Origin of the sequence: Luteimonas dalianensis, assembly GCF_049339425.1 — a bacterium.
Taxonomy (GTDB): domain Bacteria; phylum Pseudomonadota; class Gammaproteobacteria; order Xanthomonadales; family Xanthomonadaceae; genus Luteimonas; species Luteimonas dalianensis.
This window is the reverse complement of record NZ_JBMPPO010000002.1, coordinates 55,843-166,512: the sequence shown is the minus strand read 5'-3', so window position 1 is coordinate 166,512 and position 110,670 is coordinate 55,843. Positions and strand designations below refer to the sequence as shown.

The window sequence follows — 110,670 nt, the reverse complement described above, 5'->3', positions numbered from 1 at the left end:
CGGCGAAGCGGGTGCCGCGCGCGATCCGCACCCGTACGGTGCGGCCGTCTTCATCCTCGACGAACAGGAACTTGTCCGGATCCAGGTTGCGCCCGTCCGGGGTGCGCCCGACCCGCAGGTGCAGGTAGCTCAGCTCATCGGTGCCGATGCCCTCGGCCTGGCCGCCGAAGCTCCAGGCCGCCCGCGGCGAGGTCACCTTCACGTCGGCGATCGACAGCACCCGGGCGCCGACGTCGCTGCGGATGTCCAGGCCGTTGTGCAGGTGGCTGCGGCTCTCACCGCGGAAATTGCCGCGCACCTCGCCCAGGGTGCCGACCACCTCGTGCCAGCCGTCCTGCGGCGCGAACGGCCAGCGGCCGCCGGTGTGGGGCAGCAGGCGCTCGGGACTGGGGCCGACCGGGCCGTCGACGGCGCCGGCCGCACGCGGCGCCAGCCGGTGCAGGCGGTGGCCGGCGGCGTCGGCGACCAGCAGGCTGCCGTCGGCGTCCAGCCACAGCGCCGAGGGCCGGGCGAACCAGCGCGCGCCGTCGTTGCCGAACACGGCCCGCACGCGGCCGTGCGGATCCAGCTGCAGCACCCGGCCGGGCGACAGTTCGGCCACGTAGAGGTGGCCGTCGTGGGTCGCGGCCAGCGACAGCGGCCGGCCCAGGCGTACCTTCGCGTCTTCCCACGGTGACGGCCGCCACGTGTCCACCACGCCGTCCGGATCGATCCGGCGCAGCGCGGCGTTGCCGGTGTCCGCCACCCACAGCCGGCCGCTGGCGTCCAGGGCCAGCGAGGTGGGCGTGTCGAAGCGCGCCGCGTGGCCCACTCCGTTGCGAAAGCCCGGCCCTTCGCCGCCGGCAAGGGTGTGCACGCTGCCGTCGGGCTCGATCACCCGGATGCGGTCGTTCCAGGTATCGGCCACGAACACCCGCCCGGCCCCGTCCACCGCCACGCCCATCGGCCCGTGGAAGCGCGCCTGCTGCCCGGCGCCATCACGAAAGCCCGCGATGCCGTCACCGGCAAGCGTGGTCACCACGCCGCCGGGCGTGATCCTTCGAACAGCGTGGTTGCCGGTATCCGCCACGTAGAGGTTGCCCCGGGCGTCCACCGCCAGCGCGGACGGGGTATGGAACCGGGCCTGCTCCCCGGCACCGTCCGCGAACCCTTCCGCGCCGCCGGCCAGCGTGACCACGGCCCCGTCCGGCCCGATCCGCCGGATGCGGTTGGCCTGGCCGCCATCGGCGATGAACAGGCTCCCGCCCGGGCCGCGCACCAGCCCCCAGGGCTCGTCGAAACGCGCCCGCACCAGCGGGCCGTCGCGCAGGCCGCGGTGGCCGTCGCCGGCCAGCAGCTCGACGCGTGCCTGCCAGTCGAACGCGGTCGCGGGCGGGCCCGGATCGGATGCCGGCGGCCGCGGCATCCACAGCACGGTCGCCGCCAGCGCCAGCAGCACCAGCGCCACGATGGCGGCCATCGCCCGCCGCGCCCACGGACGCAGCGCGCGGCGGCGGCGGCGGTTCAATCCAGCACGCGGCAGAAGGCCGCCTTCAGATAGCGCGACTCGGGCACGTCGGCAAGGAACGGATGGTCGGCGCCGGCGCCGGCCACCTTGAGCACCTGCACCGTGCGCCCGGCGAAGAACGCGGCCCGGCGCAGCATGTCCAGGAACTGCTCCTCGCTCACCAGCCCGGTGCACGAGAAGGTGGCGAACAGCCCGCCCGGCTTCACCACGCCCAGCGCCAGCTTGTTCATGTCCAGGTACTTCTTCAGCGCCGGGATCACCTGGTTGCGGTCGCGGGTCATCTTGGCCGGATCCAGCACCACCACGTCCCAGGCGTCGCCGCGGGCGGCGGCGTCGCGCAGCCAGGGGAAGATGTCGGCCTGCACGAAGCGCAGCTTCGCGTCGTTGAGCCGGGCGTTTTCGCGGGCGATCTCCAGCACCGCGTCGTCGATGTCGATGCCGGTCACCTCGCCGGCCCCGCGGGCGGCGGCATGGATGCCGAAACCGCCCGTGTTGCAGCACAGATCCAGCATGCGCTTGCCTACGCAGCGCTGGGCCAGCCAGTCGCGGTTGTCGCGCTGGTCGGCGAAGAAGCCGGTCTTGTGGGCGCCGGCCGGGTCGGCGCGAAAGCGCACGCCGTGCTCGGTGATCAGCGCCGGCTCGGCCGGCACGCTGCCGCGGAAATCGAAGCTCTCCTGCTTCTGCACGTGCTCGTCGGCCGAGGCGTGGAAGCGGCAGCCGGGGAAGTGCTCGCGCAGGGCGTCGAAGATCCACTCGCGGTGGCGGAACATGCCGGCCGAGAAGAACTCCACCACCAGCAGGTCGGCGTAGCGGTCGACCACCAGCCCGGACAGGCCGTCGCCCTCGCTGTGCACCGCGCGCCAGGCGTCGGACACTTCGTCCAGCCGCAGCACCTCGCGGCGCAGGCGCACCGCTTCACCGATCCGCCGCGCGAACCAGGCGGCGTCGACGGCCACGTCCGGATCCTTTTCCAGGATCCGGATGGCGATGCGCGAATGGCCGTTGTAGAAACCGCGCCCGATCCACTCCCCGTCCACGCCGACGACGTCGACGATGCTGCCGGGCTTTGGCCGCTGGGCGGGCTTTTCCACCAGGCGCTGGAAGATCCAGGGATGGGACGAGCGCCAGGCGTTTTTCAGCCTGACCGTGGGAATCGGGGAGTCCATGGCACGGATTCTACGGTGATTGCCCCGCCGGCGAGGCTTGCATCGGGGGAGTTTGCCGCCATGGTTGGGGCATGGACTTGCACCTGCCCGAGGCCCCGGCGGATCCGAAGGCCCAGCGCGCGGCAGACCGGCGCAGGCTGGGCACCGCCTTCAAGCTCTCCCTGGCCTTCGCCGCGGTGCTGGCGGTGGTGTTCGGGCTGCAGGCCATGGGCGACTGGCGGCCGTTCGCGATCGCGCCGCGTTCGGTCGAAGGACTGCTGGGCATCCTCACCGCGCCGCTGCTGCACGGCTCGCCCGAACACCTGATGGCCAACACCGGCGCGCTGCTGCTGCTGGGCACGCTGGCCCTGACCCTGTATCCGCGGGCCATGCCGCGGGCGCTGCCGCTGATGTGGCTGGGCGCGGGCCTGTGCGCGTGGTGGCTGGGCGATCCCGGCTCGCGCCACCTGGGCGCCAGCGGGGTCACCCACGGGCTGATGTTCCTGCTGTTCGTGCTCGGCCTGCTGCGCCGCGACCGGCCCTCGGTGGCGGCCGGCATGATCGCGTTCTTCTTCTACGGCGGCATGCTGCTCACGGTGCTGCCGCAGGAGCCGGGGGTGTCGTGGCAGTCGCACCTGGGCGGGGCGGTTGGCGGGGTGCTGGCGGCCTTCCTGTTCCGCCGCGCCGACCCGATGCCGCCGCGCCGCCGCTACAGCTGGGAGCTGGAGGAGGAGCAGGCCGAACGCGATGCCGCGCACGAGCGCGACCAGTTCGAACCCGGCGCGCCGGAAGACGTGCCGGTGCTGTGGGAGCGCGACGACCCCCGCCGCGGCCAGATCCTCGAATTCCGCCCCCGCCGCTCGAAGCAGGACGAACCCCCGCTGTAGGATCGCGCCATGCGCGCGCATGGCGCGATCCTAAGGGCGTCCGCTAGACTCGGGCGCATGCACAGACTCCTGTTTGTTCCGCTGCTCGCGGCGCTGGCCGGCTGCGCCGACGGCGGCTCCAGCGAACCCGTCCCGCCCCAGGCGGACCCGATCGACGTGCTGATGGCCGACTACGACGGCCAGGTGCCCGGCGCCGCGGTGCTGGTGCTGCGCGACGGCGAGCCGGTGGTGCGCCGCGGCTACGGCCTGGCCGACATGGACGCAGGCGTGCCGGTCACCGCCAGCACCAACTTCCGCCTCGCCTCGGTGAGCAAGGCGTTCACCGCCGCCACCGTGCTGCTGCTGGCCGAAGACGGGCTGGTGGCACTGGACGACCCGGTGCGCAAGTGGCTGCCCTCGCTGCCCGCAGCGGCCGAGGACGTCACCATCCACCACCTGCTCAGCCACACCTCGGGCCTGATCGACTACGAGGACGTGATGCCCGAAGGCCTGGATCGCCAGGTGCGCGACGCCGACGTGCTCGCCATCCTGGAGGGCCAGGATCGGCTGTACTTCGCGCCGGGCACGCAGTACCGCTACAGCAACAGCGCCTACGCGCTGCTGACCCTGATCGTGGAAGCGGCCACCGGCGAGCGCTATGCGGACTTCCTGCGCGAGCGCATCTTCGTGCCGCTGGGCATGGACAACAGCGTGGCCTTCGAGGACGGCATCTCCACCGTGGCCAGCCGCGCCTACGGCCACAGCCTGGTCGACGGCGCGTGGCAGCGCACCGACCAGAGCCCGACCAGCGCGGTGCTGGGCGACGGCGGCATCTACAGCTCGCTGGAGGACATGGCGCGCTGGGACGCGGCGCTGTACGACAACCGGCTGCTGTCCGACGACACCCGCGCGCTGGCCTTCGCCGACCAGACCGGGGTGGGCGTGGGCGAGGACAACGTGAATGCCTACGGCTACGGCTGGCGCCTGGACGGCGAGCGGCTGTGGCATTCGGGCGAGACCATGGGCTTTCGCAACGTGATCATCCGCGATCCCGCGCAGCGGCTCACGGTGCTGGTGCTGACCAACCGCAACGATCCCGAGCCCTACGCCCTGGCGCGCCGCATCATGGACGAAGTCCGGTAGCACCGCGCCGCGCGCGGGAAGCCGCGGACCGCTGAACCCATGTCCAGACCATTGCGCATCCTGCTGGTTCTGATCGCCTTGGCGGCGCTGGGCGTCTTCGCCTGGCGCTGGGCCGCCATCGACGCCGATCCGCCGGTGCAGCAGACCCCCGGCGCCGCGGTTGCCGACGCCGCGCCGCAGTCCGACGACCCCGCCGCCCAGCGCATCGCCGCCGACCTGCGCCGGCTCGCCGATGACGACATGGCCGGCCGCGAGACCGGCACCCCCGGCTTCGAACGCGCCGCCGCCTTCGTCGCCGCGCGCATGGCCGACGCCGGCCTGGAGCCGGCCGGCGACGGCGGCACCTGGTTCCAGCGCGTGCCGCTGCTGACCGGCGCGCCGCTGCGCGAGGGCGCGCGGCTGGCGATCGAGCGCGACGGAATGGTGGAGGAGCTGCGCTTCGGCGACGAGTTTCTGCCCTGGTCGAACTTCAACGCCACCACCCACGCGGTGCGCGCGCCGGCAGCCTTCGTCGGCCATGCCATCCATGCGCCGGAGCTTGGCCACGACGACTTCGCCGGGGTCGACCTGCGCGGCCGGATCGCGGTGCTGCTGCCGGGCGCGCCGGACAGCTTCGACGACAACGCCCGCGCGTACCATTCGGCCACGCGCGAGAAATTCAGCGCGCTGGCCGAGCGCGGCGCGGTGGGCGCGGTGATCGTGTCCTCGCCGCAGTTCGAGGCGCGGATGCCGTGGCCGCGGATGCAGGCGGCCTGGGACAAGCCGGCGATGCGGCTGCGCGATGCCGGCGGCGTCGCGGTGGACGGCTTCCCGCAGCTGCAGGCGGTGGCGGCGGTGGGGGTGGCGGCGGCCGACCTGCTGCTGTTCGCGCCGGGCCGCACCGCGGCGCAGGTGTTCGACCGGGCGCGCGACGGCACCGGCCAGGCGTTCGCGCTGGACGGGCACGTGGTGATCGAGGGCGGCACCCGGATCGAGGCGATCGAATCGCACAACGTCATCGGCCGCCTGCCCGGCAGCGACCCGGCGCTGGCCGGCGAGCACGTGGTGCACACCGCGCACCTGGATCACGTGGGCGTGATCGCGATGCGCGACGGCGATGCGATCCACAGCGGCGCGCTGGACAACGCCCTGGGCGTTTCGGTCATGCTGGAAACCGCGCGCACCCTGGTGGCCGCGGACGCCGCGCCGCGCCGCTCACAGCTCTTCGCCGCGCTCACCGGCGAGGAGCAGGGCCTGCTGGGCGCGCAGCACTTCGTCGCCCGGCCCACGGTGGCGCGCGAGGGCCTGGTGGCCAACATCAACATCGACATGCCGGTGCTGCTGGCGCCGAGCACCGACGCGGTGGTGATCGGGGCGGAACATTCGACCCTGCAGGCGGTGGCGGAAGCGGCGGCGGAAGAGATCGGGGTGAAGCTGTCGCCGGATCCGTTCCCTGAGGAAGTCACCTTCGTGCGCAGCGACCAGTACGCCTTCGTGCGCGCGGGCATCCCGGCGCTGTACCTGGACGGCGGCGTGGAGTCGGCCGACGGCGAGCGCGATCCGCTTGTGGCGCTGACGTACTTCCTGCGCAACTGCTACCACCAGCCCTGCGACGACGCCAGCCAGCCGATCCAGTACGACGACGCCGCCCGCCTGGCCCGCCTGGCCGCCGCCATCGCCACCCGCATCGGCAACGACGACGAACGTCCGCGCTGGAACCCGGGCGACTTTTTCGGCGACCGGTTCGCACGCTGATCCAATGCTCCGCTCCCCCACCCCGGCCGAGAGGATCGGCCTGTCGATCGCCGTGGCCACGGGCCTGTACGGGGTGTCGTTCGGGGCGCTGGCGGTGGCGGCGGGGCTGTCGTTCTGGCAGGCGGTGGCGCTGAGCGCGCTGATGTTCACCGGCGGCTCGCAGTTCGCCTTCATCGGCGTGATCGGCGGCGGCGGCACGGGGGCGGCGGCGTTCGGCGCGGCCACCCTGCTGGGGGTGCGCAACGCGGTGTACGGCATGCAGGTCAACCAGTGGCTGCGCCCGCGCGGCTGGAAGCGACTGGTGGCGGCGCAGGTGACGATCGACGAGTCCACGGCAACCGCGGCCTCGCAGCGCGATCCGGACGAACAGCGGCGCGGATTCTGGGCCGCGGGGCTGGGGATCTACCTGCTGTGGAACCTGGCCACGATGCTCGGGGCGGCGCTGGGCGATGCGCTCGGCGACCCGCGCCAGTGGGGCCTGGACGGGGCCGCGGTGGCGGCGTTCCTGGGGCTGCTGTGGCCGCGGCTGCGCGGCCGCGAGCCGGTGGCACTGGCGGCGGCCTGTGCGCTGGTGACGGTGGTGGTGCTGCCGTGGACCCCTCCCGGGATACCGATCCTGGTCGCGGCGCTGGTGGCGGCGGCGCTCGGCTGGCGCGGGCCGGTACTGCCGGCGGCGCTGCGGGGGAATGGTTGATGTCGGCGTGGGGCTGGATCCTGCTGGCGTCGCTGGCGGCCTTCGCCACCAAGCTGGCTGGCCACCTGGTGCCGGAGCGCTGGCTGGCGGGGCCGCGCATGTCCCGGATGACCGGCATGCTCACCGTCGGCCTGCTGGCCTCGCTGACCGCCATGAACACGTTTGCCGGCGCCGGCGGGCTGGCCTTCGACGCCCGCATCGGGGCACTGCTGGCGGCCGCGGCGGCGCTGGCGCTGCGGGTGCCGTTCCTGGGCGTGGTGGCGATCGGGGCCGCGGCTGCGGCGCTGCTGCGGCTGGCGGGTTTGCCCTGAGCGCCGGCCGGCACCGGCGCGCGCCGCTACCAGTGGTTCAGATCCCAGGCCAGCAATGCGCGCAGGCGATCGGGCAGCAGCATCGCCACCGCGTACAGCACCGCGCACAGTCCGAAGACCCAGACCATTTCCCCGGGCGCGCCAAACCGGTGCATCAGCCCGGCCAGCGCACCCAGCAGCAGCGCGCCCAGCGCCAGCTTCATCCGGCTCACCGGCGGATTGAAGTCGTCGCGCTGCGGCGGCCGGTCGCGGCCCGGCTCCTTTCTGCTGGCGAAGGTATAGGCCCGGCCCGGCGGCAGCGTCATGAAGCCCACCACCACCGAGCAGAGCGCGAGGCAGCCGGCGATGAAGACGACGGGTTCGGGCGCGCCGTAATGGAACAGCGCCCAGGCGGCGCCCGCGCAGCCCAGCGCGATCACGAGAAACGAGATCCGCCCGACCGGAACATGCTCGCGCACCGTGGCCGTCCGCTTCATCGCCGCCTCCATCCCTGTGTCCCCCAACGATACCGCGCCCGGCGCGCTACTTCTTCTCCCCCGCCGGCAGCGGCAGGCCGCGGAAGGCCTTGACCGTGCGCAGCACGATGCTGGAGTTCACGTCGGCCACCCCGGATTCGTTGAGCAGGCGGTCGAGCAGGAAACGCGAAAAGTGATCCAGGTCTTCAACCACCACGTGCAGCAGGTAGTCCATGTCGCCGCTCAGCGCGTGGCAGGCGACCACCTCGTTCCAGCCCTGCACGGCGGAGGTGAAGCGCTCCACGTAGCCGGCGTCGTGCTTCTCCAGCTGCACCCGCACGAACACCTGCAGCCCCAGCCCCAGGTGCTCGGCGTCCAGCTCCACCCGGTAGCCGGAGATCACCCCGCTGCGCTCCAGGCGCTGCACCCGGCGCAGGCAGGCCGAGGCGGACAGGTGCACGCGCTCGGCGAGTTCGGCGTTGGTGAGCCGGCCGTGCCGCTGCAGTTCGGCCAGCAGCTGCAGGTCTGTGCGGTCAAGCTGGGCTGTGTGCATATTCCTGCCCTTGAACAGGCGGATGACGCAATGATCTTGCCCGCTTAAGCGGATCCCGCGCAACAACGCAAGCCCGTTGCGCAGGCCAGGCGCTAGGCTGGGAAGTCGTCCTTCCGGAAAGCCGCCATGAGTAGCCAGCCGCGCCGCGTTGAGAACATCCACACCGACAAGGGCAAGGTGCCGGTCTACGCCACCGGCGTGGTGGAGCAGCCCTGGGACGACTACAGCGCCGACGACCACGACACCTGGTCAAAGCTGTACGCCCGCCAGCGCGAGATCCTGCCCGGCCGCGCCTGCAACGAGTTCCTCGACGCCCAGGACGCGATGGGCATGACCGCCGACCGGATCCCGAAGTTCTCCGAGCTCAACGTGGAACTGGGCAAGGCCACCGGCTGGAGCCTGATCGGCGTGGAGGGCCTGCTGCCGGAGCTGGACTTCTTCGACCACCTGGCCAACCGCCGCTTCCCGGTGACCTGGTGGATCCGGCGCCCGGACCAGATCGACTACATCGAGGAGCCGGATCTGTTCCACGATCTGTTCGGGCACGTGCCGCTGCTGATGAACCCGATGTTCGCCGACTACATGCAGGCCTACGGCGAGGGCGGGCTGAAGGCGCACGGGATCGGCGCCGAGGCGCTGCAGGCGCTGACCCGGCTGTACTGGTACACGGTGGAGTTCGGGCTGATCAACACGCCCGAGGGCATGCGCATCTACGGCGCGGGCATCGTGTCTTCAAAGGGCGAATCGATCTACAGCCTGGAAAGCGCCGCGCCCAACCGGATCGGCTTCGACGCGGAGCGGATCATGCGCACCCGCTACCGCATCGACACCTACCAGAAGACCTACTTCGTGATCGACAGCTTCGAGCAGCTCATGCGTGCCACCGAGCCGGACTTCACCCCGATCTATGCGCGGCTGGCCAAAGCCGAGTCGGTTCCCGCGGGCGAGGTGCTCGACGACGACCGCGTGTTCCAGCGCGGCACCGGCGAAGGCTGGGCCACCGACGCCGACGTCTGAGCCACCGCCTGGTAGGAGCGCGCCATGCGCAGGGAAGGGGACGAAGCCGTGAACGGGGCGGGGACGGCCGTTGGGGGATCATGGGGACATGATTGCCTTCTCCCGTTTGAGCCTTGTCCTGGCGTGCCTGCTCGCCTGCCCCTCCCTCCACGCGCAACAGCCCGGTGATGACGACAGCCGCGACGCGGCGGCCGATGCGGTCACGCTCGACCGCATCGTCGTTGAGGCCGCGCGCCTGCGCGGGGTCGACGCGTTCGACATGCCGGCCTCGGCCACGGTGGTGCCGCTGGACGGCGAAGCTTCCCGCGCCGGCGCCGACGTGTCCGAAGCGCTGCGCGGCATCCCCGGCGTGCTCGCGCGCAACCGCAGCAACTACGCCCAGGACACCCAGCTGTCGATCCGTGGCTTCGGTGCGCGCTCGACCTTCGGCGTGCGCGGCCTGCGCCTGTACGCCGACGGCATCCCGGCCTCGATGCCCGACGGACAGGGGCAGGTCTCCCACTTCAGCCTGATCGGCGGCGAGCGCATGGAGGTGCTGCGCGGGCCGTTCTCGGCCCTGCACGGCAACTCGTCGGGCGGGGTGGTGCAGATCTTCAGCAAGGACGGGCAACGCGGCGATCCGTGGCAGGCGCGGGCCACGTACGGCAGCGACGACACCTGGACGGCGGCGGCGCAGCTGCTGGGCGGCGGCGAGCGCCACGGCTACAACCTGGCGCTGTCGCGCTTCGATACCGGCGGCTGGCGCGCGCACAGCGCCGCGCGCCGCGACGTGGCCAACCTCAAGCTCGGTTTCGACGTGGGCTCGGGCGGGCGGCTGGAGCTGGTGGCCAACCATGTGGACATCCCGGAAGCACAGGACCCGCTCGGCCTGAGTGCCGGGCAGGTGCGCGAGAACCCGCGCCAGGTGGCGCCGGTGGCGCTGCAGTACAACACCCGCAAGAGCGTGCGCCAGAGCCAGGCCGGGGCGGTGTACGAGCAGCGCCTGGGCCAGGCCCAGACCCTGCGGCTGATGGCCTACGGCGGCGGGCGCGAGGTGCTGCAGTTCCTGCCGATCCCACTGGTGGCCCAGCGCAACCCGATGCAGGCCGGCGCGGTGATCGACCTGGACAACCGCTACCACGGCATCGACGCGCGCTGGTCGCTGCAGGCGGAACTTGCCGGCCGGCCGCTGGAAGTGGCGGTGGGCACCAACCTCGACCGCCAGCGCCAGCACCGGCGCGGCTGGGAAAACTTCGTCGGCGACGTCCTGGGCGTGCGCGGCGGGCTGCGCCGCGACGAGCGCAACCGGCTGGAGAACGCGGACGTGTACGCCCAGGCGTGGTGGCGGCTGGCCGAGCGCTGGTCGCTGCAGCTGGGGGCGCGCCACAGCGAGGTGGAGTTCGATTCGCGCGACGGCTACGTGACCGACGGCAACCCGGACGACAGCGGCCGGCTGCGCCACAGCCACACCGCACCGGTGGCCGGGATCAGCTTCGCACCGCGCGAGGATCTGCGCCTGTACCTGTCGGCCGGGCGCGGGTTCGAGACCCCCACGTTCAACGAAATCTCCTACCGCGCCGACGGCGGCACCGGCCTGGCCTTCGACCTGCGTCCGGCGGTCAGCGACAACGTCGAGCTGGGCGTGAAGTGGCGGGGCGCGAGCGGAGCGCAGCTGGAAGCGGCGCTGTTCCGCGCCGCGACCGACGACGAGCTGGCGGTGGTGCGCAACGTGGCCGGGCGCAGCAGCTACCGCAACGTGGGCAGCGCGCGCCGCCAGGGCGTGGAGCTGTCGTGGGGCATGCCGCTGGGCGAGCAGTGGGATCTGGCGGTGGCCGCGACCCACCTGGACGCCACGTTCCGCAGCGGCTACCTGATCTGCCAGGGCGCCGGCTGCACCGATCCGTCCGTGCCGGTGCCGGCCGGCTCGCCGATCCCGGGCGTGCCGGAACAGCAGGCGTTCGCGCGCCTGCAGTGGCAGCAGGGGCCGTGGTCGGCGGCGCTCGAGGGCGAGGCGGTGTCCTCGGTGCCGGTCAACGACCTGGGCTCCGAATCCGCGGCCGGTTACGGCCTGCTGCACCTGGAGGCCTCGCGCAGCTGGAATACCCCGGCAGGGCGGCTGCGCGCCTTCGCCCGCGTCGACAACCTGCTCGACCGCGACCACATCGGCTCGGTGATCGTGAACGAGGGCAACGGCCGTTTCTACGAGCCGGGGCGCGACCGCACCTGGATGGTCGGGCTGCACTGGACCGGCGATGGCCCGCGCGCCGGGGCACGCCGGTAAGCGGGCTGCGGTCCGCGTGAGCCGGCGCGCACCCGGTAGCGCCGGTCCAGCCACACCTTGGCCACCACCGACAGCACCACCGGCCCGAACCAGCCCAGGTAGTACCACGTCGAACCCTGGAGGGCCGGCACCAGACGCGGCAGTCCGATCGCCACGAAGGCGATGTGGGTGGCAGCGCCATTGGCGACCATCGCCCCGTAGTGCTCTTCCAGCCACCACAGCGGCTGGGTGGGGATGATCCGGCGCCGGCGCAGCATGTCCAGCCCGATCAGGATGCCGACCAGGGAGAACCCCGCCAGCAGCGGCTGGCCGCGGTCCAGGCCCAGCCACAGGATGGCCACGCCCACCGCGGGGTTGGCGATGGCCAGGACCTGGTACGCACGCCCCAGGTAGCGGGCGGGTGCGGCGCGGTCGCGGATTGCCCGCCAGGACAGCCAGACGGTGGTGGATACCAGCAGCAGCAGGTAGCCCAGGAAGGCGGCGCTGACGGTGTGCCCGTCGAGCACGAACTGCACCGTCAGCGCCACCCCGGTGACGATCACCAGCACCATCGCCAGCAGGTAGATGCGCCCGGCCAGGCGATGGATCGGGCTGCCCTTGCGCAGCATCGCCGCGAGCCAGAAGCAGGCCAGCGCAACGGTGCCGGCGGCGATGTGCAGGGCAAGGAAGGTGGCGTATCCGGGCATGGCCGTGGCTCCACTTGGGGAGTGCCAGCTTCACGCGCGACGCCCGCCGGTCGCAGTCCCCGCGGTCACCTTTGCATGGTGCCGGAAGTCACTTTCTTCGCCGGATCCGTTGCGCGCGCCCGCAGGGCGACGCAGCATGGAACCTCCGCCCCTGGAGACGGGCCGTGCGCGGTCACCTCGCCCCGCTGCTGCAGCCACTGAACCTCGCCGCCCTGCTGACCCTGCTGACGGTGGCGGTATCGATCCACGGCGAACTCGGTTCCCAGCGCCCGCTGGGCTGGGCACTGCTGGTGGGCTTCAGCGTGCTGTTCCTGGTGGTCGACACGCTGTCAGCCAAGCCGCTGCTGCGTGCCACCGGATACGTCGTCCTTGCCTTGATCGCGCTCGCGCTGGTGACCCTGGCGCCGCGCACCGGCACCTCGCCGGTGCTGCTGGTGATCCTGGTGGCCGCGCTGGCGATCGACTATCCCCCGTCCCGGGTATTGCCCGCCGCGGCGCTGCTCAACCTCGCCCTGTACCTGGTGCTGCGCGCCGGCGGGCATGCCGCACCGGCGCTGACGGTCACGGTCTACCTGGGCTTCCAGGCCTTCGCCGCGCTGGTGGCGCACTACGCCCGCAGCGCCGAGCAGGCCCGCGACCGGCTGGCCCTGGTCAACGCCGACCTGCTCGCCACCCGCGCGCTGCTGGCCGACAGCGCGCGCGACGCCGAGCGGCTGCGCTTTGCCCGCGAGCTGCACGACGTGGCCGGCCACAAGCTCACCGCGCTCACCCTCAACCTGCGCGCGCTGGCCGACCGGCAGCAAGGCGGCGCGCCGGCGGAGCTGGAAGTGGCGCGCCGGCTGGCCGCCGAACTGATGGACGACCTGCGGGAGCTGGTGCAGCAGCTGCGCGATGACCGCGGCCTGGACCTGGCCACCGCGCTGCGGGCGCTGGCGGCGCCGCTGCCGCGGCCCGCGCTGCAGCTTGCGATCGACGATGACGTGCGCATCAGCGACCCGGCCACCGCCGATGCGCTGCTGCGGATGGTGCAGGAGGCGCTCACCAACAGCGCGCGCCACGGCCAGGCGCGGGTGCTGGAGGTGCGCATCCGCCGCGATGGCCCGCGCCTGGAGGTGTCGATCGAGGATGACGGCCGGCTGCGCGGCCCGCTGCGCGAAGGCAACGGGCTGGCCGGCATGCGCGAGCGCCTGGCGGCCGCGGGCGGACAGCTGGCGTTCTCCACCTCGGCCGGCGGCGCACTGCGCATCGATGCGAGCCTGCCGGCGTGAGCGCGCCGCGCATCGCCCTCGCCGATGACCAGGCGCTGGTGCGCGCCGGGCTGCGCGCGCTGCTGGAAGGCCAGGGCATCAGCGTGGCATTGGAAGCCGACGACGGCGCCGCGCTGCTGGAAGGCCTGGCGGCCACGCCGGTGGACGTGGTGCTCAGCGACATCCGCATGCCCGGCATGGACGGCATCGCGGCGCTGCAGGCGCTGCGCGAGCGCGGCGACGCCACTCCGGTGCTGCTGCTGACCACGTTTGATGACAGCGAGCTGCTGCTGCGCGCCACCGAAGCCGGGGCCCAGGGCTTCCTGCTCAAGGACGCCGCGCCCGAGGACCTGCGCGACGCAGTGCTGCGCATCGCCGCCGGCGACACCCTGCTGCAGCCGGTGAGCACCGGGCCGGTGCGCGCGCGCTACCGCTACCACGCCGCCGACGCGCCGCGCGAGCCCTTCAGCGAACGCGAGGTGGCGATCCTGCGGCTGATGGCCGGCGGCTACTCCAACCGCGAGATCGCCCGCTCGGTGTTCCTGGCCGAGGGCACGGTGAAGAACTACGTTTCCACGATCCTGGAGAAACTCGACACCCGCGACCGCACCCGGGCGGTGCTCAAGGCGATCACGCTGCGGGTGATCTGAGCCGGATTTTTCCCGGGAAATGATAGACTTGCGGGGTTTTCCCGGGTGGTTCGATCCCGGCCTTCCCCCTTTTCCAGACGGTGAAGCAGTGTCCTTCTTCAAGAACGTTGAACAGGTGCCCGGGGACCCGATCCTGGGCCTGACCGATGCCTTCCGCGCCGACCCGCGCCCGACCAAGGTGAACCTGGGGGTCGGGATCTACTACGACGAGGAAGGACGCATCCCGATGATGGGCGCGGTGCAGCAGGTCGAGCGCGCGCTGGCCGAGCGCAGCCCGGCCCGCGGCTACCTGCCGATCGACGGCATGCCCGACTACCGGGCCGCCACCCGCGAGCTGCTGTTCGGCGCCGACTCTCCGGTGATCGCCGAAGATCGCGCCATTACCACCCAGACCGTCGGTGGCAGCGGCGCGCTGCGCACCGGCGCCGAGCTGCTGAAGCACGCGCTGCCGTTCGCGCGCATCGCCATCAGCACGCCCAGCTGGGAGAACCACCGCGCGGTGTTCCCGGCGGCGGGCTTCGAAGTGGTGGACTACACCTATTTCGACGACGAGACGCACGGCCTGGACTTCGACGGCATGCTCGCCGACCTGGGCAGGCTGGAGGCCGGCACCGTGGTGCTGCTGCACGCGTGCTGCCACAACCCCACCGGCGCCGATCTTGACCACGCCCAGTGGCAGCAGGTGATCGCGCTGATGCACGAGCGCAACCTGGTGCCGTTCATCGACATGGCCTACCAGGGCTTCGACCAGGGCATCGACGAGGACGCGCGCGCGATCCGGATGCTGGCCGAGTCGCCGATCCGCAACTTCGTCGTCGCCAGCTCGTTCTCCAAGTCATTCTCGCTCTACGGCGAGCGGGTCGGCGCGCTGACCGTGGTCAGCGCCAGCGCCGACGAGGCCGCGCGGGTGCAGTCGCAGGTCAAGCGGCTGGTGCGCGCCAATTACTCCAGCCCGTCGTTCCACGGCGCGGCGCTGGTGGCCGGGGTACTCAACGATGCGGATCTGCGCCAGCAGTGGGAGGCCGAGCTGGGCAGCTGGCGCGAGCGCATCCACGCCCTGCGCGAGGGGCTGGTGGAGCGGCTGGCGGCCCACGGCGCCGACGGCTACGGCTTCATCCGCGACCAGGCCGGCATGTTCTCCTACTCCGGGCTGGATCGCGGCCAGGTGGAGCGGCTGCGCGGGGAGTTCGGCATCTACGCGGTAGGCACCGGGCGCATCTGCGTGGCCGGGCTCAACCAGGAGAACCTGGACGGCGTGGCGCAGGCCGTGGCCCAGGTCAGCGCAGGCTGACCGGGCCGGGACGGCGCGCCCGCCCCACCCCGCCGGCAGGCGTGCGATGCTTGCCGGCATGAACACGCCAGACACGAACCAGCCGGACACGGCTGCAGACGACTTCATCCACGTCGTGCAGGGGGCGCTCGATGCCGACACCTGCGCGGCGATCGTGGCCCGCATGCGCGAGAGCCGGGAGCTGCAACCGGGCCGGGTCGGCGGCGGCGTGTATCCGGAGCTCAAGCACAGCCGCGACCTGTCGCTGGCGGGCAACGCCGCCTGGGCCGACGTGGAACAGGCGCTCAACGTGGCCGTCTACGCGGGCATGCTCGGCTATCTGCGGCGCTGGCCGCAGGCGCTGGTGGCACCGCTGATGCTGCAGCAGCCCGGCCCCGGCGGCCAGCTGCGGCGGCTTGCGGCCGAAGACCTGTCGGCGATGGACGATGCCGCGATCGGCGAGCTGGCGCGCACCTGCCTGCGCCCGGGCGCGATCAACCTGCAGTGGTACCGCGACGGCGAGGGCGGCTATCCGTACTGGCACTGCGAGCTGTATCCGCGCGACCCGCAGTGCGAGACACTGCACCGGCACCTGCTGTGGACGGTGTACCTCAACGACGGCTTCGACGAGGGCGAAACCGAGTTCCTGTTCCAGCGCCGCAAGGTGGCCCCGCGCAGCGGAGACCTGCTGATCGCGCCGACCGCGTTCACCCACACCCATCGCGGCAACCGTCCGCGCGGCGGCGACAAGTTCATCGCCACCAGCTGGATCCTGTTCCAGCGCGCCGAGCGCCTGTTCGGCAGCCCTACGCCGAGCGGGGGTGGTTGAGCACCAGCCAGTACTGCCCCAGCTGCCTGACCGCGGTGACGAACTGCTCGAAATCCACCGGCTTGCGGATGTAGCTGTTCACGCCCAGCGCGTAGCTGGCCTCCACGTCGAACGGCTCCACGCTGGTGGTCAGCACCACCACCGGCAGGGCGCGGGTGCGCACGTCGCCGCGGATCGCCTGCAGCACCTCGCGCCCGTCCAGCTTGGGCAGGTTGAGGTCGAGCAGCATCAGCGCCGGCAGGCGGGCGGGATCGCGATCGGCCCAGGCGCCGCGGGCAAACAGGTAGTCCAGCGCCTGGGCGCCGTCGTGCACCACCATCAGCCGGTTGGGGATGCCGGCCTCGGTGAACGCGATCCGGGTCAGCTCGGCGTCGTCCGGGTTGTCCTCCACCAGCAGGATCTCGCCCTCGTTCACCCGCCATCCCCCGCGTCCGGCACCGCCGGCAGTTCGACGTGGAACACACTGCCGCGATCCGGCTCGGACTCCACCCACAGCCGTCCGCCATGGCGCTGGACGACCTCATGGGCGATCGCCAGCCCCATCCCGTGACCGCCGCCATCCTCCAGCGCATGCAGGCGCTGGAACGGCTCGAAGATGCGTGCCGCATAGCGCATGTCGAATCCGCTGCCGTGATCGCGCACCTGCACGCGCGAAAGGCCGTCTTCATCCCCGCCGCTGATCCCGATGCGGGCCTGGCCATCGCGCGAATACCTGACCGCGTTGTCCAGCAGCTGGTCGAACACCAGCTTGAGCTGGCGCTCGTCGCCCATGGCGAGCAGGCCCGGCTGCACCGTGGCCTCGATCACCACCCCGGGATGCGCATCCTCCAGCTCGGCCAGGCTCCACTCGGCCAGCAGGCTCAGGTCGACGGGCCTGCTCTGCAGCTGCGCGCGGCCGGCGTGGGAGAGCTGCAGCAGCGCGCCGATCAGCCCGTCCATGCGTGCGGCCGCCTCGCGGATGCGCTGCAGGTAGCCGCGGCCCTCGTCCGACATCCCGTCCGCGTGATGCTCGGCGAGCAGCGCCGTGTAGCCGGTGATCGCGCGCAGCGGCGCGCGCAGGTCGTGGGACATGCCGGTGGCCAGCACCTGCTGCTGCAGGCGCAGCGAATGCAGCGCGCGCTCGACCTCCGCCAGCTCCCCCCCTGCCGGCACGGACGGCGGCGCGGAGTCGGAAACTGGAGACATCGCGCGTAACCCCTGTTATTGCGCGTCCAAGTCTACGGGTTGGCACGGGACGGGATGTGCATCCGGCGTGAAGGAATCAGGCCCCGAACAGATCACCCTGCGGAGAATCGGGACGCGGCGGGACAAACCGGCTGCAGTCCAGCTCCGGCAGCCGGCCGTAGCCAAGCCGCCGGTGGCAGCGGGCGAAGCGGGCGGCGATCAGGTCGGCGAACGGGCCCTGCCCGCGCATGCGGCTGCCGAACGCGCTGTCGTAGTCGCGGCCGCCGCGCATCTGCCGCAGCAGGCTCATCACGTGCGCGGCGCGATCGGGATAGTGCAGCTGCAGCCACTCGCGCCAGATCTCCTTGAGCTCATGCGGCAGGCGCAGCAGCACGTAGCTGGCGGAACGCGCGCCGTGCCCGCGCGCCGCCTCCAGGATCGCCTCCAGTTCGGCATCGGTGATCGCCGGCACCACCGGGGCCACCAGCACCCCGACCGGGATCCCGGCATCGGCCAGCCTGCGCAGCGTGGCCAGGCGCGTATGCGGCGCCGCCGCGCGCGGCTCCATGCGCGCCGACAGGCGGTTGTCCAAGGTGGTGATCGACAGGTACACGCTGACCAGGCCCTGTTCGGCCATGGGTGCCAGCAGGTCGAGGTCGCGCGCGACCAGCGCGCCCTTGGTCACGATGCTGCACGGATGCCGGCATTCGGCCAGCACCTCCAGCAGCTGGCGGGTCACGCCCCAGCTGCGCTCGATCGGCTGGTAGCCGTCGGTGTTGATGCCCAGCGCGATCGGCGAGCAGCGGTACGAAGGCCTGGCCAGCTCGGCGCGCAGGCGCTCGGCGGCGTTGGTCTTGGCGTACAGGCGGGTTTCGAAATCCAGGCCCGGCGAGAGATCCAGGTAGGCGTGCGAGGGACGGGCGAAGCAGTAGACACAGCCGTGCTCGCAGCCCCGGTACGGATTGACCGACTGCTCGAAGCCCACGTCCGGCGAACCGTTGCGGCTGACCACGCTGCGCGCCTGCTCTTCGGTGACCACCGTCTCCAGCCGCGACGCTTCCGCTTCAACCGGCTCCCGCAGCCCGTCCCAGCCGTCGTCCTCCAGGCGCACCTGGCGCTTGTCGAAACGGCCGTCGACGAAGGAAGCGCTGCCGCGTCCGCGGATGGGCGCCGTCGCCGGGCCATGGGTCTTGTGGCGGATGCGCATGAGGCCAGCCTAGCGCGCCGCGGTCGCGCCACTGGAGACACAGGCTGAACCGGTCAGGCGCGCCGGCCCACCTGAATGGGCGGGTGGCCGATCCCTGCCGGTTCCATCGTGTCTTCGGGATGCACTGTGAAGAATCGAGGAGCATGCGCCACACGCATCCGGGGGAAAATCCATGATGATCCGCGCTTCCGTTTCGCACCCGCCGCCGCGCACCGGCGGCGGCCGCGGCCCGCATCACGATGGGCCGCCACGTCCGCTACTCCCCACAAGCCCCCTGCCGCTCGCCCGGGCCTGGCCAGGCCGTCCCGCCTGAGGCCCGGCGGCGGCGCCAGCGGCGCACGCCTGCTTTCCCGTCCTCGATCCCTGCATGCCTTCAGGCGGGTCGATCCCGCGTCACATCCGCCCCCGATACTGGAGCAAAGGTCCAAAGGGAAAGCCACTCCCCCGCCAACCCCTTCAACCCCACATGGACATCCCGACCCCCACCAAAAGACACTGCATCATCTGGTTTGGACAGGCTTCACCGCGCGAGCGCAGGATGCTCGCCGCAGCCGGCTGGAGCCTGCGCGAGGTGGATCCCCGCTGCGACGCCCACGTGGGCATGCGCAGCGGCGACAAGGTGGTGGCGCTGGTGGATCTGCGCGAGGTGGGCGAGGAGGTGGTGCAGGCCCTGCAGCGGGCCGTCGTCGACCACGCCGACCTGCCGCTGATCGCGCTGCCGCCCGAGTCGGACAGCGACGACCCGGCGCTGCAGCCGATCCTGCAGGCCTGCGGGGAGCGCCTGGTATCACCGTTCAACCCGCAGCAGCTGGCGCAGGCGCTGGCGGCGTTCGACCAGCGCGCGCCGTCGGGCGAGCCGGTCGGTGGAATGATCGGCCAGAGCCCGCCGATGCTGGAGGTGCGGGCCACCCTGCACCGCTACGCCGGGGTCGACCTGCCGGTGCTGGTCACCGGCGAAACCGGCACCGGCAAGGAGCTCGCCGCCCGCGCCCTGCACGACCTGTCCGACCGCCGCCGCGCGCCGTTCGTGGCGGTCAACTGCGGCGCCCTGCCATCGGGCCTGATCCAGGCCGAACTGTTCGGCCACGAGCGCGGCGCCTTCACCGGTGCGTCGACGCGGCGCATCGGCCTGTTCGAAACCGCCAACACCGGCACCATCTTCCTGGACGAGATCGGCGACCTGCCGCTCGACGCCCAGGCCAACCTGCTGCGGGTGCTGCAGGAAGGGACGCTGGAGCGGATCGGCAGCAGCCAGTCGCTGCGCGTGGACGTGCGCGTGGTTGCCGCCACCCACGTGGATCTGGAGCAGGCCGTCGAACGCGGCCGGTTCCGCCGCGACCTCTACTTCCGCCTCGACGTGCTGCACCTGGACATGCCCCCGCTGCGCTCCCGCGGTGACGACGTGGAGCTGCTGGCGCGGCGCTTCCTGGAGGAGTTCCGCAACCAGCACGCGGTCACCGCACGCGGCTTCGACAGCGGCGCCCGCCGCGCCCTGGGCGACTACCACTGGCCGGGCAACGTGCGCGAACTGCTCAACCGGGTGCGCCGCGCCGCGGTGATCGCCCGCCAGCCGCTGATCAGCGCCGATGACCTGCAGATCGCCTCCGGCCGCCCACCCGGCGACGAGTGCCTGGACAGCGCCCGCACCAGCGCCGAGCGCGACACCGTGATGGCGACCCTGCGCGAGACCGGCTTCAACGTCAGCGCGTGTGCCCGCCGGCTCCGGGTCTCGCGGATGACGGTGTATCGCCTGTGCAGGAAGCACGGGCTGTCACTGGCCGAGCTGCGCTGAGCGATCCGCCGCGCGGCCCTACAGGGTGTAGGGCAGCTTGAAGCTGAGGCTGAAGTCCGGCGCGTCCGGGGTCAGGCCGATGCCCAGCATGCCGACGAAGGTGGCCTGCGGGCTCAGCGCGTGGGTCACGCCCAGGCTCAGGGTGGCGGCGTTGCCGTCGGTGCCGATCAGCTTCACCCACTCGGCGCCCTCCTGGCGGGTGCGCGCGCGGGCGTTGAAGCGGTTGTTGTAGGCGATGCTCAGGCTGGTGCGCTCGTTGAAGGCAAACGCCACGCCCGCGCCCAGGGTGAAGCCCCGGCCGAGCCTGACCTTGCCCGGGTTCACCGTCGACGGGTTGTTGTCGATGTCGTCGAAGCTGCCGACGAACGAGTGGGTGTAGCCGATGCTGCCGAACAGGATCGCCGGCTCGGTGGCCTTGACCGCCGACAGGCTGGCCGAGGCCTGCCACACGCCGTTGCCGGTCGGCTGCTCCTCGGGCACGGCGAAGCGGATGAACTCGTCCTCGTCGCGCTCCAGCACCCGCCACGGGATCCCGTACGGCTCGCGCCCGGTCGGCGCGGTCACGCCCAGTGTCAGCACGGTCTCGGGCAGGAACGCGCGCTCGGAGAACAGCTTCCAGTTGGCGCTGGCGGTGATGTCGCCCAGCCCCGAGCCGCTGGTGTGCTCCTGCGCGATCACCGCCGCGGCGCCGCCCGCGCCGCCCTTCTGGTACACGGTGCGGCGGTAGATCCACGGCACGTCCAGGTTCAGGGTCAGCCGCGGCGACACGCCCCAGCGCGCGGCCAGGTTGTAGGTCAGGGTGTCGGATTCGACGTTCTCGATCGCGATGTTGCCCAGGAAGATCGCGTCCAGTGCAAGGAAGCCGTTGAGCGTGAGCTGCTTGCGGTCGTAGCGGTTGTAGGTGAAGCCGTTGTCGATCACCAGGCCGCGCTTGAACAGCGCCTGCTGCTGCTGGCGCACGTCGGAGACGCTGCGGGCCTCTTCCTCGCGCGCCCGCGCGGCGTCCTCGGCGCTGCTCGCGTAACCCGCCTCGGGCGGCTGGGGCGCCGGTGCCCGGGCCACCGGGGCCACGGGGGCCGGGGCGGGCGGTGTCGCCGGGGCCGGTTCCGGCGCGGCCGGAACCCGGCCGCTGATGCGCGCCTGCAGCGCCTGCATCTGCATGTCCAGCTCGCGCAGGCGACGCACTTCCTGGGAATAGGCGGCCTTCAGCGCGGCCAGCTCCTGCATCATGCGCGCCACTTCGGCGCGCTCCTGGTCGCTGAGCGCCGCCACGGGCGGCTGCGCCTGCCCGGCCGGCGGTGGATCCTGGGCCATTGCCGAACCCGCGCTGCAGGCCAGGCCCATCGACAGCGCCCAAGCCAGCGGCGGCGGCGCGAACGCGCTGGCGCCCGCCGCAGGCTTTCCTCCCTGTTCGCGATTGCGCCCCCCGGCCTGCATCACGGACCGCCGATCCCGCGCGTGGATCCCAGTGCCTGGGCCACGTTCTGGTTGAGCATCGCGGTCGCCGGCAGCGACGCCCGCACCATGTCCAGGTGCAGCTGGTTGCTGACCGTCTGGCCGTCGCTGGCCAGGCGGATGCTCTGGCCCATGCTGCCGGCGCTGATCCACTGCTCGGCCGCGCCATGGCCCTGCACCTCCAGCAGCACGCCGGCACGGCTGCCGTCGAAGTGGACGCTGGCCGAAGCCGCGCCCGCGCTCCGGCTGAGCGCAGCGTGCGCCGTGCCGTCGCCGCCGGCCACCGGCACCGCGCCCTCGCGCAGCGTCAGCGAGGTCACGTTGCTGGCGGCATTGCCGTCACCGGCCACCTGCACGCCCTGCACCAGGCCACCCACGTTGGCCAGCCCTGAGCTGTCGACACTGCGCGTGCCGGAGGGCAGCGGCATCGGCGCGTTTTCGTCGGTCAGCACCACGTTGGGGCTGAAGCTGAGCGCCGGGCTGCCGTCGCTGAAGTCGAACCCGATGCCCAGCCGCCCCTGCAGCGTCTGGCCCGAGCTGGTCTGCCAGGTGGAAATCATCGACACGCCGAACCACAGCACCTTGTTGTCACCGGCGATGAAGCGCCCGCGCATCAGGCCAAGCTCGGCATCGGGAATCTCGGTCAGCCCGCGCGCGGGCTGACCGGGTGCCTGCTGCGCCAGCGCGGGGGCCGCGGACAGCAGCCCTCCCAGCAGCAGCGCCAGGCACGTGTGGGGAATGATGTTCATCCGTCTACTCCTTCAGAACAGATCCGCGTGGGTGAAGCCGAAGTCCAGCAGCTCGGCATCGGTCAGCGGCCCCTGGCGTGCGTACAGGGCCTTGGCGCTCGGGCGCGCAGGCGGATCCAGCAATACGGTGTTGCGGTCGAAGTCACTGCCTATCACGACGAAAATGGCCCGTGACGGCCACGACTCCATGAACTCGTCGAACGGCACGCTGCGGTTGCCCAGCATCGGGTCGCCGACCTCAACGGTGTCGCCGACGACCTGCTTGAGCACCACGAAGTGGCGGAATCCGGCCACGTCCATCAGCACGATCGCCGGAACCCGCAGGCTGCGCAGACGCTCCTCGTCGACCCGGTAGCCGCGGGCGCGCATGCCCAGCGATTCCACGTAGTGCTTGATGTCCAGCAGCGAAAACCCGCGCGCGTGAACCACTTCCGGATCGGAGACCATCATCATCCCCTCGATCACGGTGGCCTCGTCGGCGTCCACCCGGTAGGCGTAGCGCATGATGGTGGCCAGCGCCGCGGCGCCGCAGCTGTAGTCGGTTTCCTGGCGGACGAGGTGCCGGAAGCGGCCCTCGGTCATGCTCTCCACCGGCTTGGTCAGCAGCGCGCCGTTGGGAAGCACGCCTGCGAACTGCACGTCGGCCGCATCGGCGCGCGGCAGCGCGACCGTGGCCGCGAGGATCATGAACACGCCGATCCACCACGCCCGCATGCGTGGCTGCCCGGTTCCGTGCGGCAGGGAATTGATCATCGGGACGATCCCTCTCTCCGAAGGAAGGCCCCGCTCCGCGGGGGAGGCGGAGCGGGGCTTCCGTTGCATCCCGGCCACAGGGGAAAGGCCGGGAAACCTCTTGCAGCAGCAGGCGGTTACTCGCCGCCGCCGCCGTTGCCGTTGCCACCACCACCGTTGGTGCTCGGCTGGGCGACCGCCATGGCCAGGCTGTTGGCCTGCAGGTTGCCGGTACCGGCCGCCAGGTTGACGCCGATGTTGCCCGAGGCGCGCGCAAAGGCGCTGTCGGACAGGCTGGCGGTGTTGGTGTGGTCGACCACGATCCACTGGGTGGACGTCACCAGGCCGGCCATGCTGGCCTGCAGGTCGGCAACGCCCAGCTCAATGAACGCCAGGTCACCCGACTCGCTGCCCTCGTAGCTGCCACTTTCGACGTTGTCGAAGCCCAGGCCGCCCACACCGGGACGGGCCGGGTTCTGCACCGCGCCCTGGCTTTCGCTGTCGAAGTCGGCATGGCCGATCACCGGGCCTTCCGGATGCTCCTCGCCTTCCCACATGTCGGCGTAGAAGTTGCTGCTCTGGAAGGAGTTGCCCCCGCCGCTGTAGCCGCCGGACGAGGAACCCTCGTAACCGCCGAAGCCCACGCCCGCGGTCATGCCGCTGACGGTGCCCGACAGGCTCATCTCGACCGAGTCGGTCATCTCCTGCACGTAACCCTCGTTGCTGGTGACGTTGCCGGTGGAGACCTGGTTGGAGCTGACCGAGGACTGCGCGTAGGCGCTGGTGGCCACCGACGCGGCGAGCGCGTTCTTCTGCTGGTTGTTGTTGCCCGCGGCGACGTTGACGCCGATGTTGCCGGCGGCATCGCTGAAGGCATTGCCCGCCAGGTTGGCGGCGTTGGTCACGCCGACGTTGCTGGTGACGTTGCTGGCACCGTACTGGTTGACGAAGATCTCCGCGTCGGCCAGGCCGAAGGCGAAGCTGGCGTCGGCCGCGGACAGCGCGGCGGCGTTGTCCTGCACGTTGTTGTCACCGGCGGCAACGTTGAACTGCAGGTTGCCCGAGGCCTCGGAGCCCGCATCGCCATCGATGGCGGCATCGTTGGTGACCAGGTCGTTGATGCCGACGTTGCCGGTATTGGACTGGCGGTTGTCGATCAGCGCGATCGCCGCCGAGTCGACCTCGATGTCACCCGACACGGTCGGATCCCCGCTGAAGGTGATATCCGAATCCAGCGACAGCGACTTGTCGATGTTGACGCTCACGCCATGCTCGTCGCGCTCGCTGCGGATGTCGGTGCGCGAATACTCGTTGTGCTGGATGTCGGTGATGCGCTGATCCGTCTCGAAGTTGTGCGACTCGTTCATGTCCACCGTCATGGACAGGTCTTCACTCAGGGTCGACGTGTAGTCCTGGCTCATGCTGGAGGAGATGCTGACGTCTTCGGTCAGGCTGCCGCTGATGTTCAGATCCTCGTTGTAGTTCGAGGTGTAGTTCTCCTCGATGTTCTGGTTGACGTTGCGATTGAGGTTGTCGTTGTAGTCGTAGTCGACGTCGAGGTTGATGTCGCCACCAACGTTGAGGTAGCCGCCTACTTCCACTTCGCCGAACGCCTCGATGTCACCCCATATGGCGATGTCGGTTCCCACGGCGGTTTCCACGTCCGCCTGGGGGAAGCTCTGGGCCGACGCAGTGCCCATGGCGAACATCGCCGCGGCGGCTGCAAGGGCCGTGATCTTCAGATTGGCTTTCATGATCGTCTCCTGGTTGAACTCGGTTGTTGTCAAAATCCGGGCGGAGGTCCCTGCTGCACGGAGATCAGCACCCTGTTCTCCGTTGCGTTGCCGGCACCCGCCGCCTGGTTGAGCTGCAAGATCCCGCCGAACCCCTGCAAGGCGGACCTCTCGACGCCCACCCTGCGGGTTTGCGTTCTTGCGGCCCCTGGTTCGGAGATGGCTTGCACTCCCGCCGACGCGAAATCCATGGACGCCAGCTGCGCGTCCGGGGTTTCACGTATGCCTCGTTCGGCCAGCGCAACGGTGATCGCGTTGAGTTCCGCGTTGCCGGTTCCGCTGGCCTGGTTGATCGATGCCAGGCCACTTGCGCCCTGGAAGGCGTTGCCTGAAATGACGGCCGTCGCGTGGTCGGGGGCCTGGCCCACGTCCGCGTGGCTGCGCTGCAGCGCGCCGGCCGATGCCGCGGCATGTCCGCCCACGGCAATGCCGCGCGCGTTGGCCTGCTGGTTGAAGTCGCCGGCCGCCATGTTGACCGCGATCGCGCCGCTGGCCCCGCTGAACGCGCCGTCGTCGATGCTGGTCCTGGCCAGGTACTCGAGCATTGCCGCGTACTCGTCCGTGGCCTGCGCGTGCACGGCTGCGCCCGGCAGCAGCAGCGCCAGTGCAGCCAGCAACGGGGTGGCCCGGATGCGCATGCTCACGGCCCGCCCGGGCCGGTGGGAGTGGCCGGCGTCTGGCCGAGGGGGAACTGCGACAGCGCGCCGGTGACGTGGGCGCCGATGCCGCGGGTGGTGGCGCCGACGGTTCCCAGCGGGCCGCTGAGCACCGCGCCCACGTTGCCGCCGGGGACGGCGGCGCGGTTCTGGCCGTTGCCGCCGGTGCCCAGGCTGCCGGCCAGGGCCCGGTTGACGGTGCCTTCGATGGCGTTGGGCGCGCGCATCGATCCCGGGGCGTGGCCCGAGGACATGGCGGCGAAATCGGCATCGCTGAGTTCACCGGTGCCCAGCGCAGCGTGGATTTCCCGGTTGGGCCGGGGATCGACGATGAGCCCGAAGCTCGGCGGTGCCGGCCGGTAGGCGTGGCGGGCGTTGACGTCGCGCAGCAGGACCATTTCCCCATGCACGGGGTGCACGCCCACGCGTGCATCCGCCGCCGCTGCCCAGCCGGGCAGCAGGGCCAGGGTGGAAAGGACGGCAATCAGGCTGGTCGGGACGGGGCTGGCCATGGATCACGCTCGCAAAGGTGCGGATCCTTGATTACGCAGGCCCCGTGCCAAGGAAAAAATATCAACAAAATCAATTGTTTATTATTCTCCGTCCCGGTCGATGCCCGGGCCGGGTGTAACACCGCCTTGGCAGTGCGCAGGCCTCCGGACGACGGATCCGGCGCAGCGGCGCGGCCAATCGCCCACCGCCGGAGTGTCACACCGGCGTTACACCCTTCGCCGGAGCGTTACAGTCCACCCACGGCCAGGCGGCCGCTTTCCGTTGCCGGCCGTGCGCGGGTAGCCTGACCACGGCGCCGCACCGGCGCGGATCACGGGAAGGACACGATGCAGGACATGCTCACGCGCGGCTGGGAGGCAGTGACCACCGTTCCCTGGCTGGCAAGCGCGCTGGTGCTCGGCTGGCTGGCCTACCTGCTGCTGCTGGGCGGCTGGATCGTGCTGCAGAAGCGCGAGCCGGTGGCCACGCTGAGCTGGCTGCTCGGCCTGGCGCTGCTGCCCTACCTGGGCTTCCTGATCTACCACGTGTTCGGCCCGCAGAAGATCCACCGCCAGCGGCTGCGCCGCCAGATCAGCCGCAAGCGCATGTCCGAGGACGCCGACTACGCAGGCGAGGACACCGAGGCCGTCGCGCTGGCCCGCCTGGCCGAAGCCAGCACCGGCCTGGTGCGCACCCGCGCCCGCGACGTGCGGCTGCTGGTGGACGGCTGTGCGACCTATGACGCCCTGTTGGAGGATGTGCGCGCGGCGCGGGTGCATATCCATCTGGAGTACTACATCTATCACCCGGATCACTCCGGAACCGCGCTTCGCGACGCCCTCATCGAACGGGTGCGGGCCGGGGTGAAGGTGCGGCTGCTGATCGACGCCGTCGGCGGCAACCGCTCGCGGCGCTTCTTCAAGGACTTCATTGCCGCCGGCGGTGAGCTGGCGTGGTTCCACCCGCCGAAGTTCGGGCGCATCTGGCAGCGGCCGTGGCTGAACCTGCGCTCGCATCGCAAGATCGTGGTGATCGACGGGCGCATCGGCTACACCGGCAGCGTCAACATCAGCGACGACCACGACGAGCGCCACCGCGAGGACGCCTTCCGCGACCTGCACATGCGCCTGGAGGGCGAGGCGGTACTGCGGCTGCAGCGGGTGTTCGTGGAGGACTGGATCTATGCCGCCGGGGACGATGCCTGCGTGCGCGAGATCGCCGCGCAGACGCCGCCGCCGGCCGACCCGGGCGACGTGCGCGCGCTGGTGCTGGCCTCGGGCCCGGACTCGTCCTGGGAAGCGGTGCACCGCCTGCACGTGGGCGCCATCCACGGCGCACGCGCGCGGGTGTGGCTGGCCACCCCCTACTTCGTGCCCGGCGAGGCCGCGATGATGGCGCTGACCTCGGCCGCGCTGGCGGGGCTGGACGTGCGCCTGCTGGTGCCCAAGCGTGGGGATTCGCTGCTGGTCACGCTGGCCGCGCGCTCCTATTTCGACACCCTGCTCGAAGCCGGGGTGAAGGTGTACGAGTACGGCCCGCGCATGCTCCACACCAAGGCGCTGCTGGTGGATGAGCACATCGTGCTGATCGGCAGCGCCAACTTCGACCACCGCAGCTTCCGGCTCAACTTCGAGGTCTCGGTGCTGCTGGACGACGCCGCGCTGGCCGGACGCCTGGAGCAGCACCTGGAAGGTGAGCTGCGGGATTCCGAGCCCGTGCGCGACGATCCCGACCGGCCGCTGTTGAGCCAGCGCCTGCCCGAAGCGCTGGCGCGGCTGCTCTCTCCGCTGCTGTAGGCACGGATGGCGGATCGGCGGGCGTTCCCGCCGTGCCAGCGGCTTTCGCGGCCCCGCGCAGCGGTTAGACTGTTCCTGTTCACGGAGGAGGGAAGCTCCATGCCTTGGCTGTTCCTGCTGCTGGCAATCGCCGCATTTGCGATCGCGATGACCACCGCTTCGGTGGCGCTTGCGGTCATCTGCATCCTCGTCGCCCTGGTACTGCTGGTGGTCTGGGTGCTGGGCCTGCTGGCCCAGCGCGTGGGCAGCCAGACCCGCGACGACACCATGATGATCGACCCGCAGGAGCTGCGGCGGATGCGCGAGCAGGCCGAAGCCCGGCGGGCGGCGGCCGGCGCCTCGGATACCCCGCCTCCCGGATCGTGAACACGCTTTCGGCCGCCGGGCTTTCGATGGCCGGGCCGGCGGCACGATGACCCGGCTGAGCGTGAACCTCAACAAGGTGGCCCTGCTGCGCAACGCGCGCGGCGGGGACGATCCGGACATCCTGCGCGCGGCGGCCACCTGCCTGGACGCTGGCGCGCACGGCATCACCCTGCACCCGCGCCCCGATGCGCGCCACGCCCGCACCGACGACGTGCTGGCGCTGGCCGGCCTGTGCCGGGAGCGGGGGGGGGAGTTCAACCTGGAGGGCAATCCGTTCGCGGCGCCGCGGCCGGGGTATCCCGGCTTCCTGGCGCTGTGCGAGCGCGTGCAGCCCGACCAGGCCACCCTGGTTCCCGATGACGACGGCCAGCTGACCTCCGACCACGGCTTCGACTTTGTCGCCGACGGCCCGCGCCTGCGCGCACCGGTCACCGCGCTCAGGGACATCGGCTGCCGGGTGAGCCTGTTCGCCGACGCCGATACCGGGCCTGCGGTGGCGCGGGCGGCGGATATCGGCGCCGACCGCATCGAGCTGTACACCGGCCCCTACGCGCTGGCGCACGCCCAAGGCAGCGCGGCGGCCGCCCTGCAGGTGTTCACCCGGGCCGCCCGGCGGGCCGCGGACGCGGGGCTGGGCGTGAACGCCGGGCACGACCTGAGCCAGCACAACCTGGGCGAATTCCTGGCCGCGGTGCCGGGCGTGCTGGAGGTGTCGATCGGACACGCCCTGGTCGGCGAGGCCCTGTACGACGGCCTGGCCGCGACGGTTTCGCGCTACGTCGAGATCATCCGCGGCTGAGCCGCCAAGCCGCCACGACGCCGGGCCGGGAACAAAAAAAAGACGCCGCCCATGGGGGGCGGCGCCTGATTGCCGACGGGTTCCGGTTGGCGCCGCGCTGCAGGCAACGGCGAACCGGGGGCCAGCGGTTACTTCTTGACGAAGCCGATCTTCAGCATCTGCGCGTTCTTGGCCTCGGCCAGCACCTTGGCCAGGACGCCGTACTGCGAGTCCTCGGCGGCGTCGATTTCCAGCGTCGGCTGGTTGCCGGGGTCACGCTGGACCTCGGCTTCCATCATGTTGCGCAACGCGTTCATCGGCGTGGGGCTGTCGTTCCAGAACACCTGGCCGGCACCGTCGATCCGCAGGCGGATCGGCTCGGGCGGATCAACCCGCTGTTCGGGCGGATCGACCGAGCGCTGCGGCAGGTCGATGTCGATCGGATACGACAGCTGCGGCGCGGTCACCATGAAGATGATCAGCAGCACCAACATCACGTCCGCGAGCGGGATGATGTTGATTTCGGCCATGGGGCCGTCGCCGGAGTTGGTACTGAATGCCATCGTGGATCTCCGTCAGTTCTCGCGGGTGGCGACGAAGCCGACCTTGCGCATGCCCTGGGCCTGCGCGATGGTCACGACTTCGTTGATCACCCGGTACGGGGTGGTCCGATCCCCACGCACGTTCACCGGCGGCTGCGGGGTCTTCTGGGCTTCCACCGAGAGCGCGCTTTCCAGCAGCTCATGGGTGACCGGCTGGTCATTGAGGAAGATGTCCCCGTTGTCCTTGACCGCGATGGTGATCGGAGGCGCCGGCGGCGCGGTCTGATCCCGATCCTCGAGATCAGCCCGCGGCAGTTCCACCTCGACCCGATGCGCCATCAGCGGTGCCGTCACCATGAAGATGATGAGCAGCACCAGCATCACGTCGACCAGCGGGACGACGTTCATGGCGGACATCGGTTCTCCGCCGCTCTGGTTGGAGCTGTAAGACATATGCGGCCTCCGTCAAACCGTCCGGATCAGCGCTGCTGCGCCGGGGGGGCAACGTCGCCCTTGCGCGAGCCAATGGCAAAGAAGTCGTGCAGGTCGTGCGCGAAGGTGTCGAGCTTGTTGTTGGTGATCTTGTTGGTGCGGGTGAAGAAGTTGAAGCCCAGCACCGCCGGGATCGCCACGCCCAGGCCGATCGCGGTCATGATCAGCGCCTCGCCCACCGGACCGGCAACCGCGCCGATGTCGGCCTGGCCGCTGGCGCCGATGCGGATCAGTGCGCGGTAGATGCCCCACACGGTGCCGAGCAGGCCGACGAACGGGGCGATCGAGCCCACGGTGGCCAGCAGGGTCAGGCCCGACTCCAGCCGCAGCGACTCGCGGATCACGGCCTGGCGCAGGGCGCGATCAACGAACTCGGAGCGGTTCAGCGACTCGACCAGGCGCGAGCCCTCGTGACGCTGGTGGTGGGCGGCGGCCTGGGCGGCGTCCAGGGCGATCTTGGAGAACGGCTCGCTCGGGCGCTGCTCTTCCATGAAGCGGATGGCGTCCTGCGCGTTGGGGGTTTCCCAGAAGGTGTTGACCACGCGGTCGGAGCTGGCCTTCAGGCGCTGGTTCTTGAAGAAGTTGAAGATGATCCAGTAGATCGACAGCGCGGACATCACCAGAAGGGTGATGAGAGCCGTCCAGCCGACGATATCCAGGTGCTGGATCATGTCCGCGAAGCCCATCTGCTGCAGCGCTGCGGCGCTGTCGGCGGCTCCGGTCGGGGCGTTGGTGGTTTCCTGCAGCATGACGCTTACCTTTGAGTGATGAAGATTGGAGGTGAAGGTGGAGCTTGGGTAACGCTGGGTTGAACTGGATCGGCTGGCCGGGCGGCGGCTGCCACCCGGAACCGTTTACCGGACTCAGTCCAGGTTGAACTCGACCGGGACGCGTACCAGGCCGGCTGCCGCCCGACCGTCGACCATCGCCGGGTTGAAGCGCCATTTGCGCGCGGCCTGGACCGCGGCGCGGTCGAGGTCGCGGTTGCGGCTGGAACGCTCGACCGACACGTCGGTGACGTTGCCGCTGGCATCCACGGAGACAACCAGGATCACGGTACCGGTGATGCCCGAGCGCAGCGCGGACGGCGGGTAGCGCGGCGGATTCATGGCCCGCGAGGAGATGTCCACGCTGGCCTCGATGCTCTGCGGCGGCGCCGGCGGCGCGGGCGGTGCAGGCGGCGGGGCCGGGGTGTCCATCGGCGAGGGCGTGTCGAAGACCACCGGCGGGTCATCGGGCGGCGGCGGCAGCGGCGAAGGCTGCGGCGGCGCCAGCTCCTTGATCTCCGGCGGGCGCTCGGGCTCCGGCGGCGGGGGCGGCGGCGGCGGGGGCGGCGGCGGCGGCTCGATGATCACCACCTGGGTGACATCCTCCTGCGCCTCGTCCGTGGCCGGAGGATTGACCGGCGCCAGGAGCAGCAGCACGGCCGCCACATGGAAAGTGATCACCATGGTGAAGCCGGCGATGCGGGCCCAGTCCAGGCCCGGATCCTGGCCCGAGGCATTGTTCGGCAAACGTTGGGTCATGCGGCAAGCTCAAGTGTGTCCGGACGTGGCGGGCCCGGGTCGGTGGTTCGAATTGCCCGCGACCACGTTTCGGCGACGGGAAATTCCAAGTCTATACCAATCTTTATTACGGTTACCAACCCGAAAGTCATGGCAAATGGCGACCGTGCGTCAGTTTCCGATGATGCGGCGGGCGTCCTGCTCGTTGCGCACGCCCTTGGCGATGGCCTGGCGCGCGGCTTCTGCGGCTTCGGCCTCCCGGCCCTCCCCGTACAGCACGCGGGCCAGGTTGAGGAAGGTCTCGCCGTTGTCGGCCAGCGGCGCCGCCTTGCGGTAGGCGTCGATCGCCGGTTCCGGCTGGTCGGAGAAATAGTACGCCTGGGCCAGGGCCAGGTAGGTCTGGTGGTTGCCCTCCAGCACGCCCTTGGACAGGCCTTCGTTGATGACCTCGATCGCCTTCGCCTCGCCGCCCTCGTTGTTGAGGTGCATGGCCATCAGGTTGCGGTACTCGCGATCCTCGGTGAGCTGGCCGGCCGCGCGCAGCCGCTCCATCACCGCGACCGCCTTGTCCACCTGGTCCATCTGCAGGTACATGCTGGCCAGGTTCATCTGCGAGCGCTTGTCGTCCGGTGCGCTGGAGGCGATCTGCTCGGCCAGGGCGGTGGCTTCGGCTTCGCGGCCGGTCTCGGCGTAGGAGGCCATCAGCGCCTGTGTCCAGCTCGAGTTGGGCTCCTCGGCGGCGTCGATCGCCTCGCGCAGGGCCGGGATAGCCTCCTCGTAGCGCTCGGCCTGGTACAGCACCTGGCCGCGCAGGGCCAAATCGTTGGCCTCCTTGCTGCCGGACTCGGTGAAGTAGCGGTCGAGCAGGGTCAGCGCCTGGTCGTTCTCTTCGTCCTGGGCGTGCAGCTGGGCAAGCATCAGGATCGCCTGGAGGTGGTTGTTGTTGTCCAGCGCGTCGTATTCGATGGCCTGGGCGATGTAGCGCTTGGCGCCTGCAACGTCGTCGGTGTTGTAGGACGCGTGGCCGGCCATGTTGGAGGCGTAGGCTTTGTCGTAGTCATTGGCGCGATCCTGATCAAGGATGTCCTGGGCCTGCACCAGCGCCTCGGCGTAGTCCTGGTCGTTCATCGCGTTGTTGAGGCGATTCAGGCGCTGGCCCATGCGGGCGGAGGCACCCTCCTTGGGCGATTCGCGGGTGGCGTCCGGGTAGCGCTCTTCGACGGGCGCCTGCCTGCCGGAGTCACGGTCGCGCCTGTCCGCACCACGGCGGCTGCGCTGGCATTCGTTCGCCTGGTCGCCCTGGACGGCGATGGCGGGCGAGCTGTTGGCGGCGGCGGCCTGGGGGGCGGCGCCGGCGGCAAGGGCGGCGGCAACGGCAAGGGCGATCAGCGCGGGGGTGTGGAGGGTGGATTTCATGGGGTCACCTTTTCGATCTGGACGACATCCGCGCGCCCGGGAGCGTCGGCGGAAACGGGGATTCTGGCACAGGAACCGCTTTTGAAGTCACCGTGCAGCCGCAGGCCAACGGCTCAGCGGCAGGCGGGCCGGCGTCCGGACGCGCGGGCCTGCTCGTACACCGGCACCAGAGACACGGCGCGGGTCTGCATCTCGCTGATCCGGGCCTGCGGGTTGGGGTGGGTGGACAGCCATTCGGGCGGGCGGTTGCCGCCGCTGGCGGCGATCATGTTCTGCCACAGGTTCACGGCCTTGCGCGGATCGAAGCCGGCGCGGGCCATCAGCTCCTGGCCGACCACATCGGCCTCGGTCTCCTGGGCGCGAGAGCCGGGCAGCAGGAACAGGCCCTGGGCGGCGATGCTGCCGCCCTGCATGGCGGCCTGGCCGACGCCTTCGCCGTAGCGCGCGCCGAGCAGCCCGCCGACCACCTGCAGGGCGCCGGCGGCACCGTACTGGCGGGTGATGCGCTCGTCATGATGGCGGGCGATGACGTGGCCGATCTCGTGGGCGATCACCGCCGCCAGCTGATCCTGGTCGCGGGCCACGGTGAAGATGCCGGTGTTCACGCCGACCTTGCCGCCCGGCAGCGCGAAGGCGTTGGGGCTGTCATCGGCGAACACCGCCGACTCCCAGGCGATCGCCCGCTGGTCGGCCGGCAGTTCGCGCACCACCGCCTGGACGACGCAGTTGACGTACGTGGTGTGGCTGCGGTTGCTGCTCAGCTGCTGCTTGCCCTTCATTTCCACGAAGGACTGGGCGCCAAGCTGGTCGAGCTGATCCTGGGGAACCGCGCCCACGTACTGGGTGCGGCCGGTGGGAGAGGTGGTGGTGGCGCAGGCGGCCACCAGGGCGGCGGTCGCGAGCGCCAGCAGGATCTTCTTCATGACGGGCCCCTGACGGTAGGTCTTGACGTTTGTAAACGGCGGCACCTGAAAGAATCGTCAACGCGCCGCCTCCCACAGCGGCATCGTACAGCCTGGCGCGGGCTCCCGTTCAGATATCCAGGTTGGAGACCTTCAGCGCGTTGTCCTCGATGAACCCGCGGCGCGGCTCGACCAGGTCGCCCATCAGGGTGCTGAACACCTGGTCGGCGGCGAAGGCGTCCTCGATGCGCACCTGCAGCAGGCGCCGGGTGTCCGGATTGACCGTGGTTTCCCACAGCTGATCCGGATTCATCTCACCCAGGCCCTTGAAGCGCTGGATCTGGCGGCCCTTCTTGGCCTCCTCCATCAGCCACTCGTGGGCCTGGGCGAAGCTGGCGACCGGCTGGGTACGGTTGCCGCGCACGATCCTGCCGCCCTCGCGGATCAGCCCGTGCAGCAGTTCGGCGGCCTCGCGCACCGGCTTGAGCTCGCCGCTTTCAAGCACCGCCAGCGGCAGCACCTGGCGCTGCTCCATGCCCATGTGGCGGCGCTTGACCAGCAGCGCGACCGGGCGGCCGGCGTCGTCCAGCTGCAGATCCAGCGCATAGGACGGCTTGCCCAGGCCGCCGAGGTTCAGGCGCGCCTGGAGCGCGTCCAGCTCGTGGCGCTCGTCGATGTTCTCGACCACCGCGTCGGCGTCCAGCGGGGTGAAGTCGATCAGCGCTTCGATCACCGCCGGGTCGTAGCGGTGGGCGTTGCGGGCGATGGCCTCCTGGGCGCGCGCGTACACCAGCAGCAGCTTCTCCAGCGCCGCACCCTCCACCGGCGGCTCGCCCTCGGCGGGCACCAGCGAGGCGTTCTCGACCGCGTTGGCGGCCAGGTAGGCGTTGAGCGCCGCGTCGTCCTTCAGGTACAGCTCGGTCTTGCCCTGCTTGACCTTGTACAGCGGCGGCAGGCCGATGTAGACGTGGCCGCGCTCGATCAGCTCGGGCATCTGCCGGTAGAAGAAGGTCAGCAGCAGGGTGCGGATGTGGGAGCCGTCCACGTCCGCGTCGGTCATCAGGATGATCTTGTGGTAGCGCAGCTTGTCCGGGTTGTACTCGTCCTTGCCGATGCCGGTGCCCAGGGCGGTGATCAGGGTGCCGACCTCGGCCGAGCTGAGCATGCGGTCGAAGCGCGCGCGCTCGACGTTGAGGATCTTGCCCTTGAGCGGCAGGATCGCCTGGGTCTTGCGGTTGCGGCCCTGCTTGGCCGAGCCGCCGGCCGAGTCGCCCTCGACGATGAACAGCTCGCTCAGCGCCGGATCCTTCTCCTGGCAGTCGGCGAGCTTGCCGGGCAGGCCGGCGATGTCCAGCGCGCCCTTGCGGCGGGTCAGGTCGCGGGCCTTGCGCGCGGCCTCGCGGGCACGGGCGGCGTCGACGATCTTGCCGGCGATGGCGCGGGCGTCGTTGGGGTTTTCCTGCAGGAACTCCTCCAGGCGGCTGGAGAAGGTGCTGTCCACCACTGGTCTCACGTCCGATGAGACGAGCTTTTCCTTGGTCTGCGAGGAGAAGCTGGGGTCGGGCACCTTCACCGACAGCACCGCGATCATGCCCTCGCGCATGTCGTCGCCGGACAGGTTCACCTTGGCCTGCCTGGCGATCCCGTTCTGCTCGATGTAGTTGCTCAGGGTGCGGGTCAGCGCGGCGCGGAAGCCCTGCAGGTGGGTGCCGCCGTCCTTCTGAGGGATGTTGTTGGTGAAGCAGAACATCGTCTCCTGGTAGGAGTCCGTCCACTGCAGGGCGACTTCCACCGTGATCCCGTTCTGCTCGCCCGACACCGCGATCACGTTGGGGTGCAGCGGGGTCTTGAGCTGGGCCAGGTGCTCGACGAAGGAGCGGATGCCGCCCTCGTATTCAAAGGTATCGCTGCGCTCGTTGCCGCTGTCGTCGCCGCGCTCGTCGACCAGGCGGATGCGCACGCCCGAATTGAGGAACGACAGCTCGCGCAGGCGCCGGGCCAGGATGTCGTACTGGAACTCGGTGTCGGTGAAGACCTCGGTGGCGGGCTTGAAGCGCAGCACGGTGCCGCGGCGGCCATCGGCCGGGCCGACGACCTTGAGCGGGTACAGCGGCTCGCCCATGGCGTATTCCTGGCGGTGGTACTCGCCGTCGCGCCAGATATCCAGCCACAGGTGCTCGGACAGCGCGTTGACCACGGACACGCCCACGCCGTGCAGGCCGCCCGACACCTTGTAGCTGTTGTCGTCGAACTTGCCGCCCGCGTGGAGCACGGTGAGGATGACCTCGGCCGCCGAAACGCCTTCTTCCTTGTGGATATCGACCGGGATGCCGCGGCCGTTGTCGGAGACCGATACCGAGCCGTCCTGGTGGATGGTCACCACGATGTCGTCGGCGTGCCCGGCCAGGGCCTCGTCAACCGCGTTGTCGACCACCTCGAACACCATGTGGTGCAGGCCGGTGCCGTCGTGCACGTCGCCGATGTACATGCCCGGGCGCTTGCGCACCGCCTCCAGGCCGCGCAGGACGGTGATCTTGCTCGAATCGTAGGACGTCTGGCCCTGTTCGGGCGTCTGGGGGGTATCGGTCATTCGGGTTTCCGGGTTGCCAGTGCGCCCCCCGGCGGCGGCCCGCGAGCGCGGGCGTTCGGCACATTAAGCTTACAGGGGGCTTAACCGCCTGATTATAGCATTCCGGCCACCCCGGGACGCGGCTGCCCGCGCGGCGGAACAGGCTCAGGCCGGGGTGACGCGGCCCTGTTCCACGTGGAACACGCGGACGTCCCCGCCGGGGCCGTCCGGGCCCGCGGCGGGCAGCTCGGTGCCGGTGACGAACACCTGGGCCCCGCTTTCGCGCAGCGCGGCGAGCACCCGCCCGCGATGGCCGGCGTCCAGCTCCGACGCCAGGTCGTCCAGCGCCACCACCGGCCATTCCCCCAGCCGCGCCGCCAGATCCCGGGCCTGGGTGAGGAGGCAGGACAGCGCGGCCAGTTTCGCCTGTCCCCGCGACAGGGCCTCGCCATCGGGCATGGTGGAGAAGGACAGGCGCCAGTCCGCCCGGTGCGGGCCGACGGTGGTGTGGCCCAGCGCGCGGTCGCGATCGCGCGCCAGCAGCAGGGCGTCGGCCAGCGGCATCGATTCGCGCTTCCAGCCGGGAATGAACTGCAGGCCGGCCGTGCCCAGGGACGGGGCAATCTCTGCGCTGGTCGTGGCGACCACTGGATCAAGACCGTCCAGATAGCCCTGGCGGAACCCGGTCAGCGGCTCGCCCGCGGCCGCCAGCTCACGATCCCAGACGTCCAGCTCATTTCCCGGCGCGCCGTGCTTGAGCAGCACGTTGCGCTGGCGCAGGGCGCGGGCATAGCGCCGCCAGTGGCCCAGGAACTCGGGTTCCACGTGGAACAGGCCCCAGTCCATCATCCGCCGGCGCGGCTCGGCGCTGCCGCCCACCAGCGCATGGCTGCCGGGCTCGAAGGTGACCACCGCCAACGCCGCGCACAGCTCCCCGAGCTGGCTCACGGCCTGGCCATCCAGGCGTCCTTCCCAGCTCGATCCCGAATGCCGCAGCCCGGCCCGCCGGTCGCGTTGGCCGCCGGCCAGGCTCCATTCCACGTAGATTTCGAGCGCATCGGCGCCCGTGCGAACCAGCCCGTCGCGCACCCGTCCACGGAAACTGCGCCCGTAAGCCATCAGGTGCAGCGCTTCGAGCACGCTGGTCTTGCCGGCGCCGTTGTCGCCGGCCAGCAGGTTCAGTCCCGGGCCCGGGGCCAGCTCGACCTGTTCCAGCCGGCGCAGGTGGCCGATCCGCAGCCGGGTCACCTGCACGGCCGGACTCCGCGGCAGGGGCTCCAGGGAGCAAAACGCCCGGACAAGGCCGGGCGTTCTGGTTTCACGTGGAACAGCGAAGCGGTCACAGCCGCAGCGGCATCACCACGTGACGGCACATTTCGCTGCCGGCCTCGCGCACCAGCGCCGAGGAGTTGGCGTCGCGCAGCTGGATCACCACGTGCTCGTCGCGCAGCGCGGACAGCGCGTCCAGCAGGTAGTTGACGTTGAAGCCGATCGCCAGATCCTCGACCTTCGTATCCGCCTCGATCTCTTCCTGCGCCTCTTCCTGCTCCGGGTTGTGGGCGCTGATCTTCAGCTGCCCGGGCGAGACTTCCACCCGCACCCCGCGGTACTTCTCATTCGACAGGATCGCCGCACGCTGCAGGGCCGCGCGCAGCACCTCGCGATCCACCTTGACCTCACGGTCGGCGCCGATCGGGATCACCGCCTCGTAATCGGGGAAGCGGCCGTCGATGAGCTTGCTGGTGAAGGTCACGTCGTCGCGCTTGACCCGCAGGTGGCTGCGATCCAGCTCCAGCTCCAGCTCGCGGTCGCCGCCTTCCAGCAGGCGCTGCAGCTCGGTCACGCCCTTGCGCGGCACGATGATCTGGCGCTTGCTGGCCACCGCGGCGTCCAGCGGCGCCTCGCACAGCGCCAGGCGATGACCGTCGGTCGCCACGCAGCGCAGCCGCGACTCGCCCAGGTCGAACAGCAGGCCGTTGAGGTAGTAGCGCACGTCCTGCTGGGCCATGGCGAACGCGGTGCGCTCGATCAGTTCCTTCAGCGCCGCTTCGGGCACCTGGATCCGCTCGGTGGCCTCGACCTCGTCGATCGCCGGGAAATCGTTGGCCGGCAGGCTGGCCAGGGTGAAGCGGCTGCGTCCGGCCTGCACCGTCACCTTGTCGCCGGACTGGGAAACGGTGACCTTGCTGCCGTCAGGCAGGGCGCGGACGATTTCAAACAGCTTGCGCGCCGGGATCGTGGTTTCCCCGTCCTGGGCGTCATCCACGCCGCTGCGGGCGACCATCTCCACTTCCAGGTCGGTGCCGGTCAGCGACAGCTGGCCTCCCGAGACCTGCACCAGCAGGTTGGCCAGCACCGGCAGGGTCTGCCGGCGTTCGACGACGTTGACGACCTGGGTCAACGGCTTGAGAAAGACTTCGCGCTGAAGGCTGAAACGCATGCCGATCGATTCCCCTTGGCTCTACTGCTTGAAGAACTGGATAAAAATCAAAAGATGGTGGTGATGGTGTCGCTGGAAACGCTTGATAAGCCACTTAAATCATTGATTCAAAAGCATTTATTCTAGTCAAAACCAGGTGTACAACCGGGCCGGTGCCTCTGGGGCAAGCTGTGGACAACTTTTCGGGCCGGCCTGCGTCCCGGAGTTGTCCACAGCTTGTCCCGCGCCGGTCAACAACACCCCGGGAGCGCCTACTCGCTGAGCTTGCGGATCAGCTTGTCCCAGTCCTCGCGCAGCTTGCCGTCGGTTTCCATCAGCTTGCGGACCTGGCGGCAGGCGTGCAGCACGGTGGTGTGGTCGCGACCGGAGAACGCGTCGCCGATCTCGGGCAGGCTGTGCTCGGTCAGTTCCTTGGCCAGCGCCATCGCCACCTGGCGCGGGCGGGCCAGCGAACGGGTGCGCTTCTTGCCCAGCATGTCCTTGGTTTGAAGACCGTAGTAGTCTGCCACGGTCTTCTGGATATTGGGGATGCTGGCGCTCTGCATCTGCGCGCGCAGCAGGTCGCGCAGGGTTTCCTGGGCGAACTCGGCGGTGATCGTGTGGCCGGTGAAATTGGCCCGCCCGACCAGGGTGTAGATCGCCCCCTCCAGGTCGCGCACGTTGGAGCGCAGCTTCTTGGCCAGCATGAAGGCCACGTCCTCGGGGATGTGGGCGCCGCGCTCGCTGGCCTTGGACAGCACGATCTGGGCCCGGGTCTCGAAGTCCGGCGGGTCGATCGCCACCGACAGCCCGGAGCCCAGGCGCGACTTCAGCCGCGGCTCCAGGCCCTCGACCTCGCGCGGGAACCGGTCGCAGGTCATGATGATCTGCTGGCGGCTCTCGAACAGCGCGTTGAAGGTGTGGAAGAACTCCTCCTGGGTGCGCTCCTTGCCGGCGAAGAACTGGATGTCGTCGATCAGCAGCGCGTCGACCTCCTGGAACTGGCGTTTGAAGGCGTCCATCGCCTTGTCCTGCAGGGCCCGCATCATCGCGTTGAAGAAGCCGTCCGAGCGCAGGTACAGCACCCGCGCGGCGGGGTTGAGTTCGCGCATGCGGTTGCCGGCGGCGAACATCAGGTGGGTCTTGCCCAGGCCGGTGCTGCCGTAGAGCAGCAGCGGGTTGTGGGCGCGGTCGCCCGGGTTCTGGGCCGCATGCCAGGCCGCGGCGCGGGCCAGCTGGTTGCTGCGGCCCTCGACGAAGTTGTCGAAGGTGTAGTGGCTGTCCAGGTTGCCGTGGAAGGCCGGGCCGTTGGCCACCGGCGCGACGGCCGCGGCCGCCAGCGGCGCCGCCGGCGCGGCCTCGATCCGCGGCATCGAGCCGATCTCCAGCGACACCTCGTCGGCGCCGCCGAAATGCCCCAGCAGCTCGCGGATCCGATCCAGGTAGCGGCTTTGCACCTCGTCGCGGATGAACACGTTGGGCGCGTACAGCACCACCGTGCCGTTGCGGCGGGTGGCCTGCAGCGGCTTGAGCCAGGCGTGGATGTCCTCGGCCGGCAGTTCGGCTTCGAGGCGTTCAAGGCAGCGGGGCCAGGCTTCCATCTTGCTTTGCGGGTGTCTCGGGTTGCGGGCGCTGAAGGCGGCTTCGGGCCGGGCCGCGGGGGCCGCCGGAAGGGAAGTGAAACGGATCGGCCAGCCTACCACCGCCCCCCGGCAGGCGCATCCGGCCGTACGGGGCCGGGTTGACTCGCAGGCAGGACCGCGCCTATCATTCCCGGTTCGTTAAACGCCGCACCTCTGCACGAGAATCCGAAATGGCCACCAAGCGCACTTTCCAGCCCAGCAACCTCAAGCGCAAGCGCGACCACGGCTTCCGTGCCCGCATGGCGACCGCCGACGGCCGCAAGGTCCTGGCCCGCCGCCGCGCCAAGGGCCGCAGGCGCCTGTCGGCCTGACGCCGCGCCCGGCGCACGGCCGCCATGCCGCGGTCCCTGCGCCCAGCTTCCTGTTTCCCATGACCAGCGCCGCCTTCCCGAGGCAGGCGCGCGTGCGCGCGCGCGCGGAATTCGACCGCGTCTTTGCCCACGGCCGCCGCACCGCCTCGCCGCTGATGGCCCTGCACTGGCACGACGACGGCGCCCCGCCGCGGCTGGGCCTGGCGGTCTCGCGCAAGGTCGACCGCAACGCCGTGGGCCGCAACCGCATCAAGCGCCAGCTGCGCGAACAGTTCCGCCTGCTCCGGCCCGGCCTGGCACCGGGTGCTTACGTGGTGGTGGCGCGCCCGCAGGCCGCCGCGGCCACCGGCGCAGCGCTGCGCGAGGGCCTGCGGGCCCTGCTGCAGCGCGCAGGCGCGTTGCCCGTCCCGGCCGCGGACGGCACAATGCCCGGCTCCGCACGCGCGTCCACCCGCCCCCGACCATCCTCGCCGGATCCTTCCGGCCAGTGAGCCTGCCTGTCCGATGAACCAGACCCGTACCCTGTTGATCTTCGCCTGGCTCATGGTGGCAATGCTGCTGTGGATGGAGTGGCGCAAGGAAGCCAACGTCGAGGCCGCGCCCGAGCCGGCGGTGCCGGCCGAGCTGCAGGCAGGCGGCGCGGTGCCGACGGCGCAGTCCGCGGATGCCGGCGGCTCGGTGCCCACCGCGCCGGCCGTACCCGTGGCCCCGTCCGCGGACGGCAGCGTGCCGGCGGTCGAGGCGGTCGCCGCGCCCGCATCCGGCGCCGACCGGGTCACCGTCATCACCGACGTCCTGCGCCTGACCCTGGAAAACGGCAACGTGGTGGACGCCGCGCTGCTGCAGTACCCGCAGACCCGCGACGAGGACAGCCCGCCGGTCAAGCTGTTCGAGACCGACCCGACCCGCTGGTACGCCGCCCAGAGCGGCTGGGTCAGCCAGGCCCAGGCCGCGCCCACCCACGAGTCGGGTTTCATCGTTGAAGGCGGGCAGCGCGAGTACCAGGCCAGCCAGGCCGGCCAGGAAGTGACGGTACCGTTCGTGTGGACGGGCCCCGACGGCGTGCAGATCCGCCGCACCTTCACCGTGCGCCCCGGCTCCTACGCCATCCACGTGCAGGACACCGTGGTCAACGGCAGCGCCCAGCCCTGGCAGGGCTACGTCTACCGCCAGCTGTCGCGGGTGCCGCCGCGCATCAGCCGCGGCATGACCAATCCGGAATCCTTCAGCTTCAACGGCGCCGCCTGGTACAGCGACGAGAACGGCTACACCCGCCGCCAGTTCGCCAAGTTCACCGAGGACGGCCCGCTCAACCTGCAGGCCAGCGAGAGCTGGATCGCGATCCTGCAGCACCACTTCTTCAGCGCCTGGATCCCGCAGCCGGACGAGCAGACCACCATTTCGGTGCATACCGATGGCCCGCGCTACCTGGTCCGCCAGCTTGGCCCGGGGCTGTCGGTCGCGCCCGGCCAGCAGGCCAGCCTGGACGCACGCCTGCTGGTGGGGCCCAAGCTGGTCGAGCAGATCCAGGCCCAGGACGTGCGCGGCCTGGATCGCGCGATCGACTACTCCCGGTTCTCGGCGATGGCGTTCGTGGGCGAGTGGCTGTTCTGGCTGCTCGACAAGATCCACGACGTGGTCAAGAACTGGGGCTGGGCGATCGTCGGCCTGGTGATCGTGGTCAAGCTGGCCATGTATCCGCTCTCGGCCGCGCAGTACAAGTCCATGGCCAAGATGCGCCGGTTCCAGCCGCGCATGGCCCAGCTCAAGGAGCGCTACGGGGACGACAAGCAGAAGTTCCAGATGGCGATGATGGAGCTGTACAAGAAGGAGAAGATCAACCCGGTCGGCGGCTGCCTGCCGATCCTGCTGCAGATGCCGATCTTCTTCGCCCTGTACTGGGTGCTGCTCGAATCGGTGGAGCTGCGCCACGCGCCGTGGATCGGCTGGATCCAGGATCTGACCGCGCCCGATCCGTTCTTCATCCTGCCGGTGATCAACATCGCGGTGATGTGGGCCACCCAGAAGCTCAGCCCGATGACCGGCATGGATCCGACCCAGCAGAAGATCATGCAGCTGATGCCGGTGATCTTCGGCGCGATCATGATCTTCTTCCCGGCCGGCCTGGTGCTGTACTGGGTGACCAACGGTGCCCTGGGCCTGGCCCAGCAGTGGTGGTTCCTGCGCCGCTACAGCGGCGAGCCGCCGAAGTCGTCGGGCCCCGGCACGCCGGCCAAGGCGAAGGGCTGATCGCACGCGCCCGGAGGGTCGGCACGATCCGGCCCGCCGGGTAGCATCGGCGCCATGCACAGCGCGATCCCGGGCCTGCCCGCCGCCGACACCATCGTTGCCATCGCCACCGCCGCCGGTGCGGCCGGGATCGGCGTGGTGCGCCTGTCCGGCCCCGACGCCCTTCGCATTGCCGAATCGGTCTGCGCGCGCCGGCTGCGCCCGCGCAGCGCCCACTACGTCCGCTTCCACGAGCCCGACGGCGCGGTTCTCGACGACGGCATCGCGATCGCGTTCCCGGCCCCGGCCAGCTATACCGGCGAGCACGTGGCCGAGCTGCAGGCGCACGGCAGCCCGGCGGTGCTGCGCAGGCTGGTGCAGGTCTGCATCGAGCTGGGCGCGCGCCACGCCCGGCCCGGCGAGTTCAGCGAGCGCGCCTTCCTCAACGGCCGCCTGGACCTGGCCCAGGCCGAGGCGGTGGCCGACCTGATCGCCGCCGGCGACCTGCGCGCGGCGCGGGCCGCGCGGCGGGCGCTGGAGGGCGGGTTCTCGACCCGGGTGGAGGCGATCGCCGAGGCCATGCTGGCCCTGCGGATCCACGTGGAAGCGATGATCGACTTCTCCGACGAGCCGATCCAGACCCTGGGCGGGGACGAGGTTCGCGCCGGGCTGGACGCGCTGTCCGCCGACCTGGCCGGCCTGCTCGCCGCCGCCGAGCGCGGCCGCCGCCTGCGCGACGGCCTGCACGCGGTGATCGTGGGCCCGCCCAACGCCGGCAAGAGCTCGCTGCTCAACGCGCTGGCCGGCAGCGAGCGGGCGATCGTCACCGACATCGCCGGCACCACCCGCGACCTGCTGCACGAGACGGTGCGGGTGGACGGGGTCGAGCTGAACCTGGTGGACACCGCCGGCCTGCGCGAGGGCGGCGATGCGATCGAGCGCGAGGGCATGCGCCGGGCCCGGAGCGAACTGCAGCGCGCCGACCTGGCGATCGTGGTGCTCGACGGCCGTGAGCCCGCCGCCGGCCGCGCCGCGCTCGGCGATGCGATCGCCGGCGTGCCGCAGGTGCTGTGGCTGTACAACAAGGCCGACCTGCTCGCCGCGCCGCCGCCCGGCGATGCCGACGCGCTGTGGATCTCGGCCCGCACCGGCGTCGGCCTGGACGAGGTTCACCGGCGCCTGCACGCGCTGGCGGGCGGAACCGGCCCGGGAGAGGGCGAATTCACCGCGCGCGCACGCCATGTCGAGGCGCTCGGCCGCGCCGCCACGGCGGTGGGCCAGGCACGAGATCAGCTGGAGGAAGGCGTGCTGGAGCTGGCGGCCGAATCGCTGCGCGAAGCCCACGACCTGCTCGGCGAGATCACCGGACGGATCGCGCCGGATGATCTACTGGGTCACATTTTTGCAACCTTCTGCATCGGCAAATAGCCGTGGCACCGGTAAAACGGGCTCCCCGGGTGTTGACAAAAACGCGCTACTGTCGCGTCCTAAGCAGGCGTATGAACGCAATTGCATCAGGGGGAGAGCCGATGTCGGGGATTGAGAGCGGGCCCGTGGGCCCACGGTGGACGAAAATCGCGGCGCTGGTCGCGCTGGCCGCACTACTGGCGGCCTGCGGGAGCGACCCGCCCGCGCCCGGGGAGGCCGACGTCTCTCCCGCCACCACCGGAGAGACCGCGGAGACCGCGCCGGCCGAGCCCGAGCCGGCCGCCGATGCGCTGGCGACCATGGACGTGGAAGAGCTGCGCGAGGCCGCGCGCCTGGCCTACGCCGAAAGCCGCCTGTACGCGCCGGCGGGAGACAACGCGCTGGAGTACTACCTGGCCCTGCGCGAGCGCTCGCCCGGGGACGCGGCCGCTTCCAGCGCGCTGACCGATCTGCTGCCGATGACGGTGATCGCCACCGAGCAGAGCCGCGACCGCGAGGATTACGAGGAAGCCCGCCGCCTGCAGGCGCTGATCCAGCGTGCCAGCCCGGAGCATCCCGCCCTGGCGCGCCTGGCCAGCACCATCGAGGACGCCGAGCAGGCGACCGAGCGCCGGGTCGAGCAGCAGCAGCTGACCGCCGAGCAGGAGGCCGAGCGCCAGCGCCAGCTGGAGGCCGATCGCGCCCGCCAGCAGCAGGAGCAGCAGGCCGAGGCGGCCAGGCAGGCCGAAGCGCAGGCCGAACAGGAGGAAGCCGACCGGCTGGCGGCCGAACAGCGCCAGGCCGAACAGGCGGAGGCCGAGCGGCTGGCCGCCGAGCAGCGCGCGGCCGAGGAGCAGGCGGCCCGGGAACGCGCTGCCGCCGCCGCTGCCGCCGCGCCGACCGCGGCCGACGTGCGGCCGATCAGCACCCCGGCGCCGCGCTATCCGCCCGACGCCCTGCGCGCGGGCCAGGCCGGCGAGGTGCTGGTGGAGTTCACCGTCAACCCGGACGGCTCGGTCAGCAACGCCCGGGTGGTGCGCGCCGACCCGCCGCGGGTGTTCGATCGCGAGGCGGTGGCGGCGGTGCGCCGCTGGCGCTTCGAGCCGGTGGGCCAGGCGGTCACCACCCGCCGGGTGATCGGGTTCAACCCGGGCAACTGAAACATCGCACGGTGGAGAACAGAACGCCCGGCAATCGCCGGGCGTTCTGTTTTGGCCGGGCCTGCCGGGCCCGCCCGCGGCCTCAGGCCGAGACCGCGAGCTTTTCCTGCCGGTAGCGCGCCACCGCGCCCAGCCACAGCAGCGCGGCCAGGCCGAAGCCCGCGCCCAGGTACACCGCCCAGGTCTGCGCATCGATCGCCTCGGCGCGGATGACCTTGAGCAGCATCTGGTTCTGGGCCAGGAACGGCACCGCGAACTGCCACAGCTCGTTCTTGATCGGGTTGACCATCAGCACGAAGGCCGGAACCATCGGCAGCAGCATCAGCCAGGTCATGTGGCTCTGGGCCTCCTTCATGCTCTTGGCGCTGGCCGCCAGCAGGCTCAGCAGCGCGGTGCCGATGAACAGCATCGGCAGCAGCACCAGCAGCATGCGCAGCATCGCCTGGAAGCTGACGTCCAGCGAGCTGGCCGCCTCGCCGGTCTGGGCGCTGGCCTTGAGCGCGAGCAGGGTCAGCAGCAGCGACAGCAGGCCCAGCAGGCAGGCGGCCACCATCTTGCCGCTGACGATGGCCCCGCGCGGGGCCGGGGTGGCCAGCAGCGGTTCCAGCGACTGCCGCTCGCGCTCGCCCGCGGTCGCGTCCAGGATCAGGTAGGCGCCGCCCAGGAAGCTGCCCAGGATCAGCATGTAGGGCAGGATCATCGACAGGATCATGCCGCGGCTGGCCTCCTCGCTGGCCAGGTTGCGGTTGCCGACCCCGAGCGGGCGGGTGATCGACGGATCGATCCCGCGTGCCACCAGTCGCAGCGCGCCCACCTGGTCGCCGTAGGCGCGCAGCGCCGAGCGCACCCGCTGCACCGGCACTTCGGCGTTCCTGCGGCTGGCGTCGCTGATGACCACCACCGGCGCCGGCCGGCCTGCGCGCCAGTCGGCGTCGAAGGACGCGCCGATCTCCAGCGCCACGTCGACCTGCTGGCTGGCGATCGCGGCGGCGACGTCGGCCGGCGGTTCGACCACGCGGATCCGCTGCGAGGCCAGGAAGCCGACCAGGTTGGGCGCGTGTTCGGCGCCGATCACCGGCAGCTCCAGCTCGCTCTCCAGCTGGGTCTTCACCCGCGACTCGCCCAGCGAGATCATCCCCAGCATCATCAGCGGCACCAGCAGCGGGCTCATCAGCACCGCCAGGGCCAGGGTGCGGCGATCGCGGGTGATGTCGAGCAGTTCCTTGCGCACCACCGTCAGCATCGATGTGAAGAATCCAGCGCTCATGCCAGCAGCCCCTCGTCCGATCCGATCGCCTTGACGAAGGCGTCCTCCAGGTTGGTTTCATCAAAGCGCGCGCGCAGCTCGTCGGCGCTGCCCGCGGCGACCACCCGGCCCTTGGCGATGATCACGATCTCGTCGCACAGCGCCGCCACCTCCTGCATGATGTGGCTGGAGAAGATCACGCAGCGCCCCTGCGCGCGCAGCTGCTGCAGGAACTCGCGCATCGCCCGGGTGCTCATCACGTCCAGGCCGTTGGTGGGTTCGTCCAGGATCACGTTGCGCGGGTCGTGTACCAGCGCGCGGGCGATCGCGGTCTTGGTGCGCTGGCCCTGGCTGAAGCCCTCGGTGCGGCGGTCGAGGATGTCGTCCATGTCCAGCTGCTGGGACAGGGCGCGGGTGCGCTCGGCGATCACGCTGCGCGACAGGCCGTGCAGCTGGCCGAAGTAGGTGATGTTCTCGCGCGCGGTCAGGCGATTGTAGATGCCGCGCGCGTCGGGCAGCACGCCCAGTACCCGGCGCACCGCGGCCGGGTCGCTGGACGCATCGATGCCGTCCACCCGCACCTGGCCGCTGTCGGGCTTCATCAGGGTGTAGAGCATGCGCAGGGTGGTGGTCTTGCCGGCGCCGTTGGGGCCGAGCAGGCCGGTGATGCGGCCGTCGTCGGCGCGGAAGTCGACGCCGTCGACCGCCTTCACCGTGCCCGTCCGGGTCTTGAACGCCTTGTGCAGCTGCTGTGCGTGGATCATGGCTCAGGGCTCCCAGCCGTTGAACGAGGTGAAGGGGGGCACCGGGCGCACGTCGTCCAGGCAGGACACGTCCAGCGCGGCGGCGTCGGCGGATTCGACGAACTGGGCGACCAGTCGCGGCATGCAGCCGGTCGCCAGGGTGCCGTGGCTCTGGCCTTCCAGCACCAGGTGGCGGCCGTTGGGCAGGCCGGCCAGCACCCGCTCGGCGTAGTCGGGCGGGGTCACCGGATCCAGTTCACCCGACAGCAGCAGGGCGGGAACGTCGGATTCCAGCGCCAGCGCGTGTCCTTCGCGCGCGGTTCCGGCCGGCCAGGCCTGGCAGGCGGCGAACAGCATCCGCGCCGCGTCCGGGCCCAGGATGGTGTCCGCATCGGGGTCGGGCACGTGGCGCGGGGCGTCCTCGGCGCACAGCACCGACCACTGCATGCCGCGATTGATCATGTCCAGCATCTGCTCGTTGCCCAGCGCGGTCAGCGACATCAGCGGCCCGTAGCGGCCCTGCGCGGCCTCGTCCAGCAGCAGCGGCAGCATCGAGATGGTCTGCGGCGCGTAGGAGAAGAAGAATGCCAGCCCGGTGACGGTATCGGCGGTGACGGTGTCGCGCAGCAGCGCGTTGCTCAGGGGATGGCGGAACTCCACCTCCACCGGCGCCTCGCGCAGCCGATCCATCACCTGGCGCATGCGCCCGCGCAGGTCGCCGCCGAAGCGCGCGCGGCACTGGTCATCGGCATTGCAATATTCGGACTGCAGCTCGAGCGTGCGCTCGAAGGTGCGGTCGAACTCGCCGCCCACCACCACCTCGTTGGGCGCCACCCCGTCGATCACCATCGTGCGCACGCGCTCGGGGTAGGCGCCCGCGTACTGCTGTGCCACGCGGGTGCCGTAGGAGCCGCCCACCAGGTTGACCTGCTCCACCCCCAGCGCCTGGCGCACCGCGTCCAGGTCGGCGATCGCGTGGCCGGTGGTGTACAGGCGCGGGTCGGCGCGCTGTTCGACCGAAGCCCGGCACGCGCGCACGTAGGGCAGCATGGTTTCGGCCGAGAGCATCATCTCCGGATCCAGCGGCATCGGCTCGCCGTCGGCGTCCCGGCAGTCCAGCGGATTGGAGCCGCCGGTGCCGCGCTGGTCGATGAGGATCAGGTCGCGCTGGCGGCGCACCTGGCCCAGGGCGGCGTTGACGTGCCAGGCCAGGGCGGTCGCCGCCTGGCCGGGCCCGCCGGCCAGGAAGAACACCGGGTCGCCGGTGGCGCCGGACGCGCTGGTGGCCGGCAGCCAGGCGATATTGAGCCCGATCCTGCGCCCGTCCGGCAGCGCCGGATCCTCGGCAACCTCGAGGGTGCCGCAGCGCGCCTCCACGGTGGCGCTGGCGGTGCCGCTGTCGAGCGTGCACGGCTGGAAGTCGATGCTGCCGAAGCGGTGTCCCGGGCCGGCATCGGCATCGTCGCCGCCGGCGGTCATGGCCCCGCAGCCGGCCAGTGCCAGCGCCAGCGCCAGCGGCGCCGCGGGTTTGAGCAGGAGTGCCTTCATGGCGTGTCCTCTAACAGGAAGATGGATTCGATCGCCTCGCCGAACTCGCGGGCGATGCGGAAGGCAAGCGGCAGGCTGGGATCATACTTGCCGGTTTCGATGGCATTGATGGTCTGGCGCGAGACATCCAGCTGCTCGCCCAGCCGGGCCTGCGACCAGCTGCGCGCCTCGCGCAGTTCGCGCACGCGGTTGTTCACCCGTAGCGCCGGCTGGCCAGCCCGGCAAACAGGCCGTACAGGCCCGAATAGGCCGGCAGGATCATGATCAGCGCCAGGTCGGCGCGCATCGGCAGCAGGCCGGCGCTGACCAGCAGGCCGAGGCTGAAGCTGCCCATGGTCAGCACCAGCGCGGCCAGCGCGGCGCCTTCGAGCATGATCCGTCGCTGCAGCTCGTCGCTGTCGCGCACAAAGCGCACGATCGCGCGCCCGGCCAGGGCCACCGGCACCACCGGCGCCAGGGCCAGCAGCACCCGCAGCGCGGTGGCCTCGGCGTGCTTCAGGGCCCAGATGGACAGCAGCAGGATCACCACGTAGGCAGCCATGGCGGGGAGGAATTCGTGCAGGTAGCGGCGATGGACGTGGTCGTGTCGCATGCGGAGGGCCTGTCAAGTAAGCTTGACAAGAAGGATGCAGCCGGCTGCCGCAGTTGTCAAGCAACCTTTACAGCTAGGCAGTGGCGTCGCCATCCATCACCGCGCCGCCGTCTGCCAGCCGCGCCTGCAGCGCGTCCAGGTATTCACCCAGCAGCAGCACGCCAACCGGGTCGGGCACCCGGTCCAGCGTGGCGCGGGCTGCTTGCACCGCGGCAGCGGCCGCTTCCGCGTCGCCCTCCGCCATTGCCAGCTCCGCGTCCAGCCAGCGCAGGTAGGGCGTGAGGTCGAGCAGGCTGCGCCCCTCGCTGCGTTCGCGCCAGCTGCGCAGCTGGCCGGCATCGCGCGCGATGAGCGCCGCGTATCCGGCCAGGCCCACGGCAATGGCGGGCTGCATCGCCTCGGGCAGCTCCGGGTAGCGCCGGACAAGATCGTCCGCGGCGCGCCCGGCGGCTTCCGCGTCGCCGGTGTCCATCGCATGCGAGAGCCGCATGGCGTCCGCGCCGGCGGCCAGCAGCGGGCTGGAGTCGTCGGCCGGGCCCTCGGGAACGATCGCGGCCGGCCACAGGCGCGGCCGCACCCCGGCCATGCTGAGCGCACCCATCCGGTTGACCTGTTGCTGCAGGGCGGCGTGCGGGCTGCCCCGCAGCAGGTCGAGCAGGCCCCTGCCGTCCGAGCGCCATCCGGCCGAGGTGATCGGCACCAGGTTGAGCACGCCCAGCACCAGCGCCGACAGCCCGAACCCCGTGGCCACCTCGGCGGCCCACGGGGCTTCGGCCAGGGCCGTGGCCAGCCACAGGCACAGCGCTGCCGTGACCAGGTTGGCCAGCGGCCCCCCGGCCAGCACCACCGCCTCGTCGAAACGGGTCGGCTCGCGCCCGGCGCGCGGGAACGCCGCCGCAAACCCGCCCATCCCGCGCACGCCGCCGCCGTTGCGCAGCCGCCAGCGCCCCTGGCTGCCGCGCTCCAGGCGCAGCGGGCCGATGCCGAACGCCACCAGCTGCATCCCGCGTGCCATCGCGGCCAGCCCGTGACCGGCCTCGTGCAGGATCAGGTTCGGCCACATCGCCAGGAAGAACACGCCGATCGCCAGCAGGCCCACGCCGGGCAGCAGGTTCAGGCCGAAATACGCCGCGCCGCCGCCCACCGCCGCGCCGCCGATGAAATACACCAGTATTTCCAGGCCGCTGCGCAGGGCCCGCCGGCTCATGCCCGGAGCCGGCGGCTGGGCGGGATCCGGGCCGGCGGTCATTTGCTGCTGACGTACTTTTCGCGCCGGATCTGTGGCACCGCCAGCCCGTGCCCCTTGAGTGCCTCGAAACAGGCATCGACCATGTCCGGGTTGCCGCACAGGTAGGCCAGGTCGGTGTCGTCGCTGGGGGAGAACTCCTCCAGGAACTGCTGCACGTAGCCGTGGCGCACGTCCTCGTGGGCATGCGCGGAGCCGGGCTCCGGCAGTTCGCGCGAGAAGCAGGGGACGAAGCGGAAGCGCGGATGGGCGTTGGCGAAGGCGCGGAACTCGTCGCCGTACAGCAGCTCTTCCGGCGTGCGCGCGCCGAACAGCAGCACCACCTCGATGCCGCGCGCTTCCATCTGCCGTTCCAGCTGCGGCAGCATCGCCCGGTACGGGGTGACCCCGGTGCCGGTGGCGATCAGCAGGTAGCGCCGGTTGGCGTCGTTGGGCATCAGGCAGAAGCGGCCGAACGGCCCGCTGGCATCCACGCTGTCGCCGATCTCCAGCCCCTCGAACAGCGCCGTGGCCGCGCCGCCCGGCACGTAGCTGACCGCGATCTCCACGCTGTCTTCCGGCAGCGCGTCGCGATCGCGCACCGTGGCCAGCGAATAGCTGCGCTTGGTGGGGGTGCCATCGGCGTACTGGAAATGCACCTGGATGAACTGGCCCGGATTGAAGGGCAGCGGCTGGCCGTCGTCGCGCACCAGCTCCAGGTGGGCGACGGTGGGCGCGATCATGCGCCGGGAGACAAGCCTGAGGGGAAAGTGCTGGATGGCCAAGGAAACGCAACGCAATGTCGCACGGGTGCCCGTGCCCGGCCGCCTATACTAATGGGATTCGCCGTGCGAACCGCGACAAGGATCCCCCATGACCCATCCAGCACGGGGCGACGCGCCGGCATTGTCGGTGCGCGACCTGCACAAGACCTATCCCGGCGGGGTGCAGGCGCTCAAGGGCGTCTCGCTCGACGTGGCCCCGGGTGACTTCTACGCCCTGCTTGGCCCCAACGGCGCCGGCAAGAGCACCCTGATCGGCATCATCTCCTCGCTGGTCAACAAGACCTCGGGTGAGGTGTCGGTGTTCGGCGTGGACCTGGCCCGCCAGCGCGATGCGGCGATGCGCCTGGTCGGCCTGGTGCCGCAGGAAATCAACTTCAACATGTTCGAGCGGCCGATCGACATCCTGGTCAACTACGCCGGTTTCTACGGCATCCGCCGGGACGAGGCGCTGGAGCGCGCCGAAGCCGAGCTGCGCGCCGCCCAGCTGTGGGACAAGGCCGAGGTGATGAGCCGCACCCTGTCGGGCGGCATGAAGCGGCGGCTGATGATCGCCCGGGCGATGATGACCCGGCCCAGGCTGCTGATCCTGGACGAGCCCACCGCCGGGGTGGACATCGAGATCCGCCGCGGCATGTGGCACACCCTGCGCGAGATCAACGCCGCCGGTACCACCATCATCCTCACCACCCACTACCTGGAGGAAGCGGAAAGCCTGTGCCGCAACCTGGCGATCATCGACCACGGCCGCATCGTCGAGGACGGGCCGATGCGCGAGCTGCTGGCCAAGCTGGACGTGGAGGGCTTCGTGCTCGATATCGAAGGCACGCTGCCGGCGCAGCTGCCGCAGGTGCCGGGCATCGAGATGACGGCGCGCGACACCCACACGCTTGAAGTCGACATGCCGCGCTCGATGGATCTCAACCGGATTTTCGCCGCGCTCGACGGCGCCGGCATCCGGGTGCGCTCGATGCGCACCCGATCCAACCGGCTGGAGGAGCTGTTCGTGCGCATGACCGGCGAAGGCGCCGGCGCGCCCGCCGCGGCCGGTAGCAGGGAGCAGGCCGCATGAGCGCGGTGGCTGGAAGCGACCTGCGCCGCAACCTGGTCGCGCTGGGCACCGTCAGCCGGCGCGAGATCATGCGCATCCTGCGGATCTGGAGCCAGACCCTGGTGCCGCCGGCGATCACCATGACGCTCTACTTCCTGATCTTCGGCGGCCTGATCGGCAGCCGCATCGGAACCATGGACGGGATCAGCTACATGGACTTCATCGTCCCCGGGCTGGTGATGATGAGCGTGATCCAGAACAGCTACGGCAACATCTCCTCCAGCTTCTTCGGCGCCAAGTTCGGCCGCCACGTGGAGGAGCTGCTGGTCAGCCCGATGCCGCCGTGGGTGATCCTGGGCGGGTACGTGGCCGGCGCGGTCGCGCGTGGGCTGATGGTGGGGGTGATCGTGATGTGCATCGCGATGCTGTTCACCACCGTGCGCATCCCGCACCCGTGGATCACCCTGACCACGGTGCTGCTGGGCGCGACCATCTTCTCCCTGGCCGGCTTCGTTAACGCGGTATTCGCCAAGAAGTTCGACGACGTGGCGATCGTGCCGATCTTCATCCTCACCCCGCTGACCTACCTGGGCGGCGTGTTCTATTCGGTGTCGCTGCTGCCCGGCTGGGCCGAGAAGCTCACCTACGCCAACCCGATTTTCTACATGGTCAACGCCTTCCGCTACGGCCTGCTCGGCCAGGGCGACGTCCCGCTGTGGGTGGCCTACGCGCTGATGCTCACCTTCGTGGCGCTGCTGGGCGGGCTGGGGCTGTGGCTGCTCAAGCGGGGCGTCGGCCTGCGCAGCTGAGCGTCACTGACGCGGTGATCGTGTAATCTCGCGCGTTCCGCCTCCATGGAGCCAAGGGAATGCGTAAAGGGAATCTGGCCACTGCGTGTGCGCTGGTGCTGATGCTGTCGGCGTGCAGCGGCCCGGATACGGGGCCCGGTGGTGAAGCCGCTGCCGACCCCGCAGTGGCGCCTGCACCGGTGTCGCAGCCTGTCGACGATGCAGCAGCCACCTCTGTTCCCGATCCGGTCGAGGACGGCGCTGCCGGGACACCGCCGGCGGATCAGGGCCTGCTGGACGCGAACGGCGAGCCCATCGTGCTCGTGCCTTTCGACATCGAAACCGTGCCGGTGAGCAGCACAGCCCTGGGCGAGCTGCCGTTCTTCTCCATGCCGGCCGGCTATGAGACGGTCAACAAGGCCACGGTGCGCAGCTTCGCCCGCTTTCCCTTCCGCATGGGCGACGGCCTGCACTGGGTGGAGGGCCCAAGCTGGAGCAGCCGCATCGGCATAGCGCGCGACCAGCGGCGCGACAAGCAGTTTTCGGCGCTGGAGCTGCGGCGTAACCTGGAGGCGGTGCTGGAACAGGCCGGCGCGAAACAGGTCTTCGATGGACCGCTGGTGCGTGACCTGTATTACGGCCAGCTGGAAGACGAGATCGGCCAGGGCTTCATCGACGGCGTCAACCTCGACGCGGACATCCCGACCACGGTCCATGTGATCCGGCAGGACGGCCGTACCGCATGGATACAGCTGTCGATCGGAGACCGCCAGGCTGCAATGGTGGTCGTGGAGGAGCAGCCGTTCCAGGCCAGCGCGCATTGGCGCGAAGCGTTCCCGCACCTGTCGGCGCCGGCCGGCTATGAAGGCTCCACCGGCCAGCGCGATTACGACATGTATCCGTTCTGGACCGGGTCGGACTTCGAGGAGGTCGAGGGCAAGGCCTGGATTGCCCGGGTCAACGGCGGACGCGGGGCGCACTCGGTGCACGAAGTGCGCCGCAACCTGCAGGCGATGATGGACGAGGCCGGCGGCGTGCTGGTATTCGAGGGGCGGATCCCGGAGGACGCCAACGAACGCTACGGCTCCGGCCTCAAGAGTACCTACAGCGACGGTACCGGCTACAGCTGGGACGGCTACGACTCGATGGTCTATCGCGTCGACCGTGCGGACGGGCAGGTCTGGGTGCATGCACGCCTGGAGTACAACGGCGCGGGCTGGGTGGTGATGGCGCGCGAGGGCTTCACCCCGACCGCGGCGTTGCTGCCTGCTTCCGAGCTGAAGCAGCAGCTCGATGCCGACGGCCGGGTGGCGATCCAGGTCAATTTCGCCGTCGACAAGGCCGACATCCTGCCCGACTCGCAGCCGCAGATCGACCAGGTGCTGGCGCTGCTGCGCGAGGATCCGGCGCTGCGCCTGTCGATCGACGGCCACACCGACGACACCGGCGACGCCGGGCACAACCAGCGCCTGTCGGAGGCGCGCGCGAAGAGCGTGGTGGCCGCGCTCACCGGCCAGGGCATCGACGCCGCGCGCCTGGAGGCGAAGGGCCACGGCCAGTCGCAGCCGGTGGCCGACAACGGCACCGACGAAGGCCGGGCGAAGAACCGCCGGGTCGAGCTGGTGCGGCTGGACTGACGCGACCGGGAGCCCGGCCGGTGTGGGAACGCGGTCGCATTCCGGGCTCGGGCCGGCGCGCGGCGGCTGCCGCGCCGGTATGCTCGGCTCAACGCAGACGGGAGGGGAGTCCCATGTCACGTTGTGCCTGGCCGCAGCTGCGGCTGTTTCCGCTCGCCGCGGCGCTGGCGCTCGCGCTGGGCGCCTGCGGCGGCGGGGGCGATGATCCGGGGGAAGAAGCCACCGTTGCGCCGGCGGTGACCGCGCCTGCACCTGCACCCGCGCCGGAGCCCGAGCCGCTTTCGGACGAGATGCCGGTCGAAGGCCTGGAGCCGGACGGACGGATGGCGCCGTGGGCGGTGGCGGTGCAGATCGGCGCCACCATGCACGCGCTGGGCGAGGCCTGCGGCCAGCACGACCAGGCCAGCCTGGGCCGGATGCGGGCCGGCCAGCGGGCCGAGATGACCGCCGGTGGGGTGGACGCGGACGGCTTCGACACGGTGTGGGACTGGGCTCGCCGTCACGCCGAGGACAACATCGCGGCACAGCCGCCCGAAGAGCTGGAAAAAGGCTGCGCGCGGCTGATCGAGATGGAGGAAGAGGCCGGGCGGATGGGCGAGATGATGCAGAAGATGTCGCAGTCGCCGCCCTGAATCCGGCCGCGGCTCAGGCCGCGGGCAGCTGGAAGAACGCCTGCGCGGTGGCGGTGGTGGCAGCGGCGGTGGCGGCCTCGTCCTCGCCGCGGTCGCGGGCCAGCTCCTGCACCACGTGCGGCAGGTACATCGGCTCGTTGCGGCGATCCTTCGGCATCGGCTGCAGGCTGCGCGGCAGCAGGTAGGGCGAATCGGTTTCCACCATCAGCCGGTGGGCCGGGATGTTGCCGACGATCTCGCGCAGGTGGCGGCCGCGGCGCTCGTCGCACAGCCAGCCGGTGATGCCCACGTGCCAGTCCTGGTCGAGGTAGTCGAACAGCTCCTCGCGGCTGCCGGTGAAGCAGTGCACCACCGCCGGGCCGATGCGCCCTTCGAAGTCCTTCATGATCGCGAGGAAGTCTTCGTGCGCGTCGCGCTGGTGCAGGAACAGCGGCTTGCCGTGGCCCTGGTCACGCAGGTCTGCCGCGATCTCCAGCTGGCGCTCGAAGGCCTTGCGCTGCGCGGGACGCGGAGAGAAGTCGCGGAAGTAGTCCAGGCCGCATTCGCCCACCGCCACCACTTCGGGATGGGCGTGCAGGGCGCGCATTTCGGCGTCGCATTCGGCGGTGTATTCGACCGCGTGGTGCGGATGCACGCCGGCGGTCGCGTACAGCACGCCCGGGTGCGCGCGGGCCAGTTCCAGCGCCCTGGGCGAATGCTCGCGGCTGGCGCCGGTGACGATCATCCGCGCCACCCCGGCCTGGCGGGCGCGCTCGATCACCGCGTCGCGGTCGTGGTCGAAGCTGTCGTGGCTGAGGTTGACGCCGATATCGATCAATTCCATCGCGCCATTGTAGGCCGGGATCTATCCTTGCCCGGGTGAGCGAACAGGCCTTCCCCATCGACCCGCTGCTGCCGGAGATCCTGCGCAGCCTGGCCGCGCATCCGCGCCTGGTGCTGGAAGCGCCGCCGGGCGCGGGCAAGACCACGCGGGTGCCGCCGGCGCTGCTGGATGCCGACTGGCTGCAGGGCCGGAGGATCGTGATGCTGGAGCCGCGCCGGGTCGCCGCCCGGGCGGCGGCGACGTTCATGGCCGCGCAGCTGGGCGAGCCGGTGGGAGAAACCGTCGGCTACCGGATCCGCTTCGAGAACCGCACCTCGGCCCGCACCCGGATCGAGGTGGTCACCGAGGGCATCCTCACCCGCATGATCCAGGACGACCCGATGCTGGAAGGCATCGGCGCGCTGCTGTTCGACGAGTTCCACGAACGCCACCTGGCGGCCGACCTGGGCCTGGCGCTGGCCCTGGACGTGCAGGCGGGCCTGCGCGAGGAGCTGCGGATCGTGGTGATGTCGGCAACGCTGGACGGCGAGGCGCTGGCCGCGCGGCTGGACGCGCCGCGGCTGGCCAGCGCGGGGCGCGCGTTCCCGGTGGAGGTTGCGCATTTCCCGCCGCGCCGCGACGAGGCGCCGGAGCGGCAGGCGGCCAGGGCGGTCGCGCAGGCGCTGGCGGGGCATCCGGGCGACGTGCTGGTGTTCCTGCCCGGGCGGCGCGAGATTGCACGGGTGCAGGCGATGCTGGACGGTGGTGGCATCGATGCCGAGGTGCTGGCCCTGCACGGCGAGCTGCCGGTGGAGCAGCAGTCGCGGGTGCTGCGCCCGGCCGCGGATGGGCGCCGGCGGGTGGTGCTGGCGACCAACGTGGCCGAGTCCAGCGTGACCCTGCCGGGCGTGCGCACGGTGGTGGATTCGGGGCTGGCGCGCGAGCCGCGCTTCGACCCGGGCAGCGGCTTTTCGCGGCTGGACGTGGTGCCGGTTTCACAGGCGTCGGCCGACCAGCGCGCCGGCCGCGCCGGTCGCGTGGCCGAGGGCTGGGCGTACCGGCTGTGGCCGCAGTCGCAGCGGCTGGAGTCGCAGCGGCGGCCGGAGATCGCCCAGGCGGGCCTGGCCGGCCTGGCGCTGGAGCTGGCGGCCTGGGGCAGCGACGCGCTGCGCTTCATCGACCCGCCGCCGCCGGGGGCGCTGGCCTCCGCGCGCGACCTGCTGCATCGGCTCGGCGCGCTTGATGCGGGCCACGCGATCACCCCTGCGGGGCGCCGCATGCTGGCGCTGGGCACCGATCCGCGCCTGGCGGCGATGCTGCTGGCGGCCGGCGGCGGCGCGCGCGGCGCGCTGGCCTGCGACCTGGTGGCCCTGGTCGAGGCGCGCGATCCGCTGCCGGGCGGCGGCGACGCGCTGGCCGCGCGCTGGCAGGCGCTGGCGGGATTGCGCAACGGCCGCGTGGCCGGCGGGGCCAGCCGCGGCGCGCTGGCGGCAATCGACGCCGCCGCGAAGCAGTGGCGAAAGCGCCTGCGCGTGTCGGCGCCGCCGCCTTCGCACGTTCCCGCCCACGCGCTCGGCGACCTGCTGGCGCACGCCTTCCCCGACCGCATCGCCCGCCAGCATCCGTCCGATCCGCGGCGCTACCAGCTCGCCAACGGGCGCATGGCGCGGCTGTTCGAGGACAGCGCGCTGTTCGGCGAGCCGTGGCTGGCCATCGTCGAGTTGCGCTTTGATCCGCGCGATGCGCTGGTGCTGCGCGCCGCGCCGGTGGACGAGGCGGCCCTGCGCGCCGCGTTTGCCGGCCGCTTCGCCGAGCGTGACCAGGTGCGCTGGGACGACGCCCGCGGCGCGCTGGTGTCCGAGCGGGTGCGCGCCTTCGACGCGATCGTGCTCGACAGCCGGCCCGGCGGACGCATCGATCCCGACCAGGCCGCCGCGGCGCTGGTGGAAGCCGTCCGCGCGCGCGGCCTGCAGGCGCTGCCGTGGAGTCCGCAGCTGCAGCAGTGGCGCGAGCGCGTGCGCTGCCTGCGCGAATGGATGCCGGAGCTGGGCCTGCCGGATCTGTCCGACCAGGCCCTGCTGGACGGCCTGGAGCAGTGGCTCGCCCCCGCCTTCGCCGGCAGGACGCGGCTGGACGCGCTGGCCGCGGGCGAGCTGTCCAGCGCGCTGAAGTCGCTGCTGGACTGGGCGCAGGGCCAGCGCCTGGACGCGCTCGCGCCGGAGCGCATCGAAGTGCCCTCGGGCCAGCAGCGGCGGATCGAATACGCCTTCGGTCAGGAGCCGGTGCTGGCGGTGAAGTTGCAGGAACTGTTCGGCCTGGCCGAGACCCCGCGCATCGCCGACGGCCGGGTGCCGCTGACCCTGCACCTGCTTTCGCCCGCCGGCCGCCCGCTGCAGGTCACCCGCGACCTGCGCGGCTTCTGGGAACGCACCTGGCCGGAGGTGCGAAGGGAGATGAAGGGCCGCTACCCCAAGCACCCGTGGCCCGAGGATCCCTGGAGCGCCCGGCCGACCCACCGCGCGCGGCCGCGCGGCTAGAATCCGTTCAGCGCCAGGCGGCTGCGCTCACGCTGCTGCAACGGTCGCAGGCCGATACTCCCCAGCCATGCGGGCGCTGGCCCGCCGAACCAGTCCAAGGAACCCCCATGAGCAGATTCGATTCCATCCAGGACAGGGCCCTGCAGCTGGCCGGACAGCTGGGCGACGGCATCCGCCACGTCCCCGGGCACGCCCAGAAGTGGTTCAAGGCCGGCGTCGCGGTGGGCGCCGCGCGCGCCGGGAGCAGGGCCGTCATCCGCTCCACGCGCCGCCACCCGGTCATCAGCGCCACCGCCGCCGCTGCGGTCATGGCCGCGGCCGCGGGCATTGCCGTGTACGCCTACCGCCGGCGCAAGGAAGCCGAGAACGAGGCCATCGAAGGCAGCGCGCGCCGCGTGCAGGCCCGCCGCACCACCCGGCGCGAGCCGACCACCCACGGTGGTGACGAAGCGGTCTGATCAGTCCCTGGGGGCGGGCAGCTCGATGATGAAGCGGGAACCGCCGCCCTCGCGATCCTCGTACCAGAGGTTGCCGCCGGCCTCGGCAATGATCTGCCGGGCCAGGCTCAGCCCCAGGCCGGTGGACATGTCGTCCGCGGCCGCCTCCGCGTGCAGGCGCGAGAACGGCTGGAACAGCTCGCGCTGCCTTGCCGCCGGGATGCCCGGGCCGCGGTCTTCGGCGACCAGCTGCACGTAGCCCGGCGCGCCGGGCCGGAAGCTGATTTCAAGGTCGCTGTCCGGAGCGTACTTGAGCGCGTTGCTGACCAGGTTCTCCACCACCTGGCGCAGCACCACCGGATCGATCGCCGCCCGCGCGTCGGCGGGGGCCTTCACCCGCAGCTGGTGGCCGCGCGCTTCGAACTGCAGCCCGTAGCGGCGCTCAAGCACCTCCAGCACGTCGGCGACCACCGCCACCGCATCGTCGATGCTGCGGCGCGCGGCGCGCTGGGTTTCCAGGTACAGGCGGATATAGCCGATGGCGTCGCTGGCGCTGTCGTGGATGGTTTCCAGATAGCGCGGGATGCGGTGTTCGGCGACCCCGTCGTTGCGCAGGATGTCGACCGCGAACAGCACGCTGCTCAGCGGGTTCTTGAGATCGTGCGCCACCAGGTTGACCAGCTGCTGGCGCTCGCGGGCGACCCGCTCCAGGCGGTCGCGGGCGAGCTTCAGGCCCAGGTGGGCGTTGACCCGGGCCAGCAGCTCCTCGGGCAGGAACGGCTTGGTGACGTAGTCGACCGCGCCGGCATCGAACGCCCGCAGCAGCTGTTCGCGATCGCGGGCCGCCGTCAGGCACACCACCGGCAGCCGCATCAGGGCGCCGTCGCGCTTGATCTCGGCCAGCACCTGGAAGCCGTCCATGTCCGGCATCATCACGTCGAGCAGGATCAGGTCCGGCAGCTGTTCGGCGGCGATCCGCAGCGCTTCCATGCCGTTGCCGGCGGTCAGCACCTCGTGCTGGTTGCGCTCCAGCAGTGCGCCCACCACCCGCAGGTTGCCCGGCTGGTCGTCAACCACGAGGATCCTGCCGGGAGGACTGCCGCCCTTGAACATTCCGTCACGTAAGTGAATGCGATACGGGTCAAGTTAGCAAAAAAACGGCCGTTGGCGACGCCGTCGATGCGGTCTGGCGAACCGGCAGTGAAAGGTTGCGATGAACGATTCAGCTGCCTCCGGCCGCGCCGTCGCTGGCCCGCTGTGGCCGATGCCGGCCCGTCCGCGCCGGCTTGACGATGGCGCTACAATGCCGCGGGGGATAGGGAGTCCATTGGATATCATGCGTTTACGTATTCTGTTCAGCCTTGCGCTGCTTGTTGTTCCGTTCGCTGCCGCCGGCCAGCAGGTGCCCGGCCCGGGGGAGTTCTATTTCGACGAGGACGTGCGTGTCGCACGGCCGGTGACCGCGCTGGAGGGCGACGACGAGGCGGCCCAGCAGCGGCTGCTGCGCATGATCGAGCGCAACGAGCGCAACGCCCAGTCGGCCCAGGCCCAGCTCGCCCACATCGCGATGAACCAGGGCCACGCCGACACCGGGCGCGCGCTCTACGACCAGCTGCTGGAGTCGCTGGGCCGGGGAACCCTGCGCAATTCGGTGCAGTGGAACTACGGCTGGAACCTGTACCGCACCGGTGACCACGCCGGAGCGCTGGAGCAGTGGCTGGGCGCGTCGATGAACCGCCCGCAGAACCCGGAGTGGGTGCCGGCCACGTTCGCGCTCGCGCTGTGGCGGCTGGATCGCCGCGACGAGGCCCGGCGCTGGTACGCCGCGGCAGTGCGCACCTGGCCCGACCGCTGGGTCAACCCCGACCTGGCGGCGCTGCTGCCCGGATGGCGCGAGGACGAGCGGGCCACGCTGCAGCAGGTGCACGCGGCCTGGGTGGAAGATCCGCCGACCTGGCCGTAGTGGCCCTGGCGCAGGCGTCCGGCAGGGGCCCGGCGCCGCCGGCTATGGGGAAACGTTGGCTTCCAGCGGGACGTCGTGCCCGCGCAGCCACTCGGTCACCGCCCTGCGGTGGCCGCGGCTCTCTTCGTTGACCACGTTCTCCGGAACCCGGAAGTAATACGACTGGAAGGTCGCGTCCTGGGCGTTCTTCGCCTGCGGGTCGGCCCCGGCTTCCAGCAGCGCCAGCACGTGGGCGCCGGCATTGACCATGGCCGCCCGGTGCAGGGCGGTGTTGCCGGTGCGGTCGGCCGCGTTCGGATCCGCGCCGGCCTCCAGCAGGGCCTGGAACTGGCGGGTGGTGCGCATCCCCACCGCCTTGGCCAGCGGCTGTTCGCCGGTGACCGCGTGGGCCACGCCGGGGTTGCCGCCGTTGGCCAGCAGCAGCTCCAGGTAGGCCGGGTCGTCGGCGATGGCCGCGGTGTGCAGCGCGGTGCTGCCGTCGTAGCCGTGGCGGTTGGGGTCGGCGCCGTTCTCGAGCAGGGCCTGCAGCCCGTCGCGGCTGCGCGAGAGGATCGCGTGCTGGAGCAGGTTGAGCCCGCCCTCGCCCTGGGCGTCGGGGCCACCGCCGGATTCGAGCTGGCTGCGGATGGCGTAGCTGTCACCACGGGCAACGGCGTCGGCCAGCTGCGCCGTGCTGGCGTCGTTGAAGGAGGATTCGTTCATCGTGGCCTTCTGGCAGGCGGGGCCGGACAGCAGCGCTGTCAGCAGCAGGATCGGGAGACTGGACACATGCATGCCGGTTCAATCGTGCCGGGTGCCGGGGCCGATGTCACCCCGGTGTGCGCGCGTACTCACCAGTTCCACGGCATCCGGTCGTTGACCCAGGAGGCGGCGCCGGAAATGGCGTCCGTGGTGGTGTCCCAGGCGGTGCCGACCGCATCGGTGGTGGCGTTCCAGGCATCGGTGGCGGTGTCAACGGTGGCATCCCAGGCCGAGCCGGCCACGTCGGTGGCGGTGTCCCAGGCCGAGGAGACCGCCTGGGTGGTGTTCTCCCAGGCCACGGAGACGGCGCCGGTCACGGTGTTCCAGCCGTCGCTGACCTTCTCCAGCGCGTAGTCGGTGGCGGTGGAGACGGCGTTGGTGACGGTGTCCACGCCGTCGCCGATCGCTTCGACCGTGGTCACGAATCCGTCCACCGCGGCCTGGGCGCCGCGGCCGCCCAGGTCGGCGACGGTCTCGAACAGCTCGCCGGTCTGGTCGGAGGCCCATTCAAACGCAGCGCCGGTGTTCTCGATCAGGGTGGCGCCGCCGTTGCCCACGGTCTCGATCACCGCCGAGCCCAGGCTGCCCACGCCCCAGGGGCCACGGCCTTCCAGGCTGTCGGCCCACTGGCCGGCCTGGTCGCGCACGCCGTCGGACAGCTCGCCGGCATAGCCGGTGACGGTGTCGCCGACCGAGTTCAGGAAGCCCTCGCCGAAGTCGCCGAGGATGCTGATGGTGCCTTCGACGTAGTTGCCGTTGGCGAACTGGTCGTCGATGACGCCCTGCACGTCGTCGGCCATGTCGGCGACGTTGCGCTGGTAGTCGTCCTGGACGGACTGCGGCACCAGGTCATTGAGGCTTGCCCCGCCCGGCTGCTGGGGGTTCGTCCAGCCGTCCTGCCAGGGCTGCTGCTGCTCCATGGTGTCGATCATGATCTGCTGGTCGTGGCTGATGACCGCGCGGATCAGCTGCTTCACGCCCGGCGTGTTGGCCAGCTCGGGGGTCACCCAGTCCGGCATCGAGGGATGCTCCAGGGCGCGGTCGATCATGCCCTGGTCGATCTCGCCCTCGGGCTTGAGCACGATCTGGTGGCCGATCGCCTCGGGCACCAGCAGCGACACGCCGGGGATGTTCTCCTGCAGCTGGGTCAGCGCGTCCTCGTACATCGAGTAGCGCCGGATCTGGCCGCCTTCAGCGTTTTCGCGGGCCGCATCAATGTCCAGCCCCAGCCGGTCGAACGTGTCCGGGTGGATGCCGGAAGCATCGAAGGTCACCGCCGGGATGCCGGTCACCAGCGAGCCGACCGCGGCCAGGCCGCCGCCCTGGGAGTGGCCGGTGATGGCCAGGTTGCCCGGCGGGTTGCCGTCACCCAGGGCCTGGGCGAACTGCTGCGCCACCTGCGGCGCCAGCAGCTCGAACTCGCCGCTGGTGGTCTCGATCCCCGCGCCCTGCTCGAAGTTGGTGATCCAGTCCTCGGCGCCGTCGGCGGTGCCGCGGTAGGCCAGCACGTAGTTGCCTTCGCCATCGGTGAACACGGTGGCGCTGAACTGGCTGTCCGGCACGTCGAGCTTCACCTCCGGATCCCAGCCGTGTTCGGCCACCAGCTGGTCCTGGGTAACCTCGGTCCAGCCGCACAGGTCGACCTCGGCGCCGTAGGCGGCGTGCGACATGCGCATGAAGTCCACGTCCAGCTCCTGCGCCTGCTGGCCGTGCACGTAGGCGCTGAAGCCGTCGGGCCCGTAGTTCGAATTGGCCGGGCTGCAGCTGCCGGTGGAGCCGGCCTGCAGCGTCTGCGGGGCGACCTGCGGATGCCAGCTGGGCTCGGGCTGCTGGTTCTGCAGCAGGGAAACGGCCGGCTGCTGGGCGGGGGCAGGCTGCTGTTGCTGCTGTGAAAGCGCCTGCTGGGCGATCATGCGGGCGATGTCGATGGCGTTCGACAGCGGGTTGATCGTGTTCATGCCGGCAGTCCGTGCGCTGAGGTTGCCCCAGTGTTGACAGCGTCCTGCGCCGGTTCAAGACGGGGGAAACCCTAGGTCTGGCGCCGCGGCGGTATCGTGGAGGCCCGTTCCCCGCCGAATGCATGCCCATGCCCAGATTCCTGCTCGCCGCCCTCGCCCTGGCGGTTGCCCCGGCGGTCTGCGCCGCCGACCGCATCACCGGCGAACCCTTCGCCACCCGCAGCGAGGTGTATGCGCCCAAGGCGATGGCCGCGACCTCGCATCCGCTGGCCACGCAGATCGCGCTGGACGTGATGCAGGCCGGCGGCTCGGCGGTGGACGCGGCGATCGCCGCCAACGCCGCGCTGGGGCTGATGGAGCCGACCGGCAACGGCATCGGCGGCGACCTGTTCGCGATCGTGTGGGATCCGCGCACCCGGCAGCTGCACGGCTACAACGGCTCCGGGCGCTCGCCGCAGGCGCTGACGATGGACGAGTTCGGCCGCCACGGGCTGGAGGCGATCCCGCCGCGCGGGCCGCTGCCGGTGAGCGTGCCGGGCGCGGTCGACGGCTGGTTTGCCCTGCACGGGCGCTTCGGCCGGCTGCCGATGGCCGAGCTGCTGGCGCCGACCATCCGCTACGCCCGCGACGGCCATCCGGTGCACGAGGTGATTGCCCATTACTGGGCACGCTCGGTGCCGGTGCTGTCGCAGTGGCCGGGCTTTTCCGAACAGTTCACCATCGACGGGCGGGCGCCGGCCACCGGCGAGACCTGGCGCAACCCGAACCTGGCCGACACCCTGCAACAGCTCGCCGAGGGCGGGCGGGATGCGTTCTACAAGGGCGATATCGCGCGGACGATTGACGCGTACTTCCGTGAAAACGACGGCTTCCTGCGCTACGAAGACCTGGCCGCGCACGAGGGCAACTGGGTCGACCCGGTCTCCACGAACTACCGCGGCTTCGATGTCTGGGAGCTGCCGCCCAGCGGCCAGGGCATCGCCGCGCTGCAGATCCTCAACCTGCTCGAGCCCTACGACCTGCAGTCCTACGGCTTCGGCAGCCCGGAGCACGTGCACCTGTTCGTGGAGGCCAAGAAGCTGGCGTTTGCCGACCGCGCGCGCTGGTACGCGGATCCGGACTTCCACCCTGCCCCGGTCACCCGGCTGATCTCGAAGCAATACGCCGCCGAACGCGGCCAGCTGATGTCGATCGACCGCGCCGCCCGCCAGGTGCAGCCGGGCACGCCGGCGCAGCTGGACGAAGGCGACACCATCTACCTCACCACCGCCGACGCCGACGGCATGATGGTCTCGCTGATCCAGTCCAACTACCGCGGCATGGGCAGCGGCATGGCGCCGCCGGGGCTGGGCTTCATCCTGCAGAACCGCGGCGAGCAGTTCGTGCTCGGCGATGCAGGGCATCCCAACGCCTACGCGCCGGGCAAGCGGCCGTTCCACACCATCATCCCGGCCTTCGTGACGAAGGACGGCGAGCCGTGGCTGTCCTACGGGGTGATGGGCGGGGCGATGCAGCCGCAGGGGCACGTGCAGATCCTGCTCAACATGATCGATTTCGGCATGAACCTGCAGGAGGCCGGCGACGCGCCGCGCATCCACCACGACGGTTCGGCCGAGCCGGTGGGCGGCAACCGGGCCATGACCGACGGTGGCAGGGTCGAGCTGGAATCGGGCTTCCCGCAGACCACGGTGCGCGCGCTGATGCGCAAGGGGCACAGGGTGCAGTTCGCCGACGGCCCCTACGGCGGCTACCAGGCCATCCAGGTGAATCCGCACGGCGGCTGGATCGGCGCCAGCGAATCGCGCAAGGACGGCCAGGCGGCGGGATTCTAGGTAGAAGCGCGCATGGCGGGCTCCTACCGGGGCGGGATCTGCGAAGATCTGGGGATATGAACGGAGTAAGCACGATGAATGGAAGGTTCGCCCTTGTCCTGGCCCTTGCCTTGGCCGCGTCCGCGCCGTCGCTGCACGCGCAGCAGCCATCCGCCCAGGGCCAGCCGACCGATGCCCAGGCCGTTGCCGCCGAGCGGGTGTGGCGCAACTACCAGCAGCGCATCGCCGTGCTGCTGGCTGAAACCGGCCAGCCGCGCGACCTGGCGCTGGCCGCGGTGCTGCGCGACATGGCCACCGGCATGGATGCCGGGGGCGGGTTCCCCGATGACGCCACCTCGAACGCCTGGCGCCAGGCCGCCGCGCAGGGCGCCGGCGCCGACGTGATCGCCAACTCGATGCTGATGATGGGGTCGGAGTCCGCCGCCGCGCTGCGCGAACAGGCGGCGCAGCGCTGGGCCCGGGCCGAGCCGGACAACATCGCCCCGCGGCTGCTGCTGGAGGACGGTGCGGACGCCGTGTTCGCCGAAGCCCGCGGCCTGCGCCGCTTCGACCTGCACATGTACGACCAGGTGCGCTGGATCCAGTCGGCCCTGCTGCGGCACCCGCCCAGCGCCACGGAGCGCGCGGTGATGTTCGGCGACGACGGCGGCACGCTGGAGGAGTACGCGGCGATCAGCGCGATGGCGCTGTGGGCGGCGGTGGCGATGCCGTCGCTGCAGCCGCTCACCCAGGGCTGCGAGGACGGCGCCCTGCGCTCCACGCCCGGCCGCGCCGCCGACTGTGCCCACCTGGCCCGTGTGCTGGTGGATCATTCGGACAGCAGCCTGGGGCGGATGGTGGGCATCGGCATGCTCGGGCAGATGGCGGGCAGCGCGTCCGAGCGGGCCGAAGTCCAGGCCCTGCAGCGACGCACGGACTGGCAGATGCTCGAATGGGGCCGCATCTCCAGCCAGCAGCCGCGCGATGGCGCGCCGCAGTTCGTGCGCCTGCTGGCCGACCCGCAGGTGCGCACCGAGCAGGATCTGATCGAACGCATCCTCGCCGAAGCGGGCGTGCCGCTGGATCCGCCCGCGGGCTGGCAGCCGCCGCGCCGCTAACCGACGCGTCACGCGGCTTCGCGCGCATGGCGCGCTCCTGCCCGGCGGTCCAACCCCGGCCCTGTCTGGCCCGCGTCATTCGTGGCGCAGGGCGGCGATGGGATCGAGCTGGGCGGCCTGGCGGGCCGGGTAGACGCCGAAGGCCAGGCCGACCAGGGCGCAGAAGGCGGCCGAGAGCAGGATCGGGATCGGCGCCCACGCCACCTGCCAGCCGGCGAACGCGGCAATCAGGTAGGCCAGCACCGCGCCGAACACCAGCCCCAGCAGCGCCCCGCTGACGCAGATCACCGTGGCCTCGCGCAGGAACTGGGCGATCACGTCGCGCCGCCTGGCGCCCAGCGCGCGCAGCAGGCCGATCTCGCGCCGGCGCTCGAGCACGTTGGCCAGCATGATGTTCATGATCCCGATGCCGCCCACCACCAGGCTGATCACCGCGATCGCGCCCATCACCACCTGGAAGATGCGCTGGGTCTGCTGGTGCTGCTGGAACAGCTGCTGCGGCACCACCAGCTGGTAGTCGGCGATGCCGGCGTGGCGGTTGTCGAGCACCGCGGCCAGCACCCCGGCGCCCGCGGCCAGCCCGGCCGGGTCTTCCAGGCGCAGCAGGAACCGGTCGATCTCGTCCTCCTGCGGCTGGAAGCGCAGCCGCGCCCGCGCGCTGGACAGCGGCAGGTACACGCTGTTGCTCTCCCCGCCCAGCTGCACGCCCTCGAAGCTGTCGCGGCCCAGGTCGCGGTCGGCCAGCACGCCCACCACCTCCAGCCACACGTGGTTGACCTTCACCAATCCGCCCACCGCGTTGCCGGCGGGGAACAGGTCGGCGGCGGCCTGGTGGCCGAGCACCGCCACCGCGGCCAGCGCCGCCTCGTCGTCCGCGTCCAGCGCGCGCCCGGCCGCCACCTGCAGCGAGGACAGCCGGAACCAGTCGGCGCTGACCCCGCTGGCCTGGGCGTCGCTGCGGCCGTGGTCGCTGAACACCGAGTGGGTGCGCACCCGCTTCTCGGCCGCATGCGCCTGCGCCCCCGGCACCACCGCCAGCGCCGCCTCGGCGTCGGCCACGGTCAGGCCCAGGCTGCGCAGGCGGGTTTCCTTCAGCGTGGCCTCGTCCTGCTGGCGCGCCTCGGCGATCAGGTTGTGCAGGCCCAGACCTTCCACCAGCCGCAGCGCCTCGCGCCGGCTGCCCTCGCCCACCGCCTGCATGGCCACGATCGCGCCCACGCCGAAGATCAGCCCGAGCAGGGTCAGCAGGGTGCGCAGGCGCCGCCGCCAAAGCTCTTCGACCGCCTCGCGCCAGATCGGCGGCAGCCGCGACATCAAAGCGTTCATGGCGCCTGCTCCCCATCGGCCGGGGCGGAGCCGCCGGCCTCGTCTTCCGTCGCGGCCGGCGTCAGCAGCTCGGCCGGATCGCCGCCCGGGCTGAGCAGCACCACCTCGCCGGCCTCAAGCCCCGACAGCACCTGCGAGCGGGCGGTGCCGCGCATGCCCAGCTCCACTTCGCGCTCCTCGAACCCGCGGCCCTTGCGCACCTGCACCAGGCTGCGCCCGTCGCGCTGCCGCACCGCCACGTTGGCCACGCTCAGCGCCGGCTCGCGCAGCAGGAACACCCGCGCGGCGAACTGCTGCCCCGGCACCAGCCCGAACTCGGCGATCCGCTCGGCCGGCACCGGCGCGCGCATCGACAGGTAGCGCACCGGGTTCTGGCGGTTCTTGGCGGTGGCCGCGCTGGCCACCCAGCTCAGCTGGCTGGTGATCACCTGCTCCGGGTGTCCGATCGGATGCAGCTCCACCGCCATCCCGGCCGCCACGCCCTGGGCCTCGATCTGCGGCAGGTCGATCTCCACCTCCATCGCCGAGGTGTCGGGCAGGCTGCCGAACTCGGTGCCGGCGAACAGGTTGGCGCCTACCGCCGGCTTGTCGCCCGACCAGTTGGCGGTCAGCAGCAGCACGCCGCCGTTGGGCGCGCGCAGCTCCAGCGCGTCCAGGTCCTCCTGGCGGGACTGGGCGTTGATGTCGTGGGTGGCGCGCTGGGCGTCCAGCACCGCCAGCTCGGCGCCGCCGCGGGTACCGGACTGGTCGCGCTGCCATTCCAGCACGTCCTGGCGGGTCTCCAGGAAGCGCGCGTCCTCGATCGCGTCCAGCGCCTGGTTGCGGGCGATCGCCGACAGGTCGGCCTCGGCGTAGCGGCGGGCGATGCCCAGCTGCACCGCCACCTGCGACAGATCCACGTCGACCCGGCCGATGGAGGCTTCCAGTTCGCCCTCCTTGGCCGCGCGCGCGAGCGCATTGCGCTGCAGTTCGATCAGCGCCTGGGCCAGCTGCTGCTCGCTTTCCTGGGAGGAGAAGCGCGCCAGCAGGTCGCCCTCCTTCACGACGCTGCCCTCCTCCAGCATCCACTCCACCCGGCGCGACGACCAGTTGCGGCCGGGCACCGTGAGCGGGGTGGGCTTGGCCGAGCGCAGTTCGCCTTCGCCGCCCACGCTGAGTACCAGCTCGGTATCGGTGACCACCTCGGTGGCGGCGGGCAGGGTGTCCTGGCCGCAGGCGGCCAGGGCCAGGGCCAGGGCGAGGACGAGCGGGAGCGCGGTGCGCTTCATTGCGCCGCCTCCGTGCCGCCCGCGGCCAGCTCCACCCGCACCGACTGGCCGGGGCGCAGCTTCGCGGCCGGGTCGTCCAGCTCGATCTCAAGATCCAGCACCGGGATCGGCTGCACCTGTGACTTGCTGCGCACCGCGCGGCCGATCGCCGCCACGGTGCCGCGGTGCACGCTGCCGCCGCCGCCCTCGACCACGATCCGCGCCGGCGCGCCCACCGCCACCCGCAAAAGATCGCGCTCGGGCAGTTCGGCGCGCACCGCCAGCGAGGAGGTGTCCGGGATCTCGGCCACGGTCTGGCCCAGCCACACCTGCGAGCCGACGTCGAACTTCTCCCCGCTCCAGCTGCTGCGGTGCATCATCACCCCGGCGCGCGGCGCGGGCAGGTTGAGCGCCCCCAGCGAGGCCTGCAGGCGCGTGACATCGGCTTCCAGCTGGGCCAGCTCCGACGCGGTGAGCCGGCGCTCCTGGCGGCGCTGTTCGGCGGCCAGCGCCTCGCGGCGTTCGGCCAGCGCGGCGCGGCGCTCGGCCTGGCGGCGCTGCTCCACCAGCTTGCCGTATTCCAGCGCCGCCACCAGCTCCTCGGGCTGCTCGGTCTTGCGCTGGGCCTTCTCCAGCTCCGCGCGCGCCGAGGCCGTGGCCAGGCGTTCGCTGCGGGTGCGCTCGGCCAGATCCAGCTCCAGCTTCTCCAGCTCGCGGCGCTTGGCCTCCAGCTGGCTCTGCTTCTCGGCCAGCTCGCGGGCCACCTGGCTGCTGTCGAAGGCCACCACCATCTGGCCTTCCTCCACCGGCGCGCCGTCGGGCGCGAGCTGGGTGATGTTGAACTGCCACATGCGGTCAACCGCAGGCGGCATCAGCGGGGCGGTGCGGCGGGCATAGACCTCGCCGTCGATGCGCAGGGTCTGCGGTGCCTGAGCGGCCACCGGAATGGCCAGCAGCAGGGCCAGCAAAATGGCGGCGATGCGCGCGTTCACCGGCCGGCTCCCGCGTCCGCATCCGCGCTGGCGGTCGGCCCGGCCACCACCCGCACGCTCATGCCCGGCAGCAGCCGCAGGCCGTCGGCGTCGAACTCCACGTCCACGCTGAACCAGCGGCCCTCGCCCCACTCCGGGCGCCGCTCCGGCGCGCCGGACACGCCGCTGATGGTGCCGTCCACGCCCCGCCCGGGCAGGGCGTCGAAGGCCAGCCGCACCGCCTGGCCGGCGCGCAGTGCGGCGCGGTCGGACTCGAGCACCCACGCCTGCACCCGCATGTCGCCGCCGCTGACGACCTCGCCGGCGGTGCTGCCGGGCATGGTCGAGGAGCCTTCGTCGATGCGCCCGCCCAGCCAGTTGTTGTTGAAGCCGTGAACCACGATGCCGTCGCGGTCGGCGCGCACCTCGGCGGTCTCCACCAGGGCGGCGTGGTAGTCGCGCTGCACGGTCAGCTTCTCCACTTCCAGCGCGCCGTCGGCGCGGCGCCGCTGCACCGCTTCGCGCGCGGATGCCAGCTCGCGCTGCTTGAGCGCGGCCTCGCGCACGGTGCGATCCAGTTCGCCCTGGTGGCGGTCGTAGTCCAGGCCGGAGATCAGGTCGGCCGGGATCGACGCGTCCAGCCGGGCGATCGCCAGCTCCGCTTCCGCGTCCACCAGTGCCAGCTCCGCGTCCACCGCGGTGACTTCCAGCTCGGCGATCTCCTTGGCCACCCGCGCCTGGGTCTGTTCGATCTGCGCCTCCAGCTCCGGGATCTGCGCCGCCGACTGGCCCGGATCGATCCGCAGCACCACCTCGCCGGCCTTGACCGGATCGCCCTCGGGGATGAAGAAGCGGATGACCACCGGCGAGGAGTTCGAATGCGGGGTGATGATCTGCTGCGCGTCCACCGCGCGTACCTCGCCGGTCAGCACCAGGGTGCGCGCGAGTGCGGACGGCGCGAGGCAGGCGGCGGCCAGCGCCAGCGCGGCGGCAAGCTCAGTGCACCGGCGCATGGGTCGCTCCGTCGAATTCGATTTTCCCGTCGCGCAGGCGCACCTGGCGCGGGGCGCTGGCGGCCACGTCCTGGTCGTGGGTCACCAGCACAACGGTCTGGCCGCTGGCGTGGACTTCGCCGATCAGCGCCAGCACGTCGGCGGCGCTTTTTGAATCCAGGTTGCCGGTGGGTTCGTCGGCCAGCAGCAGGGCCGGCCGGAGCAGCAGCGCGCGGGCGATCGCCGCGCGCTGCATCTGCCCGCCGGACAGCTCGTTGGGCCGGTGGTCGCGGCGCTCGGCCAGGCCCACCCGGTCGAGCAGCTCCAGCGCATGCGCGTGGGCGTCGGCCGGCGGGTCGCGGTGGAAGCGCAGCGGCAGCAGCACGTTCTCCAGCACCGTCAGGCGCGGCAGCAGGTGGAAGCTCTGGAACACGAAGCCGATGCGCCGGTTACGCATGTCGCTGGAGTCTTCGTCGTTGAAGCTGGCCACGTCGCGGCCTTCGATCAGGTACTGGCCGTCGCTGGGGTGGTCCAGGCAGCCCAGGATGTTGAGCAGGCTCGACTTGCCCGAACCCGACGGCCCGGTGATGGCCACGAACTCGCCCGCGCCGATATGCAGGTCAACGCCTGCCAGCGCATGCACGGTCTGCCCGCTCATCGCGTAGCGGCGCTGCACGTTGCGCAGTTCGATCATTGCATCCCGTCCCCTGGGGCACCTTCCCTTGGAACATCGTGACCGCGGATCGTTCCCGGCGCCATAGGCCGGAGGTTGGGCCGCGTGCCTGCACGCAGCCGGCGGGGGCCTGTCCGCGCATGCGCTTGCAATGGTGCGGGTTTGACCCGGCGGCACAATGCGGTGAATCTGGACGTCGCGTTTTTCCACGCAAGGAGGCTGTACGCATGGGCCTGGCTAGTCAGCCGGTACGGTTCGCCCGGCCGCCCACGCCCGCAGCCCTTCCACCTGCTCGCGCATCACCACCGACAGCGGGCGGGTGGCCTGGATTTCCTCCAGCACCAGCTCCCCGTCCAGCGGTCGGTCGGCCGCATGCGCGGCGTACAGCGCCGACACCACGGCCTGTTCGATTTCGGCGCCGGAAAACCCCTCGGCCGCGGCGGCCAGGGCTTCCAGGTCAAACCCTGCAGGCTCGAACCCGCGCCGGGCCAGGTGCAGGGAGAACACCTCGGCGCGCACCTCGGAGGTGGGCAGGTCGACGAAGAAGATCTCGTCGAAGCGCCCCTTGCGCAGCAGCTCGGGCGGCAGCTCGCGCACCTGGTTGGCGGTGGCGACGATGAACACCTGCGACTTGCGCTCGGCCATCCAGGTCAGCAGGTACCCGAGCACCCGGCGCGACACGCCGCCGTCGCCCTCCCCGCCGGAGGCGATGGCTTTCTCGATCTCGTCGATCCACAGCACGCACGGCGCAAGCTGCTCGGCCGACGCCAGCGCGGCGCGCAGGTTGGACTCGCTCTCGCCGTGGTACTTGGCGTACAGGGTGCCGAAGTCCAGCCGCACCAGCGGCACGCCGAAGCCGCCGGCCACGGCCTTGGCCAGCAGGGACTTGCCGCAGCCCTGCACGCCCAGCAGCAGCATGCCCTTGGGCGGGTCCAGGCCCGGTGGCGGTTCGGCTTCGGTGAACACGCGGCGGCGCTGCTCGATCCAGCGCTTCAGGCGGCGGGCCCCGGCCACGTCTGCAAACCGCGCGGTGTCGTACTCGTAGTGCAGGTGGCCGCTGCGGTTGAGCAGCTCGAACTTCAGCCTGGCCAGCTGTGGCAGGTCGCGCTCGTCCAGCGCGCCGTCGTCGAAGATCAGCTGGCGGGCGATCCGGCGCGCGTCGCCCAGGCCCAGGCCCTGCAGGTTGCGCACGATCCGCTCCAGCGCCTGCGGGTCCTTCTCCACCCGCCGGCCGCCGTGCTCGGCGGCGTAGGCCTGGGCCTGCTCGATGACCATGCGCCGCAGCGCGGCGGCGTCGGGCAGGCGCGGGCGGTAGCGCACGGCCTTGGCTTCCAGCTCCGCCGGTAGTTCCACCTTGTGGCCCACCAGCACCAGGGTGTGCGGCAGGCAGTCGCGGCGCTGCAGGATGTCGCGCAGCTGGCGCTGGCTGCCGGCGTAGTCCAGGTAGGGGTGGAAATCCAGCAGCAGGTAGACGCCGCGCTGGTCGGCGCCGCGGATGGTGCGCAGGGTGGTGCCGATGTCGGCGGCCACCTCGGCCGGATCCTCGCCGTCCAGGTCGATCCGGCGCAGGCCCTCGGTGATGCTCCAGCGGTACATCGCCCGCCACACCCGGGTCAGGGTCTGGCGGAACATGTCCACCACCCGCGGCTCGTCGGGCGTTTCGATCACGATCAAGGGGGTGCCGGCGCGGATCAGCGCGGCCAGGTCCTGCATCTCGCCCATCGCGGCCAGGAGGATCGTGGAAAAGGTGCGAAACCATAGCAGACCCGCGCTCGCGGCCGTCGCCCGCCCGGTGTAACCTCGCGGAACCTGTCCTGCCGGAGGTTGCGGATGAAAACGGTTCTGGTGGCCAGCTCCAAGGGCGGCGTGGGCAAGACCACGATCGCCACCCATCTGGCCGCGCACGCGGCGCTGTCCGGCCACAACACCGTACTCATCGACGGCGACCCGCAGGGCTCGTCGATGCGCTGGGCCGAGCGGCGCTCGCCGATGGAAAGCGCGGTGCTGGCGATCGACGGCAGCCAGCGGCGCAAGAAGGCCTGGAAGTCGGTGCCCTCCGACGCCGGCCAGGTGGTCATCGACGGCGCCGCCGGGGCGATGGGACCGGATCTGGAGATCTGGCTCGACCATGCCGACGCGGTGGTGGTGCCGGTGCTGCCCTCCACCCTGGACCTGGACGCCACCGTGCCCTTCCTCAACACCCTGCTCGACCACCCGCGGGTGCGCAGCAGCCAGCTGCCGGTGGGCCTGGTGGCCAACCGCCTGCGGCCCTGGACCAACGCCTCCCAGCGGGCGGTGGAAGCCATCGGGCAGTGGCCCTACCCCACCGTGGCCGAGCTGCGCGACAGCCAGGCTTACGTGGTGCTGGTGGGGCTGGGCAAGAGCCTGTTCGACTACCAGTCGCGCAAGGCCCGCGAGCACCAGGAAGACTGGGCGCCGCTGCTGCGCTGGCTGAAACGCTGAGGCCGGAGCCCGAACCCATGCGCGAACTGATCCTGCTCCGCCACGCCCACGCCGAACCGGCGCTGGCCGGGCAATCCGACCTCGACCGCCCGCTGTCGCCGGACGGCCACGCCGAGGCCGAGGCCGCCGCGCGCTGGCTGGCCGACCAGCGCCTGGTGCCCGACTGCGCGCTGTGCTCGCCGGCCCGCCGCACCCGCGAAACCCTGGAAACCGTGCTCTCGGTGCTCGGCTACGTCGACCAGCGGCTTGAGCAGCAGGTCTACGAAGCCACCGCCGGCACCCTGGCCGGGCTGCTGGAGGGCTACCGCGAGGTGGATCGGCTGCTGCTGGTGGGCCACAACCCGGGCCTGGAGCGGCTGGTGGCGCTGCTGCACAGCGGCCAGTCCACCGAGTTCCGCGGCATGCCGCCGGCGGGCATCGCGGTGCTGGAGTTCGCCGCCGAGGGGTCGATCGAGCCCGGAACCGCCGCCCTGTCCGCGTTCTGGTGGCCGTGAAGGCCCATGCCGGCCTGCTGAGCCTCTGCCTGCTGCTGCCCTTTCCGGTCCCGGCCGGGGACGGCAGCGGACGGGATCTGGAAATCGATGCCGCCACCTCGCAGGTGGGCTTCACCCTGCGCACGCGCTGGGGGCAGGCGCTGGAAGGCAATTTCCCGGCCTGGCGCGGGACGGTGGTGGCGATGCCCGGCGGGGAACGCCAGGTGCGCATGCGGGTGGACGCGCGCGAGGTGGAGATCGTCGGCCACCCGCGCTACACCCGGGTCACCCGCGACGAGGGTTTCTTCCACGTGCAGCGCTGGCCGGAGATGGAGCTGCAGTCCGATCCGTTCCCGCCCGGGCTGCTGCTGCAGGGTGGTGAGCTGACCGGCATCGTCGGCATGCGCGGGCTGCGCCGGGAGGAGGTGTTCACGATCACGCCGGCCAGCTGCGAACGCCCGCTGCTGGACTGCCCGGTGCTGGTGGAAGGCGAGGTATCGCGCCGCGACTACGGCATGGATCGCTGGGCGCTGGCCCTGGGTGACCGGGTGCGCTTCCACCTGGTCCTGTGGGCGCGCGAGCCCGGGGCGGCATGAGCGTGGCGCGGCGATGGCTGTGGCTGGCGCTGCTGCTGCCGGCGCTGGGCGGATGCGCTGGGCTGTCGCAGCTCGAGCGCGAGCAGGCCGTGCACATCGCCACCCAGGCGCGCGATGTGGCGGTGGACTGCGACCAGCCGGACACCGCCTGCGCGCGGCCGTCGCCGCTGCGCGCGCTGGCGGTGCAGGCGCATGCGCGCAGCGCGCCGGCCGCGCCGAGCCACCAGGTGCTGCTGCTCGACTACGGCCAGGACGCGCTGGTCGCGCGCCTGGACCTGATCCGCGCGGCCCGCAGCAGCATCGACCTGCAGTCCTACATCTTCGACGAGGACGACGCCGGCCGGCTGGTGATCGACGAGTTGCTGGGCGCGGCCAGGCGCGGGGTGAAGGTGCGGGTGCTGGTGGACCAGCTGTCGGCATTGCGCCACGTGGACACGCTGGCGGCGCTGGCCTCGGCGCACGTCAACTTCCAGTTCCGCATCTACAACCCGGTGCTGGGGCGGGCGCGGCTGAGCTATCCGCAGTACGTGCTGGCGGCGGCCTGCTGCTGGCGCCAGCTCAACCGGCGCATGCACAACAAGGAGTTCCTGGTCGACGGCATCGTCGGCATCACCGGCGGGCGCAACTACCAGGACCGGTATTACGACTGGGACCCGAACTTCAACTTCCGCGACCGCGACATCCTGGTCGGGGGGCCGGTGACGGCACGGATGGCGGAGAACTTCGAGGCGTTCTGGAACTCCCCGCGCGCGGTGCCGGTAGCCGAACTCAAGGACGTGGCCCGGCGGCTGCTGGACAAGGGCGCGGTGCAGCTGCCCGCGGCGCAGTACCGGATGCCGCAGCGGGTGGCGGCGATCTCGCGCGACGCGGATGACGCGCAGCTGGTGTCCGAGCGCCTGGCCGGGGCCGCGATCAGCGTCGGCGAGGTGGAGTTCATCGCCGATCCGCCGGAAAAGCACCGCGCTGCCTGGGAGGAAGACGCCCCGGCCACCGTGCGCCTGCGCGAGATCATCGAAGGGGCACGGGAGGAAGTCCTGATGCAGACGCCCTACCTGGTGCTCTCGCAGCCGGCGCGCGAGATGTTCGCCGGCCTGCGCGCGCGCGAGGACGGGCCGCGGGTGGTGATCTCCACCAACAGCCTGGCCGCCACCGATTCGTTCCTGATCTACGCGATGTCCTACAAGTTCCGGCGCCGGCACCTGCGCGACCTCGGCTTCCAGATCTACGAGTACAAGCCCTTTCCCCTGGATGCGCCGGTGGACGTGGACGCCACCGGGGCGGTCGACATCGCGATCAATCCCGATGGCACGGTGCAGGTGCAGACCCGCGATGCCGGGCCGGGCGTGACCGTGGAACCGCAGGCGGCGCAGGGGCAGGCGCAGTGGCAGGGCGACGGCGCGGGGCCGACGTCGCCGCGCACCACCCCGCTTGATCGCGAATACGCTGCGCTGCGCTGGGCCGGCATCGGCGTCAACGAGCCGGTGCCGCTGCGCCGGGCAGGGGTGCGGGTGGGCGTGCACTCCAAGTCGATCGTGGTGGACGAGCGCATCGGCGTGGTGGGCACCCACAACTTCGATCCACGCGGCGACAACCTCAATACCGAAAGCGCGGTGGTGATCGAGGATCCGGCGTTTGCGCGGGCGCTGGCCGCAAGCATCCGCCGCGACATGGCCCCGGAAAACTCGTGGGTGATCGCCCCGCGCGACCGGCCGCCGGTGCTGTCGGGGCTGGGTTATTCTGTGGGCAAGGTGTTCGAGCACCTGCCGCTGTTCGATTTCTGGCCGCGGCGCTACGCCACCAGCTACCAGTTCGTGCCCGGCCCGGAGTGTCCGCTGCCGCCGCCGATGGCCAGCGACGCGGACTTCCGCCAGTGCCACGAGCCGGTGGGCGACTTCCCCGAGGTGAACCTGGGCTGGCGCAGCATCCTGACCCGCATCAGCACCGCCTTCGGGGCCGGGCTGGTGCCGATTCTGTAGTTTTTTCCGGGGGGGATGACTTCCAGCACATGTCGCTTTGCCTTGGTGTTGTACTATACCAGCACACCGGAGCACTAAAGCTCCCTTGCCCCCGAGGAGAACGCCATGAACGCCAGCTTCCAGATCCCCGCTTCCCAGCCTTCCCGCCGCGCCGCCCGCACCACTGCCCCGATGCGCGAACACCGCGGCCGTGAATTCGGCGTCGGCTATGGCAGCAGCAGCGGCTACGCCCGCCGCGGAAGCTATGCCCCCAGCGGCCCGGCCGCGCGCTTCCGGGTCTCCTGATTCCCCCTGTCCGCCGCCGGCCGCGAGGCGTGCAAGCGCACAGCCTGCTGGCCGGCGGATGCGGCGCCCGCTATCTTGCCGGGGATGAACGACTCCACCGCCGCCCCCCCCGCCCCCTCCCCGTTCCGCCGCGCCACCACGCTTGACGCGCTCAACGCCAGCTCCCGTGGCACCGCCATGGAGCCGCTGGGCATCGTGTTCACCGAGATCGGCCACGATTTCCTGCGCGCGACCATGCCGGTCGACGCCCGCACCCACCAGCCCTACGGACTGCTGCACGGAGGGGCCTCGGTGCTGCTGGCCGAGACCCTGGGCAGCACCGCCGGCATGCTCTGCGTGGACGAGGGCCGCGCCTGCGTGGGCATCGAGATCAACGCCAACCACCTGCGCGGCGTGCGCAGCGGCACCGTCACCGGCACCGCCCGGCCGCTGCACGTGGGCCGCAGCACCCAGGTGTGGGAAATCCGCATCGAGGACGCGGCCGGGCACCTGGTCTGCGTCTCGCGGCTGACCCTGGCGGTGGTGCCGCTGCCCGCGGCCGCGCGCTGATGGAGCGATCCGGACAGGCTGCGCGCGCTGCACCGCGCGCCGGCGGCGGCGTGGCGCGCATGTTCCGCTACGCATACCGCTTCCCGATGCTGGCCTGGCACGTGCTGGTGCACCTGCCGCCGGTGATGCTGGTGCTCAGCCTGCCGCTGGCACGCGTGCGCCTGGCCAGCGGCGAGTCGCTCGGGCACCGGGTGACCCGGGCCTGGCAGGGTGGGCTGATGCGGGTGTTCGGCTTCCGCCTGCGCCGGATCGGCATGCCGGTGGAAGGTGGGGTCATGTTCGTGGCCAACCACGTCAGCTGGGTCGACATCCTCGCCCTGCACAGCCAGCGCATGATGGGGTTCGTGGCCAAGTACGAGATCAGCCGCTGGCCGCTGGTGGGGTGGATGGCGGCCAAGGGCGAGACCATCTTCCACCGGCGCGGCAGCCAGGAATCGCTGGGCGACGTGACCGGGGAAATGCAGGCGCGGCTGCGCGCGGGGCGCTCGGTGGGGGTGTTCCCCGAGGGGCGCACCCGCGGCGGCGACGAGGTCGGGCCGTTCCACGCCCGGATCTTCAGCGCCGCGGTGGATGCGGGGGTGACGGTGCAGCCGGTGGCGCTGCGCTATGGCGAGCACGGCGATGCGCAGATGGTGGTGGCGTTCGCGCCGGGGGAGCACTTCGTCGGCAACTTCCTGCGCCTGTTGGGCGAGCCGGGGCGGCTGGGCGACGTGATCTTCCTGGAGCCGATCGATCCGGTGCAGGCCGGCAGCCGCCGCCGCGTGGCCGAACTGGCGCGTGAGCGGATCGTGGCGGCGCTGGCCGGGGAACATGGCTGAGGCGATGTCCGCGCAGGCGGCCACGGCGGCAGCGCCGGACTACGCGCCGCCGCGCTGGCTGCGCAACGCCCACCTGCAGTCGGTGCTGGGCACCAGCGGCTGGCGCCGCCGGCGCGGCGAGCTGGCGCTGGCCGCCACCGGGGCGCAGACCACCGCGCATATCGTCGACGGCGGCGGCGGGGTGCGCCTGCACGGGCTGCACAGCGCGGTGCCGGGCGGGCCCTCGCGCGGGCTGGTGCTGCTGCTGCACGGCTGGGAGGGCAGCAGCGATTCGAGCTACATGAGCCTGGGCGCGGCGCAGCTGCTGCAGCGCGGCTTCGAGGTGTTCCGGCTCAACTTCCGCGACCACGGCGATTCCCACCACCTCAACCCGGATCTGTTCCACTCCAACCTGATCGACGAGGTGGTGCACGCGGCGGTGGACGTGGGCCGGCGGTTCCCGGCCCGGCCGCTGCTGGCGGGCGGCTGGTCGCTGGGCGGCAACTTCGCCCTGCGCCTGGCCCTGCGCGCGCCGGCCGCGGGGCTGCCGCTGGCCGGCGTGGCCGCGGTGTGCCCGGTGCTGGATCCGGCGCTGACCCTGGTGCAGATGGAGCGCGGGGTGCCGATCTACCTGCGCCACTTCGAAAACAAGTGGCGGCGCTCGCTGCTGCGCAAGCGCGAGCTGTTCCCGGACCTGCACGACTACGACGACGACACCCTGAAGCTGGGGATGCGCGAGCTGACCGAGCGGCTGGTGCTGCGCAATACCGCCTTCGGCAGCCTGCAGGCGTACTTCGACGGCTATTCGATCGCCGGCGAGCGCCTGTCCGGGCTGCAGGTGCCCGCCGCGGTGCTGACCAGCGAGGACGACCCGGTGATCCCCGCCGACGGCTTCCGCGCCCTGCGCCTGCCCGCGCATGCGCGGCTGGAGATCGCGCCGTGGGGCGGGCACTGCGGCTTCATCGAGAACGCCCGCCTGGACGGCTACGCCGAGCGCTGGATGGCGGCGCGGATGGCCGCCGGGATGGAGCGCGCCGCCGGCTGAGCGCGGCGGCCGGGCTTCATTACAATGGCCGCCCGCGCCGTATGGCGGTTGACCGGCCCATTCCATGCACGAACAGATTCTTGACGCCCTGCGCCGCGGCGCCCACGACCAGGCCCAGGCGCTTGCCCGCACGGCCATCGAAGCCGACCCGGGTGACACCGTGGCCTACCGCATGCTCGCCCAGGCCCTGCGCCTGGGCGGCGAGCACCAGGCGGCGCTGGCGGCGATCGACCACGCGATCTCGCTTGCCCCCGATGACGCCGACCTGCATTTCCACCGCGCCGGCGTGCTGCTGGGCAGCCGCGAGGTGGCCCAAGCCCGGCAGGCGCTGGAGCAGACCCTGGAGCTGGATCCCAACCAGCTGGGCGCCTATCTGATCCAGGCCCAGATCGCGCTGGGCAGCGGCGACCTGGACGAGGCCGAGCGCAAGGCGGTGGTGGCCGGGCGCATCGCCCCCGAGCACCCGGTGCTGCGGTCGATCCAGGCCATGGTGGCGCTGGGCCGGGGCGACAAGGCCGGCGCGCTGGCGAAGGTGTCGCCGGCGCTGGAGCAGGCCCCGCAGGACGTCGAGGTGCTCAACGCCGCCGCCTTCATCTATCTGGCCAACGGCCACCTGGCGTTCGCCGAGCAGGCGTTCCGGCGCCTGCGCGAACTGCGCCCGGGGCACCACGCCCTGCGCCGCGCGCTGGCTGAGCTGCTGTACCGGCAGCAGCGCTTCGAGGAGGCGCTGGACGAGATCGAGCCGATGCTTGAGCTGCCGGAGCACGCGTCGCCGGAAGGCCGCCGCTTCGCCGGCCACCTGGCCATGCGGATCGGCCAGCCCGAGCGCGCGCTGCGCTGGCTGCGCGGCGCGCTGGCGGCGATGCCCGCCGATGAGGCCACCCTGGACATGGCGATGCAGGCCTGGAGCCGGCTGGGTGATCCGGACGATGCGCGCAACGCGCTCGAGGCGCTGCTGTCGACGTCGCCCGGGGTCGACCTGCTGTGGCGGGCGCGGCTGTCGGTGGAAACCACGCCCCAGACGCGGGCCGGGGTGCTGGAGCGCTGGCTGGCCGCACGGCCGGACAGCATCGAGGCGCGCGAGGCCCAGGTTGGCCGGCAGGCCGCGGAAGGCGACCAGGCCGGGGCCGAGGCGACCCTGCGCGGGATCCTGGAGCTGGCTCCGGATCACGAGCCGGCGCAGGGCCGGCTGCTGGACATGGTGGCGGCACGTGATCCCGCCGAAGCGGTGACGTTCGCCCGCGGCCTGCTGGACAAGGCGGGCGCCGATACCCCCCGCCAGTGGGCGCTGCGCCGCTGGCTCGGGCGCGCCTGTGACCTGGCCGGCGACCACGCGGGTGCGGCGCAGGCGTGGAGCGAAGGCCAGGCCGAGGCACAGGCCCGGCACGCGGAGCGCCTGTTCGCGTTGCCCGCGGTGACTTCCGCCGATGCGCCCCGTGCCGACGCGGCTGATGTGCCGGCCGATGCACCGGCCATGGCCTTTCTGACCGGCCTGCCGGGGTCGGGCGTGGACAGCGTGGCCCGGCTGCTGGATCGGGTGGTGCCGGTGTTCCGCGCCGACCGCTTTGGCCCGCGGCCGCCGGTCGACCCGCTGCAGCGGCTGGATCTGCCCGCCGCGCTTGCCGATGGCGTCGTGGACGCGGCCGAGGTGGCTGCACAGTGGCGCCAGGCGCTGCCGGCCCGCGGGCTGGCGCAGGACGGCCCGGTGATCGACCTGCTGCCGCACTGGGACAACATCCTGCTGGACGTGGTGCGCCCGCACCTGCCCCAGGCGCTGCTGCTGTTTGCGCTGCGTGACCCGCGCGACATGCTGCTCGACTGGCTCTCCAGCGGCGGCCACCTGCCGCTGCGGATGGGCACCCCGGCCGAGGCCGCGGGCTGGCTGGCCGCCGCGCTCGAACACATTGCCGTGCTCGACGAGCAGAAGCTGCACCCGCACGTGCTGCTACGCCTGGACGACACCATCAACTCGCCGCCGGAAATGGCCGGGCCGGTGGCCTCCGCACTGGGTATCCAGCTGCCGGTGCCGCCGCAGGGGCTGTTCGGCACCCAGCGGTTCGCGGCCGGGCACTGGCGCAAGTACGCCGGCGTACTTGCGGACGCTTTCGCCGTTCTTTCACCGGTGGCGGTACGCTTGGGCTATCCCAAGAACTGACCGCGAGGACATTTCATGCGCATCCGCAGCGACAGCTTTGAGCACGGCGGCAGCTTCCCCGAGGAGTTCGCCCTGGGCACGCCGGACGGCTTCGGCGGCAACCGCAACCCGCACCTGGCCTGGGACGGGGCGCCCGACGGTACCCGCTCGTTCGTGCTGATGTGCGTGGATCCGGACGCGCCGACGGTGGCCGAGATGGCCGGCAAGGACGGTGTGGAGATCCCGGTGCACCAGCCGCGCGCCGACTTCGTGCACTGGGTGATGGCCGACATCCCGGCCGGCGTGCGCGAGGTTGCCGCCGGCAGCGCCAGCGACGGGGTGACGAAGGCGGGCAAGCAGGATCCGGCCGGGCCACAGGGCGCGCGCCAGGGCTTGAACGACTACACCGGCTGGTTCGCGGGCGACGCCGACATGGGCGGCGACTGGTTCGGCTACGACGGCCCCTACCCGCCCGGCAACGACCTGCGCATGCACCGCTACTTCTTCCGCGTGTTCGCGCTGGATGCGGAGAAGCTGGAGCTGCCGGAGCGCTTCACCGCCGCCGACGTGCACCGCGCCATGCACGGCCACGTGCTGGCCGAGGCTGCGACCTACGCCAACTACAGTCTCAACGACAAGGTCCGCGCGGCCGGCTGAGGGTTGCCGGCCACGCAGGTTTCCTGCGCGGGACGCGCCCCTACTCGATTGCGGATTCGACCGTCATGTCGTGGACATAGACGATCGAGGAGGCATCGGCGGGCGCCGGGTCGCGCGCGTAGCGGTCCACGCGCAGCACGGTGCGCACGCCGGGCTGGTGCTCGAAGCCTTCGATGTCCTCGTACAGCACCTGCCACTCGCCCGGCTCGCCGGCCTTCAGCCCGGCTTCGTCGTAGAACACTTCGCGCACGCGCAGGCATTGCATGTCCGCGATCAGCGGGTGGTTGCAGTCCACGCGCTGCGAGGCGACCTCAAGGAACATGCGCTCGCCCGGCCCGCCATGGCGGGTGTCGGCGGTGGGCAGGCCGTCGAACACAAGCCGCGCGCCGCCGGCGGCGGTGAGCTCCAGGCGCGGCGGATCCGAATCCCGCGTCGCCAGCCCCAGCTCCCCCTCCAGCAGCCTGCCGATCGCCGCGTCCTGATCCATCAGCGGCTGCGCGCAGGCCATCTGGGTCTGCATGAGCGTGCCGATCCGCAGCGCGTCGCCGTCCTGTTCGTAGCTGCCGCCGATGCCGTTGCAGCCGCCGGTCACCGACACGCGGCCATCGCTGAAATCGAGCTGCAGCGGCCGGTCCGGGTTGCCGAACAGGGCGTCGATGCGTTGGCCGTCGGCGTCGACGGCTTCGGCCAGCTGCCAGTGCCAGGCGTCGAGCCGGCCGGCGGACGTGGCGGGCGCGGCATTCGCGGCATCCGCAGCGGGGGTGGCGGATGCCTGCGGCGGGTCACCGGCAGGCGGGGCAGGCGTGCAGGCCGCGAGCGCGAGCGCCAGCGGCGCTGCAACAAGCGCCGGCAGGGACAGGGAACGGTTCATGCGCAGACTCCAGGGTCGGGGGATACCGGGGAGAACGTACACCAATCCCGAACGGGGTTGATCGCGCCCGCCTGCGCGCCGGCCGCTCAGCTGCCGGAGTGCATGAACAGCAGCAGCGCCGCGCCCAGGATGATCCGGTAGACGGCGAAGCCGGTGTAGCGGTGCTTGCGGATATAGCCCAGCAGCCACTTCACCACCAGGAAGCCGGTGACCGTGGCGGCGGCGAACGACAGCGCCACCTGATCCCAGGCCTCGTCGCCCAGGCCGCCTTCCAGCCACAGTTCCAGGAACGCGTAGCCGCTGGCGGCGAACATGGTCGGGATGCCGACCAGGAACACGAACTCGGTGGCCGCCGAGCGCCGGGTCAGGCCCGCCAGCATCGCCATGAAGATCGCCGCCGCCGAGCGCGAGGTGCCGGGGAACACCCCGGCCACCACCTGTGCCAGGCCCACCAGCACCGCCACCGTCCAGGTCACGTCGGTGCGGTCGCCGCGGCGCTCGGAAATGCGTTCGGCCAGGATCATCCAGATCCCGCCGATCACCAGCGCCCAGGCGATCGGGGTCACCGTCTCCGGCAGCTCCCAGCCCGCCAGCCGCACCGGCAGCCCGACCGCGGCGGTGACCGCAAACGCGGCCACCAGCTTGATCGCGTAGTCGCGGTTCTCGCGCCGATCCAGGCCGGTGACCAGATCCCAGATCCGCTGCCGGAACACCAGGGTGATGGCCAGGATCGCGCCGGCCTGGATCACGATGTTGAAGAAATCCGAGCGCGGCCCGAGCCAGTGCTGGGCGATCAACAGGTGCCCGGTGCTGGAGACCGGCAGGAACTCGGTGAGGCCTTCGATGATGCCCAGCAGCAGGGCGGCGAGCAGGTCGGACACTGGCGTGGGCGCGGTTGGGCGACGGGCAAGGATACGCGATCGCAGGGCCGGGTTCGGCCGGGTGTTGCGCCGCACCATAACGGTGCAGCCCCATGGCGGGCGGGCCAATGTGGTGCACGGAGGGCGTCCGCGGGGATGAAATCCACAACGGATCAGTCACTTGCGGAACGAAAATGGTTGGCACGGCCCTTGCGGTACCTCTCCGGTATTCCCAACCCAAGCCCGAGGCCCCCGTTCCATGTCCTTCGATAACGTCGAAAAGCTCACCAGCGACCACCGGATCGAATTCATCGACCTGCGCTTCACCGACATGCGTGGCGTCCAGCACCACGTGACCTACCCGGCCTCGATCATGGAGCCGGCCCTGTTCGAGGACGGCAAGATGTTCGACGGCTCCTCGATCAACGGCTGGCGCGGCATCCAGAACTCGGACATGGTCCTGCTGCCGGACGCGTCCACCGCCTTCGTCGACCCGTTCGCGGCCGATCCGACCCTGGTGCTGACCTGCGACATCCTTGATCCGACCACGATGCAGTTCTACGAGCGCGACCCGCGCGGCATCGCCCGCAAGGCCGAGGCCTACCTGAAGTCCAGCGGCATCGCCGACCAGGCCTTCTTCGGTCCGGAGCCGGAGTTCTTCGTGTTCGACTCGGTGCGCTACGGCAACGAGATGGGCCACACCTTCTTCCACGTCGACTCCGAGGAGGCGCACTGGAACTCGGCCCGCGAATACGAGCACGGCAACAGCGGCTACCGCCCGGGGATCAAGGGCGGCTACTTCCCGGTGCCGCCGGTGGATTCGCTGCACGACATCCGCGCCGAGATGTGCAAGACGCTGGAGCAGGTCGGGCTGGAGGTGGAGGTGCACCACCACGAGGTGGCCAACTCCGGGCAGTGCGAGATCGGCACCCGCTTCAACTCGCTGGTGGCCAAGGCCGACGAGCTGCAGACGCTCAAGTACGTGGTCAAGAACGTCGCCTTCCGCAACGGCAAGACCGCCACCTTCATGCCCAAGCCGCTGGTCGGCGACAACGGCAGCGGCATGCACGTGCACCAGTCGCTGGCCAAGGGCGGGGAGAACCTGTTCACCGGCGACGGCTACGGCGGCCTGAGCCAGACCGCGCTGTGGTACATCGGCGGCATCTTCAAGCACGCGCGCGCGATCAACGCCTTCTCCAACGCCTCCACCAACTCCTACAAGCGCCTGGTGCCGGGCTTCGAGGCGCCGGTGATGCTGGCCTACTCGGCCTCCAACCGCTCCGCCTCCTGCCGCATCCCCTACGTGCCCAACCCGAAGGCGCGCCGGATCGAGATGCGCTTCCCCGACCCGATGCAGTCCGGTTACCTGACCTTCGCCGCGCTGATGATGGCGGGCCTGGACGGGATCAAGAACCAGATCGACCCGGGCGGGCCGAGCGACAAGGACCTGTACGACCTGCCGCCGGAGGAGGAGAAGGACTTCCCGACCGTGTGCCATTCGCTGGACCAGGCGCTGGAGGCGCTGGACGCCGACCGCGAGTTCCTCAAGGCCGGCGGGGTGTTCACCGACGACTTCATCGACGCCTACATCGCGCTGAAGATGAAGGAGGTCACCGCGTTCCGTTCGGCAACGCACCCGCTGGAATACCAGATGTACTACGCCGTCTGAGCGGCTGATGGGGAAGGACGGGCCTGGCGCTCCGTAGCGCCGGTCCACGGGATTCCGGCACCGGGGAAGGGTGCCGGACGACCGGCAAGCCGCCGCAGAGCGGCCGCCGGCCAAGGGAAGCGACGGGAGGGTTCCACAACGAGGGACCTGCGTCATGTACCTGGAATCACAAGCAAGGGGAATCGGGCCGGCGCCACGCGCATCGTGCGCGCAGCACCCGGATGAAACGACTGGACGGGTTGGCCCGCGCGCACGGTGTGCCGGGCCGCCGCCGCGTGCGCGGCATTCGGACGGAGGACTCGCATGAAACTGATCGTCGCCATCATCCGCCCCTTCAAGCTCGACGAAGTGCGCCAGGCACTGGGCGAGATCGGGGTGAAGGGCCTGACCGTCACCGAGGTCAAGGGCTTCGGCCGGCAAAAGGGACATACCGAGCTGTACCGCGGCGCCGAGTACGTGGTCGATTTCCTGCCCAAGCTGAAGGTCGAGTGCGCGGTGGCCGCCGACGACCTGGAGGCCGCGCTGGAGGCGATCGCCAACGCCGCGGGCACCGGCAAGGTCGGCGACGGGAAGATTTTCGTCATCGGCCTGGAGCAGGCCGTCCGCATCCGCACCGGCGAAGTCGGCGTCGACGCGCTTTGACCCAACAGGAGGAGTCCGGAAATGAATGAGGTATTCGACAGCGGCAACGTCGCCTGGATGCTCACCGCCACCTTCCTGGTGCTGCTGATGGTGGTGCCCGGCCTGGCGCTGTTCTACGGCGGCATGGTGCGTTCGAAGAACGTGCTCTCGGTGCTGATGCAGGTGCTGGTGGTGTATTCGATGGTGATCCTGGTGTGGGTGGTCTACGGCTACAGCGCCGCGTTCACCGACGGCAACGCCTTCTTCGGCTCGTTCACCGAGAAGGCCTTCCTTCGCGGGATCACCGCAGACAGCGATGCCGATGGATTACCTGAATTCCTGTTCGTGGTGTTCCAGTCCACCTTCGCCGGCATCACCACCGCGCTGATCGTCGGCTCCTTCGCCGAGCGGATGAAGTTCACCGCGGTGCTGCTGTTCTCCCTGATCTGGGTCACCTTCGCCTACCTGCCGATGGTGCACATGGTGTGGAGCGGCGACGACGGCTTCCTCGCCCACCGCGGCGTGCTCGATTTCGCCGGCGGCACGGTGGTGCACATCAACGCCGGCGTGGCCGGGCTGGTGGGTGCGTATTTCCTCGGCCGGCGACTGGGCTACGGCAGCGAGGCGATCAAGCCGCACAGCGTGCCGTTCACCTTCATCGGCGCGGCGCTGCTGTGGGTGGGCTGGTTCGGCTTCAACGCCGGCTCGGCGCTGGCCGCCAACGGCGAAGCGGCGCTGGCGATGATCAACACCATGGTTGCCACCGCGGCGGCGGTGCTGGCCTGGAGCCTGGTGGAGGCCATCGGCAAGGGCCGGCCCTCGGCGCTGGGCGCGGCCTCGGGTGCGATCGCCGGCCTGGTCGGGATCACCCCGGCGGCGGGCACCGTGGGGCCGATGGGCGCGCTGGTGATCGGTCTGGCGGCGGGCGCGATCTGCGTCTGGGCGGTCGGCGGGCTCAAGCGCCTGTTGCGCGCGGACGACAGCCTGGACGTGTTCGGCGTGCACGGGGTGGCGGGCATCGTCGGCGCGATCCTCACCGGCGTGTTCAGCGCGCAGTCGCTGGGCGGCACCGAGGCCGACCTGGCCATCGGTGCCCAGGTATGGGCGCAGACCTTCAGCGTGCTGTTCACCATCCTCTGGTGCGCGGCGGTCACCGCGCTGGCGATGCTGGCGGTGAAGTTCACCATCGGCCTGCGGGTCAGCGGGGAAGACGAGCGACAGGGCCTGGACATCGTTTCCCACGGCGAGTCGGCCTACGAAAACTGAGCAGTACGTCACCTCCCCCACGAGGTGGTGCGGGCGGCGGAGGGATCCGCCGCCCTTTTTTTGTGGGCCGCTTTGACGACGGTGCGAACGCAGGCTGAACGAAGGGTTCGTATGAACAAGCCCCTCATCCGGGGGGGGTCATAATTTCGTCACGCCGGGCCCCAGTTCGCCGGCCTGTCGACGAGGCACGATGAACCATCAGGGAATGCTCGACGCCAGGCGCAAGCTGCTGGCCGCTGCGGTGTGCGCCGCGCTGTTCGCAGCGGCTCCGGCAATGGCGCAACAGCAGGGCGCGGCCGCCGTGCCGCAGGAAACAACCGGGCAGGCCGTGGGCCAGGGCAGCGTTTCGGGCACGGTGTCCGATCCGGTCACCGGCGAATACCTGCGCAACGCCATCGTCCGCGTCACTTCGGCCGGTGGCCGGCGCACCGTCACGTCCGGCGCCCGCGGCCAGTACCAGGTCGGCAACCTGCCCGCCGGGCCGGTGGAGGTTTCGGTGCGTTTCACCGGCTATCCGGTGCTGCGCACGCAGTTCGAGCTGGCGCCCGGTGAATCCCGGCGCGAGGACTTCGAGCTGCTCAGGGCCGGGGCCGGGGCGCAAGGCGATGCCGATGTCACCCTGGACACGGTGGTGGTGTCCGGCGTGCGCCAGGGCGACGCCCGCGCGATCATGGAGCAGCGCGCGTCGATGGACATCGTCAACAGCCTGTCGGCCGAGTCCTACGGCGAGATTTCCGAGGGCAACCCGGGCGAGTTCATGAAGTTCATGCCCGGCGTGGATACCGACAGCAGCGGCGACGGCACCGTGCGCACCGTCGGCCTGCGCGGGCTGCCGCCGGCCTATACCCAGGTCATGGTCAACGGCGTGAACCTGGCGGCGGCCGACGCCAACACCGGCGCCAATGCCTCGCGCACCTTCAGCTTCGAGCAGATGTCGCTGAGCAGCATCGATTCGATCGAGATCTCCAAGACGATCAGCGCCGACGTCGACGCCAACGCGCCGGCCGGCACGATCAACGTACGCACCAAGCGCGCCTTCGACCGCGACGGGCGCAGCATGATGGCGCAGGTGAGCGCCAGCACCCATTCCAACGTGTGGGACGCAAAGCGGCGCACCGGGCCCGGCGAGGGTGGCTATGGCAGCAAGCGGTTCCTGCCCAACTACGGTTTCGAATACGCCGATGTGTTCTTCGACGACCGGCTGGGCGTGGTCGCCAGCCTGAGCGAGTCCAACCTGTACGTGGAGCAGGAGCAGATCACCGCCAACCGCAACTACCAGCCCACCGCGGCCAGCCCCGACCCGCTGGCGATCAGCAGCATCGAGACCAACGTGGCGATGCGCGAGATCATGCGTTCCTCGGCGACGCTGAACATGGACTTCCGGGCCACGGACAACCTGATCCTGTCGCTGGTGACCATGTTCAACCGCTCCGGCATCTGGGCCGCCTCGACCAACTACCAGTTCATCACCGGCGCGCGCGATTTCGGCGTGGACGGCGACCCCGTGTTCGACATCCACACCAGGCAGCCGCAGGAGTTCAACGCGCTGCAGGTGACCAATTCGATGACCTACAAGAACGGCCGCGGCAGGACCCTCGTGCCCGGCTTCGAGTACGCCAACGAACGCATCCGGCTCGACGGCCACCTGTCGTACTCCGATTCCACCAGCAGCTACGATCCCCTGGGCGAGAAGGGGTCGGCGCATACCGTCAGCGCGCTGCTGGCGCCCGGCAACTTCACCGCCACCCGCGGGGACACCCTGCTGGGACAGTCCTGGGACATCCGCCAGACCGGCGGGGTGGACTGGAACGACCCAGCCGCCTTCACCTCGGTCGATCCCTTCATCATGCGCCTGACCAACGGCGGCAGCGCCAAGCACACCCTCAAGGGCGCCGCGCTGAACCTGACCTTCGACCAGGACATCGCCGGCCGGCCGGTGACCTTCAAGACCGGGTTGAAGGCCAAGCGCGCCGAGTTCGACTATGCCAACGACAGCGACCTGCAGCGCTACCGCTACGCCGGCCCGCTGGGCCTGACCGAACTGCTGGACGCGGTCCGGACCAGCAGCCAGAACTCGTTCGACGACAGCGGCGTGCGCATCACCACGCTGGACGGGCACAGCGAGCCGTACCTGCCCAGCCAGTACCGGCTGGCCGAGCTGTACCGGCAGAACCCGGAGCACTGGGTACCGACCAGCATCGACTCGCCGGCCGAGTGGTACGCCGTGCACGTGGGCAACATCCGCGACTTCCGCGAGGACACCTCGGCCCTGTATTTCATGGGCACCGCCGACATGACCGACCGGCTGACGCTGCGCGCCGGCCTGCGCTGGGAGCGGACGGCGACCGCCGCGCTGGAGCCGGACCCGCTCTCGCCGGAGGAGGTCAGGGCGGCGGGCTTCGAGGTGGTCGAGGCGACCGGCCGCGCGGCCACGATCGAGGGCCTGGAATACCAGTACCTGACCCGGCCCAACGTCGAGCGCAAGGGCCGGTACGCGCACTTCTTCCCCAGCGGATCGCTGAAGTATTCCTTCGACGACGCCACCGACCTGCAGATCGGCTACAGCCGCACGATCCGTCGGCCGGAGGTCGGCCAGGTCACCGGGGTGTGGTCGGTGGACGACGTCGAGCGGCGCGTGGTGGCTTCCAATCCCGGCCTGGAACCGGAGCTGTCCAACAACCTCTCGGTGCGCCTGGTCCGCTACTTCGAGCCGGTCGGGGTGGTCGGCATCAACTACTACCGCAACCGGGTCAAGGGGCTGTTCCAGACCGAGGAGATGACCGCCGAGGAGTTCGGCTACACCGGAGACGAATACGCCGACTACACCTTCGTCACCACCAACACGGTCGACGGGGACGCGATCAACATCCACGGCTGGGAGCTGGAGTTCAGCCATGCCATGGACTACCTGCCGGGCTGGCTGGGCGGGTTCTCCGTGCGCGGCTCGTTCATGCGCAACTTCCCGGACATCCCGATCGTGCGCATGGCCGACAAGCTGGGCACGTTCTCCCTCTCCTACCAGCAGGGCGGGCTGAGCATGTACCTCAACACGGTGTGGACCGCGGACAAGTACCGCTCCACCACGCCGAGCTGGTTCGCCGAGTACCTGGACACCAACCTGTCGGGCAGCTACCGCTTCTCCAACGGCGTGGAGGCGTTCTTCTCGGTGCGCAACCTGCTGGACAAGGACCGCAACGTCATCGTCCCCGGCTCGCTGGCCACGACCGGCCACGTGGGCGACCACAGCGCCATCTACATCCACGGCGGTCGCAACGCGACGATCGGGCTGCGCGCGCGCTTCTGAGCCCGCGCCCGCGGCGTCGGCCGGCTTGCATCCGGGGGCGCGTCGGGCTGCAATGGGATGCATGAAGCGCCCGATCCGCCCGATCCTCGCCGCCCTGCTCGCCGCCGTCGTCCTGGCCGCCTGCAGCCATGCTCCGCCGCGCAACCCGATGGCCGAGTGGGTGGCCTCGCCCAACCACGACGCCAGGCGGCCGACCCTGATCGTGGTCCACTTCACCCAGCAGGACTCGGTGCAGCGCAGCCTGCATACGCTGAGCACCCGCAACAGCCAGGGCCGGGTCAGCTCGCACTACCTGATCGGCAAGGACGGCGGCCTGTACCAGCTCGTGGCCGACGAGCAGCGCGCCTGGCATGCCGGCGCCGGCAGCTGGCGCGGGCTCACCGACGTCAACTCGTTCTCGATCGGCATCGAGCTGGACAACGACGGCGTGGCGCCGTTCACCGAGCCGCTGGTGCAGTCGCTGCTGGTGCTGCTTGAAGACCTGGCGACGCGCTGGAACATCCCGCGCGAGAACGTGATCGGCCATTCGGACATGGCGCCCACACGCAAGGTCGATCCTGGCGCGCTGTTCCCGTGGCGGCGCCTGGCCGAGGCCGGCTTCGGCGTCTGGCCGGCCGACGATGCGCCGGCGGCCCCTGAAGGATTCGACGCCATGCGTGCGCTCGACCACTTCGGCTACAGCCTCGACGATCCGTCCGCCGCGGTCCGCGCCTTCCGCCTGCGCTTCCGCGGCGACGACCGCACCGAGCTCGACGACGAGGACCACCGCATCCTGCACGCGCTGACCACGCCCGGCGGGGTGTGGCTGATGCGGCCGGCGGCGCCTGCCGCGGCCGGCGCGCACTGAGGATGCCCGCCGCCGCGGGCGGTCGATGAGCGCAGGCCGGCCTTCCGGTACCGGCTGGGCGGACCTGTTCGCCGGGGGTCGGCTGCCCCGGTTCGTGCTGATCTGCCTGGGCGTGTGGCTCAACGCCGCCGACACCCTGGTCGCGGCGACCATCATGCCCAGCGTCGGCCGCGACCTTGGCGGGCACGCCTGGTTCGGCTGGGCCACGGCCGGGTTCCTGCTCGGGGCGATCGTCGCCGGTGCCAGCGCGGGGCGGATGTCCGAACTGCTGGGCCTGCGCCGGGCGACCCTGCTCGCCGGGCTGACCTTTGCCGGTGGCTGCCTGCTCGGCGCGCTGGCCCCGGACATGGGCACCTTCCTGGCCGGGCGGCTGGTGCAGGGGGTGGGTGCGGGCTGGGTGGCGGGACTGTCGATGGTGGCGGTGGCGCTGCTGTTCCCCGAGCGCCACCTGGCCCGGGTGTTCGCGGCGATGGCGGCGGTCTGGGGCGTGGCGACCCTGCTCGGGCCGCTGATCGGCGGCCTGTTCGCCGAGGCCGGGCACTGGCGCGGGGTGTTCTGGCTGTTCGCCGGCCAGGCGCTGCTGTTCTGCCTGGCCGCACCGTGGCTGCTCGGCGGCGCGGCCCCGGCGAAAAAGGGCGCCCGGGTGCCGGTCCGGCAGCTGGCGGCGCTGGCCGCTGGCGTGGGCCTGGTGGCGCTGGCCGATCTTTCTTCCGCGGCGTGGCTGGCCGTGCTGGCGGTGGCGGCGGGCCTGGCCGTGCTGGTTGGCCTGCTGCGCCTGGACGCGCGTGCGCCGGTGCGGCTGATGCCGCATCGCGCCAGCGATCCGCGTACCGCCGTGGGCGCCGGCTATGCGGCCATGTTCGCGCTGATGGCGGCCTCGATGGGCCTGAGCGTATACGGCCCGGCGCTGCTGCAGATCCTGCACGGGCTCACCCCGCTGTGGGCCGGCTACGCGATCGCGGCCCAGGCCATGGCCTGGACCCTGGCCGCGTTCCACGTGGCCGGGGTGGACGGTGGCGCCGGCGAACGCCGCTGCATCCGCGCCGGCGCGGTGCTGATCGCCGCCGGCGTGCTGGCGCTGATGCTGACCCTGCGCGACGCCCCGCTGGCGGCGGTGATCGGCTCGGCGGCGGTGATGGGCGTGGGTTTCGGGCTGTCGTCGAGCCTGATGAACCGGCGGGTGCTGGGGATGCTGGGCGACGCGGATCGGGCCACCGGCGCTTCCGCCTTCATCGCCGCGCGCCAGACGGGCGGCGCGGTGGGCGCGGCGATTGCGGGGGCGGCCGCCAACGCGGCCGGCTTCGGTGCAGCGCCGGGGCTGGCCAGCGCGCAGGCGGCGTCGACGTGGGTGTTCCTGGTGGGCGTGCCGTTCGCGCTGGCCGGGATCTGGGCGGCCTGGCGGCTGACGCGCTGAGCTTCGCCATGGCCCGGGATTGCACTACATTGGTGCAATGTCGCAGCCCACGCCCGAGGACGCCTACGATCACCTGGTCACGCCGCTGGCGTGGATCGGGGGCGGGGGACGTATCGGCGGCTGCAATCCGGCGTTCGCGCGCTGGCTCGGGGTGGGCGCGCGCAGGCTGCGCGATCTCCCGCTGGTGGCGCTGGAGGCAGAGGGCGAGGTGCTGCGCCAGGCGCTGAAGGCCGGCGCGGACCTGCCCGAAGGCCCGCTGCACCTGCGCCGGATCGTGCTGGGCTATCCCGGCGTGGGGGCGCGCTTCGCCGATGCCTGGCTGAGCCGGCGCGAGGCGGGTGGCTGGCTGCTGGAGGCGCATCCGGTGGACGAGTTCCCGGGCGAGGACCCGCTGCGGGTGCTGCCGGGCGCGGTGGCCGCCTCGCTCAAGGGCCTGGCGCACGAGCTGCGCAATCCGTTGGCCGGGATCAAGGGCGCCGGCCAGCTGCTGGCGCGGCGGGTGCAGGACGCGGAGTCGCGCGAGCTGGTTGAGCTGGTGCAGGCCGAGGTCGCGCGCCTGACCGGCCTGGTCGACCAGCTGCTGGCGCCGGCGCCGCCGCGGCCGCATGCGCCGCTCAACATCCACGGGGTACTGGAGCGGGTGCTGCGCCTGGCCGAGCAGGACGCCGGCTGGGCGGTGAAGCTGGTGCGCGACTACGACCCCAGCCTGCCGGACCTGGAAGGCGACGCCGACCGGCTGGTGCAGGCGGTCTGGAACCTGGTGCGAAATGCGATCCAGGCCGGCGCGGCGGCGGTGACCCTGCGCACCCGGATCGAGCGCGGCGCGCGCATCGGCGACGTCGTGCATCCGCTGGCGCTGCGGCTGGAGGTGGTCGACGACGGTCGCGGCGTGCCGGCCGAGCTGGCCGAACAGATCTTCCTGCCGCTGGTGTCCGGCCGCGCCGACGGCAGCGGGCTGGGGCTGGCCCTGGCCCAGCAGGTGGCGCGCGAGCATCGCGGCGCGCTGGCCTACCGCTCGCGGCCGGGACACACGGTGTTCGCCCTGCTGCTGCCGCTGCCCACGGAGAACGAAGATGACGACTGAGCCGGCCCGGATCTGGATCGTCGACGACGACCGCAGCGTGCGCTTCGTGCTGGCCGCGGCGCTGGGCGATGCCGGCTACGACGTGTCCGGGTTCGAGTCGGCGCAGGCGGCGCTGGAGGCATTGGCGCAGCGGCCGGCACCGGATCTGCCAGCTCCTGACCTGATTTTCACCGACGTGCGCATGCCCGGCGACGACGGGCTGACCCTGCTGGAGAAGCTCAAGGCGCGCCTGCCGGAGCTGCCGGTGGTCGTGATGTCGGCCCATACGGATATCGCCAGCACTGCCGGCGCCTTCCGCGGTGGCGCCCACGAGTTTTTGTCCAAGCCCTTCGACCTGGACGATGCGGTGGCCCTGGCCGGGCGTGCGCTCGGCCAGCAGGCCGCCGCCGGGGATGAGGCGCCCGCGCCGGCGCCGGCCGGCACCGCCGCCGGCACTCTGGTGGGCGACACGCCGGCCATGCGCGAGCTGTTCCGGGCCATCGGCCGGCTGGCGCAGGCGCCACTGAACGTGCTGGTCACCGGCGAGACCGGTACCGGCAAGGAACTGGTGGCGCGCGCGCTGCACCGCGAGTCGCCGCGGGCGCGGATGCCGTTCGTGGCCATGAACACCGCCGCGGTGCCGGCCGAGCTGCTGGAAAGCGAGCTGTTCGGGCACGAAGCCGGCGCCTTTACCGGGGCCCGCCAGCGCCACGTCGGCCGCTTCGAGCAGGCCGACGGCGGCACCCTGTTCCTGGACGAGATCGGAGACATGCCGCTGGCGCTGCAGACCCGGCTGCTGCGGGTGCTGGCCGAAGGCGAGTTCTTCCGGGTCGGCGGGCGCGAGCTGATCCGGGTCGACGTGCGGGTGGTCGCGGCCACCCACCAGGATCTGGCGCGGCTGGTGGCCGAGGGCCGCTTCCGCGCCGACCTGCTGCACCGCCTGGACGTGGTGCGCCTGCGGCTGCCGCCGCTGCGCGAGCGGCGCGCGGACGTGCCGCGGCTGGCGGCGGTGTTCCTGGCCGCGGCCGCAAAGCGGTTCGATGCGCCGCCCAAGCGCTTCGACCGCGCCGCCGCGGCGCGCCTGCTTGAGCACGATTGGCCGGGCAACGTGCGCGAACTGGAGAACCTGTGCTGGCGGCTGGCCGCGCTGGCGCCGGGCGAGAGCATCGGCGTGGCCGAACTGGAGGACGCCCTCGACGTGCCGCGCGAACCGGCCGCCGGCCATCGCGACGACGACTGGGAAGCACCGCTGCGGCGCTGGGCGCGCGCACGGCTGGAGGCCGGCGGGGACGAGCTGCACGCCAGCGCACGCGAAGCCTTCGACCGCGTCCTGCTGGAAGCCGCGCTGGAGCACACCGGCGGGCGCCGCGCCGAGGCCGCCGCGCGCCTGGGCCTGGGCCGCAACACCCTCACCCGCAAGCTGGGCGCGCGCGAACGCAGGCGTTGAGACGGCGTTCATGACACGCTGATCACCGCGGCGCTATGGTTCCCGGCAGTCCACTCCAAGGCCCGCCATGCGTCTGCTGCTGCCCGTCGCCGCCGTGCTGCTGTCGGCCTGTGCCGCCACGCCCCGCACCGGCACCACGCCGCCGGATCCGTCCGCCACCGCCCAGCCGGTGGAGTTCGCGCAAACCGGTACCACGAGTGAGGCGGAGGCCGTCCTGGCGTCGGCGTCGGGCAGCCTGGTCAGCGGCCGCGCGATCCTGCGCGCCGAACAGGGCGCGGTGCGCGTGAGTGGCGAGGTCGGCGGCCTGATCCCGCACGGCGCGCACGGGCTGCAGGTGCACGAGAAGGGCGACTGCAGCGCGGCCGATGCCAGCAGCGCCGGCCCGTTCTTCGACCCGCTGGAGGGCTTCGACCAGCGCGGCGCGGTGGGCGCCAACCCCGGCCGGATCTTCGCCGACGAGCGCGGCGTGGCCCGGGTCGACCTGGTGATTCCCGGCGCGGTGCTGGGCGGAGGCGCGGCCAACGACATCACCGGCCGCGCCCTGCTGGTGCTCGGCGCGACCCCCGGCGCCTTCAGCGCGCGGGTGGCCTGCGGCGAGATCCGGGTCGCGCCGTGACGCGGTGACCACGCGTCACCGGGTATATGCTGGCCCGTTCATCGAATTCGCCTGGAGATCCCGATGCGCCAGCTTCGCCCCCTGTTCTTCGCGCCGCTGCTGATTGCACTGGCCGCCTGCAGCCCCCCGGATCCGGTGGCCGACGCCGACCCGGCCGCGTCTACCGGGGCTGAAATGCCGGACGCGGCGCCGGTCGACACCGCCCCCGCCCCCGCGGATTTCCAGGCCCAGGCCGCCACCGCCACCCTGCAGCCGACCGAAGGCAACGACGCCCGCGGCGAGCTGCGCTTCGAAGTGGCCGACGGCTACATCCACATCACCGGCCAGGTCACCGGGCTGGAGCCGGGCGGAGAGCACGGCTTCCACGTGCACGAGTTCGGCGACTGCAGCGCCGCGGACGGCACCAGCGCCGGCGGCCACTTCAACCCGGCCGGCAGCGACCATGGCCGCGCCGGCCAGGGCGAGCACCACGTGGGTGACAGCGACAACCTGATGGCCAACGACGAAGGCGTGGCTGAAGTGGATCGCCAGCTGCACGGCGCCACCATCGGCGACGGCGGCGACGCCGACATCGTCGGCAAGGGCGTGATCGTGCACGCCGGCGCGGACGACTACGTCAGCCAGCCCACCGGCGACGCCGGCGCGCGCCTGGCCTGCGGCGTGATCGAAGCCCCGTAAGCGGGGTTTCTACAGCAGCTCGCTGCGCGGGTCGCTGCTGTCGCGGCAGTGGGAGAAGGTGACCGGGATCGCGTGCGCCTGCAGCAGCGCCGCGAACTGCCGCTGGCGCGCTTCGAAGTGGCCGAAGCCGCGCGCCAGCCGCGCCTCGTCCTGCTCGTCCGGCGCATAGCGCCGCCGCCAGCCGTCGGGCGACAGCAGGGCGATGCGCACCTCGCCGTCCAGGTAACGCAGCAGCGGCTCGGGCGGGCTGTCCAGCCAGGCCTCGCGGCCCGGCGCCAGCAGCGCGGCCTCCACCACCGGCCACAGCCCGGACAGGCCGGCGTGGTCGTACTGCATCGCGGTCATCGCGCACAGGTCGTGGATGGTCAGGTAGCGCGCGTGCTCCACGCTCAGGCCGAACGCCTCCTGGGCCAGCAGCGCGGTGTCGGCGCCGGCCATGCCGGTTTCCAGCAGCAGCTCCTCCAGCGCCTGCGACACCGCGGCCACGTCACTGGCCTCGCCGGTGAGCACGAACGGCAGCAGCCGCAGCGGCCCGTCGGCCAGCGCCGGCGCGGGCGTCAGCGCGCCCGGCAGGGTGCCCTCGTGGGTGCCGAACGCGATCACCCGCCCGCGCCCGCGTCCGGGCGCGCGCGCCGCCAGCTGCAGCAGCTCCTCGTGCAGCGGCCAGCCCGGCCGCAGCAGTTCGGCCGGATCGTAGTGCGCGGCCACCATGCACAGATCCAGCGCGCCGGCCCCGGCGACGAAGCCCGCCAGGTCCTTGGCCACCAGCGCGGCCAGCTCGCCGGCCTGGGCCTGGTCAAGCGCAAGCGCCAGCGGCGCATCGGAAGGCGCGCGCTCGAGCGCAAGCGCGCCGCGCACGCATGAAACCGGGTTGGATGCTGCTGGAGACATGAAGATTTGCCGGCTGCCGGGGCAGCGTTAAGATGGCCCGCATTATGCCCGTCAAGGTGGATGGGCTCTTCCAAGAGGTGCTCCCGATGCCGCAAATCCGTCCCGTCGCCGTGCTGGGCGGCGTCCGCATTCCTTTCTGCCGGCAGAACACGGCCTACGCGGACGTGGGCAACCTCGGCATGTCGGTACGGACGCTGGGCGCGCTGGTCGAACGCTTCGGCCTGCACGGCCAGCAGCTGGGCGAAGTGGCGATGGGCGCGGTGATCAAGCACTCCTCGGACTGGAACCTGGGCCGCGAGGCGGCGATGTCCTCGGGCCTGTCGCCGCTGACCCCGGGCATCACCCTGCAGCGGGCCTGCGGCACCTCGCTGGATTCGATCATCACCATCGCCAACAAGATCGCGGTCGGGCAGATCGAGGCCGGCATCGGTGGCGGTTCGGACACGACCTCGGACGTGCCGATCGTGTACGGGCAGAAGCTGCGCCGGCGCCTGCTGCGCGCGGCGGGCGCCAAGGCCACGAAGGACAAGCTGGCCGCGTTCAAGGGCTTTCGCCTGCGCGAGCTCAAGCCCGACTTCCCCGGCGTGGCCGAGCCGCGCACCGGCAAGTCGATGGGCGCGCACTGCGAGGACATGGCCAAGGAGTGGAACATCTCGCGCGATTCGCAGGACGAGCTGGCGGTGGCCTCGCACCGCAAGCTGGCCGCGGCCTACGAGCGCGGGTTCTTCGATGATCTGGTGGCCAGCTTCCGCGGCGTCTCGCGCGACAACATCCTGCGTCCGGACACCTCCATCGACAAGCTGGCCACGCTCAAGCCCGCCTTCGACCGGACGTCCGGCCGCGGCACCCTGACCGCCGGCAACTCCACCCCGCTCACCGACGGCGCGTCGGCCTGCCTGCTGGCCAGCCAGGAGTGGGCCCAGGCGCACGGCCACGAGCCGCTGTGCTGGTTGCGCGACGCCCACGTGGCCGCGGTCGATTTCGTCCACGGCGAAGGCCTGCTGATGGCGCCGACCGTGGCGGTGGCGGAAATGCTGGCGCGCAACAACCTCACCCTGCAGGACTTCGACATCTACGAGATCCACGAGGCCTTCGCCGCCCAGGTGCTGTGCACGCTGCGGGCGTGGGAGAGCGAGGACTACTGCCGCAGCCGGCTGGGACTGGACGCGCCGCTGGGGCGGATCGAGCCGGAGAAGATCAACCCGGTGGGCTCGTCGCTGGCCGCCGGGCATCCGTTCGCGGCCACCGGGGCGCGCATCGTCGCCACCGCCGCAAAGCAGCTGGCCGAGCGCGGCGGCGGCCGCGCGCTGGTCTCCATCTGCACCGCCGGCGGCATGGGCGTGGTCGCCATCCTCGAACGCTGACCCACCCGGCTGTCCGTAGGAGCGCGCATGGCGCACTCCTACAGGGGAGCGGGTGTCAGGCCGGGCCCGGGTCGTCCGGTGGCAGCATCACCGCCGGCCCGCGCGGCAGCGGCGCCGGGGTTTCCCCGCGCGAGGCGCGCAGGGCGTTGGCGTAGGCGTGGCTGGCGCCGGGCTCGTCGCCCTGGGCCTGGCGGATGTCACCCAGCAGCTCCCAGGCGTCCTCGCCCGCGCCGCGCTCCATCGCCCGCAGCGCCTGCTCCTCGGCGTGGCGCCACTGTCCCGACTGCGCCGACAGCCGTGCCCGCGACAGCAGCAGGGCGGCGCTGTCCGGGCGGCTCTCCAGCCAGCGCTCGCACACCGCTGCGCGGTGTTCGGGCCGGCCCAGCGGCAGGCTGCCGTAGCGCGCCGCCAGCGACTCGTCCCAGTTCGCCGCCAGCGCCTGCTCCAGGGCCTTGGTGGCGGCTTCGTCCCAGCCCAGCGCGGAGGCGCGATCGGCGTAGGCGGCGGCCACGGCGGGCTCGGTGCGCAGCTGCTTGGGCAGCGCCTCCCAGTGCGAGGCCAGGGCGTTGCTGTCCCTGGCCTCGCGCAGCGTTGCCGCCGCCCAGCGCGCCTCGCGCTCGGCCAGCTCGGGCTCCGACATGGCGTGCTGGCGGCGCAGCGGGCCGAGCAGTTCGTAGGCCTGGTCGGCCTGGCCGTTGGCGGCCAGGGCGTCGGCGCGCAGCGCCAGCCCGCGCGGCGGCAGCGGCTGCGCGGCCGGGGCGTCCAGCGCCACCAGCGCATCGGTGGGGCGGCCGTCGGCCAGGGCCAGTTCCGCCGCCGCGATCGCGCGCGAGGCGGGATGGCGTTCGCCGAATGCGTCCAGCTCGGTGCGCGCGCGCGTCCGGTCGCCGCGGGCGTGGGCGGCGTGCGCCACCGCGATCCGGGCCGCCGGCTCGGCGTGGGGCTCCTGCACCGCCTTGGCCAGCAGCTTGTCGGCCTGGCCGTAGTGCCCCTGGTGCAGTGCCGCCAGCCCGTCGCCCAGGTTGGCGCGCGCCTGCTGGTCGCGGCGCCGCGACCAGGTGCGGAACGGCAGGCCCAGCAGCCACAGCACCAGCCACAGCGCCACCGCGATGCCCAGGCCGATGGCGATCGCGTTGACCAGGGTGGTGGTGTAGTCGTAGCCGCCGTAGCGCACCAGCACGTGGCCGTGGTCGCCGCCCAGCGCCATCCAGGCGAGCAGCACGCCGGCCGCGGCCAGCAGGATCCACAGCAGCAGGTTGCGAATCAGGGTCATGGTCGTTGGCTCCAGCGGGTTCGCCCACACGGTAGCGATTGCGCCGTGGCAGCCGTGTGCAGCAGGTGAAACCGGCGCTGTGGGCGCCAGTGCGGGTTCAGCCGGGTTAACGCTGCGGGGCGCAACCGGCGGCCGCGGCCAGCAGCGACGCGGGGCGCGCATCGGCCGCCTGCACCACGTCGCTGAAGCCGTGCCCGCGGGCCAGCTCCGCCAGCCGCGCGCTGGCCGCCAGCACCCGTGCCCGCCGCAGCCGGGCGAGGATGTCGGCCGGCAGTGCGTCCAGCAGGGATTCCAGCGCCAGCCCGCTGCTCAGCGCCAGCAGTAGCGGGGTGGAGGCGGGCAGGGCGCGCAGCGCGGCCAGCGCCCGCGGCGAGGGCGGCACCGGCATCCGGTCGTAGACGTCCGCGCGCAGCACCCGGGCCCCGCGCTGCCGCAGCGAGGCGGTGAGGAAGCTGCGCCCCTCCGGCGCGGTGATCAGGCCGATGTCCAGGCCGCGCACCTGGCCCAGCGCCGGCATCGCCAGCAGCCCTTCGCTGTCCATCCGCTGCGGATACAGCGGATCGGCGACCCCGGCGCGGCGCAGCGCGGCGGCGGTGGTGGCGCCCACCGCCAGCCGCTGCTGCCCGGGGCGCGGCGCCAGCGGGGCGATGGCTGCGGCCGCGCGTACCGCGGCCGGGCTGGTGAAGATCGCCAGCGGCGCGTCCAGCGCCGCGGCGAGCGCGGGCCGTGCGTCGGCTTTGCCGCGGGCGACCAGCTTCCACGGCGACAGCGCCAGCACCCGGGCACCGTGCGCGGCGGCGGCCCGGCGGGTGCTGCCGTGCCCGCCCACCGGGCGCAGCGAAATGACGAGGCTGCCGCCGAGGGCGGACGCCGGGGCGGGGCCGGAAACCATGCGCGCCAGCTTCGCCCTTCGCCCGCACCGCCTGCAAGCCCCGGGCCGTGGCACCATGCCCCCATGACAGCCGATCCCGAACTGCAGGCCCTGCTCGACCACTATCGCGCCATGCCGCCGGTGGCGGCGATGGACGTGGCCATCGCCTCGGCCGACGCCGACAGCCTGAGCCTGTCCGCGCCGCTGGCCCGCCACGTCAACGACAAGGGCTGCGCCTTCGGCGGCAGCCTGGTCTCGCTGATGACCCTGGCCGGCTGGGGGCTGGTGACCCTGAAGGCGCGCGCGGCGGGCGTGGATGCGGACGTGTTCGTGGCCGACAGCCAGGTCGACTACCTGGCCCCGCTGTTTGCCGACCTGAATGCCGGGGCGCGGCTGGCCGAAGGCAGTGACTGGGACGCCTTCGCCGCGGCCCTGCGCGAGCGTGGCCGGGCCCACGTGCACGTCTCGGCCGAGGTGCCGCTGCCCGACGGCGGTGCCGCCTGCCGCTGCCGCGCCCGCTACGTGGCCATCGCCAGACGCTAGGATGTGCCCTGCGCACGAGGAGACCGACCAATGTGGAAACTGACCAGGCCGCTGCTGGCCAGCCTGATGGCCGCGCTGCTGCTGGCCGCCTGCGCCAGCGGCAAGAAGACGAGCGAGCTGGAGCGGATGCAGTACGCCTACTCGGCCGCAGTGCGCTGGGGTGATTTCGAGGGCGCCTGGAACCTGGTCGACCCGGAATACCGGGAGCAGAACCCGATGAGCGAGCTGGAATTCAAGCGCTTCGAGCAGATCCGCATCTCCGGCTACCGCGAGCTGGCCGCGCAGGCCCTGTCCGAAGACACCGCGGTGCGCGAGATCGAGATCGGGGTGATCAACCGCCACAACATGGCCGAGCGCACCATGCGCTACACCGAGCAGTGGCGCTACGACCCCGAGGCCGGCCAGTGGTGGGTCAGCGGCGGCCTGCCGGATCTGTGGGCCGGGGAATGAGGCGGGCGGCTTTGCGCGCCGGGCCGCGCTGGGCGACAATCGCCGCCCGCAGAACTGCCCCGCATCCCAAGTGAATCTCGAAGAACTGCTGGCCTTCGCCGGCCGCAACCAGCTGCTGGTGCTGGCCCTGGTGGGCATCACCCTGGCGCTGATCTACACCGAGGTCGCGCGCCTGTTCCGCGGCTTCAAGTCCGTGCGCCCGGGCGAACTGGCGCCGCTGGTCAACCAGGAGAACGCCCTGGTGGTCGACCTGCGCCCGATCGCCGACTTCGACAAGGGCCACATCCCCGGCTCGAAGAACGTGCAGATGAGCCAGTTCGACCCGGAAAACAAGCAGCTGGCCGCGGCCAGGGCGCTGCCGGTGGTGCTGGTGTGCAAGACCGGCCAGAGCGCCACCGGGCCCGCGTCACGGCTGAAGAAGGCCGGCTTCGAGCGGGTCTACGTGCTCGACGGCGGCATCATGGGCTGGCAGCAGGCCGACCTGCCGCTGGCAAAAGGCAGGCGCTGAAACAAAGCCGTGCCAAGCTGGCACGCAGCCCGATGCGCGCGTGAAGTGCGATAATCGGCCTCTTTCCCACCCTTACCAGAGAACCGGAGCCAGTACACCATGGCCGACCAGCAGCCCGAAAACGCCAACGGCGCAGCCGCCCCCAACCAGCCGGCAGGCGCGCAGTTCAGCGTCGACAGGATCTACGTCAAGGACGTCTCGTTCGAGTCCCCCAAGGCGCCGCAGGTGTTCAGCGAGCAGGCCCAGCCGCAGCTGAACATGAACCTCAACCAGCGCGTGACCAAGGTCGCCGACAACAGCTACGAGGTGCTCCTGGGCATCACCCTGACCTGCACCGTAGGCGAGAACAGCACCGTCTACGTGGCCGAAGTGCAGCAGGCCGGCCTGTTCAGCCTGTCCGGCTTCGAGCCGCAGGTGCTCGACGCCATGCTCGGCACCCACTGCCCGAACGTGCTGTACCCGTACGCCCGCCAGCTGATCGGCGACCTGATCCAGGCCGGCGGCTTCCCGCCGTTCCTGCTGCAGCCGATCAACTTCGAGTCGCTCTACGCCGAGGGCCTGCGCCAGCGCGCCGCCCAGCAGCAGGCCGAGGGCGGCAGCAGCGAGACCGCCGGCAACGCCTGACGGCATGGTGAAGCGGCCGAAGGTCGCGGTACTGGGCGCCGGTTCCTGGGGAACCGCGCTCGCCGCGCTGATCGCACGCCACGGCTTCCCCACCGTCCTGTGGGGCTGGGCCCGCGATGCCGAAAACATCGCCTCGATCCACGATCGCGGCGAGAACGCGCGCTACCTGCCCGGCATCGCGCTGCCGCGCGAGCTCAATGCCACCACCGACATGGCCGCGGCCCTGGCCGATGCCGACCTGGTGCTGGTGGCGGTGCCCTCGCACGCGTTCGCCGAGACCCTGGCGGCGCTGGCGCCGCTGCGCCAGGCCCACGCGGGCGTGAGCTGGGCCACCAAGGGCTTCGAGCCCGGCTCGGGGCGCTTCCTGCACGAGGTCGCGGCCGAGGTGCTCGGCGCGGACGTGCCGCTGGCCGTGGTCACCGGCCCGTCGTTCGCCAAGGAAGTCGCCGCCGGCCTGCCGACCGCGCTGACCGTGCACGGCAGCGATCCGGAGTTCGCCGAGCAGGTGGCCGAAGTCCTGCACGGCCCGGCCTTCCGCGCCTACACCGGCGACGACATGTGCGGCGCCGAGCTGGGCGGGGCGATGAAGAACGTGCTGGCGGTGGCCACCGGCGTCGCCGACGGCATGGCGCTGGGCCTGAATGCCCGCGCCGGCCTGATCACCCGCGGCCTGAACGAAATGCTGCGGCTCAACGTCGCCCTGGGCGGGCGCCCGGAGACCCTGATCGGCCTGGCCGGCCTGGGCGACCTGGTGCTCACCAGCACCGGTGATCTTTCCCGCAACCGCCGCCTGGGCTTGGCCCTGGGCCGCGGCCAGTCGATCGACGAGGCGGTGCGCGAGATCGGCCAGGTGGTCGAATCGCTGCAGACCGCCGACGAGGTCATGCGCCTGGCCGAGCGCCACGGCATCGAGCTGCCCATCGCCAGCGCCGTGCGCGACGTGCTGCGCGGCGACATCACCCCGGCCGAAGGCCTGGAGCGGCTGATGGCCCGCGAGCGCAAGGCCGAGTACCCCGCCAAGCTGTTTTGACAAAAAAAGACCCGGCCGCCGGGGCCGGGTCGATCGCATTCCGCAGGGGAGAGAGAGTGGATTGCGGGTTGGAACGTATCCGGTTGCCGGTGCTTACCAGGTGAAGCGGGGGCCGACGAACCACTGGGTGTCGCCGCTGACGAACTTGACGTCGCCAGACAGGCCCCAATTGGGGGTGAACTTCACCACCGCGCCCAGGCGGCCGTAAAAGTCGCTGTCGTAATCGCTGCCGTAGTCCTCGTAGCCGACCATCGCGTGGCCCTCGAAGTTCGGCGTCATCCCGCCGCGCAGGCCGACTTCGACGCTGTAGCCGTCGGGATCAAGGCTGTTGCCGAACACGTCGCGTCCGGCGTCGAACTTCTCGTAGGCGATCCGGGTCACCAGGTCGGCGTTGCGCGAGATCTCGTGGTTGTAACCCACGCCGATGCGCCACTGGTCGAAGTCCACGCTGGTGTGGTCGATTTCCTGGTTCAGGTAGCCGCCGAACACGTGGAAGTTCGGGTGCACGGCCACCGATCCGTTGAAGCCGAAGCCATCCGCGTCCAGGTCGCTGCTGGTGGCGGCATAGCCGCCCTCGACGTAATTCCAGGAAATGCCTTCGGCCGCGTTGGCGGCGGCGAACGGCAGGGCCACGGCCAGGCCAAGCGCAAGCAGGGAACGCTTCATGCAGGGAAGTCCTTGTGCAGTTAGATAAGGGTCGGCCCGGGCGACAGGGGGAGGGGAGAAGTGCGTTCATGTGCTGAAGGCACCGCTAGCCGCCCGGGCCGATGGGAGGCATTGTGCAAACCGGCGGGCAAACGCCGCCTGAATATTGAACCCGAAAGTACAGGAACAGTGAGGCCGGGTTCAGCTCAGCTGCCGCCGGCGAATCCCAGCTGCCGCCAGGCCTCGAACACCACCACCGCCACCGCGTTGGACAGGTTGAGGCTGCGGTTGCCCGGCCGCATCGGCAGCCGCAGGCGCTGCTGCGCGGGCACCGTCTCCAGCACCGCGTCCGGCAGGCCGCTGGTTTCCGAGCCGAACAGGAATGCGTCGCCGGCCACATAGCGCGGTTGGTCGTAACGGGGGCCGCCGCGGGTGCTGAGCGCGAACAGCCGCGCCGGGGTGATCGCCGCCAGCGCCGCCTCCAGGGAGTCGTGGACCTGCACCGTGGCGTACTCGTGGTAGTCCAGCCCGGCCCGGCGCAGCTGCCGGTCCTCCAGCGTGAACCCCAGCGGCGCCACCAGGTGCAGGCGCGCGCCGGCGTTGGCGCACAGCCGGATCACGTTGCCGGTGTTGGGCGGGATCTGCGGCTGGTGGAGGATCACGTCGAACATGGCGGCGATTATCGCCGCGGCCGGCCGGCACGCGCGACGCCGGCGCGGTGCTGACACCGGACTGCAACATTTCTGCAGCAGCGATGTTGCGTGCGGCAGCGACCATGCCGTGTTGCAGTCGGTCCACATCCCCACACAGGAGCAAACATGGCCAGCACCCACGCGTGGCGTTCCCTCATCCCCGGCACCCTCGCCCTCGCGCTGCTGGTTGCATGCAGTCCCGACGGTGGCTCCGCCCCGCAGGCGGTCGCCCCCGCCGCCACCCAAGCCGTCGCCGAAGACGCGCTCGCCGATGCCGTGGCCTCGCTGCGCGCGCGCATCATCGAGCAGGTTCCGGCCGATGAGATGGAGGCGCTGACGCCCGACCAGGCCATCGCCCTGGCCACCGACGAAGAGCGCGAGATCCTGTCCACCGGCTTCCTGCGCTTCAACGTCGATGCCCCGGCCACCGTGCACGTGCTGCTCTCGCCGGACTCGGACATCGCGCCGTTCTGGCTGGCCGAACGGGGCTTTGCGCCCAGCGGCCAGGACGCGCTGGTCGACGTCGAGGACGACTTCCGCGGCTGGAGCAAGCAGGTGCCGGCCGGCGAAGTCGCGCTCGGCGTGCCGTCCATCGAAATGGGCGTGAAGCCGTACATCGTCGTGGTCGCCCCGGCCGAAGCCGGCAGCGCGCAGCCGGCCATTTCCAATCCGTGGCCCGGCACCATGGGCATCGCCACCGCCACCACCGGCGTGCGCGTGTTCACCGACGACACCGACGAGCTGGACGGGATCGACCCGGCGCTGGAAGGCCTGGCCCTGCTGCAGACCCTGGAAAAGCGCGAGGACGAGGCCGGCCTGGTCGGCTACTTCCGCGCCACCCCGTACCCGTCCGGCGCCGACGCCGACCACGTGGTGCTGACCTGGTCGGGCGACAGCACCAGCACCCAGTCGATCCAGTGGCGCACCGCCACCGGCAGCGCCAACGCGCAGCTGCGCTACGTGGCCGAAGACGGCGGTGAGCCGGTGGTCGTGGAGGCGAACAGCGTCGAGCTGCACACCCCGGACGTGGCCAACGACGCCAGGGTGATGCGCCACACCGTTGCGCTTGAGGGCCTGGAGCCCGGCACCACCTACCGCTACGCCATCGGCGACGGCGAGCACTGGGGCGAGGAGCGCGACTTCACCACCGCCCCGCCGCGCGGCGAGGCGTTCACCTTCATCTACATGGGCGATGCCCAGAACGGGCTGGACACCTGGGGCCAGCTGGTGCGCGGCGCCCGCGCCGAATACCCGCAGGCCGCGTTCTACGTGATGGCCGGCGACCTGGTGAACTGGGGCGAGCGCCGCGACGACTGGGACCTGTTCTTCGAAAACGCCCGCGGCGTGTTCGACACCCGCCCGCTGGTGCCGGTGATCGGCAACCACGAGGTCGACCAGGGCCGGGCGGAGCTGTACGTGGACCAGTTCGACCTGCCGCGCAACGGCCCGGACGGGATCGAGCCCGAGCGGCTCTATTCCATGGAGTACGGCGATGCGCTGTTCGTGGTGCTGGACTCCAACCTGGAGCCGGAGCCGCAGGTGGAGTGGCTGGACGCGACCCTGGGCGCCTCGGATGCGACCTGGAAGTTCGTGGTCTACCACCACCCGCTGTACTCGCCCCGGCCCGACGACCGCGGCCAGCCGGAGCAGAAGGCGGCGTGGGTGCCGGTGTTCGAAAAGCACGGCGTCGACCTGGTGCTGCAGGGCGACGACCACGCCTACATGCGCAGCCACCCGCTGCGCGGCGACGAGGTGGTCGACTCCCCGGCCGATGGCCCGATCTACATCCTGTCCGTGGCCGGCACCAAGATGTACGAGCAGGAGGACGCGCCCTGGGTGGCCAGGCGCTTCACCGACATCTCCACCTACCAGGTGATCGACATCGACGGTGGGCGCCTGGAGTACACGTCCTATGACGTGGACGGCACGGTCATGGACGCGTTCACGATCGAGAAGTGACCGCCCGGCGGGCGCCGCGTAACGAAATCGAAACGCTTTTGACCTGCGGTTGCCACCGCCGCCATTGATCATTTCCTCCTGAACAGGGCCCGCCTTGCGGGCCCTGTTCCATTTGCCCCGCCCCTGGCCCGCGCATCCGCTTGCGCGCCGCCATGGGGAGCAGGGGCATTGCACATGGATGACCTCGAACCCGCGCCCGCGCGGGGCGATGAGCCACGGACAGGCTGCGCCACCACCACGACCGGGCCGCCAGCGGCACGCCCGCCTGCTCTCCCCCACGCTCCAGAGGAAATCCACCGATGTACAGAACCACCACGCTCGCCACGGCGCTCGCCCTGGCGCTGGGCCTGCACGCCCCGGCGCATGCGCAGACCGCCTCCAGCTCCTCCACCCCGGCCGTGGCGATGGCCGGCGCCAGCGATGGCCAGCTTGCCGCGCGCGTCGACAGCGGCACCGTGAGCGGCGTGGTGACCGACGCCGGCCGCGGCGGCTACCTCGCCGGGGCCGAAGTGCGCATTGCCGGCCAGAACGTGGTCGACGTGACCGGCTCCGACGGCAGCTTCACCATGCACCGGGTGCCGGCCGGCCGCCATGAGCTGACGGTCAGCTACGTCGGCCGCGACGATTTCACCCAGCACGTCGACGTCGTCGCCGGCCAGACCACGTCGATCGTCCTGGACGTCGGCCAGTCAGGCAACGTCGAGGCCGCCGACTTCGACGCGGTGGTGGTCACCGCCGCGCGCCCGATCGCCGAGTCCGAGTACGCGGCCCTGCAGGCCCAGCGCGCCTCGACCTCGCTGGTCAACGTGGTTGCCGCCGACTCCATCGGCCGCTTCCCCGACCAGAACGTCGCCGCCGCCCTCAGCCGCCTGCCCGGCATCGCGGTGGAGCGTGACCAGGGCCAGGAGCGCTACGTCAACCTGCGCGGCGCGCCCTCGCGCTGGACGACCATCGCCTTCGACGGCGTCAACGTGATCAGCCCGGCCGGCCGAGTCGCCCGCCTGGACACCATTCCCTCGGCCATCGGCAGCCAGGTCATCGCCCGCAAGGCGATCACCGCCGCCATGCCCAGCGAAACCCTGGCCGGCAACATCGACATCATCACCCGCAGCCCGTTCGACTACGAAGGCCTGAAGATCGGCGGCGACCTGGGCATCGGCTACAACGACCTGGGTGGCGGCAAGCAGTACAACTGGGGCGGCTTCATCTCCAACAAGTTCGCCGATGACCGCTGGGGCGTGCTGGTGTCGGCCAGCAAGTACTCGCGCGACATGGTCACCGACAACTTCGAGTCCGACCCTGAAGTCGCCGACGAGGACCAGGAGCCGGGCAACGACCAGCGCGTGTGGTTCGACGCCCACCAGAACAAGCTCTACCGCCTCACCCGCGAGAACGAGTCGGTCAGCGGCCGCCTGGAGTTCCGCCCC

Annotated in this window: 104 protein-coding genes and 1 pseudogene (2 of these 105 cut by a window edge); 57 read left to right on the top strand and 48 right to left on the bottom strand. The window is 71.3% G+C overall.

Features of this window, described 5'->3' with window-relative positions; all coding sequences use genetic code 11:
- Together ACOZ90_RS03000 and ACOZ90_RS02995 are read right to left on the bottom strand one after the other, a co-directional pair.
- A protein-coding gene (locus tag ACOZ90_RS03000) for an NHL repeat-containing protein (protein ID WP_422892415.1) crosses the window boundary here: on the bottom strand, nucleotides 1–1,459 show its 5' portion. Its footprint begins 620 nt before the window's first position; only the first 1,459 of its 2,079 coding nucleotides appear in the window; it begins with the start codon at nucleotides 1,457–1,459; its stop codon lies off the left edge, out of view.
- 44 nt (nucleotides 1,460–1,503) lie between these two features.
- The gene (locus ACOZ90_RS02995) at nucleotides 1,504–2,673 is read right to left on the bottom strand and encodes a class I SAM-dependent rRNA methyltransferase (RefSeq protein ID WP_422892151.1); all 1,170 of its coding nucleotides are present in this window, start codon (nucleotides 2,671–2,673) and stop codon (nucleotides 1,504–1,506) included.
- Between the two features lie 71 nt (nucleotides 2,674–2,744).
- Between ACOZ90_RS02995 and ACOZ90_RS02990 the strand changes: the two genes are divergently transcribed.
- Genes ACOZ90_RS02990 through ACOZ90_RS02970 form a run of 5 tightly spaced genes read left to right on the top strand, consistent with a single transcriptional unit; the run spans nucleotide 2,745 to nucleotide 7,400 of the window.
- Nucleotides 2,745–3,539, top strand: coding sequence for a rhomboid family intramembrane serine protease (locus ACOZ90_RS02990; protein WP_422892150.1), 795 nt, complete (start codon nucleotides 2,745–2,747; stop codon nucleotides 3,537–3,539).
- A gap of 57 nt (nucleotides 3,540–3,596) precedes the next feature.
- The gene (locus ACOZ90_RS02985) at nucleotides 3,597–4,661 is read left to right on the top strand and encodes a serine hydrolase domain-containing protein (protein WP_422892149.1); all 1,065 of its coding nucleotides are present in this window, start codon (nucleotides 3,597–3,599) and stop codon (nucleotides 4,659–4,661) included.
- A gap of 39 nt (nucleotides 4,662–4,700) precedes the next feature.
- The gene (locus ACOZ90_RS02980) at nucleotides 4,701–6,395 is read left to right on the top strand and encodes a M28 family metallopeptidase (protein WP_422892148.1); all 1,695 of its coding nucleotides are present in this window, start codon (nucleotides 4,701–4,703) and stop codon (nucleotides 6,393–6,395) included.
- A 4-nt stretch (nucleotides 6,396–6,399) separates the two neighbouring features.
- On the top strand, nucleotides 6,400–7,089 hold the full coding sequence (locus ACOZ90_RS02975; protein WP_422892147.1) for an AzlC family ABC transporter permease: 690 nt from the start codon (nucleotides 6,400–6,402) through the stop codon (nucleotides 7,087–7,089).
- On the top strand, nucleotides 7,089–7,400 hold the full coding sequence (locus ACOZ90_RS02970) for an AzlD domain-containing protein (RefSeq protein ID WP_422892146.1): 312 nt from the start codon (nucleotides 7,089–7,091) through the stop codon (nucleotides 7,398–7,400). Before ACOZ90_RS02975 ends, ACOZ90_RS02970 begins: the two co-directional genes overlap by 1 nt.
- A 26-nt stretch (nucleotides 7,401–7,426) precedes the next feature.
- Here the strand turns inward: ACOZ90_RS02970 and ACOZ90_RS02965 are convergent, their stop codons facing one another.
- Together ACOZ90_RS02965 and ACOZ90_RS02960 are read right to left on the bottom strand one after the other, a co-directional pair.
- Nucleotides 7,427–7,876 (bottom strand): hypothetical protein, encoded by a 450-nt coding sequence (locus tag ACOZ90_RS02965; RefSeq protein ID WP_422892145.1) that lies wholly within the window; start codon nucleotides 7,874–7,876, stop codon nucleotides 7,427–7,429.
- A 46-nt stretch (nucleotides 7,877–7,922) separates the two neighbouring features.
- Nucleotides 7,923–8,408, bottom strand: a complete 486-nt coding sequence (locus ACOZ90_RS02960) for an Lrp/AsnC family transcriptional regulator (RefSeq protein WP_422892144.1) — start codon at nucleotides 8,406–8,408, stop codon at nucleotides 7,923–7,925.
- Between the two features lie 126 nt (nucleotides 8,409–8,534).
- Between ACOZ90_RS02960 and phhA the strand changes: the two genes are divergently transcribed.
- On the top strand, nucleotides 8,535–9,425 hold the full coding sequence (gene phhA / locus ACOZ90_RS02955) for a phenylalanine 4-monooxygenase (protein WP_422892143.1): 891 nt from the start codon (nucleotides 8,535–8,537) through the stop codon (nucleotides 9,423–9,425).
- A gap of 88 nt (nucleotides 9,426–9,513) precedes the next feature.
- Entirely contained in the window at nucleotides 9,514–11,685 is a 2,172-nt protein-coding gene (locus tag ACOZ90_RS02950) for a TonB-dependent receptor family protein (protein ID WP_422892142.1), read from the top strand.
- On the opposite strand, the gene ACOZ90_RS02945 is transcribed toward ACOZ90_RS02950, so the two are convergent.
- Nucleotides 11,604–12,371, bottom strand: a complete 768-nt coding sequence (locus ACOZ90_RS02945) for a DUF2306 domain-containing protein (RefSeq protein ID WP_422892141.1) — start codon at nucleotides 12,369–12,371, stop codon at nucleotides 11,604–11,606. The genes ACOZ90_RS02950 and ACOZ90_RS02945 overlap by 82 nt on opposite strands.
- A gap of 75 nt (nucleotides 12,372–12,446) precedes the next feature.
- Between ACOZ90_RS02945 and ACOZ90_RS02940 the strand changes: the two are divergent.
- The 4 genes and pseudogenes from ACOZ90_RS02940 to ACOZ90_RS02925 all read left to right on the top strand — a co-directional run bounded on the left by ACOZ90_RS02940 (nucleotide 12,447) and on the right by ACOZ90_RS02925 (nucleotide 16,367).
- Nucleotides 12,447–13,639: pseudogene (locus tag ACOZ90_RS02940) on the top strand (sensor histidine kinase).
- A complete protein-coding gene (locus tag ACOZ90_RS02935) occupies nucleotides 13,636–14,268 on the top strand; it encodes a response regulator (RefSeq protein ID WP_422892140.1) in 633 nt (210 codons plus the stop codon). The pseudogene ACOZ90_RS02940 and the gene ACOZ90_RS02935 overlap by 4 nt, the downstream one beginning before the upstream one ends.
- A gap of 88 nt (nucleotides 14,269–14,356) precedes the next feature.
- On the top strand, nucleotides 14,357–15,559 hold the full coding sequence (locus tag ACOZ90_RS02930) for an amino acid aminotransferase (RefSeq protein ID WP_422892139.1): 1,203 nt from the start codon (nucleotides 14,357–14,359) through the stop codon (nucleotides 15,557–15,559).
- Nucleotides 15,560–15,617: 58 nt separating this feature from the next.
- Complete coding sequence (locus ACOZ90_RS02925; protein WP_422892138.1) at nucleotides 15,618–16,367, top strand: 2OG-Fe(II) oxygenase; 750 nt, start codon at nucleotides 15,618–15,620, stop codon at nucleotides 16,365–16,367.
- Here ACOZ90_RS02925 and ACOZ90_RS02920 read toward each other — a convergent pair.
- The 3 genes from ACOZ90_RS02920 to ACOZ90_RS02910 all read right to left on the bottom strand — a co-directional run bounded on the left by ACOZ90_RS02920 (nucleotide 16,345) and on the right by ACOZ90_RS02910 (nucleotide 18,738).
- The gene (locus ACOZ90_RS02920; protein ID WP_422892137.1) at nucleotides 16,345–16,782 is read right to left on the bottom strand and encodes a response regulator; all 438 of its coding nucleotides are present in this window, start codon (nucleotides 16,780–16,782) and stop codon (nucleotides 16,345–16,347) included. The genes ACOZ90_RS02925 and ACOZ90_RS02920 overlap by 23 nt on opposite strands.
- Entirely contained in the window at nucleotides 16,779–17,552 is a 774-nt protein-coding gene (locus ACOZ90_RS02915) for a sensor histidine kinase (protein WP_422892136.1), read from the bottom strand. Before ACOZ90_RS02915 ends, ACOZ90_RS02920 begins: the two co-directional genes overlap by 4 nt.
- A 76-nt stretch (nucleotides 17,553–17,628) precedes the next feature.
- Nucleotides 17,629–18,738 carry a PA0069 family radical SAM protein gene (locus tag ACOZ90_RS02910; RefSeq protein WP_422892135.1) on the bottom strand — a complete coding sequence of 370 codons (1,110 nt, stop codon included), beginning with the start codon at nucleotides 18,736–18,738 and terminating at the stop codon, nucleotides 17,629–17,631.
- 466 nt (nucleotides 18,739–19,204) lie between these two features.
- On the opposite strand from ACOZ90_RS02910, the gene ACOZ90_RS02905 reads away from it, so the two are divergent.
- Nucleotides 19,205–20,530: a sigma-54 interaction domain-containing protein gene (locus ACOZ90_RS02905; RefSeq protein WP_422892134.1), complete on the top strand. Its 1,326-nt coding sequence runs from the start codon at nucleotides 19,205–19,207 to the stop codon at nucleotides 20,528–20,530.
- 18 nt (nucleotides 20,531–20,548) lie between these two features.
- On the opposite strand, the gene ACOZ90_RS02900 is transcribed toward ACOZ90_RS02905, so the two are convergent.
- The 6 genes from ACOZ90_RS02900 to ACOZ90_RS02875 all read right to left on the bottom strand — a co-directional run bounded on the left by ACOZ90_RS02900 (nucleotide 20,549) and on the right by ACOZ90_RS02875 (nucleotide 26,427).
- On the bottom strand, nucleotides 20,549–21,874 hold the full coding sequence (locus tag ACOZ90_RS02900; protein WP_422892414.1) for a transporter family protein: 1,326 nt from the start codon (nucleotides 21,872–21,874) through the stop codon (nucleotides 20,549–20,551).
- Nucleotides 21,875–21,966: 92 nt separating this feature from the next.
- Nucleotides 21,967–22,734: a hypothetical protein gene (locus ACOZ90_RS02895; RefSeq protein ID WP_422892133.1), complete on the bottom strand. Its 768-nt coding sequence runs from the start codon at nucleotides 22,732–22,734 to the stop codon at nucleotides 21,967–21,969.
- Nucleotides 22,735–22,746: 12 nt separating this feature from the next.
- Nucleotides 22,747–23,421, bottom strand: a complete 675-nt coding sequence (locus ACOZ90_RS02890; protein WP_422892413.1) for a C39 family peptidase — start codon at nucleotides 23,419–23,421, stop codon at nucleotides 22,747–22,749.
- 182 nt (nucleotides 23,422–23,603) lie between these two features.
- A complete protein-coding gene (locus tag ACOZ90_RS02885; protein WP_422892132.1) occupies nucleotides 23,604–25,220 on the bottom strand; it encodes an adhesin in 1,617 nt (538 codons plus the stop codon).
- A 29-nt stretch (nucleotides 25,221–25,249) separates the two neighbouring features.
- Entirely contained in the window at nucleotides 25,250–25,897 is a 648-nt protein-coding gene (locus ACOZ90_RS02880) for a hypothetical protein (RefSeq protein ID WP_422892412.1), read from the bottom strand.
- Nucleotides 25,898–25,899: 2 nt separating this feature from the next.
- The gene (locus tag ACOZ90_RS02875) at nucleotides 25,900–26,427 is read right to left on the bottom strand and encodes a hypothetical protein (protein ID WP_422892131.1); all 528 of its coding nucleotides are present in this window, start codon (nucleotides 26,425–26,427) and stop codon (nucleotides 25,900–25,902) included.
- Between the two features lie 327 nt (nucleotides 26,428–26,754).
- Here ACOZ90_RS02875 and cls point away from each other — a divergent pair, with 327 nt between their 5' ends.
- The 3 genes from cls (at nucleotide 26,755) to ACOZ90_RS02860 (ending at nucleotide 29,368) form a co-directional block, all read left to right on the top strand.
- Nucleotides 26,755–28,203 carry a cardiolipin synthase gene (gene cls, locus ACOZ90_RS02870; RefSeq protein ID WP_422892130.1) on the top strand — a complete coding sequence of 483 codons (1,449 nt, stop codon included), beginning with the start codon at nucleotides 26,755–26,757 and terminating at the stop codon, nucleotides 28,201–28,203.
- A 99-nt stretch (nucleotides 28,204–28,302) separates the two neighbouring features.
- Nucleotides 28,303–28,569, top strand: coding sequence for a hypothetical protein (locus ACOZ90_RS02865; protein WP_422892129.1), 267 nt, complete (start codon nucleotides 28,303–28,305; stop codon nucleotides 28,567–28,569).
- Between the two features lie 46 nt (nucleotides 28,570–28,615).
- Entirely contained in the window at nucleotides 28,616–29,368 is a 753-nt protein-coding gene (locus ACOZ90_RS02860) for a pyridoxine 5'-phosphate synthase (protein ID WP_422892128.1), read from the top strand.
- Nucleotides 29,369–29,496: 128 nt separating this feature from the next.
- On the opposite strand, the gene ACOZ90_RS02855 is transcribed toward ACOZ90_RS02860, so the two are convergent.
- The 10 genes from ACOZ90_RS02855 to dnaA all read right to left on the bottom strand — a co-directional run bounded on the left by ACOZ90_RS02855 (nucleotide 29,497) and on the right by dnaA (nucleotide 40,793).
- On the bottom strand, nucleotides 29,497–29,910 hold the full coding sequence (locus tag ACOZ90_RS02855) for an ExbD/TolR family protein (protein WP_422892127.1): 414 nt from the start codon (nucleotides 29,908–29,910) through the stop codon (nucleotides 29,497–29,499).
- A 12-nt stretch (nucleotides 29,911–29,922) separates the two neighbouring features.
- Entirely contained in the window at nucleotides 29,923–30,342 is a 420-nt protein-coding gene (locus ACOZ90_RS02850; protein WP_422892126.1) for an ExbD/TolR family protein, read from the bottom strand.
- Between the two features lie 26 nt (nucleotides 30,343–30,368).
- On the bottom strand, nucleotides 30,369–31,130 hold the full coding sequence (locus ACOZ90_RS02845; protein ID WP_422892125.1) for a MotA/TolQ/ExbB proton channel family protein: 762 nt from the start codon (nucleotides 31,128–31,130) through the stop codon (nucleotides 30,369–30,371).
- 114 nt (nucleotides 31,131–31,244) lie between these two features.
- Nucleotides 31,245–31,907 (bottom strand): energy transducer TonB, encoded by a 663-nt coding sequence (locus ACOZ90_RS02840; RefSeq protein ID WP_422892124.1) that lies wholly within the window; start codon nucleotides 31,905–31,907, stop codon nucleotides 31,245–31,247.
- 150 nt (nucleotides 31,908–32,057) lie between these two features.
- The gene (locus ACOZ90_RS02835; protein WP_422892123.1) at nucleotides 32,058–33,302 is read right to left on the bottom strand and encodes a tetratricopeptide repeat protein; all 1,245 of its coding nucleotides are present in this window, start codon (nucleotides 33,300–33,302) and stop codon (nucleotides 32,058–32,060) included.
- A 113-nt stretch (nucleotides 33,303–33,415) separates the two neighbouring features.
- Nucleotides 33,416–34,225 (bottom strand): M48 family metallopeptidase, encoded by an 810-nt coding sequence (locus tag ACOZ90_RS02830; RefSeq protein ID WP_422892122.1) that lies wholly within the window; start codon nucleotides 34,223–34,225, stop codon nucleotides 33,416–33,418.
- A 109-nt stretch (nucleotides 34,226–34,334) separates the two neighbouring features.
- Nucleotides 34,335–36,794: a DNA topoisomerase (ATP-hydrolyzing) subunit B gene (gene gyrB / locus ACOZ90_RS02825; protein WP_422892121.1), complete on the bottom strand. Its 2,460-nt coding sequence runs from the start codon at nucleotides 36,792–36,794 to the stop codon at nucleotides 34,335–34,337.
- 144 nt (nucleotides 36,795–36,938) lie between these two features.
- Entirely contained in the window at nucleotides 36,939–38,027 is a 1,089-nt protein-coding gene (gene recF, locus ACOZ90_RS02820; protein WP_422892120.1) for a DNA replication/repair protein RecF, read from the bottom strand.
- Between the two features lie 85 nt (nucleotides 38,028–38,112).
- Nucleotides 38,113–39,213, bottom strand: coding sequence for a DNA polymerase III subunit beta (dnaN, locus tag ACOZ90_RS02815; protein ID WP_422892119.1), 1,101 nt, complete (start codon nucleotides 39,211–39,213; stop codon nucleotides 38,113–38,115).
- Nucleotides 39,214–39,464: 251 nt separating this feature from the next.
- Complete coding sequence (gene dnaA / locus ACOZ90_RS02810; RefSeq protein WP_422892118.1) at nucleotides 39,465–40,793, bottom strand: chromosomal replication initiator protein DnaA; 1,329 nt, start codon at nucleotides 40,791–40,793, stop codon at nucleotides 39,465–39,467.
- Between the two features lie 212 nt (nucleotides 40,794–41,005).
- Between dnaA and rpmH the strand changes: the two genes are divergently transcribed.
- The 5 genes from rpmH (at nucleotide 41,006) to ACOZ90_RS02785 (ending at nucleotide 45,942) form a co-directional block, all read left to right on the top strand.
- Nucleotides 41,006–41,146: a 50S ribosomal protein L34 gene (gene rpmH, locus ACOZ90_RS02805; RefSeq protein WP_422892117.1), complete on the top strand. Its 141-nt coding sequence runs from the start codon at nucleotides 41,006–41,008 to the stop codon at nucleotides 41,144–41,146.
- Between the two features lie 59 nt (nucleotides 41,147–41,205).
- On the top strand, nucleotides 41,206–41,637 hold the full coding sequence (rnpA, locus tag ACOZ90_RS02800) for a ribonuclease P protein component (RefSeq protein ID WP_422892116.1): 432 nt from the start codon (nucleotides 41,206–41,208) through the stop codon (nucleotides 41,635–41,637).
- A 13-nt stretch (nucleotides 41,638–41,650) separates the two neighbouring features.
- Nucleotides 41,651–43,396, top strand: coding sequence for a membrane protein insertase YidC (gene yidC, locus ACOZ90_RS02795; RefSeq protein WP_422892115.1), 1,746 nt, complete (start codon nucleotides 41,651–41,653; stop codon nucleotides 43,394–43,396).
- A 54-nt stretch (nucleotides 43,397–43,450) separates the two neighbouring features.
- On the top strand, nucleotides 43,451–44,803 hold the full coding sequence (gene mnmE / locus ACOZ90_RS02790) for a tRNA uridine-5-carboxymethylaminomethyl(34) synthesis GTPase MnmE (RefSeq protein WP_422892114.1): 1,353 nt from the start codon (nucleotides 43,451–43,453) through the stop codon (nucleotides 44,801–44,803).
- A 101-nt stretch (nucleotides 44,804–44,904) separates the two neighbouring features.
- Nucleotides 44,905–45,942, top strand: coding sequence for an energy transducer TonB (locus tag ACOZ90_RS02785; RefSeq protein WP_422892113.1), 1,038 nt, complete (start codon nucleotides 44,905–44,907; stop codon nucleotides 45,940–45,942).
- A gap of 82 nt (nucleotides 45,943–46,024) precedes the next feature.
- On the opposite strand, the gene ACOZ90_RS02780 is transcribed toward ACOZ90_RS02785, so the two are convergent.
- From ACOZ90_RS02780 to ACOZ90_RS02750, 7 genes are all read right to left on the bottom strand, one after another.
- Nucleotides 46,025–47,209, bottom strand: a complete 1,185-nt coding sequence (locus ACOZ90_RS02780) for an ABC transporter permease (protein ID WP_422892112.1) — start codon at nucleotides 47,207–47,209, stop codon at nucleotides 46,025–46,027.
- Nucleotides 47,206–47,952, bottom strand: coding sequence for an ABC transporter ATP-binding protein (locus tag ACOZ90_RS02775; protein ID WP_422892111.1), 747 nt, complete (start codon nucleotides 47,950–47,952; stop codon nucleotides 47,206–47,208). Before ACOZ90_RS02775 ends, ACOZ90_RS02780 begins: the two co-directional genes overlap by 4 nt.
- A gap of 3 nt (nucleotides 47,953–47,955) precedes the next feature.
- A complete protein-coding gene (locus ACOZ90_RS02770; protein ID WP_422892110.1) occupies nucleotides 47,956–49,479 on the bottom strand; it encodes an alpha/beta hydrolase in 1,524 nt (507 codons plus the stop codon).
- Nucleotides 49,476–49,676: a helix-turn-helix transcriptional regulator gene (locus ACOZ90_RS02765; RefSeq protein ID WP_422892109.1), complete on the bottom strand. Its 201-nt coding sequence runs from the start codon at nucleotides 49,674–49,676 to the stop codon at nucleotides 49,476–49,478. Before ACOZ90_RS02765 ends, ACOZ90_RS02770 begins: the two co-directional genes overlap by 4 nt.
- Nucleotides 49,673–50,071, bottom strand: a complete 399-nt coding sequence (locus tag ACOZ90_RS02760; RefSeq protein ID WP_422892108.1) for a hypothetical protein — start codon at nucleotides 50,069–50,071, stop codon at nucleotides 49,673–49,675. Before ACOZ90_RS02760 ends, ACOZ90_RS02765 begins: the two co-directional genes overlap by 4 nt.
- Before the next feature lie 73 nt (nucleotides 50,072–50,144).
- Nucleotides 50,145–51,278 carry a site-2 protease family protein gene (locus ACOZ90_RS02755; protein ID WP_422892107.1) on the bottom strand — a complete coding sequence of 378 codons (1,134 nt, stop codon included), beginning with the start codon at nucleotides 51,276–51,278 and terminating at the stop codon, nucleotides 50,145–50,147.
- Between the two features lie 38 nt (nucleotides 51,279–51,316).
- Nucleotides 51,317–52,081, bottom strand: a complete 765-nt coding sequence (locus ACOZ90_RS02750; RefSeq protein ID WP_422892106.1) for a ferredoxin--NADP reductase — start codon at nucleotides 52,079–52,081, stop codon at nucleotides 51,317–51,319.
- A gap of 88 nt (nucleotides 52,082–52,169) precedes the next feature.
- Between ACOZ90_RS02750 and ACOZ90_RS02745 the strand changes: the two genes are divergently transcribed.
- The 4 genes from ACOZ90_RS02745 (at nucleotide 52,170) to ACOZ90_RS02730 (ending at nucleotide 56,186) form a co-directional block, all read left to right on the top strand.
- On the top strand, nucleotides 52,170–53,150 hold the full coding sequence (locus tag ACOZ90_RS02745; protein WP_422892105.1) for an ABC transporter ATP-binding protein: 981 nt from the start codon (nucleotides 52,170–52,172) through the stop codon (nucleotides 53,148–53,150).
- Nucleotides 53,147–53,938, top strand: coding sequence for an ABC transporter permease (locus ACOZ90_RS02740; protein ID WP_422892104.1), 792 nt, complete (start codon nucleotides 53,147–53,149; stop codon nucleotides 53,936–53,938). The genes ACOZ90_RS02745 and ACOZ90_RS02740 overlap by 4 nt, the downstream gene beginning before the upstream one ends.
- A 59-nt stretch (nucleotides 53,939–53,997) precedes the next feature.
- On the top strand, nucleotides 53,998–55,554 hold the full coding sequence (locus ACOZ90_RS02735) for an OmpA family protein (protein WP_422892103.1): 1,557 nt from the start codon (nucleotides 53,998–54,000) through the stop codon (nucleotides 55,552–55,554).
- A 113-nt stretch (nucleotides 55,555–55,667) separates the two neighbouring features.
- Nucleotides 55,668–56,186: a hypothetical protein gene (locus ACOZ90_RS02730; protein ID WP_422892102.1), complete on the top strand. Its 519-nt coding sequence runs from the start codon at nucleotides 55,668–55,670 to the stop codon at nucleotides 56,184–56,186.
- Nucleotides 56,187–56,199: 13 nt separating this feature from the next.
- Here ACOZ90_RS02730 and ACOZ90_RS02725 read toward each other — a convergent pair whose 3' ends face one another.
- The gene (locus ACOZ90_RS02725; protein ID WP_422892101.1) at nucleotides 56,200–57,009 is read right to left on the bottom strand and encodes a TatD family hydrolase; all 810 of its coding nucleotides are present in this window, start codon (nucleotides 57,007–57,009) and stop codon (nucleotides 56,200–56,202) included.
- A gap of 35 nt (nucleotides 57,010–57,044) precedes the next feature.
- Between ACOZ90_RS02725 and hrpB the strand changes: the two genes are divergently transcribed.
- Both hrpB and ACOZ90_RS02715 read left to right on the top strand, forming a co-directional pair.
- Nucleotides 57,045–59,525, top strand: a complete 2,481-nt coding sequence (gene hrpB, locus ACOZ90_RS02720; protein WP_422892100.1) for an ATP-dependent helicase HrpB — start codon at nucleotides 57,045–57,047, stop codon at nucleotides 59,523–59,525.
- A 107-nt stretch (nucleotides 59,526–59,632) separates the two neighbouring features.
- Nucleotides 59,633–59,983, top strand: coding sequence for a hypothetical protein (locus ACOZ90_RS02715; RefSeq protein ID WP_422892099.1), 351 nt, complete (start codon nucleotides 59,633–59,635; stop codon nucleotides 59,981–59,983).
- On the opposite strand, the gene ACOZ90_RS02710 is transcribed toward ACOZ90_RS02715, so the two are convergent.
- Entirely contained in the window at nucleotides 59,984–61,039 is a 1,056-nt protein-coding gene (locus ACOZ90_RS02710) for a hybrid sensor histidine kinase/response regulator (RefSeq protein ID WP_422892098.1), read from the bottom strand.
- A 259-nt stretch (nucleotides 61,040–61,298) separates the two neighbouring features.
- On the opposite strand from ACOZ90_RS02710, the gene ACOZ90_RS02705 reads away from it, so the two are divergent.
- The gene (locus ACOZ90_RS02705) at nucleotides 61,299–61,925 is read left to right on the top strand and encodes a tetratricopeptide repeat protein (RefSeq protein WP_422892097.1); all 627 of its coding nucleotides are present in this window, start codon (nucleotides 61,299–61,301) and stop codon (nucleotides 61,923–61,925) included.
- A 42-nt stretch (nucleotides 61,926–61,967) separates the two neighbouring features.
- On the opposite strand, the gene ACOZ90_RS02700 is transcribed toward ACOZ90_RS02705, so the two are convergent.
- Both ACOZ90_RS02700 and ACOZ90_RS02695 read right to left on the bottom strand, forming a co-directional pair.
- Nucleotides 61,968–62,699: an ankyrin repeat domain-containing protein gene (locus ACOZ90_RS02700; RefSeq protein ID WP_422892096.1), complete on the bottom strand. Its 732-nt coding sequence runs from the start codon at nucleotides 62,697–62,699 to the stop codon at nucleotides 61,968–61,970.
- 56 nt (nucleotides 62,700–62,755) lie between these two features.
- Nucleotides 62,756–64,624, bottom strand: coding sequence for a Tle-like phospholipase domain-containing protein (locus ACOZ90_RS02695; protein ID WP_422892095.1), 1,869 nt, complete (start codon nucleotides 64,622–64,624; stop codon nucleotides 62,756–62,758).
- Between the two features lie 128 nt (nucleotides 64,625–64,752).
- Here ACOZ90_RS02695 and ggt point away from each other — a divergent pair, with 128 nt between their 5' ends.
- Both ggt and ACOZ90_RS02685 read left to right on the top strand, forming a co-directional pair.
- Complete coding sequence (gene ggt, locus ACOZ90_RS02690) at nucleotides 64,753–66,456, top strand: gamma-glutamyltransferase (RefSeq protein ID WP_422892094.1); 1,704 nt, start codon at nucleotides 64,753–64,755, stop codon at nucleotides 66,454–66,456.
- A gap of 74 nt (nucleotides 66,457–66,530) precedes the next feature.
- Nucleotides 66,531–67,553: a hypothetical protein gene (locus ACOZ90_RS02685; protein ID WP_422892093.1), complete on the top strand. Its 1,023-nt coding sequence runs from the start codon at nucleotides 66,531–66,533 to the stop codon at nucleotides 67,551–67,553.
- Between the two features lie 75 nt (nucleotides 67,554–67,628).
- On the opposite strand, the gene ACOZ90_RS02680 is transcribed toward ACOZ90_RS02685, so the two are convergent.
- The 6 genes from ACOZ90_RS02680 to ACOZ90_RS02655 all read right to left on the bottom strand — a co-directional run bounded on the left by ACOZ90_RS02680 (nucleotide 67,629) and on the right by ACOZ90_RS02655 (nucleotide 74,484).
- The gene (locus tag ACOZ90_RS02680) at nucleotides 67,629–68,879 is read right to left on the bottom strand and encodes an ABC transporter permease (RefSeq protein WP_422892092.1); all 1,251 of its coding nucleotides are present in this window, start codon (nucleotides 68,877–68,879) and stop codon (nucleotides 67,629–67,631) included.
- A complete protein-coding gene (locus ACOZ90_RS02675) occupies nucleotides 68,876–70,147 on the bottom strand; it encodes an efflux RND transporter periplasmic adaptor subunit (protein WP_422892091.1) in 1,272 nt (423 codons plus the stop codon). Before ACOZ90_RS02675 ends, ACOZ90_RS02680 begins: the two co-directional genes overlap by 4 nt.
- A complete protein-coding gene (locus ACOZ90_RS02670; protein ID WP_422892090.1) occupies nucleotides 70,144–71,118 on the bottom strand; it encodes an HlyD family secretion protein in 975 nt (324 codons plus the stop codon). Before ACOZ90_RS02670 ends, ACOZ90_RS02675 begins: the two co-directional genes overlap by 4 nt.
- Complete coding sequence (locus tag ACOZ90_RS02665) at nucleotides 71,115–72,110, bottom strand: HlyD family secretion protein (protein WP_422892089.1); 996 nt, start codon at nucleotides 72,108–72,110, stop codon at nucleotides 71,115–71,117. Before ACOZ90_RS02665 ends, ACOZ90_RS02670 begins: the two co-directional genes overlap by 4 nt.
- Nucleotides 72,094–72,783, bottom strand: coding sequence for an ABC transporter ATP-binding protein (locus tag ACOZ90_RS02660; protein ID WP_422892088.1), 690 nt, complete (start codon nucleotides 72,781–72,783; stop codon nucleotides 72,094–72,096). Before ACOZ90_RS02660 ends, ACOZ90_RS02665 begins: the two co-directional genes overlap by 17 nt.
- 216 nt (nucleotides 72,784–72,999) lie before the next feature.
- Entirely contained in the window at nucleotides 73,000–74,484 is a 1,485-nt protein-coding gene (locus ACOZ90_RS02655) for an AAA family ATPase (protein ID WP_422892087.1), read from the bottom strand.
- 108 nt (nucleotides 74,485–74,592) lie between these two features.
- Here ACOZ90_RS02655 and ACOZ90_RS02650 point away from each other — a divergent pair, with 108 nt between their 5' ends.
- The 10 genes from ACOZ90_RS02650 (at nucleotide 74,593) to ACOZ90_RS02605 (ending at nucleotide 83,737) form a co-directional block, all read left to right on the top strand.
- Nucleotides 74,593–75,225 (top strand): nucleotide-binding protein, encoded by a 633-nt coding sequence (locus tag ACOZ90_RS02650; protein ID WP_422892086.1) that lies wholly within the window; start codon nucleotides 74,593–74,595, stop codon nucleotides 75,223–75,225.
- Between the two features lie 17 nt (nucleotides 75,226–75,242).
- Nucleotides 75,243–75,719 carry a SixA phosphatase family protein gene (locus tag ACOZ90_RS02645; RefSeq protein WP_422892085.1) on the top strand — a complete coding sequence of 159 codons (477 nt, stop codon included), beginning with the start codon at nucleotides 75,243–75,245 and terminating at the stop codon, nucleotides 75,717–75,719.
- Entirely contained in the window at nucleotides 75,710–76,294 is a 585-nt protein-coding gene (locus tag ACOZ90_RS02640; protein ID WP_422892084.1) for a YceI family protein, read from the top strand. Before ACOZ90_RS02645 ends, ACOZ90_RS02640 begins: the two co-directional genes overlap by 10 nt.
- Nucleotides 76,291–78,270: a phospholipase D family protein gene (locus ACOZ90_RS02635; RefSeq protein WP_422892083.1), complete on the top strand. Its 1,980-nt coding sequence runs from the start codon at nucleotides 76,291–76,293 to the stop codon at nucleotides 78,268–78,270. The genes ACOZ90_RS02640 and ACOZ90_RS02635 overlap by 4 nt, the downstream gene beginning before the upstream one ends.
- Nucleotides 78,271–78,375: 105 nt before the next feature.
- Nucleotides 78,376–78,555 (top strand): hypothetical protein, encoded by a 180-nt coding sequence (locus tag ACOZ90_RS02630; protein WP_422892082.1) that lies wholly within the window; start codon nucleotides 78,376–78,378, stop codon nucleotides 78,553–78,555.
- Nucleotides 78,556–78,732: 177 nt separating this feature from the next.
- The gene (locus ACOZ90_RS02625; protein ID WP_422892411.1) at nucleotides 78,733–79,104 is read left to right on the top strand and encodes a hotdog fold thioesterase; all 372 of its coding nucleotides are present in this window, start codon (nucleotides 78,733–78,735) and stop codon (nucleotides 79,102–79,104) included.
- Nucleotides 79,104–79,922: a lysophospholipid acyltransferase family protein gene (locus ACOZ90_RS02620; protein WP_422892081.1), complete on the top strand. Its 819-nt coding sequence runs from the start codon at nucleotides 79,104–79,106 to the stop codon at nucleotides 79,920–79,922. Before ACOZ90_RS02625 ends, ACOZ90_RS02620 begins: the two co-directional genes overlap by 1 nt.
- A complete protein-coding gene (locus ACOZ90_RS02615; RefSeq protein WP_422892080.1) occupies nucleotides 79,915–80,946 on the top strand; it encodes a YheT family hydrolase in 1,032 nt (343 codons plus the stop codon). The genes ACOZ90_RS02620 and ACOZ90_RS02615 overlap by 8 nt, the downstream gene beginning before the upstream one ends.
- 64 nt (nucleotides 80,947–81,010) lie before the next feature.
- The gene (locus ACOZ90_RS02610) at nucleotides 81,011–83,101 is read left to right on the top strand and encodes a tetratricopeptide repeat protein (RefSeq protein ID WP_422892079.1); all 2,091 of its coding nucleotides are present in this window, start codon (nucleotides 81,011–81,013) and stop codon (nucleotides 83,099–83,101) included.
- A gap of 15 nt (nucleotides 83,102–83,116) precedes the next feature.
- The gene (locus ACOZ90_RS02605; RefSeq protein WP_422892078.1) at nucleotides 83,117–83,737 is read left to right on the top strand and encodes a YbhB/YbcL family Raf kinase inhibitor-like protein; all 621 of its coding nucleotides are present in this window, start codon (nucleotides 83,117–83,119) and stop codon (nucleotides 83,735–83,737) included.
- Nucleotides 83,738–83,777: 40 nt separating this feature from the next.
- Here the strand turns inward: ACOZ90_RS02605 and ACOZ90_RS02600 are convergent, their stop codons facing one another.
- The gene (locus ACOZ90_RS02600) at nucleotides 83,778–84,608 is read right to left on the bottom strand and encodes a DUF4377 domain-containing protein (protein ID WP_422892077.1); all 831 of its coding nucleotides are present in this window, start codon (nucleotides 84,606–84,608) and stop codon (nucleotides 83,778–83,780) included.
- A gap of 86 nt (nucleotides 84,609–84,694) precedes the next feature.
- Nucleotides 84,695–85,489, bottom strand: coding sequence for an undecaprenyl-diphosphate phosphatase (locus tag ACOZ90_RS02595; protein ID WP_422892076.1), 795 nt, complete (start codon nucleotides 85,487–85,489; stop codon nucleotides 84,695–84,697).
- Between the two features lie 238 nt (nucleotides 85,490–85,727).
- Here ACOZ90_RS02595 and glnA point away from each other — a divergent pair, with 238 nt between their 5' ends.
- The 10 genes from glnA (at nucleotide 85,728) to ACOZ90_RS02545 (ending at nucleotide 98,393) form a co-directional block, all read left to right on the top strand.
- Complete coding sequence (glnA, locus tag ACOZ90_RS02590; RefSeq protein WP_422892075.1) at nucleotides 85,728–87,137, top strand: type I glutamate--ammonia ligase; 1,410 nt, start codon at nucleotides 85,728–85,730, stop codon at nucleotides 87,135–87,137.
- 303 nt (nucleotides 87,138–87,440) lie between these two features.
- On the top strand, nucleotides 87,441–87,779 hold the full coding sequence (locus ACOZ90_RS02585; protein WP_422892074.1) for a P-II family nitrogen regulator: 339 nt from the start codon (nucleotides 87,441–87,443) through the stop codon (nucleotides 87,777–87,779).
- Between the two features lie 21 nt (nucleotides 87,780–87,800).
- Nucleotides 87,801–89,024, top strand: coding sequence for an ammonium transporter (locus ACOZ90_RS02580; RefSeq protein ID WP_422892073.1), 1,224 nt, complete (start codon nucleotides 87,801–87,803; stop codon nucleotides 89,022–89,024).
- A gap of 190 nt (nucleotides 89,025–89,214) precedes the next feature.
- On the top strand, nucleotides 89,215–92,328 hold the full coding sequence (locus ACOZ90_RS02575) for a TonB-dependent receptor (protein WP_422892072.1): 3,114 nt from the start codon (nucleotides 89,215–89,217) through the stop codon (nucleotides 92,326–92,328).
- 61 nt (nucleotides 92,329–92,389) lie between these two features.
- Nucleotides 92,390–93,175: an N-acetylmuramoyl-L-alanine amidase gene (locus ACOZ90_RS02570; protein WP_422892071.1), complete on the top strand. Its 786-nt coding sequence runs from the start codon at nucleotides 92,390–92,392 to the stop codon at nucleotides 93,173–93,175.
- A 25-nt stretch (nucleotides 93,176–93,200) separates the two neighbouring features.
- Entirely contained in the window at nucleotides 93,201–94,589 is a 1,389-nt protein-coding gene (locus tag ACOZ90_RS02565; protein WP_422892070.1) for an MFS transporter, read from the top strand.
- 37 nt (nucleotides 94,590–94,626) lie between these two features.
- Nucleotides 94,627–95,673, top strand: coding sequence for a two-component system sensor histidine kinase NtrB (locus ACOZ90_RS02560; protein WP_422892069.1), 1,047 nt, complete (start codon nucleotides 94,627–94,629; stop codon nucleotides 95,671–95,673).
- Nucleotides 95,663–97,099, top strand: coding sequence for a nitrogen regulation protein NR(I) (gene ntrC / locus ACOZ90_RS02555; protein WP_422892068.1), 1,437 nt, complete (start codon nucleotides 95,663–95,665; stop codon nucleotides 97,097–97,099). The genes ACOZ90_RS02560 and ntrC overlap by 11 nt, the downstream gene beginning before the upstream one ends.
- 67 nt (nucleotides 97,100–97,166) lie before the next feature.
- Nucleotides 97,167–97,715: a superoxide dismutase family protein gene (locus ACOZ90_RS02550; protein ID WP_422892067.1), complete on the top strand. Its 549-nt coding sequence runs from the start codon at nucleotides 97,167–97,169 to the stop codon at nucleotides 97,713–97,715.
- 63 nt (nucleotides 97,716–97,778) lie between these two features.
- Nucleotides 97,779–98,393 (top strand): superoxide dismutase family protein, encoded by a 615-nt coding sequence (locus ACOZ90_RS02545; protein WP_422892066.1) that lies wholly within the window; start codon nucleotides 97,779–97,781, stop codon nucleotides 98,391–98,393.
- A 9-nt stretch (nucleotides 98,394–98,402) separates the two neighbouring features.
- On the opposite strand, the gene ACOZ90_RS02540 is transcribed toward ACOZ90_RS02545, so the two are convergent.
- Complete coding sequence (locus ACOZ90_RS02540) at nucleotides 98,403–99,284, bottom strand: hypothetical protein (RefSeq protein WP_422892065.1); 882 nt, start codon at nucleotides 99,282–99,284, stop codon at nucleotides 98,403–98,405.
- 86 nt (nucleotides 99,285–99,370) lie between these two features.
- On the opposite strand from ACOZ90_RS02540, the gene ACOZ90_RS02535 reads away from it, so the two are divergent.
- Nucleotides 99,371–100,648 carry an acetyl-CoA C-acetyltransferase gene (locus tag ACOZ90_RS02535; RefSeq protein ID WP_422892064.1) on the top strand — a complete coding sequence of 426 codons (1,278 nt, stop codon included), beginning with the start codon at nucleotides 99,371–99,373 and terminating at the stop codon, nucleotides 100,646–100,648.
- Between the two features lie 55 nt (nucleotides 100,649–100,703).
- Here ACOZ90_RS02535 and ACOZ90_RS02530 read toward each other — a convergent pair whose 3' ends face one another.
- Both ACOZ90_RS02530 and ACOZ90_RS02525 read right to left on the bottom strand, forming a co-directional pair.
- Complete coding sequence (locus ACOZ90_RS02530) at nucleotides 100,704–101,921, bottom strand: heme biosynthesis protein HemY (protein ID WP_422892063.1); 1,218 nt, start codon at nucleotides 101,919–101,921, stop codon at nucleotides 100,704–100,706.
- A 106-nt stretch (nucleotides 101,922–102,027) separates the two neighbouring features.
- The gene (locus ACOZ90_RS02525; RefSeq protein ID WP_422892062.1) at nucleotides 102,028–102,813 is read right to left on the bottom strand and encodes a uroporphyrinogen-III synthase; all 786 of its coding nucleotides are present in this window, start codon (nucleotides 102,811–102,813) and stop codon (nucleotides 102,028–102,030) included.
- Between the two features lie 63 nt (nucleotides 102,814–102,876).
- Here ACOZ90_RS02525 and ACOZ90_RS02520 point away from each other — a divergent pair, with 63 nt between their 5' ends.
- The 5 genes from ACOZ90_RS02520 to ACOZ90_RS02500 all read left to right on the top strand — a co-directional run bounded on the left by ACOZ90_RS02520 (nucleotide 102,877) and on the right by ACOZ90_RS02500 (nucleotide 105,947).
- Entirely contained in the window at nucleotides 102,877–103,335 is a 459-nt protein-coding gene (locus ACOZ90_RS02520) for a YiiD C-terminal domain-containing protein (RefSeq protein ID WP_422892061.1), read from the top strand.
- 30 nt (nucleotides 103,336–103,365) lie between these two features.
- On the top strand, nucleotides 103,366–103,785 hold the full coding sequence (locus ACOZ90_RS02515) for a hypothetical protein (RefSeq protein WP_422892060.1): 420 nt from the start codon (nucleotides 103,366–103,368) through the stop codon (nucleotides 103,783–103,785).
- 70 nt (nucleotides 103,786–103,855) lie between these two features.
- Nucleotides 103,856–104,293, top strand: coding sequence for a rhodanese-like domain-containing protein (locus ACOZ90_RS02510; protein ID WP_422892059.1), 438 nt, complete (start codon nucleotides 103,856–103,858; stop codon nucleotides 104,291–104,293).
- Between the two features lie 99 nt (nucleotides 104,294–104,392).
- Entirely contained in the window at nucleotides 104,393–104,917 is a 525-nt protein-coding gene (gene secB, locus ACOZ90_RS02505) for a protein-export chaperone SecB (protein WP_422892058.1), read from the top strand.
- 7 nt (nucleotides 104,918–104,924) lie between these two features.
- Entirely contained in the window at nucleotides 104,925–105,947 is a 1,023-nt protein-coding gene (locus tag ACOZ90_RS02500; RefSeq protein ID WP_422892057.1) for an NAD(P)H-dependent glycerol-3-phosphate dehydrogenase, read from the top strand.
- Nucleotides 105,948–106,040: 93 nt separating this feature from the next.
- On the opposite strand, the gene ACOZ90_RS02495 is transcribed toward ACOZ90_RS02500, so the two are convergent.
- Complete coding sequence (locus ACOZ90_RS02495; RefSeq protein ID WP_422892056.1) at nucleotides 106,041–106,613, bottom strand: diffusible signal factor-reguated Ax21 faimly protein; 573 nt, start codon at nucleotides 106,611–106,613, stop codon at nucleotides 106,041–106,043.
- Nucleotides 106,614–106,798: 185 nt separating this feature from the next.
- Nucleotides 106,799–107,263 carry a tRNA (cytidine(34)-2'-O)-methyltransferase gene (locus ACOZ90_RS02490; RefSeq protein WP_422892055.1) on the bottom strand — a complete coding sequence of 155 codons (465 nt, stop codon included), beginning with the start codon at nucleotides 107,261–107,263 and terminating at the stop codon, nucleotides 106,799–106,801.
- Nucleotides 107,264–107,410: 147 nt separating this feature from the next.
- Between ACOZ90_RS02490 and ACOZ90_RS02485 the strand changes: the two genes are divergently transcribed.
- Nucleotides 107,411–109,243 (top strand): purple acid phosphatase family protein, encoded by a 1,833-nt coding sequence (locus ACOZ90_RS02485; RefSeq protein ID WP_422892054.1) that lies wholly within the window; start codon nucleotides 107,411–107,413, stop codon nucleotides 109,241–109,243.
- Between the two features lie 299 nt (nucleotides 109,244–109,542).
- Nucleotides 109,543–110,670 carry the 5' portion of a TonB-dependent receptor gene (locus tag ACOZ90_RS02480; RefSeq protein ID WP_422892053.1) on the top strand. It continues 1,875 nt past the right edge of the window, so 1,128 of the gene's 3,003 nt are visible here — the first part of the coding sequence; its start codon is at nucleotides 109,543–109,545; its stop codon lies off the right edge, out of view.

Coding starts and splice junctions, on each gene's coding strand:
- ACOZ90_RS02995 (WP_422892151.1), bottom strand. CDS start 2,673: ATGGACTCCCCGATTCCCACGGTCAGGCTGAAAAACGCCTGGCGCTCG.
- ACOZ90_RS02990 (WP_422892150.1), top strand. CDS start 2,745: ATGGACTTGCACCTGCCCGAGGCCCCGGCGGATCCGAAGGCCCAGCGC.
- ACOZ90_RS02985 (WP_422892149.1), top strand. CDS start 3,597: ATGCACAGACTCCTGTTTGTTCCGCTGCTCGCGGCGCTGGCCGGCTGC.
- ACOZ90_RS02980 (WP_422892148.1), top strand. CDS start 4,701: ATGTCCAGACCATTGCGCATCCTGCTGGTTCTGATCGCCTTGGCGGCG.
- ACOZ90_RS02975 (WP_422892147.1), top strand. CDS start 6,400: ATGCTCCGCTCCCCCACCCCGGCCGAGAGGATCGGCCTGTCGATCGCC.
- ACOZ90_RS02970 (WP_422892146.1), top strand. CDS start 7,089: ATGTCGGCGTGGGGCTGGATCCTGCTGGCGTCGCTGGCGGCCTTCGCC.
- ACOZ90_RS02965 (WP_422892145.1), bottom strand. CDS start 7,876: ATGAAGCGGACGGCCACGGTGCGCGAGCATGTTCCGGTCGGGCGGATC.
- ACOZ90_RS02960 (WP_422892144.1), bottom strand. CDS start 8,408: ATGCACACAGCCCAGCTTGACCGCACAGACCTGCAGCTGCTGGCCGAA.
- phhA (WP_422892143.1), top strand. CDS start 8,535: ATGAGTAGCCAGCCGCGCCGCGTTGAGAACATCCACACCGACAAGGGC.
- ACOZ90_RS02950 (WP_422892142.1), top strand. CDS start 9,514: ATGATTGCCTTCTCCCGTTTGAGCCTTGTCCTGGCGTGCCTGCTCGCC.
- ACOZ90_RS02945 (WP_422892141.1), bottom strand. CDS start 12,371: ATGCCCGGATACGCCACCTTCCTTGCCCTGCACATCGCCGCCGGCACC.
- ACOZ90_RS02925 (WP_422892138.1), top strand. CDS start 15,618: ATGAACACGCCAGACACGAACCAGCCGGACACGGCTGCAGACGACTTC.
- ACOZ90_RS02915 (WP_422892136.1), bottom strand. CDS start 17,552: ATGTCTCCAGTTTCCGACTCCGCGCCGCCGTCCGTGCCGGCAGGGGGG.
- ACOZ90_RS02910 (WP_422892135.1), bottom strand. CDS start 18,738: ATGCGCATCCGCCACAAGACCCATGGCCCGGCGACGGCGCCCATCCGC.
- ACOZ90_RS02905 (WP_422892134.1), top strand. CDS start 19,205: ATGGACATCCCGACCCCCACCAAAAGACACTGCATCATCTGGTTTGGA.
- ACOZ90_RS02900 (WP_422892414.1), bottom strand. CDS start 21,874: ATGGGCCTGGCCTGCAGCGCGGGTTCGGCAATGGCCCAGGATCCACCG.
- ACOZ90_RS02895 (WP_422892133.1), bottom strand. CDS start 22,734: ATGAACATCATTCCCCACACGTGCCTGGCGCTGCTGCTGGGAGGGCTG.
- ACOZ90_RS02890 (WP_422892413.1), bottom strand. CDS start 23,421: ATGATCCTCGCGGCCACGGTCGCGCTGCCGCGCGCCGATGCGGCCGAC.
- ACOZ90_RS02885 (WP_422892132.1), bottom strand. CDS start 25,220: ATGAAAGCCAATCTGAAGATCACGGCCCTTGCAGCCGCCGCGGCGATG.
- ACOZ90_RS02880 (WP_422892412.1), bottom strand. CDS start 25,897: ATGCGCATCCGGGCCACCCCGTTGCTGGCTGCACTGGCGCTGCTGCTG.
- ACOZ90_RS02875 (WP_422892131.1), bottom strand. CDS start 26,427: ATGGCCAGCCCCGTCCCGACCAGCCTGATTGCCGTCCTTTCCACCCTG.
- cls (WP_422892130.1), top strand. CDS start 26,755: ATGCAGGACATGCTCACGCGCGGCTGGGAGGCAGTGACCACCGTTCCC.
- ACOZ90_RS02865 (WP_422892129.1), top strand. CDS start 28,303: ATGCCTTGGCTGTTCCTGCTGCTGGCAATCGCCGCATTTGCGATCGCG.
- ACOZ90_RS02860 (WP_422892128.1), top strand. CDS start 28,616: ATGACCCGGCTGAGCGTGAACCTCAACAAGGTGGCCCTGCTGCGCAAC.
- ACOZ90_RS02855 (WP_422892127.1), bottom strand. CDS start 29,910: ATGGCATTCAGTACCAACTCCGGCGACGGCCCCATGGCCGAAATCAAC.
- ACOZ90_RS02850 (WP_422892126.1), bottom strand. CDS start 30,342: ATGTCTTACAGCTCCAACCAGAGCGGCGGAGAACCGATGTCCGCCATG.
- ACOZ90_RS02845 (WP_422892125.1), bottom strand. CDS start 31,130: ATGCTGCAGGAAACCACCAACGCCCCGACCGGAGCCGCCGACAGCGCC.
- ACOZ90_RS02840 (WP_422892124.1), bottom strand. CDS start 31,907: ATGACCCAACGTTTGCCGAACAATGCCTCGGGCCAGGATCCGGGCCTG.
- ACOZ90_RS02835 (WP_422892123.1), bottom strand. CDS start 33,302: ATGAAATCCACCCTCCACACCCCCGCGCTGATCGCCCTTGCCGTTGCC.
- ACOZ90_RS02830 (WP_422892122.1), bottom strand. CDS start 34,225: ATGAAGAAGATCCTGCTGGCGCTCGCGACCGCCGCCCTGGTGGCCGCC.
- gyrB (WP_422892121.1), bottom strand. CDS start 36,794: ATGACCGATACCCCCCAGACGCCCGAACAGGGCCAGACGTCCTACGAT.
- dnaN (WP_422892119.1), bottom strand. CDS start 39,213: ATGCGTTTCAGCCTTCAGCGCGAAGTCTTTCTCAAGCCGTTGACCCAG.
- dnaA (WP_422892118.1), bottom strand. CDS start 40,793: ATGGAAGCCTGGCCCCGCTGCCTTGAACGCCTCGAAGCCGAACTGCCG.
- rpmH (WP_422892117.1), top strand. CDS start 41,006: ATGGCCACCAAGCGCACTTTCCAGCCCAGCAACCTCAAGCGCAAGCGC.
- rnpA (WP_422892116.1), top strand. CDS start 41,206: ATGACCAGCGCCGCCTTCCCGAGGCAGGCGCGCGTGCGCGCGCGCGCG.
- yidC (WP_422892115.1), top strand. CDS start 41,651: ATGAACCAGACCCGTACCCTGTTGATCTTCGCCTGGCTCATGGTGGCA.
- mnmE (WP_422892114.1), top strand. CDS start 43,451: ATGCACAGCGCGATCCCGGGCCTGCCCGCCGCCGACACCATCGTTGCC.
- ACOZ90_RS02785 (WP_422892113.1), top strand. CDS start 44,905: ATGTCGGGGATTGAGAGCGGGCCCGTGGGCCCACGGTGGACGAAAATC.
- ACOZ90_RS02780 (WP_422892112.1), bottom strand. CDS start 47,209: ATGAGCGCTGGATTCTTCACATCGATGCTGACGGTGGTGCGCAAGGAA.
- ACOZ90_RS02775 (WP_422892111.1), bottom strand. CDS start 47,952: ATGATCCACGCACAGCAGCTGCACAAGGCGTTCAAGACCCGGACGGGC.
- ACOZ90_RS02770 (WP_422892110.1), bottom strand. CDS start 49,479: ATGAAGGCACTCCTGCTCAAACCCGCGGCGCCGCTGGCGCTGGCGCTG.
- ACOZ90_RS02760 (WP_422892108.1), bottom strand. CDS start 50,071: ATGCGACACGACCACGTCCATCGCCGCTACCTGCACGAATTCCTCCCC.
- ACOZ90_RS02755 (WP_422892107.1), bottom strand. CDS start 51,278: ATGAGCCGGCGGGCCCTGCGCAGCGGCCTGGAAATACTGGTGTATTTC.
- ACOZ90_RS02745 (WP_422892105.1), top strand. CDS start 52,170: ATGACCCATCCAGCACGGGGCGACGCGCCGGCATTGTCGGTGCGCGAC.
- ACOZ90_RS02740 (WP_422892104.1), top strand. CDS start 53,147: ATGAGCGCGGTGGCTGGAAGCGACCTGCGCCGCAACCTGGTCGCGCTG.
- ACOZ90_RS02735 (WP_422892103.1), top strand. CDS start 53,998: ATGCGTAAAGGGAATCTGGCCACTGCGTGTGCGCTGGTGCTGATGCTG.
- ACOZ90_RS02730 (WP_422892102.1), top strand. CDS start 55,668: ATGTCACGTTGTGCCTGGCCGCAGCTGCGGCTGTTTCCGCTCGCCGCG.
- ACOZ90_RS02725 (WP_422892101.1), bottom strand. CDS start 57,009: ATGGAATTGATCGATATCGGCGTCAACCTCAGCCACGACAGCTTCGAC.
- ACOZ90_RS02715 (WP_422892099.1), top strand. CDS start 59,633: ATGAGCAGATTCGATTCCATCCAGGACAGGGCCCTGCAGCTGGCCGGA.
- ACOZ90_RS02705 (WP_422892097.1), top strand. CDS start 61,299: ATGCGTTTACGTATTCTGTTCAGCCTTGCGCTGCTTGTTGTTCCGTTC.
- ACOZ90_RS02700 (WP_422892096.1), bottom strand. CDS start 62,699: ATGCATGTGTCCAGTCTCCCGATCCTGCTGCTGACAGCGCTGCTGTCC.
- ACOZ90_RS02695 (WP_422892095.1), bottom strand. CDS start 64,624: ATGAACACGATCAACCCGCTGTCGAACGCCATCGACATCGCCCGCATG.
- ggt (WP_422892094.1), top strand. CDS start 64,753: ATGCCCAGATTCCTGCTCGCCGCCCTCGCCCTGGCGGTTGCCCCGGCG.
- ACOZ90_RS02685 (WP_422892093.1), top strand. CDS start 66,531: ATGAATGGAAGGTTCGCCCTTGTCCTGGCCCTTGCCTTGGCCGCGTCC.
- ACOZ90_RS02680 (WP_422892092.1), bottom strand. CDS start 68,879: ATGAACGCTTTGATGTCGCGGCTGCCGCCGATCTGGCGCGAGGCGGTC.
- ACOZ90_RS02675 (WP_422892091.1), bottom strand. CDS start 70,147: ATGAAGCGCACCGCGCTCCCGCTCGTCCTCGCCCTGGCCCTGGCCCTG.
- ACOZ90_RS02665 (WP_422892089.1), bottom strand. CDS start 72,110: ATGCGCCGGTGCACTGAGCTTGCCGCCGCGCTGGCGCTGGCCGCCGCC.
- ACOZ90_RS02660 (WP_422892088.1), bottom strand. CDS start 72,783: ATGATCGAACTGCGCAACGTGCAGCGCCGCTACGCGATGAGCGGGCAG.
- ACOZ90_RS02655 (WP_422892087.1), bottom strand. CDS start 74,484: ATGGGCGAGATGCAGGACCTGGCCGCGCTGATCCGCGCCGGCACCCCC.
- ACOZ90_RS02650 (WP_422892086.1), top strand. CDS start 74,593: ATGAAAACGGTTCTGGTGGCCAGCTCCAAGGGCGGCGTGGGCAAGACC.
- ACOZ90_RS02645 (WP_422892085.1), top strand. CDS start 75,243: ATGCGCGAACTGATCCTGCTCCGCCACGCCCACGCCGAACCGGCGCTG.
- ACOZ90_RS02635 (WP_422892083.1), top strand. CDS start 76,291: ATGAGCGTGGCGCGGCGATGGCTGTGGCTGGCGCTGCTGCTGCCGGCG.
- ACOZ90_RS02630 (WP_422892082.1), top strand. CDS start 78,376: ATGAACGCCAGCTTCCAGATCCCCGCTTCCCAGCCTTCCCGCCGCGCC.
- ACOZ90_RS02625 (WP_422892411.1), top strand. CDS start 78,733: ATGGAGCCGCTGGGCATCGTGTTCACCGAGATCGGCCACGATTTCCTG.
- ACOZ90_RS02620 (WP_422892081.1), top strand. CDS start 79,104: ATGGAGCGATCCGGACAGGCTGCGCGCGCTGCACCGCGCGCCGGCGGC.
- ACOZ90_RS02615 (WP_422892080.1), top strand. CDS start 79,915: ATGGCTGAGGCGATGTCCGCGCAGGCGGCCACGGCGGCAGCGCCGGAC.
- ACOZ90_RS02610 (WP_422892079.1), top strand. CDS start 81,011: ATGCACGAACAGATTCTTGACGCCCTGCGCCGCGGCGCCCACGACCAG.
- ACOZ90_RS02605 (WP_422892078.1), top strand. CDS start 83,117: ATGCGCATCCGCAGCGACAGCTTTGAGCACGGCGGCAGCTTCCCCGAG.
- ACOZ90_RS02600 (WP_422892077.1), bottom strand. CDS start 84,608: ATGAACCGTTCCCTGTCCCTGCCGGCGCTTGTTGCAGCGCCGCTGGCG.
- glnA (WP_422892075.1), top strand. CDS start 85,728: ATGTCCTTCGATAACGTCGAAAAGCTCACCAGCGACCACCGGATCGAA.
- ACOZ90_RS02585 (WP_422892074.1), top strand. CDS start 87,441: ATGAAACTGATCGTCGCCATCATCCGCCCCTTCAAGCTCGACGAAGTG.
- ACOZ90_RS02580 (WP_422892073.1), top strand. CDS start 87,801: ATGAATGAGGTATTCGACAGCGGCAACGTCGCCTGGATGCTCACCGCC.
- ACOZ90_RS02575 (WP_422892072.1), top strand. CDS start 89,215: ATGAACCATCAGGGAATGCTCGACGCCAGGCGCAAGCTGCTGGCCGCT.
- ACOZ90_RS02570 (WP_422892071.1), top strand. CDS start 92,390: ATGAAGCGCCCGATCCGCCCGATCCTCGCCGCCCTGCTCGCCGCCGTC.
- ACOZ90_RS02565 (WP_422892070.1), top strand. CDS start 93,201: ATGAGCGCAGGCCGGCCTTCCGGTACCGGCTGGGCGGACCTGTTCGCC.
- ACOZ90_RS02560 (WP_422892069.1), top strand. CDS start 94,627: ATGTCGCAGCCCACGCCCGAGGACGCCTACGATCACCTGGTCACGCCG.
- ntrC (WP_422892068.1), top strand. CDS start 95,663: ATGACGACTGAGCCGGCCCGGATCTGGATCGTCGACGACGACCGCAGC.
- ACOZ90_RS02550 (WP_422892067.1), top strand. CDS start 97,167: ATGCGTCTGCTGCTGCCCGTCGCCGCCGTGCTGCTGTCGGCCTGTGCC.
- ACOZ90_RS02545 (WP_422892066.1), top strand. CDS start 97,779: ATGCGCCAGCTTCGCCCCCTGTTCTTCGCGCCGCTGCTGATTGCACTG.
- ACOZ90_RS02540 (WP_422892065.1), bottom strand. CDS start 99,284: ATGTCTCCAGCAGCATCCAACCCGGTTTCATGCGTGCGCGGCGCGCTT.
- ACOZ90_RS02535 (WP_422892064.1), top strand. CDS start 99,371: ATGCCGCAAATCCGTCCCGTCGCCGTGCTGGGCGGCGTCCGCATTCCT.
- ACOZ90_RS02530 (WP_422892063.1), bottom strand. CDS start 101,921: ATGACCCTGATTCGCAACCTGCTGCTGTGGATCCTGCTGGCCGCGGCC.
- ACOZ90_RS02525 (WP_422892062.1), bottom strand. CDS start 102,813: ATGGTTTCCGGCCCCGCCCCGGCGTCCGCCCTCGGCGGCAGCCTCGTC.
- ACOZ90_RS02520 (WP_422892061.1), top strand. CDS start 102,877: ATGACAGCCGATCCCGAACTGCAGGCCCTGCTCGACCACTATCGCGCC.
- ACOZ90_RS02515 (WP_422892060.1), top strand. CDS start 103,366: ATGTGGAAACTGACCAGGCCGCTGCTGGCCAGCCTGATGGCCGCGCTG.
- secB (WP_422892058.1), top strand. CDS start 104,393: ATGGCCGACCAGCAGCCCGAAAACGCCAACGGCGCAGCCGCCCCCAAC.
- ACOZ90_RS02495 (WP_422892056.1), bottom strand. CDS start 106,613: ATGAAGCGTTCCCTGCTTGCGCTTGGCCTGGCCGTGGCCCTGCCGTTC.
- ACOZ90_RS02490 (WP_422892055.1), bottom strand. CDS start 107,263: ATGTTCGACGTGATCCTCCACCAGCCGCAGATCCCGCCCAACACCGGC.
- ACOZ90_RS02485 (WP_422892054.1), top strand. CDS start 107,411: ATGGCCAGCACCCACGCGTGGCGTTCCCTCATCCCCGGCACCCTCGCC.